General features: G+C 72.2%; 96 protein-coding genes and 1 pseudogene (1 of these 97 only partly in view). 43 read left to right on the top strand and 54 right to left on the bottom strand.

Translation table 11 applies throughout. The annotated features are described in order from the left end of the window. The first annotated feature begins 971 nt into the window (after positions 1-971). On the top strand, positions 972-3,041 hold the full coding sequence (locus ACZ6B8_RS10335; protein ID WP_471606920.1) for an ABC transporter ATP-binding protein: 2,070 nt from the start codon (positions 972-974) through the stop codon (positions 3,039-3,041). A gap of 135 nt (positions 3,042-3,176) precedes the next feature. Beyond that, complete coding sequence (locus tag ACZ6B8_RS10330; protein ID WP_471606919.1) at positions 3,177-4,016, top strand: SDR family oxidoreductase; 840 nt, start codon at positions 3,177-3,179, stop codon at positions 4,014-4,016. Here ACZ6B8_RS10330 and ACZ6B8_RS10325 read toward each other — a convergent pair. Next, entirely contained in the window at positions 3,956-4,345 is a 390-nt protein-coding gene (locus ACZ6B8_RS10325) for a VOC family protein (protein WP_471606918.1), read from the bottom strand. The two genes, ACZ6B8_RS10330 and ACZ6B8_RS10325, sit on opposite strands and share 61 nt — an antisense overlap. 157 nt (positions 4,346-4,502) lie before the next feature. Between ACZ6B8_RS10325 and ACZ6B8_RS10320 the strand changes: the two genes are divergently transcribed. Next, positions 4,503-5,381: a LysR family transcriptional regulator gene (locus ACZ6B8_RS10320; RefSeq protein ID WP_471606917.1), complete on the top strand. Its 879-nt coding sequence runs from the start codon at positions 4,503-4,505 to the stop codon at positions 5,379-5,381. Between the two features lie 142 nt (positions 5,382-5,523). On the opposite strand, the gene ACZ6B8_RS10315 is transcribed toward ACZ6B8_RS10320, so the two are convergent. Further along, the gene (locus ACZ6B8_RS10315) at positions 5,524-6,078 is read right to left on the bottom strand and encodes a TetR/AcrR family transcriptional regulator (protein WP_471606916.1); all 555 of its coding nucleotides are present in this window, start codon (positions 6,076-6,078) and stop codon (positions 5,524-5,526) included. Positions 6,079-6,326: 248 nt separating this feature from the next. Here ACZ6B8_RS10315 and ACZ6B8_RS10310 point away from each other — a divergent pair, with 248 nt between their 5' ends. Further along, on the top strand, positions 6,327-7,508 hold the full coding sequence (locus ACZ6B8_RS10310; protein ID WP_471606915.1) for a 4-hydroxybenzoate 3-monooxygenase: 1,182 nt from the start codon (positions 6,327-6,329) through the stop codon (positions 7,506-7,508). A gap of 92 nt (positions 7,509-7,600) precedes the next feature. Here ACZ6B8_RS10310 and ACZ6B8_RS10305 read toward each other — a convergent pair whose 3' ends face one another. The 6 genes from ACZ6B8_RS10305 to ACZ6B8_RS10280 all read right to left on the bottom strand — a co-directional run bounded on the left by ACZ6B8_RS10305 (position 7,601) and on the right by ACZ6B8_RS10280 (position 16,373). Then, positions 7,601-8,320: a class I SAM-dependent methyltransferase gene (locus tag ACZ6B8_RS10305; protein ID WP_471606914.1), complete on the bottom strand. Its 720-nt coding sequence runs from the start codon at positions 8,318-8,320 to the stop codon at positions 7,601-7,603. Between the two features lie 221 nt (positions 8,321-8,541). Then, positions 8,542-11,055, bottom strand: a complete 2,514-nt coding sequence (locus ACZ6B8_RS10300; protein WP_471606913.1) for a SpoIIE family protein phosphatase — start codon at positions 11,053-11,055, stop codon at positions 8,542-8,544. Positions 11,056-11,209: 154 nt separating this feature from the next. Further along, positions 11,210-13,675 (bottom strand): MFS transporter, encoded by a 2,466-nt coding sequence (locus tag ACZ6B8_RS10295; RefSeq protein ID WP_471606912.1) that lies wholly within the window; start codon positions 13,673-13,675, stop codon positions 11,210-11,212. Positions 13,676-13,914: 239 nt separating this feature from the next. Further along, positions 13,915-14,358: an SRPBCC family protein gene (locus tag ACZ6B8_RS10290; protein ID WP_471073373.1), complete on the bottom strand. Its 444-nt coding sequence runs from the start codon at positions 14,356-14,358 to the stop codon at positions 13,915-13,917. A 139-nt stretch (positions 14,359-14,497) separates the two neighbouring features. Then, a complete protein-coding gene (locus ACZ6B8_RS10285; protein WP_471606911.1) occupies positions 14,498-15,745 on the bottom strand; it encodes an SLC13 family permease in 1,248 nt (415 codons plus the stop codon). Between the two features lie 61 nt (positions 15,746-15,806). Next, positions 15,807-16,373: a GNAT family N-acetyltransferase gene (locus ACZ6B8_RS10280; protein ID WP_471606910.1), complete on the bottom strand. Its 567-nt coding sequence runs from the start codon at positions 16,371-16,373 to the stop codon at positions 15,807-15,809. Positions 16,374-16,620: 247 nt separating this feature from the next. Between ACZ6B8_RS10280 and ACZ6B8_RS10275 the strand changes: the two genes are divergently transcribed. The 4 genes from ACZ6B8_RS10275 to ACZ6B8_RS10260 all read left to right on the top strand — a co-directional run bounded on the left by ACZ6B8_RS10275 (position 16,621) and on the right by ACZ6B8_RS10260 (position 21,304). Then, on the top strand, positions 16,621-17,655 hold the full coding sequence (locus ACZ6B8_RS10275; RefSeq protein WP_471606909.1) for an Rv2578c family radical SAM protein: 1,035 nt from the start codon (positions 16,621-16,623) through the stop codon (positions 17,653-17,655). Between the two features lie 1,112 nt (positions 17,656-18,767). After that, positions 18,768-20,375: an alpha/beta hydrolase gene (locus tag ACZ6B8_RS10270; protein WP_471606908.1), complete on the top strand. Its 1,608-nt coding sequence runs from the start codon at positions 18,768-18,770 to the stop codon at positions 20,373-20,375. Next, on the top strand, positions 20,372-20,770 hold the full coding sequence (locus tag ACZ6B8_RS10265; protein WP_471606907.1) for a RidA family protein: 399 nt from the start codon (positions 20,372-20,374) through the stop codon (positions 20,768-20,770). The genes ACZ6B8_RS10270 and ACZ6B8_RS10265 overlap by 4 nt, the downstream gene beginning before the upstream one ends. Positions 20,771-20,782: 12 nt before the next feature. Continuing rightward, complete coding sequence (locus tag ACZ6B8_RS10260) at positions 20,783-21,304, top strand: GNAT family N-acetyltransferase (protein WP_471090523.1); 522 nt, start codon at positions 20,783-20,785, stop codon at positions 21,302-21,304. Between the two features lie 36 nt (positions 21,305-21,340). Here ACZ6B8_RS10260 and ACZ6B8_RS10255 read toward each other — a convergent pair whose 3' ends face one another. After that, positions 21,341-21,910, bottom strand: a complete 570-nt coding sequence (locus tag ACZ6B8_RS10255) for an adenylosuccinate lyase (RefSeq protein ID WP_471090521.1) — start codon at positions 21,908-21,910, stop codon at positions 21,341-21,343. 420 nt (positions 21,911-22,330) lie between these two features. Between ACZ6B8_RS10255 and ACZ6B8_RS10250 the strand changes: the two genes are divergently transcribed. From ACZ6B8_RS10250 to pssA, 9 genes are all read left to right on the top strand, one after another. Next, complete coding sequence (locus tag ACZ6B8_RS10250; protein WP_471606906.1) at positions 22,331-24,112, top strand: 3-hydroxyacyl-CoA dehydrogenase family protein; 1,782 nt, start codon at positions 22,331-22,333, stop codon at positions 24,110-24,112. Between the two features lie 94 nt (positions 24,113-24,206). Then, a complete protein-coding gene (locus ACZ6B8_RS10245) occupies positions 24,207-25,028 on the top strand; it encodes a TetR family transcriptional regulator (protein WP_471090543.1) in 822 nt (273 codons plus the stop codon). A gap of 395 nt (positions 25,029-25,423) precedes the next feature. Further along, positions 25,424-26,785, top strand: a complete 1,362-nt coding sequence (gene ccrA, locus ACZ6B8_RS10240) for a crotonyl-CoA carboxylase/reductase (RefSeq protein ID WP_471090517.1) — start codon at positions 25,424-25,426, stop codon at positions 26,783-26,785. Between the two features lie 22 nt (positions 26,786-26,807). Beyond that, on the top strand, positions 26,808-28,835 hold the full coding sequence (locus ACZ6B8_RS10235; RefSeq protein ID WP_471090515.1) for a protein meaA: 2,028 nt from the start codon (positions 26,808-26,810) through the stop codon (positions 28,833-28,835). Further along, the gene (locus tag ACZ6B8_RS10230) at positions 28,832-29,797 is read left to right on the top strand and encodes an HpcH/HpaI aldolase/citrate lyase family protein (RefSeq protein WP_471090514.1); all 966 of its coding nucleotides are present in this window, start codon (positions 28,832-28,834) and stop codon (positions 29,795-29,797) included. The genes ACZ6B8_RS10235 and ACZ6B8_RS10230 overlap by 4 nt, the downstream gene beginning before the upstream one ends. A gap of 5 nt (positions 29,798-29,802) precedes the next feature. Then, a complete protein-coding gene (locus tag ACZ6B8_RS10225; RefSeq protein ID WP_471090512.1) occupies positions 29,803-30,345 on the top strand; it encodes a MaoC family dehydratase in 543 nt (180 codons plus the stop codon). Beyond that, positions 30,342-31,547, top strand: coding sequence for an acyl-CoA dehydrogenase family protein (locus ACZ6B8_RS10220; protein WP_471606905.1), 1,206 nt, complete (start codon positions 30,342-30,344; stop codon positions 31,545-31,547). The genes ACZ6B8_RS10225 and ACZ6B8_RS10220 overlap by 4 nt, the downstream gene beginning before the upstream one ends. Before the next feature lie 170 nt (positions 31,548-31,717). Next, positions 31,718-32,374 carry a phosphatidylserine decarboxylase gene (locus ACZ6B8_RS10215; RefSeq protein ID WP_471090508.1) on the top strand — a complete coding sequence of 219 codons (657 nt, stop codon included), beginning with the start codon at positions 31,718-31,720 and terminating at the stop codon, positions 32,372-32,374. Beyond that, entirely contained in the window at positions 32,361-33,209 is an 849-nt protein-coding gene (gene pssA, locus ACZ6B8_RS10210; RefSeq protein ID WP_471090506.1) for a CDP-diacylglycerol--serine O-phosphatidyltransferase, read from the top strand. Before ACZ6B8_RS10215 ends, pssA begins: the two co-directional genes overlap by 14 nt. Positions 33,210-33,319: 110 nt before the next feature. Here the strand turns inward: pssA and ACZ6B8_RS10205 are convergent, their stop codons facing one another. From ACZ6B8_RS10205 to ACZ6B8_RS10180, 6 genes and pseudogenes are all read right to left on the bottom strand, one after another. Then, on the bottom strand, positions 33,320-34,582 hold the full coding sequence (locus tag ACZ6B8_RS10205) for an ABC transporter substrate-binding protein (protein ID WP_471606904.1): 1,263 nt from the start codon (positions 34,580-34,582) through the stop codon (positions 33,320-33,322). Next, positions 34,579-35,637: a branched-chain amino acid ABC transporter permease gene (locus ACZ6B8_RS10200; protein WP_471607187.1), complete on the bottom strand. Its 1,059-nt coding sequence runs from the start codon at positions 35,635-35,637 to the stop codon at positions 34,579-34,581. The genes ACZ6B8_RS10205 and ACZ6B8_RS10200 overlap by 4 nt, the downstream gene beginning before the upstream one ends. Before the next feature lie 64 nt (positions 35,638-35,701). After that, complete coding sequence (locus tag ACZ6B8_RS10195) at positions 35,702-36,592, bottom strand: branched-chain amino acid ABC transporter permease (RefSeq protein ID WP_471090502.1); 891 nt, start codon at positions 36,590-36,592, stop codon at positions 35,702-35,704. Next, a complete protein-coding gene (locus ACZ6B8_RS10190; RefSeq protein WP_471607186.1) occupies positions 36,589-36,861 on the bottom strand; it encodes an ABC transporter ATP-binding protein C-terminal domain-containing protein in 273 nt (90 codons plus the stop codon). Before ACZ6B8_RS10190 ends, ACZ6B8_RS10195 begins: the two co-directional genes overlap by 4 nt. A gap of 117 nt (positions 36,862-36,978) precedes the next feature. Next, a pseudogene (locus ACZ6B8_RS10185) lies at positions 36,979-37,491 on the bottom strand (ABC transporter ATP-binding protein); the annotation flags it as partial. Positions 37,492-37,595: 104 nt separating this feature from the next. Beyond that, positions 37,596-38,387, bottom strand: coding sequence for an ABC transporter ATP-binding protein (locus ACZ6B8_RS10180; RefSeq protein ID WP_471606903.1), 792 nt, complete (start codon positions 38,385-38,387; stop codon positions 37,596-37,598). Positions 38,388-38,739: 352 nt separating this feature from the next. Between ACZ6B8_RS10180 and ACZ6B8_RS10175 the strand changes: the two genes are divergently transcribed. Further along, positions 38,740-39,996: a PucR family transcriptional regulator gene (locus tag ACZ6B8_RS10175; protein WP_471606902.1), complete on the top strand. Its 1,257-nt coding sequence runs from the start codon at positions 38,740-38,742 to the stop codon at positions 39,994-39,996. Positions 39,997-40,056: 60 nt separating this feature from the next. Here the strand turns inward: ACZ6B8_RS10175 and ACZ6B8_RS10170 are convergent, their stop codons facing one another. The 3 genes from ACZ6B8_RS10170 to ACZ6B8_RS10160 form a co-directional block, all read right to left on the bottom strand. Continuing rightward, positions 40,057-40,812, bottom strand: a complete 756-nt coding sequence (locus ACZ6B8_RS10170; RefSeq protein ID WP_471090498.1) for a bestrophin-like domain — start codon at positions 40,810-40,812, stop codon at positions 40,057-40,059. Further along, positions 40,809-41,429, bottom strand: coding sequence for a hypothetical protein (locus ACZ6B8_RS10165; RefSeq protein ID WP_471606901.1), 621 nt, complete (start codon positions 41,427-41,429; stop codon positions 40,809-40,811). Before ACZ6B8_RS10165 ends, ACZ6B8_RS10170 begins: the two co-directional genes overlap by 4 nt. A 441-nt stretch (positions 41,430-41,870) precedes the next feature. After that, positions 41,871-42,992: a glycerate kinase family protein gene (locus ACZ6B8_RS10160; protein ID WP_471607185.1), complete on the bottom strand. Its 1,122-nt coding sequence runs from the start codon at positions 42,990-42,992 to the stop codon at positions 41,871-41,873. 258 nt (positions 42,993-43,250) lie between these two features. Here ACZ6B8_RS10160 and ACZ6B8_RS10155 point away from each other — a divergent pair, with 258 nt between their 5' ends. After that, positions 43,251-44,975, top strand: a complete 1,725-nt coding sequence (locus tag ACZ6B8_RS10155) for a BCCT family transporter (protein ID WP_471606900.1) — start codon at positions 43,251-43,253, stop codon at positions 44,973-44,975. A 101-nt stretch (positions 44,976-45,076) separates the two neighbouring features. Beyond that, positions 45,077-45,577 carry an NUDIX domain-containing protein gene (locus tag ACZ6B8_RS10150; protein WP_471090492.1) on the top strand — a complete coding sequence of 167 codons (501 nt, stop codon included), beginning with the start codon at positions 45,077-45,079 and terminating at the stop codon, positions 45,575-45,577. A gap of 45 nt (positions 45,578-45,622) precedes the next feature. Here the strand turns inward: ACZ6B8_RS10150 and ACZ6B8_RS10145 are convergent, their stop codons facing one another. The 6 genes from ACZ6B8_RS10145 to ACZ6B8_RS10120 all read right to left on the bottom strand — a co-directional run bounded on the left by ACZ6B8_RS10145 (position 45,623) and on the right by ACZ6B8_RS10120 (position 52,779). After that, positions 45,623-46,126: a methylated-DNA--[protein]-cysteine S-methyltransferase gene (locus ACZ6B8_RS10145; RefSeq protein ID WP_471090533.1), complete on the bottom strand. Its 504-nt coding sequence runs from the start codon at positions 46,124-46,126 to the stop codon at positions 45,623-45,625. Between the two features lie 21 nt (positions 46,127-46,147). Next, complete coding sequence (locus tag ACZ6B8_RS10140; protein ID WP_471606899.1) at positions 46,148-47,644, bottom strand: AlkA N-terminal domain-containing protein; 1,497 nt, start codon at positions 47,642-47,644, stop codon at positions 46,148-46,150. A gap of 88 nt (positions 47,645-47,732) precedes the next feature. After that, complete coding sequence (locus tag ACZ6B8_RS10135) at positions 47,733-48,260, bottom strand: O-acetyl-ADP-ribose deacetylase (RefSeq protein WP_471606898.1); 528 nt, start codon at positions 48,258-48,260, stop codon at positions 47,733-47,735. Beyond that, complete coding sequence (locus ACZ6B8_RS10130; RefSeq protein WP_471607184.1) at positions 48,257-49,669, bottom strand: phytoene desaturase family protein; 1,413 nt, start codon at positions 49,667-49,669, stop codon at positions 48,257-48,259. Before ACZ6B8_RS10130 ends, ACZ6B8_RS10135 begins: the two co-directional genes overlap by 4 nt. An 82-nt stretch (positions 49,670-49,751) precedes the next feature. After that, positions 49,752-50,579: an inositol monophosphatase family protein gene (locus tag ACZ6B8_RS10125; protein ID WP_471090486.1), complete on the bottom strand. Its 828-nt coding sequence runs from the start codon at positions 50,577-50,579 to the stop codon at positions 49,752-49,754. Between the two features lie 355 nt (positions 50,580-50,934). Beyond that, a complete protein-coding gene (locus ACZ6B8_RS10120) occupies positions 50,935-52,779 on the bottom strand; it encodes a gamma-glutamyltransferase family protein (protein ID WP_471606897.1) in 1,845 nt (614 codons plus the stop codon). A gap of 191 nt (positions 52,780-52,970) precedes the next feature. Here ACZ6B8_RS10120 and ACZ6B8_RS10115 point away from each other — a divergent pair, with 191 nt between their 5' ends. Further along, a complete protein-coding gene (locus ACZ6B8_RS10115; RefSeq protein ID WP_471606896.1) occupies positions 52,971-54,656 on the top strand; it encodes an MFS transporter in 1,686 nt (561 codons plus the stop codon). Between the two features lie 9 nt (positions 54,657-54,665). On the opposite strand, the gene ACZ6B8_RS10110 is transcribed toward ACZ6B8_RS10115, so the two are convergent. Next, positions 54,666-55,673 (bottom strand): MerR family transcriptional regulator, encoded by a 1,008-nt coding sequence (locus ACZ6B8_RS10110; RefSeq protein WP_471606895.1) that lies wholly within the window; start codon positions 55,671-55,673, stop codon positions 54,666-54,668. 127 nt (positions 55,674-55,800) lie between these two features. On the opposite strand from ACZ6B8_RS10110, the gene ACZ6B8_RS10105 reads away from it, so the two are divergent. After that, positions 55,801-56,448, top strand: a complete 648-nt coding sequence (locus ACZ6B8_RS10105) for an SDR family NAD(P)-dependent oxidoreductase (protein ID WP_471606894.1) — start codon at positions 55,801-55,803, stop codon at positions 56,446-56,448. A gap of 13 nt (positions 56,449-56,461) precedes the next feature. Here ACZ6B8_RS10105 and ACZ6B8_RS10100 read toward each other — a convergent pair whose 3' ends face one another. After that, a complete protein-coding gene (locus tag ACZ6B8_RS10100) occupies positions 56,462-57,844 on the bottom strand; it encodes a cryptochrome/photolyase family protein (protein ID WP_471606893.1) in 1,383 nt (460 codons plus the stop codon). A gap of 228 nt (positions 57,845-58,072) precedes the next feature. Between ACZ6B8_RS10100 and ACZ6B8_RS10095 the strand changes: the two genes are divergently transcribed. Further along, the gene (locus ACZ6B8_RS10095; RefSeq protein WP_471090474.1) at positions 58,073-59,137 is read left to right on the top strand and encodes a lipoate--protein ligase family protein; all 1,065 of its coding nucleotides are present in this window, start codon (positions 58,073-58,075) and stop codon (positions 59,135-59,137) included. A gap of 34 nt (positions 59,138-59,171) precedes the next feature. On the opposite strand, the gene ACZ6B8_RS10090 is transcribed toward ACZ6B8_RS10095, so the two are convergent. The 6 genes from ACZ6B8_RS10090 to ACZ6B8_RS10065 form a co-directional block, all read right to left on the bottom strand. Next, positions 59,172-59,840, bottom strand: coding sequence for a DUF4232 domain-containing protein (locus ACZ6B8_RS10090; protein ID WP_471606892.1), 669 nt, complete (start codon positions 59,838-59,840; stop codon positions 59,172-59,174). Between the two features lie 59 nt (positions 59,841-59,899). Further along, the gene (locus tag ACZ6B8_RS10085; RefSeq protein WP_471606891.1) at positions 59,900-60,898 is read right to left on the bottom strand and encodes a TIGR03842 family LLM class F420-dependent oxidoreductase; all 999 of its coding nucleotides are present in this window, start codon (positions 60,896-60,898) and stop codon (positions 59,900-59,902) included. 187 nt (positions 60,899-61,085) lie between these two features. Next, on the bottom strand, positions 61,086-62,855 hold the full coding sequence (gene cydC / locus ACZ6B8_RS10080; protein WP_471606890.1) for a thiol reductant ABC exporter subunit CydC: 1,770 nt from the start codon (positions 62,853-62,855) through the stop codon (positions 61,086-61,088). Continuing rightward, the gene (gene cydD, locus ACZ6B8_RS10075; RefSeq protein WP_471606889.1) at positions 62,852-64,552 is read right to left on the bottom strand and encodes a thiol reductant ABC exporter subunit CydD; all 1,701 of its coding nucleotides are present in this window, start codon (positions 64,550-64,552) and stop codon (positions 62,852-62,854) included. The genes cydC and cydD overlap by 4 nt, the downstream gene beginning before the upstream one ends. Positions 64,553-64,583: 31 nt before the next feature. After that, positions 64,584-65,606, bottom strand: a complete 1,023-nt coding sequence (gene cydB, locus ACZ6B8_RS10070) for a cytochrome d ubiquinol oxidase subunit II (RefSeq protein WP_471606888.1) — start codon at positions 65,604-65,606, stop codon at positions 64,584-64,586. A 117-nt stretch (positions 65,607-65,723) separates the two neighbouring features. After that, a complete protein-coding gene (locus ACZ6B8_RS10065) occupies positions 65,724-67,025 on the bottom strand; it encodes a cytochrome ubiquinol oxidase subunit I (protein WP_471606887.1) in 1,302 nt (433 codons plus the stop codon). 264 nt (positions 67,026-67,289) lie between these two features. Between ACZ6B8_RS10065 and ACZ6B8_RS10060 the strand changes: the two genes are divergently transcribed. From ACZ6B8_RS10060 to ACZ6B8_RS10015, 10 genes are all read left to right on the top strand, one after another. Then, a complete protein-coding gene (locus ACZ6B8_RS10060; protein WP_471090461.1) occupies positions 67,290-68,216 on the top strand; it encodes a LysR family transcriptional regulator in 927 nt (308 codons plus the stop codon). Positions 68,217-68,527: 311 nt separating this feature from the next. Next, a complete protein-coding gene (locus ACZ6B8_RS10055) occupies positions 68,528-68,851 on the top strand; it encodes a 2Fe-2S iron-sulfur cluster-binding protein (RefSeq protein ID WP_471606886.1) in 324 nt (107 codons plus the stop codon). Continuing rightward, positions 68,851-70,122, top strand: coding sequence for an NAD(P)/FAD-dependent oxidoreductase (locus ACZ6B8_RS10050; protein ID WP_471606885.1), 1,272 nt, complete (start codon positions 68,851-68,853; stop codon positions 70,120-70,122). The genes ACZ6B8_RS10055 and ACZ6B8_RS10050 overlap by 1 nt, the downstream gene beginning before the upstream one ends. A 476-nt stretch (positions 70,123-70,598) precedes the next feature. Continuing rightward, positions 70,599-71,774, top strand: coding sequence for a 3-deoxy-7-phosphoheptulonate synthase (locus ACZ6B8_RS10045; protein ID WP_471606884.1), 1,176 nt, complete (start codon positions 70,599-70,601; stop codon positions 71,772-71,774). A 365-nt stretch (positions 71,775-72,139) separates the two neighbouring features. Further along, positions 72,140-72,976, top strand: coding sequence for a PhzF family phenazine biosynthesis isomerase (locus tag ACZ6B8_RS10040; RefSeq protein ID WP_471606883.1), 837 nt, complete (start codon positions 72,140-72,142; stop codon positions 72,974-72,976). Beyond that, positions 72,969-73,634, top strand: coding sequence for a phenazine biosynthesis FMN-dependent oxidase PhzG (phzG, locus tag ACZ6B8_RS10035; protein ID WP_471606882.1), 666 nt, complete (start codon positions 72,969-72,971; stop codon positions 73,632-73,634). The genes ACZ6B8_RS10040 and phzG overlap by 8 nt, the downstream gene beginning before the upstream one ends. 35 nt (positions 73,635-73,669) lie before the next feature. Further along, complete coding sequence (locus ACZ6B8_RS10030) at positions 73,670-74,176, top strand: PhzA/PhzB family protein (RefSeq protein WP_471606881.1); 507 nt, start codon at positions 73,670-73,672, stop codon at positions 74,174-74,176. A 34-nt stretch (positions 74,177-74,210) separates the two neighbouring features. Beyond that, positions 74,211-75,236, top strand: a complete 1,026-nt coding sequence (locus tag ACZ6B8_RS10025) for a methyltransferase (RefSeq protein WP_471078389.1) — start codon at positions 74,211-74,213, stop codon at positions 75,234-75,236. Between the two features lie 95 nt (positions 75,237-75,331). Then, the gene (locus ACZ6B8_RS10020) at positions 75,332-76,597 is read left to right on the top strand and encodes a phage tail sheath family protein (RefSeq protein ID WP_471606880.1); all 1,266 of its coding nucleotides are present in this window, start codon (positions 75,332-75,334) and stop codon (positions 76,595-76,597) included. Positions 76,598-76,631: 34 nt separating this feature from the next. After that, positions 76,632-77,261 carry a hypothetical protein gene (locus ACZ6B8_RS10015; RefSeq protein ID WP_471078383.1) on the top strand — a complete coding sequence of 210 codons (630 nt, stop codon included), beginning with the start codon at positions 76,632-76,634 and terminating at the stop codon, positions 77,259-77,261. Positions 77,262-77,497: 236 nt separating this feature from the next. Here the strand turns inward: ACZ6B8_RS10015 and aroC are convergent, their stop codons facing one another. The 14 genes from aroC to ACZ6B8_RS09945 all read right to left on the bottom strand — a co-directional run bounded on the left by aroC (position 77,498) and on the right by ACZ6B8_RS09945 (position 94,717). Further along, the gene (aroC, locus tag ACZ6B8_RS10010) at positions 77,498-78,682 is read right to left on the bottom strand and encodes a chorismate synthase (protein ID WP_471081010.1); all 1,185 of its coding nucleotides are present in this window, start codon (positions 78,680-78,682) and stop codon (positions 77,498-77,500) included. A 43-nt stretch (positions 78,683-78,725) separates the two neighbouring features. Further along, a complete protein-coding gene (gene aroA / locus ACZ6B8_RS10005; RefSeq protein WP_471606879.1) occupies positions 78,726-80,015 on the bottom strand; it encodes a 3-phosphoshikimate 1-carboxyvinyltransferase in 1,290 nt (429 codons plus the stop codon). A gap of 170 nt (positions 80,016-80,185) precedes the next feature. Next, positions 80,186-81,172, bottom strand: a complete 987-nt coding sequence (locus tag ACZ6B8_RS10000; RefSeq protein WP_471606878.1) for a 3-oxoacyl-ACP synthase III family protein — start codon at positions 81,170-81,172, stop codon at positions 80,186-80,188. Positions 81,173-81,309: 137 nt separating this feature from the next. Continuing rightward, positions 81,310-82,485: a hydroxymethylglutaryl-CoA synthase gene (locus tag ACZ6B8_RS09995; protein ID WP_471606877.1), complete on the bottom strand. Its 1,176-nt coding sequence runs from the start codon at positions 82,483-82,485 to the stop codon at positions 81,310-81,312. A 3-nt stretch (positions 82,486-82,488) separates the two neighbouring features. Next, complete coding sequence (locus tag ACZ6B8_RS09990) at positions 82,489-83,550, bottom strand: hydroxymethylglutaryl-CoA reductase (RefSeq protein WP_471078370.1); 1,062 nt, start codon at positions 83,548-83,550, stop codon at positions 82,489-82,491. After that, on the bottom strand, positions 83,547-84,638 hold the full coding sequence (gene fni, locus ACZ6B8_RS09985) for a type 2 isopentenyl-diphosphate Delta-isomerase (protein ID WP_471606876.1): 1,092 nt from the start codon (positions 84,636-84,638) through the stop codon (positions 83,547-83,549). Before fni ends, ACZ6B8_RS09990 begins: the two co-directional genes overlap by 4 nt. Further along, the gene (locus tag ACZ6B8_RS09980) at positions 84,635-85,750 is read right to left on the bottom strand and encodes a phosphomevalonate kinase (protein ID WP_471606875.1); all 1,116 of its coding nucleotides are present in this window, start codon (positions 85,748-85,750) and stop codon (positions 84,635-84,637) included. Before ACZ6B8_RS09980 ends, fni begins: the two co-directional genes overlap by 4 nt. Continuing rightward, on the bottom strand, positions 85,747-86,799 hold the full coding sequence (gene mvaD, locus ACZ6B8_RS09975) for a diphosphomevalonate decarboxylase (protein WP_471606874.1): 1,053 nt from the start codon (positions 86,797-86,799) through the stop codon (positions 85,747-85,749). Before mvaD ends, ACZ6B8_RS09980 begins: the two co-directional genes overlap by 4 nt. Further along, positions 86,789-87,826, bottom strand: a complete 1,038-nt coding sequence (mvk, locus tag ACZ6B8_RS09970; protein ID WP_471606873.1) for a mevalonate kinase — start codon at positions 87,824-87,826, stop codon at positions 86,789-86,791. The genes mvaD and mvk overlap by 11 nt, the downstream gene beginning before the upstream one ends. A gap of 151 nt (positions 87,827-87,977) precedes the next feature. Then, positions 87,978-88,886 (bottom strand): aromatic prenyltransferase, encoded by a 909-nt coding sequence (locus ACZ6B8_RS09965; RefSeq protein WP_471606872.1) that lies wholly within the window; start codon positions 88,884-88,886, stop codon positions 87,978-87,980. Positions 88,887-89,366: 480 nt separating this feature from the next. Further along, on the bottom strand, positions 89,367-90,758 hold the full coding sequence (gene hydA / locus ACZ6B8_RS09960) for a dihydropyrimidinase (RefSeq protein ID WP_471078352.1): 1,392 nt from the start codon (positions 90,756-90,758) through the stop codon (positions 89,367-89,369). 57 nt (positions 90,759-90,815) lie between these two features. Continuing rightward, a complete protein-coding gene (locus tag ACZ6B8_RS09955; RefSeq protein WP_471606871.1) occupies positions 90,816-92,099 on the bottom strand; it encodes an aspartate aminotransferase family protein in 1,284 nt (427 codons plus the stop codon). Further along, positions 92,096-92,938, bottom strand: coding sequence for a nitrilase-related carbon-nitrogen hydrolase (locus ACZ6B8_RS09950; protein WP_471606870.1), 843 nt, complete (start codon positions 92,936-92,938; stop codon positions 92,096-92,098). Before ACZ6B8_RS09950 ends, ACZ6B8_RS09955 begins: the two co-directional genes overlap by 4 nt. A 195-nt stretch (positions 92,939-93,133) precedes the next feature. Continuing rightward, positions 93,134-94,717, bottom strand: coding sequence for a hypothetical protein (locus ACZ6B8_RS09945; RefSeq protein ID WP_471606869.1), 1,584 nt, complete (start codon positions 94,715-94,717; stop codon positions 93,134-93,136). 202 nt (positions 94,718-94,919) lie between these two features. On the opposite strand from ACZ6B8_RS09945, the gene ACZ6B8_RS09940 reads away from it, so the two are divergent. After that, positions 94,920-96,797 (top strand): WD40 repeat domain-containing protein, encoded by a 1,878-nt coding sequence (locus ACZ6B8_RS09940; RefSeq protein ID WP_471606868.1) that lies wholly within the window; start codon positions 94,920-94,922, stop codon positions 96,795-96,797. A 50-nt stretch (positions 96,798-96,847) separates the two neighbouring features. Here ACZ6B8_RS09940 and ggt read toward each other — a convergent pair whose 3' ends face one another. Then, positions 96,848-98,698, bottom strand: a complete 1,851-nt coding sequence (gene ggt / locus ACZ6B8_RS09935; protein ID WP_471606867.1) for a gamma-glutamyltransferase — start codon at positions 98,696-98,698, stop codon at positions 96,848-96,850. 104 nt (positions 98,699-98,802) lie between these two features. Between ggt and ACZ6B8_RS09930 the strand changes: the two genes are divergently transcribed. From ACZ6B8_RS09930 to ACZ6B8_RS09920, 3 genes are all read left to right on the top strand, one after another. After that, entirely contained in the window at positions 98,803-99,555 is a 753-nt protein-coding gene (locus tag ACZ6B8_RS09930; protein ID WP_471606866.1) for a hypothetical protein, read from the top strand. Positions 99,556-99,687: 132 nt separating this feature from the next. Next, positions 99,688-100,881, top strand: coding sequence for a L,D-transpeptidase (locus tag ACZ6B8_RS09925; protein WP_471606865.1), 1,194 nt, complete (start codon positions 99,688-99,690; stop codon positions 100,879-100,881). A 137-nt stretch (positions 100,882-101,018) separates the two neighbouring features. Continuing rightward, positions 101,019-102,620 (top strand): CocE/NonD family hydrolase, encoded by a 1,602-nt coding sequence (locus tag ACZ6B8_RS09920; protein WP_471606864.1) that lies wholly within the window; start codon positions 101,019-101,021, stop codon positions 102,618-102,620. Positions 102,621-102,661: 41 nt separating this feature from the next. Here the strand turns inward: ACZ6B8_RS09920 and ACZ6B8_RS09915 are convergent, their stop codons facing one another. From ACZ6B8_RS09915 to ACZ6B8_RS09895, 5 genes are all read right to left on the bottom strand, one after another. Next, entirely contained in the window at positions 102,662-103,531 is an 870-nt protein-coding gene (locus ACZ6B8_RS09915; protein WP_471078325.1) for an amino acid ABC transporter permease, read from the bottom strand. Further along, positions 103,528-104,172 (bottom strand): amino acid ABC transporter permease, encoded by a 645-nt coding sequence (locus tag ACZ6B8_RS09910; protein ID WP_471078322.1) that lies wholly within the window; start codon positions 104,170-104,172, stop codon positions 103,528-103,530. The genes ACZ6B8_RS09915 and ACZ6B8_RS09910 overlap by 4 nt, the downstream gene beginning before the upstream one ends. Before the next feature lie 9 nt (positions 104,173-104,181). Then, positions 104,182-105,111, bottom strand: coding sequence for a glutamate ABC transporter substrate-binding protein (locus ACZ6B8_RS09905; RefSeq protein ID WP_471078319.1), 930 nt, complete (start codon positions 105,109-105,111; stop codon positions 104,182-104,184). 30 nt (positions 105,112-105,141) lie between these two features. Then, entirely contained in the window at positions 105,142-105,885 is a 744-nt protein-coding gene (locus ACZ6B8_RS09900) for an amino acid ABC transporter ATP-binding protein (protein ID WP_471078316.1), read from the bottom strand. A 114-nt stretch (positions 105,886-105,999) separates the two neighbouring features. Then, positions 106,000-106,443 (bottom strand): DUF6278 family protein, encoded by a 444-nt coding sequence (locus ACZ6B8_RS09895; protein WP_471078313.1) that lies wholly within the window; start codon positions 106,441-106,443, stop codon positions 106,000-106,002. A 250-nt stretch (positions 106,444-106,693) separates the two neighbouring features. Between ACZ6B8_RS09895 and ACZ6B8_RS09890 the strand changes: the two genes are divergently transcribed. Genes ACZ6B8_RS09890 through ACZ6B8_RS09880 form a run of 3 tightly spaced genes read left to right on the top strand, consistent with a single transcriptional unit; the run spans position 106,694 to position 107,981 of the window. Next, a complete protein-coding gene (locus ACZ6B8_RS09890) occupies positions 106,694-106,840 on the top strand; it encodes a hypothetical protein (protein WP_471078310.1) in 147 nt (48 codons plus the stop codon). Beyond that, the gene (locus ACZ6B8_RS09885) at positions 106,837-107,520 is read left to right on the top strand and encodes a PRC-barrel domain-containing protein (protein ID WP_471606863.1); all 684 of its coding nucleotides are present in this window, start codon (positions 106,837-106,839) and stop codon (positions 107,518-107,520) included. The genes ACZ6B8_RS09890 and ACZ6B8_RS09885 overlap by 4 nt, the downstream gene beginning before the upstream one ends. Continuing rightward, positions 107,517-107,981, top strand: coding sequence for a PRC-barrel domain-containing protein (locus ACZ6B8_RS09880; RefSeq protein WP_471606862.1), 465 nt, complete (start codon positions 107,517-107,519; stop codon positions 107,979-107,981). The genes ACZ6B8_RS09885 and ACZ6B8_RS09880 overlap by 4 nt, the downstream gene beginning before the upstream one ends. A 16-nt stretch (positions 107,982-107,997) precedes the next feature. On the opposite strand, the gene ACZ6B8_RS09875 is transcribed toward ACZ6B8_RS09880, so the two are convergent. Together ACZ6B8_RS09875 and ACZ6B8_RS09870 are read right to left on the bottom strand one after the other, a co-directional pair. Next, positions 107,998-108,873 carry an ABC transporter permease gene (locus tag ACZ6B8_RS09875; RefSeq protein WP_471606861.1) on the bottom strand — a complete coding sequence of 292 codons (876 nt, stop codon included), beginning with the start codon at positions 108,871-108,873 and terminating at the stop codon, positions 107,998-108,000. Next, complete coding sequence (locus ACZ6B8_RS09870; protein ID WP_471606860.1) at positions 108,870-109,781, bottom strand: ATP-binding cassette domain-containing protein; 912 nt, start codon at positions 109,779-109,781, stop codon at positions 108,870-108,872. Before ACZ6B8_RS09870 ends, ACZ6B8_RS09875 begins: the two co-directional genes overlap by 4 nt. Positions 109,782-109,912: 131 nt before the next feature. Between ACZ6B8_RS09870 and ACZ6B8_RS09865 the strand changes: the two genes are divergently transcribed. From ACZ6B8_RS09865 to ACZ6B8_RS09855, 3 genes are all read left to right on the top strand, one after another. Then, positions 109,913-111,154 carry a sensor histidine kinase gene (locus tag ACZ6B8_RS09865; RefSeq protein WP_471606859.1) on the top strand — a complete coding sequence of 414 codons (1,242 nt, stop codon included), beginning with the start codon at positions 109,913-109,915 and terminating at the stop codon, positions 111,152-111,154. After that, entirely contained in the window at positions 111,151-111,810 is a 660-nt protein-coding gene (locus tag ACZ6B8_RS09860) for a response regulator (RefSeq protein ID WP_471606858.1), read from the top strand. The genes ACZ6B8_RS09865 and ACZ6B8_RS09860 overlap by 4 nt, the downstream gene beginning before the upstream one ends. Positions 111,811-111,977: 167 nt before the next feature. Continuing rightward, positions 111,978-113,125: the 5' portion of an SGNH/GDSL hydrolase family protein gene (locus ACZ6B8_RS09855; protein ID WP_471606857.1), read on the top strand. 634 nt of this gene lie beyond the right edge of the window; the window shows 1,148 of its 1,782 coding nt (coding positions 1-1,148); its start codon is at positions 111,978-111,980; its stop codon lies off the right edge, out of view.

Here is a 113,125-nt window from a genome sequence, read left to right as displayed (position 1 = left end):
CCGCCGCGAAGCGGCCGCCTTCGTCGGCGAGGTCGGCTACACCGAACTGTCGGCCCACCCCGAGGCCCCTTGACCAGCTCAGACTGGACCTGCGCCTCGGCGGCCGGCACGACGCCGACCAACTCGAACGATTCCTCCCCCACCTCGGCGAAGGCGCCACCGCGCTGCTCTTTCGCTGCACCGCCTGCGGCACCCACATCACCTACGCCGACGCCTCGTAACGACTGTTGAGCTCGGCCGAGCAGGGCTTCGCCGCCGAGCCGGTGCCTCGGCACCCCCGCCCCACAATGCCTACGGCTCCAGCCGTGTACATGTGCGGGGGACCGACAAGTCACCGCCCGCGCTGGGCAACCAGTTACAGGGCAACCGGCAACCGGGCAACCCATCGACGCCCCACCTCACTCGAACCCGCGTCGCCGCACGCGCCCCGCGGCGTCCCCGCAATCCCCCGGAGGAGGGACCGGAACCCACACGAGTGATCGAACACAGCATCACGGCATGTCGCACCGGACCAGACGCGGAGAGTCTCAGGTTTTCGAAATCGGGTTCTAGATTTCGCCCCCGTGCACCCGTGACGGGGACAGAGAGCGCCCTGTTACCCGATCACCTGTCCGCCCAGCCGTCCCGAGGAGTCCGCATGCATCCCGTACGCCGCCCTGTATTCGTTCATCCTGCGTTCGAAAATCTCGCCGCTTCCTCGGTTCTGTCCGCCCATGCGGCCGCCGACCACGCGGGCCTTGTCGCCGACGGGGCACGACCGGATACGAGGTGCCTGGCATGACGGACTCCGTACGTCTCCCGTCTCCCCTCATCGCCGGCGTCGCCCAGGTCCTGCTGCGCCACAACGGCGCCGCCCTCCGCGTGCGCCGCCAACCCCACCCGGGCTTCGACTCGGAGCAACTCACTCTCGTAGGCGGCCACTTGCGCCCATGCGAGTCTCTGGACTGGCCGGCACAGGAAGGCAGCGTCGCATGAAGCGATTCTTCGGCAAGGTCCGCATGGCCGAACCCCACGTCTCCGACGCGGAACGCGAACTCTTCGGCGGGCCCCTGCGCTACGACCAGGGCTGGTCCCAACACGAGCACGCGCGCCTGGACTTGACCATGCGAACGGCACTGCGGCAGATGCCCGGGCTCGTCGGCGTCACCCTGCGGATGGCCTGGAGCGCGGACCGCCGCGCGCTGGTGGCGGTGGCGGTCAGCGAGCTCGGCCAGGGCGTCGCCGCCGCGGTGGGGCTGCTGGCCATCAACGCCGTGATGCACGCCCTGTTGGGGACCGGAGAGGCAACCGACCGGCTGAACGCCGTCCTGCCGGGCCTGCTCGCCGCCGCGGGCGTCGCCGTCGTGAACTCGGCGCTGGCCGGCTGGTCGACCGCTCGCGCCGGACGCCTCGAACCGCTCGTCGAGCGGATCGCCACGACCCAGTACCTCGCCGCGGCGACCGGCGTCGAACTCGAGGCCATCGAGGACCCCGCCTTCCGCCGCCTCATCGACATCGCCCAGTACGGGCCCACCTCCGCGCGCCGGATGATCGGCGCCTGCGTCTCCGCGTTGAACAGCACCATCTCGCTGATCGCCACGGCCGGGGTGCTGACCGTCCTGCACCCCGCCCTGTTACCCATGCTGCTGGTCATCGCGGCGCCGCGGGGCTGGGGCGCCATGCGGGTGGCCCAGGAACGCTACGTGTCCGTCATGAGCTGGATCGAGCACTTGCGGGCCAGCCGCCTCATCGCCAACCTCCTCACCGATCGCACGGCCGCGCAAGAGGTACGCATTCACGCCGTCGGCCCGTTCCTCCTCGACCGGTACCGGCGCATGGCCGCGAGCGCGGAGGCGGAGCAGGAGCGTCTGGCCTCCAGCAAGGCCGTCACCGAGTGGGTCGCCTCCGCCCTCTCCGGTCTTGCGATGGCCGCCACCTACGGGACCATGATCTGGCTGATCATGGCGGGGCACATGAGCCTGGCCGTCGCCGGCACCGCCGTGATCGCGGTACGGACCGGGTCGGCGAGCCTGGGCGCCCTGGTGATGACGGTGAACCAGCTGCACGAGGAGTCCCTCTACGTACGGGATCACGGGCGCTTCCTCGTCGAGGCCGCGCAGCATGCCATCCCCCGGTCCGGCGATCCGGTCCCCGACCTGGTCGGACAGGTCTCCCTGGAGCACGTCACCTACCGGTATCCCGACCGCGGCGCACCGGCTCTGGACGATGTGTCGCTCGCCTTCCCCATGGGGTCGGTGACCGCCGTCGTGGGTGAGAACGGCTCGGGCAAGAGCACGCTCATGAAGGTCCTCTCCGGCCTCCTGCTCCCCCACGACGGGACCGTGCGATGGGGCGAGGCCGACGTCACGGGCCTCGACCGGTCCCAGGTCTTCGACCGCGTCTCCCTGCTCACCCAGGACTTCCAGCGGTGGCCGGTGACAGCCGCGATGAACATCCGTATCGGCCGGCCCGGCCACGACGCCTCGCGGCGCGACCTGGAGGAGTCCGTCGGCTACGCCGGGGCGGGGTCCGTGGCCGCCAAGCTTCCCAACGGCCTGGACAGCATGCTGGGCCGCATGTTCCGCGGAGCCATCGAGCTCTCCGGTGGCGAGTGGCAGAAGGTGGGGCTGGCCCGTACCCACTGGCGCAGCTCGACATCGCGGCACGACAACGTCCTCATCGTCGACGAACCCACCTCCGCACTCGACCCCGAGGCCGAGATCGCCGCCTTCGACCGCATCCGGCGCCTCGCCTCACCGCACCGGGCCGTCGTCCTCGTCACCCACCGCATGTCCGGCGTGCGGCACGCCGACCACATCCACGTCCTCCACCAGGGGCGTCTCGCCGAACACGGCACGCACGACGAACTCATCGCCGCACGCGGCCGCTACGCCGACATGTTCGAGACGCAGGCGGCCCAGTACGCGCCGACCGCCGGCGTCCCCCGTCCCGCGCCTCCTGCCGCGCCGCCGGGCGCGGACCCCCATGACCCACCGGCCGATCCGGGCCGCCAAGACCGCCGGGACCGCCCGCCCGGGACGCCGGTCGTGCCCGGTTCGTGACGGCCGTGGCGGATGGGCTTTGTCACAGCGTCGCGCCGTCACGGCGTCCGGGACGTCGACGTCTCGTGTGCGTCATGACGCCGCGCGGCCGAACGTGCCGTGGCGGGCGGCGACTTGGAGGGAAGGGTACGGATGATGAGCAAGCAGAAGGTGGCCGTCGCCGGAGCGACCGGGCGGCTCGGGCGCCACATCGTGGACGTCCTCGTCGAGCGCGGCCATGAGGTCGTACGGATGTCCCGGGCCACCGGCGTGGACATCGTCGCCGGAGGCGCGCCGCTCGCCGACGCCCTCGCCGGCGTGGACATCGTGATCGACGCCGCGTCGTGGCCCGCCTCCGAGGAGGAGGCGGCCACGAAGTTCTTCCGCGCGTCGGCGCGCAATCTGCACGAGGCGGGCCGCCGGGCCGGGGTCGCCCGGATCGCGGTGGCGTCCATCATCGGCGTCGACCGCACCACCGGCGGCTTCGGTGCCGCGAAGAACGTCCACGAGAAGGCGCACCTGGCCGGGTGCCTCCCCGTCCGCGTCCTGCGTGCCGCGCAGTTCCACGAGTTCGTGGGCCAGCTCCTGGACTGGCAGCCGGGCGACGTGGCCCGCATCCCGAACTGGCCGAGCCAGCTGGTCGCCGCGCGCACCGCGGCGCAGGCACTGGTCGACCTGGCGCTCGACTCCGACGGGCCCGCCGGGGCGGTTCCCGGTGCCCCGTTCCCCGAGATCGCCGGGCCGCGTCGGGAGATCCTCTCCGAGGCGGCCGCGCTGCTCGGCGCGCGGCGGGGCGTCAAGGTGGTGGGCGTCGCCGATCCCGGCCTGCCCGGTACGGACGACATCGCCGACGACGCCCTGCTGCCGAGCCCCCACGCCCGGCTCGCCGGCCCCACCTTTCAGGAGTGGCTCGACTCGCCGGGGCCGGCCGCGCCTCACGCGTCCTGCGGGTACCAGCGCAGCTCGATCGTGTTGCCGTCCGGGTCCCGCACGTAGAGGGAGAGTGCGGTGCCCCGCGCCCCGAAGCGCTCGCCGGGGCCGTCCACCACCGTGAAGTCACCGGAGTCGATGACCTCCTGCCAGTCGAGCGGCTCGACCACGAGGCAGATGTGGTCGACGTTGGTGCCCCCGGACTGCCCGTCGGGGGCCGTCGTCAGGTCGATGATCGTGGTGGGGCTGACCCGCACGGACGGGAAGGGGACCCGACCGGCCCGCCACTCCTCCACCCGCACCGGTTCGAGGCCCAGCGGGCCGGTGTAGAAGGCGAGCGAACGCTCGACGTCGGCGACGTTCAGGACGAGGTGGTCGAAGGCGATCACGCGCATGAGGGTCTCCATGGGTGCGGGGCGCCTGCGGCGCCCGGGGTGGTGTCGGGGCGGCCCTCGTGGTGGTGCCGGGCCGGCGTGTTCAGCATCGGCGAACAGTCATCGATCGGTCCAACACATGCTTGTCATGTGATCCATCGTGTTTCACGATGGATCAATGGACCTCCAGCAGATGCGGTACGTCGTCGCGGTGGCGGAGACCGCGAACTTCACCCGCGCCGCCGAGCGGTGTCACGTCGTCCAGTCCGCGCTGAGCCACCAAGTGGCGCGGCTGGAGAAGGACTTGGGCGCCCGGCTCTTCGAACGCACCAGCCGCCGCGTGCGGCTGACCCCCGCCGGGGAGGCGTTCCTGCCCGCCGCCCGCCAGGCCCTGGAGGCCGCCGAGCGGGCCCGGGCGGAGGTGGCCGCGGCCACCGGTGAGATACGGGGCAGGCTGACCGTCGGCACGATCCCCACGGTGGCCGCCGTCGACCTCCCGGCGGTGCTGCGCGACTACCGGCTGCGCTACCCCCAGGTGCGGATCAGCCTGCGCACTGCCGGCAGCGAGCGCCTCATCGAGCAGGTGCGGGAGGGCGCGTTGGACGCGGCGTTCCTCGGCGTACCGCCCGGTTTCCGGCCGCAGGGGGTCCACGACCTGCAGCTCGCGCACGGCGCGCACGTCGCCGTGGTCGCCCCGGACCACCCCCTGGCCGGGCAGCCGGAGGTGGGCCTGCCCCGGCTGGCCGAGGAGGAGTTCGTGGACTTCGCCGCGGGCACCGCCGCCCGCGCCCAGTCGGACGACGCGTTCGCCGCGGCCGGACTGCGGCGCGAGGTCGCCTTCGAGGCCGGCGTCGAGCTCATGGCACGGCTGGTCCGTCAGGGCCTCTGCATCGCGCTGCTGCCCGCGGCGTTCGCCGCCGAGCTGCACGGTCTGTGCGTCGTGCCGGTGCGCAACGGCCCGGTCCGGGTCGAGCGCCTCATCTGGAGCCGGTTCACCCCCTCCCCCGCGGCCGCAGCGTTCCTCGCCCTGCTGGACGTCCCCCGGTCGGACGGCTGACCGTCCGGCCGGCTTCCGGGCACGGCGACGCACGCGTCAGGCCGCACCCGGGGGCGCGGGGGCGCCATCCCGTACGGCGTTGCTGGAGCGGCCCTCCCTCAGGCCGGGCTCGTGGGCCGGGCCGGACGGAAGAGCTCAGGTGTCAGCGCGGTACGCCGAGGCCGTCGAGGACGATACCCACGGCCCGGTCGAGTGCCTCGCCCTCGCTCAAGTCCGTCGCATAGGCGAGGGCGCGCAGGAGGAGGGAGACATCGTCGCCGGTGACGTCGGGGCGCGCGGCGCCGGCGGCCTGGGCGCGGCGGAGGGCGCCGTCGAGGGCCGCGCGGAAGGCGTCGGCCGCCTCGGTGACCGGCCGGGACAGGCCCTGGCCGTCGTCGTCGTGCGGGGGCAACAGATCCAGCAGGGTCATCTTCACCCGCCCGGCCGCCGCGAGGGACCTCATCAGGGAGGCGAAGGCCTCCCCGGGGTCCTGGCTCTCGGCGAGCGCCGGCGCCTGGGCGGTCAGCTTCTCCAGGTAGCGGCACGCGGTGGCCTCGATGAGGTCCTGCTTGGTGGCGAAATTCCGGAAGACGGTGGCGATGCTGACCCCGGCCCGCTGCGCGACCTCGTCGGTGGAGGCGGCGGCCCCCTTCTCGGCGAACACCTGCTCGGCGGCCAGCAGGACCTTCTCCCTGTTGGCGGCTCCGTCGCGGCGCATACCCGACCTCCTTTTACAAACGTAGTGGACACTACGTATGATGCGTAGTGGAGACTTCGCTTAAGGCTAGGGGGTCTCGTCCCGTTGCGCCAAAGTGCGGGCCGCCCCATGTCCGGCGATCGCCAGGAACGGGATCGCCATGAACAGGTCGGGCCGATGAGCGCACAGCCCTGCCAGGCGAAAGACGCCCCTCCCTTCGGGCCGGCCCCCTTCCGTGGGGGCGGCGGAAAACACCAAGGAGCACCCCCATGTCCATAACGGACGAGAACACCACTGTCGTGATCGTGGGCTCGGGTGTCGCCGGGCTCGCCCTCGGCAACTTCCTCCTGCGCAGCGGGATCGACTGCGTGGTGCTGGAGCGGCACAGCCGCGAGTACGTCGAGCAGCGCCAGCGCGCGGGGGTCATCGACCCCAGGGCCGCGCGCATGTTCCGCGAGTGGGGCCTGGCGGACCGGGTCCTCGACGGCGCCCCCTTCGCGCCGGTGCTGAACTTCCGCGTCGACGGCGAGACGCGGCCCTTCCGGTACGTGACCGACGACCACGTCGACGGACGCTTCTGCCCCCAGCAGGTCCTCGTGCGCAACCTCATCGACGTCTTCGTCAGCGACGGCGGCGACCTCCGCTTCGCGGCCGAGGACGTCGAACTGGAGGACCTCACCGGCCCCCGGCCGCAGGTGCGCTACCGCGACAGCACGGGCGTGACGCGGACCCTCACCTGCGACGTCATCGCCGGCTGCGACGGAGACCACGGCGTCAGCCGCGCGAGCATCCCCGACGACGTACTCACCCGCCAGTCCCACGAGTACGGGTACGCCTGGCTGACCGTACTGGCCGACGCCCCCGCCGACCACCAGTCCATGATGGCGATCCACGACCGGGGATTCGCCGGCCAGTTCGCCCGCGGACCCCGGGCCAGCCGCTTCTACCTCCAGTGCCCGCTGGACACTGCCGTCGAGGAGTGGCCGGACGACCGGATCTGGGAAGAGATCGAGGCACGCCTCGGCGAACCGGTCACCGCGAAGGGGCCCATCACCGGCAAGACGGTGGTGCCGCTGCGCAGCGTGGTCCACGCCCCGATGAGCCACGGCCGCCTGTACCTGCTCGGTGACGCCGCGCACATCGTGCCGCCCATGAGCGCCAAGGGCATGAACCTGGCCCTGCACGACGCCGACGTGTTCGCCACGGCCGTCCTGAAACAGGTCAGGGAGCAGGACGCGGGCCCGCTGGAGGCGTACTCCGCCACCTGCCTGAAGCACGTGTGGAACTACCAGGCGTACGCCGCATGGTTCACCGACCTCATGCACGACGCGGGAGACGTCTCCTACCACGGCGAATTCCGGCGCAGCCTCGCACGCGCCGAGCTCGAACGCCTCTACGACTCCGAGACCGCCAACCGGCTCTTCGGCGAGTTCCTCACCGGCCTGAACTGAGCCCCCGCCTCCCGGCCGAGCAAGCAGAGTTCGCGGGCCTGAGCAACCGGGCCCGCAGCCTCCGACGAGCCGGTCCACGGCCACCGGCAACTTCAGCGACCCAACACCAGCCACCGCGCGGGCAGTTCGATGCGTGTGCCGTCCGGCGTGAACTCCGTACTGGCCAGCGGGAGGTCGTCCGAGTCGATGATCCGCAGCCCGGCCGCCTCGACGTGCCCCGCCACCACGTCGTCCACGATTTCGGCGGGTGCGAGGCCGTGCGCGAAGACCGGCGCCAGCTTCGGCGGCGGCCCCGCGGGGCCCTGCAACAGCTCCATCAGCACCGGACGCGCCGCCTCCGACAGTTCGACGAGGAACGCGCGGCCCCGCTCGCCGAGCAGTGTGGCGATGCCGTCCAGGAGCGGCTGCCGGTCATCGGGCTCGCACTGGTGCAGCACGCCTCGCATATAGATGTTCACGTCGCCGATCTCCGCGTGCAGTTGCTCGGCCTCGCTCTGCTCGACCACGTCGAGCTGCCGGAAGTCGACCTGGCCGGCCGGGTCCGCGCGCCGGGCGTGGTCGAGGGCGGCCGCCGAGAGGTCGACCCCGAGGACGCGCGGAAACCGGTCGGCGAGGAACCGCGTCTGGGTGCCGTTGCCGCAGCCCAGGTCGACGACGGGCAGGCCGACGGCTGTGATGTGCGGTTCGAAGAGGGCGAGATGGAGGCTCGCGGTGAGGGCGGGTTCGGCGTCCCAGAAGACGGCGCCCGGCTCGTCGGAGGCCTCCCGCCAGAACCCCTCCCAGGCCTCCCTGTACCGACTCGTGATGCTCATGTCCGTGCTCCCCGGGATGCGACGACGGCCGCCGAAGCCGGCGACAAGATCGGTCTACCGCGCCCCGGGCGCACGGACAAGACACCCGCGCACTACCTTCACCGGTCATTCGATTCGCTCCCGCCGGGCGCGCGCCCGCTCCCGGGAGCAAGCGATACGAGCGGTACGGCTGGTACGGGCGCTCACCCCTGCGGGCCCCGCAGGTCTCAAAGAGGCTTCAACTAGCGCCTCGGCAGCGCCAGTTCGAACCAGACCGTCTTGCCCCGCCGCGTCCGGCTCGTGCCCCACTCCTTCGCCAGCGCGCTCACGACGCGCAGTCCGCGCCCGAACTCGTCGGCCGGGCCCGCGCTGAGCAGCGTCGGCAGGGTCTGGTCGTCGTCCTCGACCTCGCAGACCAGCGCGCCCGCGCGGACCATGCGCAGATCGATCCTCGTACTGCGCGAGTGCCGCACCACGTTGGTGACCAGTTCGCTGACGAGCAGTTCGGCCGTGTCGGCGAGGGACTCCAGGGACCAGTCGCGCAGTTGGGCGCGGACCGTCTCGCGGGCCCTTCCCACCTCCGCGGCGTCGACGGCGAGGCGCTGGTGCGCGACGTCCCGGGCCGCGATGCCGTTGAGCCGGGCCATCAGGAGCGCGACGTCGTCCTTGCGGCCGCCGCGGGTGTTGAGGGCGCGGATGATCGTGTCGCAGGCGGCGTCCATCGAGGCGGCCGGGTGTGCGGCGGATTCGGTGAGCGTGGCGAGCCCCACGCCGATGTCCTCACCGCGTACCTCGACGAGACCGTCGGTGCACATCAGCAGCCGGTCGCCGGGCGCGACCCGCACCACGACGGACTCGAAGGGCACACCACCGACGCCGATGGGCGCACCCGTGGGCAGGTCGAGGAGTTCGCTGCGGCCGCTCTCGGCGCGGACCAGGACGGGCGGGATGTGGCCGGCGTTGGCGAGGTGCAGTTCGCTCGCGATCGGGTCGTAGACCGCGTACAGGCAGGTCGCCAGATAGTGCTCGCCGAGACGCTGCGCGAGGTCGTCGAGGTTGCGCAGGAGCTGTTCGGGCGGCAGGTCGAGGGCGGCCATGGTCTGCACGGCCGTACGCAACTGGCCCATCATCGCGGCCGAGTTGAGGCCGTGGCCCATCACGTCGCCGACGACGAGCGCGGTCCGCGAGCCGGGCAGTTTGACGGAGTCGAACCAGTCACCGCCGACGCGGCCGAGGAGGGTGCCGGGCAGATAGCGGGTCGCGATGTCACCGCCGGGCATCCGGGGCTGGATGTGCGGCAGCATGCTGTCCTGGAGGGTGTCGGCGACGCTCTCCTGGTACGTGTACATGCGGGCGTTGTCGAGCACGAGCCCGGCGCGGGCGGCCAGTTCGGCGCCGGTGACGCGGTCCATGTCGTTGAAGACCTGCCGCTCCTCGTGGCGGAGCAGGATCATGAATCCCAGCACCACGTTGCGCGCCTTCAGGGGCACGACGAGCATCGAGCGGCGGTTGATCAGCGGGCGGATGTCGCGCTTCTCGAACTGCGAGGCGATGGCATTGCCCATCTCGTCGGAGATGCGCGGCACGAGCACCGGTTCGCCGGAGGTCATGCACTGGAAGAACGGGGTGTGCGCGGGGAAGGGCATGGACTCGCCGACGGGCACCACGTCGTCCCAGCGCCCGGGTTCGTCGGTGTGCTCCAGGGCGACGCGGTGCCACATGGTGGTCTCGTCCGGCACGCCGTCGGGAAAGCCCTCGCCCGCGACGACCTGCTCGCGCAGATAGGTGCCGGCGACATCCGTGAAGCGCGGCACGACGGCCCTGCTGACCTCGACGATCGTCCGGGACAGGTCGAGCGAGGAGCCGATGCGTCCGCTGACCTCGTTGAGGAATTCGAGGCGCTCGCGCACCGCCACGTACTCCAGGTCCTCGACCTCGTCCGCCGCCTCCGGTGTCACCGGCAGTCCGTCTGCGGCGGCCTGCGCGGCGCGCTGTCTGCGCTCCTTGCGCTCGGCCCGCCGGGCGACGCCCCAGTCCGGGGTCACCGGGACCCGGTCGTGGTGGCTGAACTCAAGGACGGGGTAGCCCAGTTCGAGGACCTGGGCGACGATGCGGGCGCTCTCGCCCACGCTCATGCTGGGCAGGATCTCGGGCAGCCGGGCCGCCAGCTCGTCCGCGCCGGGGAAGTCGGTGTGCAGCGCGAAGCCGGGGGCTATCCGCTCGATCCGGTCGTCGCGCTCGTCGCGTTCGTCCCGCTCACCCCCGCCGGCGTCCGGCCGCACGGCCGGAGTCAGCTGCGCGGCGTCGGCGGCGAGCACGAGGAGCCGCTCGGGTCCGGGGCCGATCAGCGGGTACGCCCACCACAGCACGTCGACACGGCCACGGTCGTTCTCGCCGCCCCGGTCGCCTCCGCCGCCCCGGTCGTCCTCGCCGCCCCGACCGCTGTCCGCCTCCGCGAGCCGCGCGCGCCCGGCGGCGGGGTAGGAGATCTGACCGTCGAGGGAGGTCTCCAGGTCGGGGCCGAGGCCGTCATAGGTCCCGTAGGCCTCGCGGTCCTCCTGGATCGCACCGTGCACCGGGAGCAGATCGCCCACGGGACGGCCGACGGCCTCCTCCTTGCCGTACCCGAAGAGGCGGCGCGCACCGACGCTCCAGTGCGAGACGAGTCCCGCTCCGTCGACGACGACCACGGCCAGCGGGATGCGTCCGGACGCGGCACTTCGCGTGGCCGGCTCGCCCGGAGTGCCTCGCTCCATGGCTCATGCTCCTTCCCCTGGCAGCGCAAGATCTGGACCGCCACCAACCACCGTACGGCCGCCGCGGGTTGCCGTGCGGGGCAATACGAGAATTGCCCCGCGGCGGCCGGGCCACCGGCGCACGCCCCCCGGACGGCCGCCGGGCGGCCTCCGCTCAGTCCTCGTGCCCGAGCTGGAGGTCCCGCTCGGTGCGGCCGCCGCCGGCCACCTGCAGGACCGTCGCGACCGGCGGGTAACCCGCCGCGATCACGGTGTACTCGCCGGACGACAGATCGATGAAGCGGAAGGTGCCGTCCGTGCCGGTGGTGAGGGTGTCGACGACGTTGCCCGCGGCGTCCAGGAGCGTCACGCGCGCGTCCTCGACGGGCCGGCCGCCGCTGGCCCGCACGGTGCCGCGCAGCACGGCGCCGCCCGCGAGCTCCACGTCCTGCCGGGTCTCGCGGGAGGCCTGCACACTGACCGGCAGGGCGGCGGGGCGGAAGGCGGGGGCGCTGGCCGCCAGTGTGTACTCGCCGGCCACCAACTCGGTGATGACGTAGCCGCCTTCGCGCCCGCTGCGGGTCGTGGCGACGACCTCGCCGCGGACGTCGGTGAGGGTGACGGCGGCGTCCCTGACCGGCGTGCCGTCGGCGGTCACCACGGTGCCCGCGAGGCGGCCGGCGCCGCCGAGGACCACGTCGAGCTCGACGGGCCGCTCGCCGACGGTGACGGTGACGGCCTGCGGCTGGTGGCCGCCGGCAGCCGCGATCAGCACGAAGGAGCCGGTGCCGGGCGTGGACAGCGCGTACCGGCCGTCCTCGCCGCTCGCCCCGCGGCCGATCTGCTGCCCGCCCACGTCGATGAGGGTGAGGGCCGCGCGGGGCACCACGGTGCCGTCGGGGTGCTGCACGGTGCCGCAGACCGGGACCCCGGCCGCGTACGTCGCCGGGCGGGTCTGCGGCGGCACGGCCACGGCCTCGTCTGCGGGTGCGTTGTGGGAAGTGGCGCTGGACAACAGGGGAGTCTCCTTGAGGAAGAAGGCGAGCAGCATGCCGAGGACGAGCACCGGCACCAGGTAGAGGAAGATCCGCGGCATCGCGTCGGCGTAGGCCTGGATGTAGCCGTCGCGCAGCGGCGCGGGCAGGGTGTGGACGAGCTGCGGGGTGATGGACTCGGCGTCGGGCAGGGCCGCGCCCGCTCCGGCGGGGATGCGCTCCCGCAGCGCGTCGGCGAGCCGGTCGGCGAAGAGCGTGCCGAAGATGGCGGCGCCCACGCTGCCGCCGATCTGCCGGAAGTAGTTGTTGGCGCTGGTGGCGGTGCCCAGGTCGGCGGGGCGGACCGCGTTCTGCACGGCGAGGACGAGGACCGGCATGACCAGGCCGATGCCCGCGCCGAGCACGGCCATGTAGACGCTGTACTGCGCCCGGGAGGTGTCGACCTCCAGGCGCGAGAGCAGCCACATGCCGACGACGGACAGGGCGCCGCCGAGGATCGGGTAGATCTTGTAGCGCCCGGTGTGGCTGATGAGCTGCCCGGAGACGATGGACGCGCCGACGATGCCGCCCATCATCGGCAGCATCAGCAGGCCGGACTCGGTGGCGCTCGCGCCGTCGACCATCTGCAGGAAGGTCGGCAGGTAACTGGCCGCTCCGAAGAGGGCGATGCCGATGACCATGCCGACGAGAGAGGTGATGTTGAAGACCGGATCACGGAACAGCCGCAAGGGGATGATCGGTTCTGCGGCGAACTTCTCGGCGACCAGGAAGAGCACGCTCGCCGCCACGGCGCCGGCGCCGAGCCCGAGGATGACGCGGTCGCCCCACTCGTACTCGGTCCCGCCCCAACTGGTCAACAGCACCAGGCAGGTGGAGGCGGCGGCCAGCAGCAGCGCGCCGAGCACGTCGAGCCGTGCCTTGGCGGTGGGCTTGGGGAGCTTCAGGACGAGGGTGACGACGAGGAGCGTGACGAGGCCGAAGGGCACGTTGAAGTAGAAGCACCAGCGCCAGGAGACATGGTCGGTGAAGAAGCCGCCGAGCAGCGGGCCGGCGACCGACGCGAGGCCGAACGCGGCGCCGATCAGGCCCATGTAGCGGCCGCGCTGCCGGGGCGGCACGATGTCCGCGATGATCGCCTGGACGCCGATCATCAGGCCGCCCGCACCGGCGCCCTGGATCGCGCGGAAGGCGATGAGCTGGTCCATCGTCCGTGACCAGCCGGCGAGCGCCGAGCCGACGACGAAGACGACGATGGCGAACTGGAAGACTCCCTTGCGCCCGAAGAGGTCGCCGAGCTTGCCGTAGATGGGCAGGCCGATGGTGGAGGTGAGGAGGTAGGCGGTGATCGCCCAGGACATCTTGTCCAGGCCGTGCAGCTCGCCGACGATCTTCGGGAGCGCGGTGGCGACGATCATCTGCTCCAGGGCGGCGAGCAGCAGGGCGAGCATCAGCCCGACGAAGACCATCCGCACCCGGCTGGGGCTGAGCCCGTGCCCCACCGGATCGGGGGCGGGCGGCGGTGCCTGGCCGCGCCCCTGACCGCCCTGGGTGGAGGGGCCCTCCCCCTCGCGGTTCCGTACGGCCCGCTCGGCCCGGCCGTCCTTCTCGTCCTGCTCGGCGACCTTCACCAGCGTCGTCCCGCCCACGTCCTGCTCCCCTCGTCGCGCCTGCGCCGCCCATTTCTCGCATTACGCGACAACAGCGAGCAAGCGCGACGAGTCGCCCCCGCGCGGGGCCTGGGGAGAGTAAGTGCCGGTGGGAGCCCTACGGCGTACAACGAAGCCGCACGGAAAACCACTCGAACCGGTGAGCGTGAGAACAACCCTGATGGGTTACGCGGGAGTTGGGCGGGCGAGCGGCACGGGCCGCACGCCCGCCGCGGGGCCTACTTCTCGACCTGGGCGGCGAGGTTGGTGAGCACGGCGTCGTAGATGCGGGCGAGGCCCTTGGGCGCGAAGGTCTTCTCGAAGAAGCCGCCGATGCCGCCCGCGCCGTTCCACACGGTGGTGACGACCACGCGCGACTTGCCCTCGCCCGCCGGGGTCACCGTCCAGGTCGTGACCATGGAGGAGTTGCGGTCCTTCTCCACCAGCTCGCCGTCGGTGGGCTCGCTGACCTCCAGGAGGCAGTCGCGGATCCGCTTGCTCGTGGCCTGCAGCTTCCAGTGGACGAGGGTGCCCTCGCCGTCACCGCCCTCGCGCACCTCGTACTCGCTGAAGTGCTCCGAGAGGAGCTTCTCCCGCGTGCCGTTGTAGTCGGCCAGCGCGTCGAAGACGTCGTCCGGCTTTGCCGCGATGATCCGCTCCGCGGTCGCTTCGACCTGCGCCATGGGGTTTCCTCCAGCATGTGTGGTTCTCCGGGTCTGCACGGAAAGCCAACCACCCGCCGCACCGGCGCCCCAAATCGGGTCCCTGGTCGGCCGCTTGACCGGCCCCCGGGACGGCCCCCGTGTGCGGCCGGGACCCCGCTCAGCCGGGCAGCAGCTTCAGCGAGATCCACAGCGCGAGGGTCGAAAGGAGCAGGGCGGCGGGGGTGGTGAGGAGGCCGAGACGGGTGAAGCGCGCGAGGGAGACCTCGTGGTCGTGCTGGTGGGCGATGCGACGCCACAACAAGGTGGCGAGGGATCCGGCGTAGGTGAGGTTGGGCCCGATGTTCACGCCGATCAGTACGGCGAGGACAGCACCGGGGCCGGCCGGTGCGGCCAGCGGGACCAGGGCGAGGACCGCGGGCAGGTTGTTGATCAGGTTGGCGAGCAGCGCGGCCACGGCGGCGGTGCCGAGGAGCGCGGGCAGGGAGGTGCCGTCCGGCAGGACCCGGCCGAGGGCGTCGCCGAGGCCGTTGTCGACGACGGCCCGTACGACGATGCCGAGGGCCAGGACGAAGGCGAGGAACGGCAGCGAGGCGGAGCGCAGGATCGCGACCGGTGTCGTACGCCGGCGCAGCAGGGCACGGACCGCGAGGACGAGGGCGCCGGCCGCGGCCGCCCAGGCGGGGTCGACGCCGATGCCGGAGGCCACGGCGAACCCGGCGAGCGTGAGGGCGACGGTGACCAGGGCGAACCGCGGCATGTGCGGCACCTCCGTCGTCTCCGTGCCGGCCACCGGGGCGTCGAGGTCGGCGGCGAAGAACCGCCGGAAGACGGCGTACTCGACGGCGATGGCGACCAGCCAGGGCAGCGTCATGAGCAGCGCGAAGCGGGTGAAGCTCAGTCCGGCCGCGGCGAAGGCGAGGAGGTTGGTCAGGTTGGAGACGGGCAGCAGGAGGGACGCCGTGTTCGACAGGTGGGCGCTCGCGTAGACGTGCGGCGCGGGGCGGGCGCCCATCCGGGAGGCGGTGGCGAAGACGACCGGGGTGAGCAGGACGACGGTGGCGTCCAGGCTCAGGGCCGCGGTGATCAGGGAGGCGAGGCCGAAGACCGCGGCGAGCAGCTGTCGGGGCCGGCCGGCGGCGCGGCGCGCCATCCAGGTGCCGCAGGCGTGGAAGAGCCCCTCGTCGGCGCAGAGCTTGGCGAGCACCAGGACGGCGGCGAGGAACCCGATGACCGGCCCGAGCCGCTCGGCCTCCGCCCGCACGTCGTCGAGCGGGATCGCGCCGGCGAGGATCACGACCCCGGCGGCGGGCACAGCGAAGGCGGCCTCGGGCCAGCGGAACGGGCGGACCACGGCGCAGACGAGCACCACCACCAGGGCGGCGACCGACAGGGACTCGACGAGCATGCCTCTGATCATGCCTCGCGTACGGTCCCGCCCGGTCGCCGCCCTCGGCGGGGCGTGGCCGTTACGGGGCCGTCAGGGATCCTGCGGTGGCGCGGAAGCGGGCGACTGTCGCGGCCTCGCCCGCGCCGTCCGGGTCACCCGCATCGCTCAGGCGGTGCAGGCCGGCCTTCTCCAGGACGCGGAGGGAGGCCGGGTTGGACAGTTCCACGTCGGCGTGGACCGCGGTGACGCCGGGCAGGGCCAGGGCGGCCGCCACCAGGGCGCGGGCCGCCTCGGCGGCGTAACCCCGGCCGCGCCGCGAGGGGACGACGCCGTACCCGAACTCCACGGCCCCTTCGCTCGGCGGCCAGAGCAGGCTGATGGAACCGACCACCAGGCCGCTCCCCCGCTCGACGATCAGCCGGTGGCCGTGCGCGCCCGGCACGTCGGGCTGGCCGATCGCGAAGCCCGCGATGACGCGGTCGCCGTCGGCGGGAAAGTCCTGCGCCCAGTGGTCGAGCCGCTCGTCGCGGACGACGGCGGCGACCTCGTCGAGGGACCAGTCCCGCAGGACGAGCCGCTCGGTGATCAGGTCCGTACCGGCGAAGGGCAGAGGGGGCAGGGAAGGGGAAGAAGGCTGAGAAGACACGCGACACTCCAGGTCGTTCGAACGGGGACGACCGGACCGCTTCGCTACGGGAGGCGCCGTGGCCTCAGACCCGTGCGGCCCGGACAAGGGCATGCTGATGAAGCGTCTGGCGGGCCATATTCATCAACCTCCCTCGTCACCGTCCGGTCGCGTACGTCGCGCCTGACATGACCCTACCAAGGCGCTCCTCCGCACGATCAAGGGAACAGATGTTCTATTCTGTGGTCAGTGCTACCGAGGAGGCGTCATGCGCTGGGAGAACCTCTCCGACGAGCCGCGCCGGAGGACCGCCGACGCCGCGCTGTTCGGCGCGGACGCGGTGACGACACGTACCTTCGACACCCCGGAGTTCCGGGGGATCACCTTCCACGAGGTGCGGGCCCGCTCGATCGTGAACCGCGTGCCGGGCGCGTCCCGGATGCCGTTCGAATGGACCGTGAACCCCTACCGGGGGTGCACGCACGCGTGCGTCTACTGTTTCGCCCGCAAGACGCACAGCTATCTGGACCTGGACACCGGTCTCGGCTTCGACAGCCAGATAGTCGTCAAGGTCAACGCCGCCGAACTGCTGCGGCACCGGCTCGCCTCGCCGCGCTGGCAGGGCGACCACATCGCCATGGGCACGAATGTGGACTGCTACCAGCGCGCGGAGGGTCGCTACCGCCTGATGCCGGGGATCATCGAGGCGCTGCGCGACCACGGCAACCCTTTCTCGATCCTGACCAAGGGCACGCTGATCCTGCGCGATCTCGACCTGCTGCGGCAGGCGGCGACCGTGACGGACGTGGGAATCTCCGTCTCCGTGGGCTTCATCGACCAGGAGCTGTGGCGCACGGTCGAGCCGGGCACGCCGGCCCCGGAACGGCGGCTCGACGTCGTCCGCACCCTGACCGACCACGGCATCGGCTGCGGCGTCCTGATGGCGCCCGTCATCCCGTTCCTCGGCGACCACCCCGACCAGTTGCGCGCCACGGTCCGAGCGGTCGCCGCGTCCGGCGCGACCTCCGTGACCCCGCTGGTGCTGCACCTGAGGCCGGGGGCGCGCGAATGGTTCATGGCCTGGCTGGCGCACCACCATCCGCATCTGGTGCGCCGGTACGAGCGGCTGTACGCGGAGGGGGCCTACGCCCCGAAGTGGTACCAGCGCCGCGTCACCCGCCATGTGCACGAGCTGGCCGAGGAGTTCGGCATCGGCCCCTCACGCGCGGGGGCGTCCCGCCGGATCCGCGTCCCCGCGGATCCGGAGCCGACCACCGGGCCCACCCAGCTGACGCTGCTATGAATCTGACGCTGCTCTGAAGCCGGGGCTGCTCAAAAGCTGACGCTGCTTTCGATCAGCGACCCCTTTTCCATCGACCGTAGAAAATCATGGCGATGACGACCGCGACAGCGATGATGAAGATGACAAGACCAGAGGTTCCATCCGGATACCAACGGCCCGCAGCGATTGCTTCCACCGTTACCTGTCCCCCTAGGGCTGAGTGACCCCGACGCACCTTTTCGACCCGCCAGCCTCACTGGTTCCTTCGTACGATGACGACGGCCAGGTACCCGAACACCAATATTCCCGCAATGACGAGCACCCATCCCGGTAGATGCCCCAGGCCCTTATAGGAAAGTTCGAGCCGCTCACCCATTGCCATCCTTTCGTAGGCTGAACAACTTGACGGGGCGGGTCCGAGCTCACTTCTTCCGCAGTAGATACCGTCGCATCAGGAGCTCGACGCCGAGTGCCAGGAGACCACATCCCAGCCCCCAGGCGATGATCAGCCCCAGCCCCGACAGGCTGTCGAGAGTCACCGAGCTCGGGGCAAACGGAAGAGTCACCAAAAGAACCACAACCACGATCAGCACTGGGCGCATCGGCGAAGCCTCCTCGAATCGCCGACAGTTTCGCCGGCCAGGAATCCCTCCGCCACGGTGGCGGCACAACCTGCGATGCCACCGCCTATGGTGTCGCCTTCGGCGTCGAGATATGAATTCTCGTCCTGGCGCGGGGGGGCAGGTTGGGTGAAGCGGCCTAAGTTCGTGTTGAGCTTCTCGCCGGGCCCGTCCGTGACCGCGACGACGGAGCCGAGTGCGTCGGCGACGTATACGTAGGTCCTCCTGTCCCGGGGCATGGAGCTCAGAGTGCCCTCGGGTTCACGGTTGAAGCCCGTGTCCACACCGGCAGTTGAGGTGCTGGGCAGGGTGGGCGAGCGGACCGTAGTGGAACGGCGGCTCAGCGGTGCCGCATTCGTGTCGCGCGGTCGGCCTGCGCGCTGCTCCAACGCCCCGCCCCTTTAGGGTCAATTTCCGCCGGAGCGCACCCTTTCCGGTGCGGTTTCCGGGAGCATGCGCTGCGCCGAGGGTCACGGCCAGCAGGGCCCCGGACCCGCCGCCCCGGGAGGCCGGATGAAGAAGCACGCCGCCGTACTCTGCTCAGTCGCCGTAGCGGCTGCCGGACTCGTCACCACCGTGCCACCCGCCTCGGGTGCGCCCGCCGCAGGTGCTCCCCCCGCCGCCCCCGCCCCACTCGCGTGGAAGAAGTGCGCCACCAAGGCCCACCCGACGCTCCAGTGCGCCTCCCTGAACGTCCCGCTCGACCATCACGAGCCGGGCGGCAGACAGCTCACCCTCGCCCTGTCCCGCGTCCCGCACACCGCCAAGACCTCGCAGGGGCCGCTCCTGGTCAACCCGGGCGGGCCCGGCGGCAGCGGGCTGGCCATGGCCGGTTCCGTCGCCGACGCGCTGCCGGACAAGGTGGCGGCCCAGTACGACATCGTCGGCTTCGACCCGCGCGGCGTGGGCAAGAGCAGGCCCGCCCTGAACTGCCGCCCCGGTCACTTCTCCCCCGTGCGCCCCGCCACCGTCCCGGCCACGCCCGCCCTGGAACGGACCAACCTCGACCGCGCGCGGGCCTTCGCCCAGGCGTGCGGCACGAAATACGCGGACCTGCTGCCCTTCATCGACTCGGTGAGCGTCGTCCAGGACATGGACGCCATCCGCGCGGCCCTCGGCGCGCAGCGCATCAACTACTTCGGCTACTCCTACGGCACCTACCTGGGCGCCCTCTACGGAAAGCTCTATCCGCACCGGGTGCGCCGCATGGCGCTCGACTCCCTGGTCGACCCCTCGGGCGTCTGGTACGCGGACAACCTCCGGCAGGACGAGGCCTTCGACGCCCGGCACAAGGCGTTCATGGCCTGGATCGCCCGGCACGACGCGACGTACCGGCTCGGCAAGGACCCCGCGAAGGTCGAGGCCGAGTGGTACGCGATGCGGGCCGCGCTCGCCGAGAAGCCCGCGGGCGAGAAGGTGGGCGCCGCGGAGCTGGAGGACACCTTCGTCCCGGGCGGCTACTACAACGGCTACTGGCCCTCCCTGGCCGAGGCGTTCGCGGCCTACGTCAACGCCAAGAAGAGCGCGCCGCTCGTGAAGGCCTACGAGAGTTACGCCGCGGTGGACGCCGCCGGCGACAACAGCTACAGCGTCTACACCGCCGTGCAGTGCCGGGACGCCCAGTGGCCGCACGACTGGGCCACCTGGCGCGCCGACAACGACCGGGTGCACGCGAAGGCGCCGTTCTCCACCTGGAACAACGCCTGGTACAACGCTCCGTGCGCGTTCTGGCCGACGCACTCGCTCTTCCCGCCGGACGTCACCAACGCCGAACTCCCGCCGGTGCTGCTGTTCCAGGCGACCGAGGACCCCGCCACGCCGCACGACGGCGCCGTCGCCCTGCACCGCAAGCTGCAGGGCTCCCGTCTGGTGGTCGAGCAGGGCGGCGGCAACCACGGCGTCACCCTGAGCGGAAACGCCTGCCTGGACCGGCACTTGACCGCCTACCTGGCGAGCGGCGCGGTACCGCGGGGCACCGGCGAGGTCGACGCGGTGTGTGAGGCGCAGCCGGACCCGGAGCCGCGGTCCGCCACCAAGAGCGCGGCGGGCAGCGGCCGCGGCGCGGCATCCGCCACCGGGCGTCCCGCGTTGTCACACCCGTGGTCCACGATGGGGTCATGAGCCGACTGACCCACATCAGCGCCCCCGAGGGCGTCGCCCCCGCCAGCGCGTACACCCACGTCGTCATGGGAAGCGGCCGCTTCGTGGCGGTCTCCGGCCAGTTGGCCCTGGACGAGGAGGGGAAGCCGGTCGGCGAGGGCGACGCGGGGGCGCAGGCCCGGCAGGTCTTCGAGAACCTCCGGCGCTGTCTCGCGGCGGCGGGCGCGACCTTCGACGACGTCGTGAAGCTGACGTACTTCGTGACGGACATGGCCCACATGCCGGCCGTGCGGGCGGCCCGTGACGCGTTCCTGGACCCGGACCGGCTCCCCGCGGCCTCGGCGGTGCAGGTGGCGTCGCTGGTCGCGCCGGAGTTCCTGATGGAGATAGAGGCGTTCGCGGTGGTGGCGGAGTAGGCGGCCGAGCGCATGACGTCCCTGCGGATCCGTGCCCTGCGCGACGCCGACTGCGAGGCCGTCGCCACCCTGCGCGTCCTCGGCTGGCGTTCGGCGTACGCCGGGCTGATGCCCCAGCCGTTCCTGGACGCCCTCAGCGTCGAGGAGCACGCCGCGAGGCTGCGGGAGCGGCTCGCGCGCGGTGGCGCCCCGACGGTGGACCTGGTCGCCGAGCGGGCCGGTCGCGTCGTCGGATGGATCGCGTTCGGGCCCGCGCGCGACGACGATCTCCCGCCGGACGAGGCCGAGTTGTACGCGCTGTACGCACACCCGGAGCAGTACTCCACGGGCGTGGGCCGTGCGCTGCTCCTGGAGTGCGTGGCGCGCTGCGCCGCCGAGGGCCGCGCCGCGCTGCGGCTGTGGGTCGTCGAGGGCAACACCCGGGCCCGCCGGTTCTACGAGCGCTTCGGCTTCGCGGCGGACGGCGCCCTGGACCCGCAGACGGTCGGGGACATGGCCGTGCCCGAGCTGCGCTACCACCGCGCGCTCGCGTGACCCCGCCCGGCCGGGCCCACCCCGCCGGCCCCGAGGTCACCCCGGCAGCCGCGCCAGCGCCGCCGAGGCCGCCGCCGCGAGGCGGGGGTGGCCGCGGGCGGCCATCAGGACCGGTCTGGCCCGCTCGTCCCCCAGCGCCCCGAGCCCCTCCACGCAGGCCAGCGCGATCTTGCCGTACGGGTCGTGCGGCGCCAGCCTGCGCTGCAGCGTGGTGATCAGCGCGGGCGCCGACTCGGGGGCGCGCAGCTCGGTGAGCAGGCGCACCGGATGGAGCGCGTAGGCGATGCGCAGCTCGTTGGTCGCGAGGGCGGCCGCCGCCCGCGCCGTGCGCGGGTCGCCGAGCCGGGCCAGCGCGTGCGCCGCCGCCGCGCAGCGTGGTGGGTCCCGGTGGTTGAGGAGGAGGACGAGCGACTCGAAGGCTCTGCGGTCACCGGCGACGCCGAGCCGGAACGCCGCCAACTCCCGGGCCCACAAGGGCTGCCCGGGCGAGACGAGCACCTCGGCGAGTTCGTCGAGGTCCTCCGTCGCGATCAGCCGTTCGTACTCCTCGGACCCACCCGCCTCGGCCCGTAACCGTTCCGTCACCGTCCGCAACTCCTCATCCATGGCCGCGAGCCTAAGTGCTACCCCCGCCGCGACATAGATCACAGGCAGGGGAGAACATCGCGGGCTGGCGCGCTCGTTACTCGCCGGTTAGTCTCATGTGAGCGGGGCACACTCCCCGTGAGCATCCCTTTCTCGTGGCGGCCTGGTGACGCAGCCGCCGCGGGTGTTGGTCGGTTCGGTATTTCAGGTACTTCGGTACTCAGTTCTTCCTCACTGAGTACTTCCGTACGCAGTACCTCAGTACGACGTGGCTCCGGGACCGGGCCGGTCGGCTTCTCACCGGGCGTGCCCTGCGCGCCGCCCGGACACGACACGCAGCACTTCCCGCCCGCCGTACGGCAGTTGACGTCGCAGCTCCGCCCGACGCGGATGCCGTACCCGCGCGCCCCTCAGTCGTCACTCTCTTCCTGGAGTCCACGCATGGACACTCCCCTGAACACCGTCGCCGTCATCGGTCTGGGCACCATGGGCACCGGCATCACCGAGGTCCTGGCCCGCGCGGGCCGCGAGGTCGTCGGCATCGACGTCAGCCAGGCCGCGGCCACCCGCGCGGTCGCCGCCCTGGAGGCCTCCACCGCCCGCGCCGTGCGCCGGGAGCGCCTCACGGAGGAGGAGCGCCACGGCATCCTCGCCCGGTTCCGGACCTTCACCGACGTGCGGGCCGCCGCCGACGCCGATCTGGTCATCGAGGTCGTCCCGGAGTCGTACGAGATCAAGCAGCAGGTCGTCCGGGAGCTCGATGCCGTCGTGCGCCCCGACACGATCATCGCGACCGGCACCAACGCGCTCTCCGTGACCCGGCTCGCCGCCGAATCGGCGCGCCCCGAGCGGGTGTTGGGCCTGCACTTCTTCAACCCGGCGCCCGCGATGAAGCTCGTCGAGGTCGTGTCGTCCGTCCTGACGGCCCCCGCCGCCGTCACCTCCGTCACCGAGCTGGCGTACGCCCTCGGCAAGGAGCCGGTGGCGGTCGGCGACCGGCCCGGCTTCGTCGCCGACGGGCTGCTCTTCGGCTACCTCAACCAGGCCGCCGCGATGTACGAGGCGAAGTACGCCTCCCGCGAGGACATCGACGCCGCGATGCGCCTCGGCTGCGGTCTGCCGATGGGCCCGCTCGCGCTGCTCGACCTGATCGGCGTGGACACCGCCCGTACGGTCCTCGACGCCATGTACGCGGAGTCCCACGACCGTCTGCACGCCCCCGCTCCGATCCTCAAGCAGCTCAGCGAGGCGGGTCTGACCGGCCGCAAGGCGGGCCGCGGCTTCTACACGTACGCCGCTCCCGGCAGCGAGGAGGTGGTGGCCGACGCGCTCACCCCGACGGCGGGCGAGGCCCGGGCGCAGGGACGCACGGTCCGCTCGGTGGGCGTCGCGGGCTCCGGCACGATGGCGTCCGGCATCGCCGAGGTCTTCGCGAAGGCCGGCTACGACGTGGTGCTGGCCGCGCGGAGCGAGGAGAAGGCCGAGACGGCGAAGGCCCGGATCGGCAAGTCCCTCGCGCGCTCGGTGGACAAGGGCCGGATGACGGCCGAGACCGCCGCGCGGGCGCTGGACCGGATCACCCCCGCCGGGTCGTACGAGGCGTTCGCCGACGTCGACCTGGCCCTGGAGGCGGTCGCCGAGGACCTGGAGATCAAGCGGCAGCTCTTCACGACCCTCGACAAGGTCTGCAAGCCGGGCGCGATCCTCGCCACCACGACGTCCTCGCTGCCGGTGGTGGCCTGCGCCCGGGCCACCTCGCGGCCCGGCGACGTGATCGGCATGCACTTCTTCAACCCGGCCCCGGCGATGAAGCTGGTGGAGATCGTCCGCACCGTGGTCACCGCGGACGACGTGCACGCCACGGTCCGCGAGGTCTGCGCGACGATCCGCAAGCACCCGGTGGACTGCGGCGACCGCGCCGGCTTCATCGTGAACGCGCTGCTGTTCCCCTACCTCAACAACGCGATCAAGATGGTCGAGGAGCACTACGCGACGCTGGACGACATCGACGCCGCGATGAAGCTCGGCGGCGGCTACCCCATGGGCCCCTTCGAGCTCCTGGACGTGGTCGGCCTGGACGTCTCGCTGGCGATCGAGAAGGTGCTGCACCGCGAGTTCCGCGACCCGGGCCTGGCCCCGGCGCCGCTGCTGGAACACCTGGTGGCCGCGGGCTGCCTCGGCCGCAAGACGGGCCGGGGCTTCCGCGAATATGCCCGGCGCTGAGCAGGCCGAGGGGCGCCCGGGCGAACGGGCCGACTGGGGCGGGCTGCTCGAACCCCCGGGCAGCCCCGTCCCTCAGGAGCACCTCGCCGCGCACATGCAGTACGTTCGTGGCATGTCCAAGGCCGCCAAGTCCTCACGCAACGCAAGCTCAGACGCTCCGGAGAGTGCCGCGGGCAGCCGTGCCGCCGCCCAACGGCTCAAGATGCGCAGGGAGCTGGCGGCCGCGGCCATGGAGCTCTTCGCGTCCAAGGGGTACGAGGCCACGACGGTCGACGAGATCGCCGCGCAGGCCGGGGTGGCGCGCCGGACCTTCTTCCGGCACTTCCGCTCCAAGGAAGAGGCGATCTTCCCCGACCACGACGACACCCTGATCCGCGCGGAGGCGGTGCTGAACGCGGCGCCGCCGCACGAGCACCCGCTGGACACGGTGTGCCGGGGCATCAAGGAAGTCATGAAGATGTACGCGGCGTCCCCCGCGGTCTCCGTGGAGCGCTACCGCCTCACCCGTGAGGTGCCCACGCTCCGCGAGCGCGAGATCGCCTCGGTGGCCCGCTACGAGCGGCTCTTCACGCGCTATCTGCTGGGCCACTTCGACGAGCAGGCGCACCACGACGGCAACGACGACCCGCTGCTCGCCGAGGTCGCCGCCTCCGCCGTGGTGACCGCCCACAACCACGTGCTGCGGCGCTGGCTGCGGGCCGGCGGCCAGGGCGACGTGGAGACCCAGCTGGACCACGCCTTCGCGATCGTGCGCCGCACCTTCGGCAGCGGCATCGGCGCGGGCCGCGACACCCTGCCCGCCGCGGCCCCGGCGACGGCGTCGGTGCAGGGTGAGGTGCTGGTCACGGTGGCGCGCACGGACGCGCCGCTCGACGAGGTCATGCGGACCATCGAAAAGGCGCTGCGCGAGCGCTGATATTCACCCGTTCGAACCGATTCGTCCTTGGCTTTCGAGGGGGCGCTACCGACCGGTAGCGCCCCCTTCGTCGTGCTCGCACCCCCTCTGACCTGCAGTGATCGATCATCTATCAAAAATTAATGGCACCCAGTGTCTTGCCCGTTGGCACGCGGTGCCATACGTTGAGGGTGTCCGGGCGGCCGGCGTACAGCGAACTCCCGTACGCCGGCTGTCCCCTCAAGCCACGGCTTGTGCGCCCGGACGCCTGCGTCACAGGCACCTCCCACGCCCCACCAAGGCGTTGCCGAGCACCACCCTCCGCCGAACCGACGGCACACCTCCACCGCAACTTCAGCACCCGACGCAACCCTCAAGAGCGTTCCCTCAGACGCTTCTTCGCCGGAGGCAAAACCGTGAAGGAAATCCTGGACGCGATTCAGGCGCAGACCCGCACCGCGAACGGCACCGCCGCGGTCACGTCGGCCGACTTCGCCGCACTCCCCCTGCCCGACTCGTACCGCGCCATCACCGTGCACAAGGACGAGACGGAGATGTTCGCGGGGCTCGAAACCCGCGACAAGGACCCGCGCAAGTCGCTCCACCTGGACGACGTGCCGATCCCCGAACTCGGCCCGGGCGAGGCCCTGGTGGCCGTCATGGCCTCCTCGGTCAACTACAACTCCGTGTGGACCTCGATCTTCGAGCCCGTGTCCACGTTCAGCTTCCTGGAGCGCTACGGCAGGCTCAGCGAGCTCACCAAGCGCCACGACCTGCCGCACCACATCATCGGCTCCGACCTGGCGGGCGTCGTGCTGCGCACCGGCCCCGGCGTGAACGCCTGGAACCCCGGTGACGAGGTCGTCGCGCACTGCCTCAGCGTCGAGCTGGAGTCGTCCGACGGCCACAACGACACGATGCTCGACCCCGAGCAGCGCATCTGGGGCTTCGAGACCAACTTCGGCGGCCTCGCCGAGATCGCGCTCGTCAAGTCCAACCAGCTCATGCCCAAGCCGGGCCACCTGAGCTGGGAGGAGGCCGCGTCCCCCGGCCTGGTCAACTCCACCGCGTACCGCCAGCTGGTGTCCCGCAACGGCGCCGGCATGAAGCAGGGCGACAACGTGCTGATCTGGGGCGCGAGCGGCGGACTCGGCAGCTACGCCACGCAGTTCGCGCTGGCCGGCGGCGCCAACCCCATCTGTGTGGTGAGCAGCCCGCAGAAGGCGGAGATCTGCCGTGCGATGGGCGCCGACGCGATCATCGACCGGAACGCCGAGGGGTACAAGTTCTGGAAGGACGAGCGGACCCAGGATCCCAAGGAGTGGAAGCGCTTCGGCAAGCGCATCCGCGAGCTCACCGGCGGCGAGGACATCGACATCGTCTTCGAGCACCCCGGCCGCGAGACCTTCGGCGCCTCGGTCTACGTCACCCGCAAGGGCGGCACCATCACCACCTGCGCCTCGACCTCGGGCTACATGCACGAGTACGACAACCGCTACCTGTGGATGTCCCTCAAGCGCATCATCGGCTCGCACTTCGCCAACTACCGCGAGGCGTGGGAGGCCAACCGCCTGATCGCCAAGGGCAAGATCCACCCGACGCTCTCCAGGACGTACCGCCTGGAGGACACCGGCCAGGCCGCCTACGACGTCCACCGCAACCTCCACCAGGGCAAGGTCGGCGTCCTCGCGCTGGCCCCCGAGGAGGGCCTCGGCGTGCGCGACCCCGAGAAGCGGGCCCAGCACATCGACGCCATCAACCGCTTCCGCAACGTCTGATCGCAACGAGGAGCAGCGGAACATGACAGAGCGCCAGAAGGACCGGCCGTGGCTCATGCGGACGTACGCCGGTCATTCCACGGCGGAGGCGTCCAACGAGCTGTACCGGCGCAACCTCGCCAAGGGGCAGACCGGGCTCTCGGTCGCCTTCGACCTGCCCACGCAGACCGGCTACGACCCCGACCACATCCTCGCCCGCGGCGAGGTCGGCCGGGTCGGCGTGCCGGTCTCGCACCTCGGCGACATGCGACGGCTGTTCCAGGACATCCCCCTGGAGCAGATGAACACCTCGATGACGATCAACGCCACCGCCATGTGGCTCCTGGCGCTCTACCAGGTGGTCGCGGAGGAGCAGGGTGCGGACATCACCAAGCTCCAGGGGACGACGCAGAACGACATCGTCAAGGAGTACCTCTCGCGCGGGACGCACGTCTTCCCGCCGGGTCCCTCGCTGCGGCTGACCACCGACATGATCACGTACACGGTGGCCCACATCCCCAAGTGGAACCCCATCAACATCTGCAGCTACCACCTCCAGGAGGCGGGGGCCACACCGGTCCAGGAGATCGCGTACGCGATGTCCACCGCCATCGCGGTTCTCGATGCCGTACGCGACTCGGGGCAGGTTCCCGAGGAGAAGTTCGGGGACGTCGTGGCCCGTATCTCCTTCTTTGTGAACGCGGGTGTCCGCTTCATCGAGGAGATGTGCAAGATGCGGGCGTTCGGGCGGATCTGGGATCAGGTCACGCGCGAGCGGTACGGCATCGAGAACCCGAAACACCGCCGGTTCCGCTACGGCGTGCAGGTCAACTCCCTGGGCCTGACCGAGGCCCAGCCGGAGAACAACGTCCAGCGCATCGTTCTGGAGATGCTGGCCGTCACCCTCTCCAAGGACGCACGCGCGCGTGCCGTGCAGCTGCCGGCCTGGAACGAGGCGCTGGGCCTGCCCCGGCCCTGGGACCAGCAGTGGTCGCTGCGCATCCAGCAGGTCCTCGCGCACGAAAGCGACCTGCTGGAGTACGAGGACATCTTCGCGGGCTCGCACGTCGTCGAGGCCAAGGTCGAGGAGCTCGTCAAGGAGTCCCTGGCCGAGATGGAGCGGATCGAGGAGATGGGCGGCGCGATGGCCGCCGTCGAGTCCGGCTACCTCAAGTCGCAGCTCGTCTCCTCGCACGCCGAGCGCCGGGCGCGCATCGAGTCCGGCGAGGAGAAGATCGTCGGCGTGAACTCGTACGAGTCCACCGAGCCGAGCCCGCTCACCGCGGACCTGGACGCGGCGATCATGACGGTCGACCCGGCCGGCGAGGCCCGCACCGTGCAGGCCATCAAGGGCTGGCGCGACACCCGCTACCAGCCGCCGTTCAACCACCCGCGCCCCTGCAAGGCCCTGCAACGCCTCAAGGAGGTGGCCGCCGGGACGGGCAACCTCATGGAGGCCACCCTGGAGTGCGCACGCGCCGGTGTGACGACCGGGGAGTGGGCCGGGGCCCTGCGGGAGGTCTTCGGGGAGTTCCGGGCGCCCACGGGCGTCTCCAGCGCTCCGGTGGCCGTCGCGGCGGAGGAGGGCTCGCCGCTCGCCCTCGTCCGCGAGAAGGTCGCGCGCACCGCCGAGGACCTCGGCGGCGGCCGGCTCCGCTTCCTGGTCGGCAAGCCCGGCCTCGACGGGCACTCCAACGGCGCCGAGCAGATCGCCGTGCGCGCCAGGGACGCCGGCTTCGAAGTGGTCTACCAGGGCATCCGCCTCACGCCCGAGCAGATCGTCGACGCGGCGCTCGCGGAGGACGTGCACGCGGTGGGCCTGTCGATCCTCTCCGGCTCGCACGCACAGCTCGTGCCGGACGTACTGGAGCGGCTGCGCGAGGCCGGCGCCCCCGACATCCCCGTCATCGCCGGGGGCATCATCCCCAACAGCGACGCCGCGGACCTGAAGGCGGCGGGTGTGGCCGCCGTCTTCACCCCCAAGGACTTCGGCATCACCGAGATCATCGGCCGTATCGTCGACGAGATCCGGAAAGCGAACAAGCTCGACCCACTGGAGGTCCCCGCATGACCCAGCCCGTGAACCGTCTGCGTCCGCGCCGCTCCTGCCTCGCGGTACCGGGTTCGAACCCCCGCTTCCTGGAGAAGGCCCAGGGCCTCCCGGCCGACCAGGTCTTCCTCGACCTGGAGGACGCCTGCGCGCCGCTGGCCAAGCCGGAGGCCAGGCACACCATCGTCAAGTTCCTCAACGAGGGCGACTGGACGGGCAAGACGCGGGTCGTGCGCGTCAACGACTGGACCACCGAGTGGACCTACCGCGACGTCGTCACGGTCGTCGAGGGCGCGGGCCACAACCTCGACTGCATCATGCTGCCGAAGGTGCAGAGCGCCGAGCAGGTCGTCGCCCTCGACTACCTGCTGACGCAGATCGAGAAGACGATGGGCTTCGAGGTCGGCAAGATCGGCATCGAGGCGCAGATCGAGAACGCGCAGGGCCTGAACAACGTCAACGCGATCGCCGAGGCCTCCCCGCGCGTGGAGACCATCATCTTCGGCCCGGCCGACTTCATGGCCTCCATCAACATGAAGTCCCTGGTCGTCGGCGAGCAGCCGCCCGGCTACCCGGCCGACGCCTACCACTTCATCCTGATGAAGATCCTGATGGCCGCCCGCGCCAACAACCTCCAGGCGATCGACGGCCCCTACCTCCAGATCAAGAACGTCGACGGCTACCGCGAGGTCGCGAACCGCGCCGCCGCGCTCGGCTTCGACGGCAAGTGGGTCCTGCACCCGGGCCAGGTCGAGGCGGCCAACGAGGTCTTCTCGCCCTCCCAGGAGGACTTCGACCACGCCGAACTGATCCTGGACGCGTACGAGTACTACACGTCCGAGGCGGGCGGCAAGAAGGGCTCGGCGATGCTCGGCGACGAGATGATCGACGAGGCCAGCCGGAAGATGGCGCTGGTCATCTCCGGGAAGGGCCGTGCGGCAGGGATGACCCGCACGTCCAAGTTCGAGGCCCCGGAGGCGTAAGACACATGCAGTTCGGCCGCACCTACGAAGAGTTCGAAGTCGGCGCCGTGTACAAGCACTGGCCCGGGAAGACGGTCACCGAGTACGACGACCACCTCTTCTGTCTGCTCACCATGAACCACCACCCCCTCCACATGGACACCAACTATGCGGAGAAGACGACGGACTTCGGGAAGAACGTCGTCGTGGGCAACTACATCTACTCGCTGCTGCTCGGCATGTCCGTGCCGGACGTCTCCGGCAAGGCGATCGCCAACCTGGAGATCGAGTCGCTCAAGCACGTCGCGCCGACCTTCCACGGCGACACGATCTACGGCGAGACCACGGTCCTCGACAAGACCCCGTCGAAGTCCAAGTCGGACCGCGGGATCGTGTACGTGGAGACCAGGGGCTACAAGCAGGACGGCACGCTGGTCTGCGTGTTCCGCCGCAAGGTGATGGTGCCCACCGAGACGTACATCAAGGAGCGCGGCGGCGAGCAGCCCGGCCGGCCCGAGCCGCGGGACGTCCCGAAGAAGACCCAGCAGACGCAGGAGAAGCAGTCATGAGCCGACTCGCGCAGACCGCCGGTCTCACCGACGTCCAGCAGGAGATCCTGTCCACCGTCCGGGACTTCGTCGACAAGGAGATCATCCCGGTCGCGACCGGCCTGGAGCACCGCGACGAGTACCCCCAGCAGATCGTCGACGGCCTCAAGGAACTGGGCCTCTTCGGGCTCATGATCCCCGAGGAGTACGGGGGCCTGGGCGAGTCGCTGCTCACGTACGCGCTGTGCGTCGAGGAGATCGCGCGTGGCTGGATGTCGGTCTCCGGCATCATCAACACCCACTTCATCGTCGCCTACATGCTCAAGCAGCACGGCACGCAGGAGCAGAAGGAGACCTTCCTGCCGCGGATGGCGGCCGGCGAGGTGCGGGGCGCGTTCTCGATGTCGGAGCCGGGGCTCGGCTCCGACGTGTCGGCCATCACGTCCAAGGGCGTCAAGGACGGCGACGAGTACGTCCTCAACGGTCAGAAGATGTGGCTGACCAACGGCGGGACGTCGACTCTGGTGGCCGTTCTGTGCCGGAGTGACGAAGGACACCCCGACGGCACGGCGCCGCACAAGTCGATGACGACCTTCCTCGTGGAGAAGGAGCCCGGCTTCGGCGAGGTCCGCCCCGGACTCACCATCCCCGGCAAGATCGACAAGATGGGTTACAAGGGCGTCGACACGACCGAACTCATCATGGACGGACTGCGAATTCCGGCCAATCGCGTGCTCGGCGGGACCACCGGCCGAGGTTTTTACCAAATGATGGACGGAGTCGAAGTCGGTCGCGTCAATGTCGCGGCGCGTGGCTGCGGCGTCGCGCAGCGTGCATTTGAGCTCGGTGTCTCATATGCCCAGCAACGCCACACTTTCGGCAAGGCCATCGCCCAGCATCAGGCGATTCAGTTCAAGCTGGCCGAGATGGCTACCAAGGTCGAGGCCGCCCATGCGATGATGGTCAATGCAGCACGCAAAAAGGACTCCGGGGAACGAAACGACCTCGAAGCAGGGATGGCGAAGTACCTCGCCTCCGAGTACTGCAAGGAAGTAGTGGAGGATGCGTTCCGGATTCACGGCGGTTACGGCTTCTCGAAGGAGTACGAGATCGAGCGCCTCTACCGAGAGGCCCCGATGCTGCTGATCGGTGAAGGTACCGCCGAGATCCAGAAAATGATCATTGGCCGACGGCTACTCGAAGAGTATCGATTCCAGGGCTAGATGCCCGGTTTGGGGCACTTTCACCGAGAAGAAGATCACACCCTGTCAACACTCTTCGGCCGCCGACTCAGCTTCCTGGCTTGCCCAGTTGTGGCTCGCAACCGATAGCATCCGGAAAAAGCCGCCGTCCCCCGTTCACTGCGCGGCATCATCCGCTACGAAGGTCATCCATGCCCCACAGCCAAACCTCTGCACCACGCGACGGCATTCTTCAGGGACGCCTTGCTCGCGGAGCATCGCCGTGGCTCCTGCCGACCGTCGCAACCGCGGCACTCAGCCTCGCTCGCGCGCGCCGCTCCAAGGCCGCCGCCACCGTCGCCGTGCCTGCCACCGCTCTGGCGGCGGGCATGCTGTGGTTCTTCCGCGACCCCGAGCGCGAGATCGCTCAGGGCCGGGTCATCTCCCCCGCCGACGGCGTGGTGCAGAGCATCATGCCGTGGAAGGACGGGCGTACCCGCGTCGCCATCTTCATGAGCCCGTTGAACGTCCACGTCAACCGCGCGCCCCTGGCCGGCACCGTGACGTCCGTGGAGCACATCCCCGGCGGGTTCGTCCCGGCGTTCAACAAGGAGAGCGAGAACAACGAGCGCGTTGTCTGGCACTTCGACACCGAGCTCGGCGACATCGAGATGATCCAGATCGCGGGCGCGGTAGCGCGGCGCATCGTGCCGTACGTGCCGCAGGGCACGAAGGTGGAGCAGGGCGAGCGGATCGGCCTGATCCGTTTCGGCTCGCGCGTCGACATCTACCTCCCCGAGGGTGTCGAGGTGGACGTCGAGGTCGGTCAGAAGACCGTGGCTGGGGTGACTCGCATTGACCGTGGTTGATCCAGAGACACAGGCGGGCTGGGTGCCCGAGGCCGCGGAGGACGAGGCCGACGAGGAGATGCCTCTCTCACTGCGCCTCTCGATAGCGGACACCCTCACGCTCGGCAACGCCACGTGCGGCTTCATGGCGGTGTACTTCACCACCACGGGCATCCTCATCCCGCACCTCCAGGGCAGCAACGAGAGCGGCATGGCGCGGCACTCCGCCGCGACCGCCGTGATCCTGATGCTCTGCGCGGCCGTCTTCGACCTCTTCGACGGACTCGTGGCCCGCAAGCTGCGGTCCTCGCCGATGGGCGCGGAGCTGGACAACCTGTCGGACCTGATCAGCTTCGGTCTGGCGCCGGCGTACTTCGTCCTCGTCTACGGCATGGTCGCCGACGACGCCCACCAGCGGGTGGCGGCGGTCGGCGCGATCGTCGTGCTGCTGGCGGTGGTGCTGCGGCTTGCGCGGTTCAGTTGCGTGACCGTGAAGGACGGCACCTTCCAGGGCATGCCGTCGCCCTTCGGAGCGCTGACGGTCGTCTCGATCGTGCTTCTGGAGCTGCCCTTCGTGGCGACGCTCCTCGCGATCATCGGCACGGCCTGGCTCATGGTCAGCCGCGTCGAGTACCCGAAGCCGCGGGGCCCCCTCGCGGTGGCCATGCTCTCCTGGATCGTCGCGGCGATGGGGCTGCTCGCGGCCTGGGCGTTCGAGGCGCCGGGCGGCCAGCTGCTGCTCCAGACCGGCTGCGCGCTGCAGCTCGTCCTCGGTGCGGTGATCCCCCTCTTCGCCACGGCCCGGAGGGTGAACAACTTCCGCGACAACCGGCGCGAGGCGCGGGCCACGCAGTAGCCGTAGCGGCGCGATTGCCTGCGGCGCTCGAGCGCTGTGCAAGGGGGGCCTGAACCGGAAATGGTTCAGGCCCCCCTTCGCGTACCCTCTGTCGCCCTTCGGGCTCGTCCTCAAGCGCCGGACGGGCTGTAATTTCGCGCCGCGTCCGCCGCTGCCGGTCGGCGGACCACCTTCATGCCGCCCGTCGCCTTCTTGTCCGGCTGGAGGATGACGCTCTCCTTCGACGAGGGGGCCTTCGGGTCGGTGAAGTCCTGGGGTACGCCGAAGCCCGCGTCGAAGTCGTCGATCGTCAGGAGCGCCTTGTCCACGCCGTCGCGGGTGAGGTCCTTCGCGTCACACGCCTTCTTCAGGGCCTCGCCGAAGACGGACGCCGCCGTCCAGCCCGCCACGACGCCGTTGTCCAGGGTGTCGTCGGGGTGGGCCTTGCGGTAGTCGGCGACGAGCTTCTTCGCGGCGTCCGTGTCCGCGCCGATGGGCAGCGTGGGCGAGGCCACGTAGTAGTTCTTCGTCAGGGCCGGGCCCGACTGGGTGGCGAGGAGCTGCGGGGCGAACGCGGAGTTGTTGCCGATCACCGGGACGTCGAAGCGGCCGGCCGCCGCGACGCCGACCAGGGAGGCCGCCTGGCGCGGGCCCGCGCTGATCACGACGGCCTTGACGCCCGCCTTCTTCAGGGCGGAGACCTGCGCGGTCATGTCGTTGTCCGTCGGCTTGATCTTCTGTTCGACGACGGTGAGCCCCGCCTCTGCGGCCATGTGCTGCGAGCCCTTGAGGGCGCTCTCTCCGTAGTCGCCCTCGAAGTAGACGTGGCCGATCTTGTCGCCCTTCTCAAGGCCCTTCTCCTTCATGAGAAAGTCGATGGCATTGATCGTCTCCAGGTCGTACGTGGAGCCGATCACGCGCACGTACCGGCTGCCCAGCAGGTTCGACGACCAGGCCTGCGGCAGGACCAGGCCCTTGTTGCCGTCCACGCGCTGCTTCACCGCGGCGACGAACGGGGAGCCGATGAACTGGGCGAAGCCGAGCACCTTCGGCTCCAGCTCCGTGTAGGCGGCGACGGCCTTCTGCGGGTCGTAGCCGTGGTCGCGGACGGTGAGCTTCAGCTTGCGGCCGCAGATGCCGCCGTCGGCGTTGACCTGGTCGACGTAGAGCTGCTGGGCCTGGGTGACGCTCTTGCCGAGGGTGGCGTAGACGCCGGTCATGTCGGTGAGCACGCCGAGGTCGATGCTCTTGGCCGTCACACCGGTGCCGGTCCTCACCCCTCCCGCGCCCTCTCCCCCGCCGTCGTCGTCCTTCGCCTTCGAACTGCACGCGGTCAGCGCGAGCAGCGCGGCGAGGGCGGTGGTGGCCGCCGTGGCCCTGGTCAGTGTGTTCATGCTTCCTCCCCTGGAGTGCCTGGACGTGGCCTGCTGCGCCGGTCGGCGATCCTCGCCAGGCCGCCGGGCAGGAAGAGCACCACCGCCACGACGGCGGCGCCGTACAGATACCGGGACGCCTCGCCCGGTGAGACCCCGCCGGTGCCGGGCGCCGAGACGAGCGGCAGGGCCTCGCTGTACCGGCCGAGCAGCTGCGGCAGCAGGGAGACGAGGGCGGCGCCCGCCACCGCCCCGGCGACCGACCCGAGGCCCCCGATGACGATCATCGCGAGGTACTCCAAGGAGAGCGTCATGCCGAAGTAGTCGGGCACGGTGCGCTGGAAGACCAGGGCGAGCAGCACGCCGGCGAGGCCCGCGTACATCGACGACAGGACGAAGACCCCGGCGCGGTAGCGGGCCACCGGCACACCCATCACGCCGGCGGCCACCCGGTGGTCGCGGATGGCGTTCAGGGCGCGCCCCGGGCGGCCGCGCAGCACGCCGCGGGCGAAGAGAGCGCAGCCGAGGAGCAGCACGAGGCCCGCGTACCAGAGCTTCTCGGCGGAGCCGAACGGCACGGCGGCGATCACCGCCTCGCGCTCGTCGAAGGTGAGGCCGAAGAGGTCCAGGGGCGGCACGTCGCGCCCGTTGGAGCCGCCCGTGAGGTCGTGCGCGTTGAAGAGCACGTGCTGGCCGATGAAGATCAGGGCGAGCGTGGCGATGCCGAGGTAGGCGCCGTGCAGCCGGCCCGCGATGGGACTGAAGAGCCCGCCCGCGAGCCCGGCGAGGGCCACCGCCAGAGCCGCGGCGAGCCCGGTGGGCAGCGAGAGCCCGGTGAGGCCGTCGCCGCCGTCTCCGGCGAGCGCGCAGTAGCCGTACGCCCCGATGGCGAGGAAGAAGGCGTGCCCCATGGAGAGCTGGCCGGTCGCGCCGGTGAGCAGGTTGATGCCGATCGCGCCGATGGCGGCGGCCATCGCGAAGAGGCCGGCCTGGAGCCAGAAGCGGTCGAGGTAGAACGGCAGGGCGAGCAGCAGGACCGCACCGGCCGCCCAGAGGTACGGGCGGGGGCTGCGCAGGCGCCTGTCGCGAGTGCGGGTACGGGTACGGGTATGAGTGCCGGTAGCGGTGCTGGTACTGGTCTCAGACACGGGCGAGCTCCTTCGTGCCGAAGAGCCCGGCGGGCCGGATCAGCAGGATCGCGGTCATGACGAGATAGGGCGCGAGGTCGCCGAGGCCCCGGCCCAGGAAGGTCAGGTCGCTCTGGTAGCCGGTGGCGAGGGACTCCGTCACGCCCACCACGAGTCCGCCCACCAGGGCGCCGGTCGTCGAGTCGAGGCCGCCGAGTATCGCCGCCGGGAACGCCTTGAGCGCGGCCAGCGAGGTCGTCCGTTCCAGGCCCGGCGTGGGGAAGACCGTGAGGAAGAGCGCGGCGACGGCGGCGAGCGCACCCGCCACCGCCCACGCGCCGAGGGAGACCCTGCCGAGTCGCACGCCCATGAGCGCGGCCGTCTCGGGGCTCTCGGCGGCGGCCCGCATGGCCACGCCCCACGAGGTGTGGCGGAAGACGAGCAGGAAGACGGTGATGAGCAGGGCGGCGGCGACGAGCGCGGCGATGCGGGTGTGGGCCACGGAGACCGGTCCGAGGGTCAGCACGCCGTCGCCCCAGGGGTCGCCGAGCGGCAGCACGTCCGTGCCGAGGCGGCGGGTGAGCTCGGTGGTGAGCAGGATGTCGACGCCGATGGTGACGATGGCCAGCACGCTGTGGTCGCTCCCCCGGTACCGGCGCATGACGAGGAACTCGATGGCGGCGCCGACCACGGCCGCCCCCGCGATGCCGACGAGCAGCGCCGGCCAGAAGCCGAGGTCGTCGTGGAGCGAGGCGGTGATGTAGCCGCCGGCGAGGAGCAGGGAGGCGTGCGCGAAGTTCACCACCTCGGTCGCGCGGAAGATGACGACGAAGCCCAGGGCGATGAGGGCGTAGACGGATCCCAACGAGACTCCGTTGAGCAGGAGTTCGGCGAAGGTGGTCATGAGCGGGGCTCCCCGTCGCCGGTACGGTCGCCTTCGGCGGTGCGGTCACCGTCACCGGCGCGGTCACTCTCCCCCGTACCGTCACCGTGGCCCGCACGGTCGCCCTCCGCCGTGCCGTCGCCCTCCCCCGTACCGTCGCCCTCGCTCGCGCCGCCGCTCCCGCCGAGGTAGGCGCGGACGACCGCCGGGTCGTTCTGTACGTCGCCCGGGGCGCCGTCGGCGATCCGGCGTCCGAAGTCGAGTACGGTCACCGCGTCCGCGAGCCGCATCACCACCCCCATGTCGTGTTCCACCAGGACGATCGAGATGCCGAGGCTGTCGCGGACGCCCGCGATGACGGCCGCGGTGCGGCGCCGTTCGTCGGCGGTCATGCCGGCGACGGGCTCGTCGAGGAGCAGCAGCCGCGGCTCCATGCACAGGGCGCGGGCCAGCTCGGCGAGCTTCTGCTGCCCGTACGGCAAGGAGCCCGCGGGAAGGCCGAGTTGACGTTGCAGGCCGACGAACGCGGCGATCTCACGCACGCGTTCACGGTGGCGGCGCTCCTCGCGGGCGGCCGAGGGCAGTCGCAGTCCGGCGGCCACGAATCCGGTGCGGGTCAGCCGGTGGCGGCCGAGCAGCAGGCTGTCGGCGACGGTGGCGCGCGGCGGCAGGGCGAGGTTCTGGAAGATCCGGGCGACGCCCAGGCCCGCGATGCGGTGCGGTCGCATTCCGGTGAGCTCGTGGGCGCCGAAGCGGACGCTGCCGCTGGTGGCGCGGTAGACGCCGGACAGGACGTTGAAGCAGGTCGACTTGCCCGCGCCGTTCGGCCCGATGACCGCGTGCACGGTGCCGGGGCGGACGGTGAAGCTGACGGCGTCGAGGGCGGTGAGTCCGGCGAAGCGGACGGTCAGCTCGCGCACCTCCAGGGGCGGCACGTTCCGGGACGGCACACCCGAGGGCGGCACGTTCCGGGACGGCACCTCCGAGGGCGGCGCACCGGTCACTTCGGCAGGTTCCGGCCCCGTCACGGCGTGGCCTCCCATCGCGAGAGCACTGGCAGCGCGCCGGGGCCGCGGGAGGCGTCGGCCGCCGCGTCCTCGTCGACCACGCCCAGGTAGCGGCGGCGCACCTCGTCGGAGGCGGCGAGCTCGTCCGCGGGCCCCGCGAGGGCGACCTCGCCGACGTCGAGGACGTACGCGGTGGAGGCGAGCCGCAGCGCCAGGGCGGCGTTCTGCTCGACGAGGAGCACCGAGGTGCCCTGCGCGTTGATCTCACGGATGGTGTCGGCGATGCGCGCGGCCGTCAACGGCGCGAGTCCGAGGGAGGGTTCGTCGAGCAGGAGCAGGCGCGGGGAGGCCATCAGGGCCCGGCCCACCGCGAGCATCTGCTGCTCCCCGCCGGAGAGCAGCCCGGCGCGCTGCGTGCCGCGCTCGGCGAGGACGGGGAACAGGTCGTGGACGCGGCGCAGGGCCGCCGCCTTGACCGCGCGTGGGCCGGTGCCGCCGAGCGCGCCGGCCCGCAGGTTGTCGGTGACGGTCATCCGGGCGAACACCCGCCTGCCCTCGGGCACTTGTGAGATCCCGGCGGCCACCACGCGGTCCGGCGCGAGCCCGTCGGTGCGCCGCCCGCCGAAGTGGATGTCGCCGGACGTGAGGGCTCCGCCGTGGAAGCCGAGGGTGCGTGAGATGGCGCGCAGCAGCGTCGACTTGCCCGCGCCGTTGCCGCCGAGCACGGCCACGACGGCGCCGTCGGGCAGGTCGAGCGAGACCCGGCGCAGGGCCCGTACGGGTCCGTATCCGACCGACACGTCGCGCACGACGAGCCTTCCGCCGCGCCGGCCGGGTCCGGCCCGGTCCGCGCGCTTCCCTGTGGACCCGCCCACGTGCCGACCCCCTTGTCCCGCACGGCCCTTCGCCGTCGCGTGGCGCTCACCCCAGCACCGCGCGGGGCGGCCCGTCCACGGGCCGCGGGTGAAACGCTGCGGGAGACCAGCGGGGGCGGCCCGCGGTTGTGCACCCGCACAACACCGCGTGTCAGGGGCCTGCCGGAGCGGGCCGACCGATGGCATTCTCCGCACCAGCGCTGATCTGACGCCGTCGTCGACGGCAGGCCGGCAACACCCTCTCGACGTCCCCGAGACGTCCCGGAGCGCGGCGACGGAGGCAACGATGACCGGTCCCACCGGCGGACGCAGGCCGCGGAACGGACACGACTGGAAGCTCCTCAGGGAAGCGTGCACGGCACTGCTCCCCCGGCTGCCCGAGCTGGTCGACGAACATCTGCGCCAGCTCGGCGAGCACTCGTCGGTGTACGGGCGGGTGCTGCCGCACGACGTGCAGTGGGGGGAGGCCGAGGAGGCCATGCGAATCGGCATCGAGGCGATCTCGGCGCCGCGGGCGTCGCCGCGCCGCGACCTGGAGTACGCGGAGGAGGCGGGCCGCCGCCGCGCCCAACAGGGCCTGCCCCTCGACCTGTTGGTGCACTCGTACCGCAACGCCGGCTATCTCGTGTGGGATGCGCTACTGGAGGGCGCGGCGGGCCGGGAGCCCGAGAAACTGGCCGTCCTGATGCGGTCGGCGACGATGGTGTGGTCGGCGGTGGACGCCCAGGCCGCGGTGGCCTCCGACGCCTACCGCGCGACCGAGCTGGAACTGCGGCGGCGCACCGACGAACAGTTGCAGGCGCTGCTCGACGCGCTGCTCGAGGGCAGGTCGGCGCCGGGGCTCGCGGCGCGCGCGGCGGCCGGTCTCGACCTGCCCGAGCACGGGCCGTACGCGGTGGTGGTGCTCCGGGTCGAGCGGCGTGACGGGCGCGAGGCCTTCCACCGGCAGATCCAGCGGGCCGGGTACCGCTTCGTCTGGCGGATGCGGACGGACTGCGAGGTCGGCGTGGTCGCGCTCGCCCCGGCGGGACAGGGCGTCGAGGGGGACGCGGGGGCGGGCGGCGGTCTCGACGGGCTGGCGCGGCTCCTCGAGGGCCACTGTCCCGGCCCCGGCGGGATCAGCCCCGTGGTGGGCGGCCTCGCCGAGCTGGGGCACGCCCGGCGGCTCGCGGAGCTCGCGCTGCGCACCTGCCCGCCGGACGCGACCGGCATCGTACGCCTTGACCGGCGGATGCCGACGGCCCTGGTGGTGAGCCAGCCGGAGCTCGCGGAGCGGCTGGTGACGGACGTGCTCGGCGAGGTGCTCGCACTCGAACCGGCGGACCGTGCCGTGCTGTTGGAGACGCTGGACGCCTGGCTGGCCTGCGAGGGGTCGGCGGGGCGTGCGGCCGGGCGGCTGTACTGCCACCGCAACACGGTCTTCAACCGGCTGCGCCGGCTGGAGCAGTTGACCTCCCGCTCGCTCGCGCGGCCGCGGGATCTGGTGGAGGTGGCGCTCGCGGTGGAGGCGCACCGGCTCTCGCACCGGGCCCGCCCGGTGTGAAGGGGCTGGCCCGGTGCGAAGGGGCGGCCCGGTGTGCAGGGGCTGGCCCGGTGCGGCGGTTCAGGTGCTGATCAGGTCCTGGAAGGCGCTCGCCGACTCGGCCGTCGACCGGCCGAAGGGCGCGTCGAAGTTCCAGACGAGGAAGAGCAGGAAGGCGATCAGGGCACTGAAGGTGCCCGCCAGCAGCATCTCCCGCGCGGAGCGTCTGATCTGCAGCGTGAAGATCAGGCCGACCGTGACGAGCGCCCCGCTGACCAGACCGAACCAGACCACTCCGGGGAGGGTCTCCTCGGCGTTGTCCGCGCGGGCCCGGCGCGCCTCGTCGGCGGCGGCGACCTGGTCGAGGAGCGGCTGGTAGGTCTGCGCCTCCAGGTCGTTCGCGGGCGGGCGCTCGGCGATGTCCCGGCGCAGGGTGTCGAGGAGTTGGCCCCCACGGTGGGTGAGTTCGTGGTCCTCGATCATGCGCGGCCACTCGACACTGGTCACGTGCTCCCCGTACCGGCGCACGTCCTGCTGGACGCGTTCGCGCACGTCCGCCGGGTAGACCTGGACGCGCCGGGTGATCTCGTGCAGGGCCTGGGCCTCGTCGCGGGTGCCGTCCTGGGCGGCGCCGCGGGCCTCCCACACGCCGGCGATGGCGAGACCGAGGACGATCGCGTAGACGACGCCGACCATCATCACCATGTATTCGAGGACGTCGGGCGTCTGGCTGGTGTCGTCGTCGTCCGGGACCCGGCGGTGTCTGAGCACGGTCACGGTCAGCACGACCGCGCAGGCCAGCACCATGGCCAGACCGAGTACGAACCATTCCGTCACGAGGGGCCTCCGGAGGGCGGGTTGGGGCGGGATCGGGCGCCGGACGCGGCGGAGCGCGAGCGTGGGCGCAGCAGTGCGGCGGCGAGGACCGCGGGGGTGGTGACGACCATCGTCGTGGTGACCATCGAGCGCCCGCCCACCCGCTCGCGCTCCCCGGCCGGGTGGTAGCCGGGCGGCCCGAAGGACGGCGGGGGCGGCGGGGCGGGCCGCGACCGCGCGCGGCGCGGTGCGGTCTCCAGGCGTACGGGAACGACGAGCTCCCGCACGCGTGGCGCGGCCCGCGCCGGTGGCTCGGCGGGAGGCGTGGTGGGGGTGGGGGCCCGAGCGGGTGGGGGTGCGGGAGGAGCGGCCGGGCGGGGCGCTCCGGAGGCCGGTGTGGGGGTGGGCGTGGGGGTGGGCGTGGGGGCCGGCTGCGCGCCGGGGGTACGGGTCGGTGCGGGCGCCGGCCGCGGCGCGCCGTCGTCCTCGGCGGGCGGCAGATCCGGACGGCAGATCTCCAGCCGCTCCGCCAGGACCACGCCGAGCGCCTCGACCCGCGCGTCGACGGACAGCGCGCCCACCGGGCAGAGGGTCGCGACGATGCCGATACCGCCCCCGAGCTGCACCCACCCGGTCAAGATCGAGTCCTCTTCACGTACTGAAGAAACGATCACGTCCCCGGTACGACACGGGGGCGCGTGCGCCGGCCGACGGCCCCGGACGGAAGGGCCCGCGGACGTGGCCCGCACGCCGGGGGGGCGGGAAGCGAGAGCCGTCCCCCGGCCCCGGGATGCGAGGGCAAGAAACCCCGAAGTGCCGGGGCGAGGCGGACCCCGGCGAGAGCAGGCCGCAACCGGGGCGAGCCCGGCCGTGACGAACCCTGACCCGGGACGAACCCCGGCCAAGCCGAACCGTCGGCCGAAGCGAGCCCCGGCCGAGAGCGGCCGACAGCCGGGACGAACCCCGGCGAAGGTGAAGAGGAGCCTCGGCCAGCCGAGCCCCGGCCGGTACGACCCCGGCCACGGCGCATCCCGGCCAAGACGGGCCCCGGCCGAGACGCATCCCGGCCGGGGAAACCCTCAGACCAGGAAGTCCCGGGCGATGCCCTCCGCCACCGTCTCCAGGATCGGGCCCGCCTCGGCGATGCACCGCGCCACGTCCGGCTCGACGTCGGTCAGGGCGTACGCGCGGCGGATGCCCGCCCTGCCGAGGACCTCCGGGGCGAGCGCGAGACGGCCGCAGACCGCGACGACCTCGATCCCGGCGGCCCGCGCGGCGGCGGCCACCCCGGCGGGGGCCTTGCCGTGCAGGGTCTGCTCGTCGAGCGAGCCCTCGCCGGTGATGACGAGGGTGGCCCGCTCCAGGGCGGGCGCGAAGCCGAGCACGTCGAGCATGACGTCGATGCCGGGCCGGAAGCCCGCGCCGAGGCCGACGAGCGCGCCGTACCCGATGCCGCCCGCCGCGCCGGCGCCCGGCGACTGCGCGTACTCGGCGGCCTTGGGGCCGATGGCCTTCTCCAGGACCGTGGCGAAGTGGGCGAGCGCGGCGTCCAGCGCGGCGACGTCCTCCGGTGCGGCGCCCTTCTGCGGCCCGTACACGGCCGGCGCGCCCTTCGGCCCGGTCAGCGGGTTGTCGACGTCGCTGGCGAGGACGATCTCGACGTCCTTCAGGCGCGGGTCGAGCCCCGACAGGTCGGCCGTGGCCAGCCCCTTGAGCGGGCCGCCGCCGGGCGCCACGGGGTCGCCGTCCGCGTCCAGGAAGCGCGCGCCGAGCGCGGCGAGCATGCCCGCGCCGCCGTCGGTCGTGGCGCTGCCGCCGACGCCGAAGACGATGGTGCGGGCGCCCGCGTCGAGCGCGGCGCGCAGCAGCTCCCCGGAGCCGTACGTGGTGGAGGTGAGCGGCGCGAAGACGCCCTCCGGGAGCAGCTGGAGGCCCGACGCCTCGGCCATCTCCACGACGGCGGTGCCGTCCTTCAGCGCGTACGCCGCCGTCACCTGGTCGCCGAGCGGCCCGGTGACCCGCACCTCGCGGCGCTCGAAGCCGCCCGCGACGGCCGCCGCGACCGTGCCGTCGCCGCCGTCGGCGACCGGCAGCGCCTCGACCGCCACGTCGGGGGCGACACGGCGCAGGCCCGCCGTCACCCGCTCGGCGACCTGCACGGCCGTGAGCGAGCCCTTGAACTTGTCCGCGGCGATGAGCACGCGCTGCGCCGGTCCGCGCCCCGCCCGCTCGTCCTGAGCGGGCGCCGGCGCGTGCGCCTGCGTCCGTCGCTCGTGTCCCGCCGTCCCTGCAGCGTCCGCCACCTTGGATTCCCCTTGCTTTCGGGCCTTGCTCGCGTCAAGGCAGTCGCGCCGCTGCGACCATAACCGCAGACGGGGCCCGCTGCCCATGGCCGGCCACGCCGCGAGACGGCGCGCCCCGGCGAGAAATCCCCTCATATCGCTCCATAGTGGTGCGCCATGAGCACGGAAATGATCGATCAGCCCCTCCCCGACGACGGTCCGCCGGACCCGCCGCCGCCCGGCCGGGGTCCGGCGGAAGGATCACCTCCGGACGGCACCCCCGACTACGTCGTCGTCGGCATCGGCGTGGCCGCCGTCCTCGCGGTGGTCGCCTGGGCCGCGCTCGGCAAGAAGTCCTTCGACCACGCGTCGGACTCCGCGCTCGGCTGGGTGCTGTCCAACTTCGCCTGGCTCTTCGTGATCGCCGCGGACGTCTTCCTGGTCCTGTGCGTGGTCCTCGCGCTGAGCCGGTTCGGCGCGATCCGGCTCGGCACGGACGACGCGCGGCCGGAGTTCACCAACCTCGCGTGGATCGCGATGATGTTCAGCGCGGGCATGGGCATCGGCCTGATGTTCTACGGCGTCGGGGAGCCGCTCACCCACTATCTGAACCCGCCGCCCTCCTCGAGCGCCGCGCCCCGCACGGGCGGAGCGGCCCGCACCGCTCTGGAGTACTCGTTCTTCCACTGGACGCTGACCCCGTGGGCGATCTACGGCATCGCGGGTCTCGCGCTCGCCTACGCGGGTTTCCGCAAGGGCCGCGGCAACCGCCTCAGCTCGGTCTTCGTGCCGCTCATCGGCGCCCGGCGGGCGGCGGGGTGGCCCGGCCGGCTGATCGACCTGCTCGCGGTCTTCGCGACCGTCTTCGGCACCGCCACCAGCCTCGGCGTGGGCGCCCTCCAGGTCGCCACGGGGCTCAACCTCACCACCGGCGTCGAGGACTCGACCACCCTCCAGCTGATCATCATCGTCTCGCTCGGCGCCGCGTTCGTGGTCTCGGCCTTCTCCGGGGTGCACAAGGGCGTGAAGTGGCTCAGCACCCTCAACATCATGCTGGCCGCCTGCCTGATGCTCTTCGTCTTCGTCCTCGGCCCGACCGTGTACGTCCTCGACGCGATCCCCGCGAGCGTCGGGGGCTATCTGCACCAGCTGCTGCCGATGGCCTCGCGGACGGGCGCGTTCACCGACAGCGGGTGGCTCGGCGCCTGGACGATCTTCTACTGGGCGTGGTGGCTGTCCTGGGCGCCGTTCGTCGGCACGTTCATCGCCCGCATCTCGCACGGCCGGACGATCCGCCAGTTCCTGATCGGGGTGCTGCTGGTGCCGAGCGGCGCCACCGTCGTGTGGTTCTGCGTGATGGGCGGCACCGGCATCCGGCTCGACGCGACCGGTCGGGTCGACATGGCGGCGAAGGTGGAGGAGGGCGCGGAGGCCTCGCTCTTCGCGATGCTGGACGCGCTGCCGCTCGGCACCCTCACGTCCTGGGTCGCGATGATCCTCGTCATGACGTACTTCGTCACCAGCGCCGACTCCGCTTCGCTGGTGATGGGTTCGCTCAGCAGCCGCGGCTCGCTGCACCCGCCGACCTGGCTGGTCGTCACCTGGGGCGTCCTGATGGCGGCGGTGGCCGCGGTGCTCCTGGTCGCGGGCGGCCTGAACTCCCTGCAGAGCGCGACGATCCTGGTGGCGCTGCCGTTCGTGGTGGTCATGCTGGCGCTGTGCTGGGCGCTCCTGAAGGAGTTGCGCGAGGACCCCGGCGCGGGCCCCGCGCGCGGCCACGCCCTGCACGGGCTCCGGGACGCGGTCCGCACGATGGTCGGCGACGCGATCACGGAACAGACCCCGGGCCGGCACCACCGACTCCGCCGCATCGTCAAGTCGCGCAGCAAGGACGGGGATTGAGCTATTGAGCGGTACGGACACCGGTGGAAGGGACGGTCTCGGGCGGTACGGGGATCGGGCGGGGCGGTGAGGTGTCGGGGCGCCCGGATATCCTTCCCCGCGTGACCCTCCAGGACTACGCCACGTACATCGCGGGGCTCCCCCGCGTCCTCGTCGGGGCCGCCGCGCTCTTCCGTGATGCGGAGGGGCGGGTGCTGCTCGTCGAGCCCAACTACCGTGAGGGCTGGGCGCTGCCCGGTGGGACCGTCGAGTCGGACACCGGGGAGACGCCGCGGCAGGGTGCGCGGCGGGAGACGCTGGAGGAGATCGGGCTCGACGTCGGGCTCGGGCCGCTGCTCGCGGTGGACTGGGTGCCGCCGGGGCCCGTGCGGCCGCGGCCGCCGCTGGTGGCGTATCTGTACGACGGCGGGGTGCTCGACGACGACCAGTTGAAGTCGATCAGGCTGCAGGAGGAGGAGCTGCTCTCCTGGCGCCTGGTCGCCCCCGCGGACGTCGCGGAGTACCTGCCCGACGAGTTGGGGCGCCGGGTCGCCGCCGGGCTCGACGTACTGGCGCGGGGCGGCGGACCGGTGGAGCTGGAGGACGGGCACCGGGTGGGCTGACCCGGCGCCCGGCCGTCAGAACCCGTCAGTACCCCTCAGTACCCGTCAGAAGAGGACGTCCGCGCCGGTCCCGGCCGTCGCGCCCTCGAAGGCCAGCAGCCGCTGCTTGCGGTCGAGGCCGCCGCCGTACCCCGTCAGGCTGCCGCCCGCGCCGATGACGCGGTGGCAGGGCACGATGACGCCGATCGGGTTCTTGCCGTTGGCGAGGCCGACCGCGCGGGAGGCGGTGGGGCGGCCGAGCATCTCCGCGAGCTCACCGTACGTACGGGTCTCGCCGTAGGGGATGTCCTGGAGCGCGCTCCAGACCGTGCGCTGGAACGGGGTGCCGTCGAGCCGCAGCGGCACGTCGAACTCCGTGAGCTCCCCCGCGAAGTAGGCCGCCAGCTGGCGGGTCACCTCGTGGAACGGGGCCGGGTCGGGGGCGCCGAAGGTCTCCTCGGGCGGGCGGTGGCGCTGCTCGGTCATGTAGAGACCGCTGAGCACGCCGTCGGTCGCGACGAGCGTGAGCGTCCCGTAGGGGCTGTCGATGCGGGTGTGCAGGCGTTCCATGGGCATGGGTCTCGCTGTCCCTTACGCGGGGAGGTGGTTGATCGGGTGGTCGTCGGTGGCCCACAGGTACTGGACCGCGTATGCCCGCCAGGGCCGCCAGGCGGCGGCGCGCGCGGTGAGGGCGGCCGGGGTGTGCGGCAGGCCGAGCTCCTGTGCGGCGCGGCGGATGCCGAGGTCGGTGGGGAGGAAGGCGTCGGGGTCGCCGAGCGCCCGCATCGCGATGACCTCGACCGTCCAGGGCCCGAAGCCGGGGAGTGCGCTGAGCCGGGCGCGGGCCTCGTCCCAGTCGCTCTCCACGCCGAGCCCGAGCCCGCCACCGGCGAGTTCGCGCACGAGTGTGGTCAGGGTGGCGCGGCGGCTGCGGGGCAGGGCGAGGGACTCGGGGTCGAGCGCGGCGAGCGCGTCGGGGCCGGGGAAGAGGTGGGTGAGGCCGCCCTCGGGGTCGGCGACCGGGGTGCCGTGCGCGGTGACCAGGCGGGCGGCGTGGGTGCGGGCGGCGGCGGTGGAGACCTGCTGGCCGAGGACGGCCCGTACGGCGAACTCCGCCTCGTCGACGGTGCGCGGGACGCGCCGCCCCGGGGCCTTGTCGACGAGCGGCGCGAGCAGCGGGTCGGCCCTCAACTGAGCGTCGACGGCGGCCGGATCGGCGTCCAGGTCGAGCATGCGGCGGCAGCGGCTGATGGCGATGGTGAGGTCGCGCAGATCGGTCACGGCGAGCCGGCAGCCGATGTGGCCGGGGTACGGGGTGAGGGCGACGACCCCGTGCCCGTAGGGGAGGCTCAGGGTCCTGCGGTACGCACCGTCGCGCCACTCCTCGACGCCGGGCACCGCGGTGGCGACGAGATGGCCGAAGAGGTTGTCGGGGTTGAGCGGGGCGCGGAACGGCAGCCGGAGCGAGAGGGCGCCGCCCGCGGCGCCGGATGATGTGGCAACCGTCGGCACGGCCCCGGGCCGCTTCGGCGCACGGGCCCGCAGCTCCCCCGGGGCCAGCGCGAACACCTCGCGCACGGTGTCGTTGAAGGTGCGGACCGAGGAGAACCCGGCGGCGAAGGCGATCTCGGCCATCGGCAGCCCGCTCGTCTCGATGAGCAGCCGCGCGGTCTGGGCGCGCTGGGCGCGGGCGAGGGCGAGCGGTCCCGCGCCGAGCTCGGCGAGCAGCTGGCGTTCGACCTGCCGGGTGCTGTAGCCGAGGCGGTGCGCGAGACCGGGGACGCCCTCGCGGTCGACGACGCCGTCCGCGATGAGACGCATGGCGCGGGCCACGAGGTCGGCGCGCTGGTTCCACTCGGGCGAGCCCGGGCTGCTGTCCGGGCGGCACCGCTTGCAGGCCCGGAAGCCGGCCTGCTGACAGGCGGCGGCGCTCGGATAGAACGTCATGTTCTCGGCCTTGGGCGGCACGACCGGGCAGCTCGGCCGGCAGTAGATCCCGGTGGTGACGACCGCCGTGAAGAACCAGCCGTCGAAGCGGGCGTCCTTCGACTGAACGGCGCGTACACAGCGCTCTGTGTCGGTGTGCATGCCTTCAAGGATCGCTGCTCGCGCGCCCGATGGCTGGCGAGAATCCGACATCGACCTCGCGCCGCCCGGGACGGTCAGACGTCCCGGCTCACTCCTGCTCGGCCAGGGCCGCGGCGAAGGCGTCGTACGCCTCCTGGCCGAAGAGCACGAACCGCACCTCGTCGAAGTGCTCGGGGTCGGCCGCGTCCCGGACCGTGCGGACGGCGATGCGCGCCGCGTCGTCGAGCGGCCAGCGGTAGACGCCCGTGGAGATGGCGGGGAACGCGACCGTACGGGCGCCCAGCTCGGCGGCGACGCGCAGCGACTCGCGGTGGCAGGAGGCGAGCAGCTCCGAACGGTCCTCGGCGGCGGACCAGACGGGGCCGACGGTGTGGATGACGTGTCCGGCGTCGAGCCGGCCGGCGGTGGTGGCGACGGCGCGGCCGGTGGGCAACCCCTTGCCGTACTGGGAGGCGCGCAGGCGGCGGCAGTCGTCGAGGATCTCGGGGCCGCCGCGCCGGTGGATGGCGCCGTCGACGCCGCCGCCGCCCAGCAGCGAGGAGTTGGCGGCGTTCACGATGGCGTCGGCGTGCTGCCCCGTGATGTCGCCCTGGACCAGGGTGATGGGTACGCTCACGTCGTCCTCCTCAGGGTCTTCCACACGGCCTTCGCGGCATTGTGCCCGGACATGCCGTGCACACCGGGTCCCGGGGGTGTCGCGGACGAGCAGAGGAAGACCGCCGGGTGCCGGGTGGCGTACGGGAAGGGGGAGAGGTTCGGCCGCAGCAGCAGTTGCAGGCCGCTCGCCGCGCCGCAGGCGATGTCGCCGCCCACGTAGTTGGCGTTGTACGCGGCCAGTTGGGGCGGGCCCGCCGTGGCGCGGGCGAGGACGCGGTCGCGGAAGCCGGGGGCGAAGCGCTCCAGCTGCCGCTCGACGGCGTCGGTGAGGTCGCCCTCCCAGCCGTTCGGGACATGGCCGTACGCCCAGAAGACGTGCCGGCCGGCCGGGGCGCGGGAGGGGTCGACGACGCTGGGCTGCACCGTGATCAGGAACGGCTTCTCCGGGGCGCGTCCGTGGAACGAGGCGGCGCGCAGCGCGGTGTCGATCTCCCGGCTGTCCGCGGCGACCTGCACGGTCCCCGCCCGGCGCGCCTCCTCGGCGGTCCACGGGACGGGCCCGTCCAGGGCATAGTCGATCTTGAAGGCGCTCGCCCCGTACCGGTATCCGTCGTAGGCGCGGCCGAGCCCGGCGATCTTGGCGAGGGCGGTGGGCGAGGTGTCGAAGACGTAGGCGCGGGCGGGCGGCAGGTCGTCGAGCCGCTTGACCTCGTAGTCCGTGTGGACGCTGCCGCCGAGGTCCTTCAGGTAGGCGGCGAGCGCGTCGGAGATGGACTGCGAGCCGCCGCGCGGGACGGGCCAGCCGCGGGCGTGCGCGGCCAGCGCGAAGACCATGCCGACGCCGCTGGTGATGATGCCGTCGAGGGGCGCGATGACGTGCGCGACGAGCCCCGCGAAGAGGGTGCGGGCCCGGTCGTCGCGGAAGCGGCGCATCAGCCAGGTCGACGGCGGCAGGCCCACGAGCCCGAACCGGGCGAGGGTCACCGGGTCGCGCGGCAGGGAGGTCAGCGGCAGGGACATGAAGTCCCGCAGCAGGGTGTCCCACTTGGGCAGGAAGGGCTGGATCAGTCTGCGGTACGCGCCCGCGTCGCGCGGTCCGAAGGAGGCGGCGGTCTCGGCGACGGAGCGGGACAGCACGGCGGCGCTGCCGTCGAGGAAGGGGTGGGCCATGGGCAGCGCGGGCTGCAGCCACTCCAGTCCGTACCGGTCCAGGGGCATGTCGCGGAAGGCCGGGGAGTTGATGCCCAGCGGGTGGGCGGCCGAGCAGGGGTCGTGCCGGAATCCGGGCAGCGTCAGCTCCTGGGTGCGCGCCCCGCCGCCCACGGTGCCCTTCGCCTCGAAGAGGGCCACGGAGAAGCCGCGGCGGGCAAGCTCGACGGCGGCGGTCAGGCCGTTCGGCCCCGCCCCCACGACGACGACATCAAGCATCGGCACCCTCGGACTCCTCTGTCAGCCGGTGGCCTCTGCGGCCAGGATAGGCCGGGCCGTCCGCGCCCTCCTCGAGCCCCTCTCAGACGCCGGTGGCGAGGAGGCCGACGACGCGCCGGGCCGTGGCGGCGTCGCGGGCCGCGGTGAACGGCAGGGCGTTGTTCCCGCCGATGCGGAACGGCTCTCCTGTCAGCGTCAGGTCGGCGCCGCCGGCCTCGGCGACGAGCAGCAGGCCCGCGGCGTGGTCCCAGGCCAGCTCCCAGGAGAAGGCGACGGCGTCCAGCTCCCCCCTGGCTATCGCCAGGTACTCGAGGCCGGCCGACCCGCACGGGCGGGGCCGCACGCCGTCCACCGCGAGTCCGAGCAGGGCCCTCTTCTGCTCCTCGGTGGTGAAGTCCGGGTGCGAGGTGGCCACGGCGAGGTCCCGGTCCGGCGCGGGCGATCCGGCGGTCAGCCGCTCCCCGTTCAGCCAGGCGCCCCGGCCCCGGACGGCCACGGCCAGCTCGTCGAGCGCCGGGGCGTACGTCCAGGAGGCCTGGACCTCGCCGCGGACGGCCAGGGCGACGAGCATGCAGAAGCCGGGGTCGCCGTTGACGAACTGGCGCGTGCCGTCGACCGGGTCGACGATCCAGACCGGGGCGTCGCCGTGTATCGCCTCGTACGTGGCCGGGTCGGCGTGCACGGCTTCCTCACCGACGACGACCGAGCCCGGCAGGAGGGCGGCGAGGTCGGCGGTGAGCTGCTCCTCCGCGCGGCGGTCGGCGACGGTCACCATGTCGTGCGGCCCGCTCTTCTGGACGACGTCGCCCTCGGCGAGCTGGCGGAAGCGGGGCGTGACCTCCGCTGCGGCGGCCTTGCGGAGTGCCTCTTCCACGTCGTGTACGCCGTGCGTCAGAAAGTCTTCGATCATGTACCCCATGAGAGCACGCTCCACTGACATCCCGTACGGCCCCGCCCAACAGATCCTGAACCCCAGGTGAACCCCTGGTACACCCTCCCCTACCCCGCATCGCGCCGCGCGGCACGACCCAGCCCCTGAAGCCTAGGGGAGCGACGAGACCTCGTTCCGGCCGCCTCGCAGCCGCGTACGAGACGGGAGGGGACGTGGGGGTATGTGCGCACGGAGCACCGAGCACGCTGTAGCAATGTTGTCCGCGAGGCAGCGGCGCAGGGATGGCGAGTACGCACATACCCCCGCGGCCCCGCACCCACAGACGAACCCCAGGCGCAGAGACGCGCACCCAACGGAACCCGTACCGCTACCGCTACCGCCCCACCGCATACCCCTGCGCCCCGCGCGGATTCGCCCCCGCCGAAAGCATCCCGGTCCGGGGATCCCGGGACACCGCACACAGCCGCCCCTCCGACCACGCACCCCCCACCGTCACCGCGTGCCCCCGCCGCCGCAACTCCTCCACCACCTCCGCATCCATCCGAGCCTCCACCACGAGGCTCCCCGCACTCATCCGCCGCGGATGGAACGACCCGGGGAACGCGTCCGTGTGCCAGCTCGGCGCGTCGATCGCCCCCTGCAGGTCGAACCCGCCCCGCACGCCAGCCCGCAGCACCACCCCCAGGAAGAAGTGCACCTGCCACTGATCCTGCTGGTCGCCCCCGGGCGTGCCGAAGGCCATGACCGGCACCCCGTCCCGCAGCGCCAGCGACGGCGTCAGCGTGGTCCGGGGCCGCCGCCCGGGCGTCAGCGAGTTCGGCAGGCCCTCCTCCAGCCACGCCATCTGCAACCGCGTCCCCAGCGGGAATCCGAGTTCGGGCACGACGGGGTTGGACTGCAGCCATCCCCCGCTGGGCGTCGCGGACAGCATGTTCCCCCACCGGTCGACCACGTCGAGGTGGCATGTGTCGCCGCGCGTTCCCCCGTCCGCGGCCACGGTCGGCTCCCCGGCCCCGGCCGCCGCCCCGGCCCCCTCGTCCAGCCCGCGCGTCTCCCCCGCGGCCACCGCCACCGCATGCGCGGACAGCCGGGGCCGGCGTCCCCCGGGCGCCCCGGGCCGCAAGCCGTACGACGCCTTCTCCTCGATGAGCCGCCGCCGGCCGGCGTTGTACTCCGCGGAGAGGAGTTCCCGCACCGGCACCCCGTCGGCTCCCCGCTCCCCCGCGTCCCCGTACCAGGCCTCCCGGTCCGCCATGGCCAACTTGCAGCCCTCGACGAGGAGATGGACGTACTCGGCGGACCCGTACGCGGGCAGTTCCGCGATGTCCCGGGGCAGCAGGGCGAATTGCTGGAGGAAGGCGGGGCCCTGGCTCCAGGCGCCGGCCTTGCAGAGCGTCCAGCCGTTCCAGTCGTACGTGACCGGGTCCTCGTACGAGGCGGACCATCCGCGCAGATCCTCCGCGCTGAGCGTCCCCGCGTGCCGCTCGCCACTGGTGTCCATGGTGGGCCGTCCGGCCTGCCGCACGAGCGCCTCGGCGATGAACCCGCTCCGCCACACCTCGCGCGCCGCCTCGATCTGCGCCACCCGCGACCCGTCGCCCTCGTCGGCGGCCCTCGCCTCGGCCTCCGCGGTCAGCCGCCGCCAGGTCGCGGCGAGCGCGGGGTTGCGGAAGAGCTCGCCGGGGCGCGGGGAACGGCCCCCGGGCAGGTAGACGTCGGCGGACGTGGGCCACTCGCGCTCGAAGAGCTCCCGTACCGTCTCCACCGTCTCGCCGACCCGCTCGACCGGGGCGTGGCCGTCCTCCGCGTACCCGATGGCGTACCTGAGGACGTCGGCGAGCGACTTGGTGCCGTGGTCGCGCAGGAGCAGCATCCACGCGTCGAACGCGCCCGGCACGGCGGCCGCGAGCGGGCCGGTGCCGGGCACCAGCTCCAGACCGAGGGAGCGGTAGTGGGCGACGGTGGCGCCGGCCGGCGCGCACCCCTGTCCGCAGAGCACGCGCACCGAGCCGCCGGCGGGCGCGAGGATGATCGGGACCTCGCCCGCCGGTCCGTTGAGATGCGGTTCGACCACGTGCAGGACGAAGCCCGCGGCGACGGCGGCGTCGAAGGCGTTGCCGCCGTCCTCCAGGACGGCCATCGCGGACTGCGAGGCCAGCCAGTGGGTGGACGACACCATGCCGAAGGTGCCCTGAAGGGTCGGTCGGGTCGTGAACACAGGCCTCACACCTCGCTGTTTGAGTGCGTCGGCCCGGATCATAGGCGCAAACGATCAACGGATCACAGGATCGTGCGGTCACGGGATCGGGCGGTCACGAGAACATCCCCGCCGGCCCGCCGCCTGCCCGGGCACACGCCCCGCGCGGCCTGCCCGTGCGGATGCGCGCGTTCGGGTACAGACTTGATCACATGGGTACCAACAGGTCCCGGACGAGCGTCCCCGGCTCCGCGCCCGCGGGCGCGCCGCGCCAGACCCTCGCCCTCGCCGCCATGCTGTTCGCGGTGTCGATGACCTTCATCGACCAGACGATCGTGTCCATCGCGGCGCCGGACATCATCGAGGAACTCGGCCTGACGTCCTCCGGCATGCAATGGGTCGTCAACGCCTATCTGCTCGCCCTCGCGGCGTTCTTCGCCCTCGGCGGCCGGCTCGCCGACCTCGTCGGCAACCGCCGGATCATGCTGACCGGCACACTCCTGTTCGTCATCTCCTCGGTGCTCTGCGGATGTGTCCCCAAGGGGGACTTCGCGCAGAGCTGGCTCATCATCTTCCGGGCCACCCAGGGGCTGGGCGCGGCGCTGATGTTCCCCGCGGCGCTCGCCGTCGTCGTCAACGTCTTCCCGGTGGGCCGACGTGGGCGGGCGCTCGCCCTGTTCTTCGGTCTGTCGGGCGCCCTCACCGCCGTCGGCCCCCTGCTGGGCGGGTGGCTCACCGGGTGGACATGGCGGGCGATCTTCTGGGTCAACGTCCCGGTCGCCCTGATCGCGCTCGTCCTCACCTTCCTGGCGCACGTGCCCAACGTGCGCCGTTTGGAGAAGCTCGACGTACCGGGAGCGGTACTGGTCGCGGCGGGCATGGGGCTGAGCGTGCTGGGCCTCCAGCAGGCGCAGGCGTGGGGCTGGGGCAGCGTGCTCACCTGGGTCTGCATCGTCGGCGGTCTCGCCGTGCTGGTCCTGTTCGTCCGCTACGAGCTGTCGGTGGCCCAACCCTTGATCCAGATGCGGGTGTTCAGGGACAAGGCCTTCACGGCCGACAACCTCGTCCTGTTCTTCGCGATGCTCGCGTTCGTCCCGCTGTTCTTCTTCGCCTCGGTGTACGCCCAGGTCTCGCTCAGCGCCTCGCCGAACCAGGCGGCCCTGTATCTGCTGTACTTCTTCGTGGGTTTCGCGGTGACCTCCCAGTGGGGCGGCCGGATCCTCGACCGGAAGGGCGCGCGGCCCGCATTGAAGATCGGCACGGCGCTCGGGGCGGTCGGTTTCGCGCTCTGGGCGGGCAAGTTGACCGATCTGTCGATGCACGACCAGTGGCCGTACGTGGCCCTCGCCGGTGCGGGGATCGGGTTCCTGCTGGCCCCGGCCTCCACGGACGCGGTCAACCGGGCCATCGACGCCTCGTACGGCGAAGTCACCGGCATCACCCAGACCGTGCGCAACTTCGCGGCCAGCGTGGGCCTCGCCGTCTTCGGCACGGTCCTGACCCATATGACCACCAACCGCGTGACGGACACCCTGACGAGCCGCGGCCTGTCGCAGGACGACGCCCGGGCCACCGCGCGCTCGGTCGCCGAGGCGGTCACCGGGAACGCCGACGGCCGGGCTCCGACCGGGGACGGGGCCGCCGCGACGCGGATGCGCGAGGCGATGGGCGACATCCGGATGGACTTCGCCCAGGCCAACCAGTGGGTCTTCTACGGGATGGCGATCGCGCTCGCCGTCGCGTTCCTGTGCGCGCTGCGCCATCCCGGATCACGCGTCACATCGGAGTCTCCCGGCACCGCGGCCCCCGCGCCCGCCGCCGCGTCGTCGGACGTACCGTCCGGAACCCCGGCCGACCCACCGGCCGGGGTCCGCGGAGACCGGCCCGCGGGCCGGTGACGGGACCGCTCACGGTGACGTTCGGGGCACGGGGCAGAGCGCCTCGATCCGGTCCGCGGCCGTCCGCAGCCCGGTCAGCCGCCCGACCCCCGGCGCGAACGCCCCCGCACCCGACGCCCAGCCCGGCCCCGCCACCAGCACGGTGGGATGGGCCCTGGCTCCCCGTACCCCCCACTCGGTCTCCGTGACGAGGTGCACCAGCGCCCGGTCGGCGGTGTTGCGCGAGTGTGCCCAGAGGACCACGACCGACGGTCCGATGCGCCGCACCGCGGCGTACAGCGCCTCCGCGGGGAGCGCGGCGCCGAACATCCTGGTGGGCAGGCCGCGTTCGCCGAGCACCGCGGTGAGGGCCTCCAGCGGAAGGGTGTGCTGCTCCCCCGGTACGCAGGCGAGCAGCACCGGCGCGGTGGGCACCGGCGCAGACCGGCGCGGGGACACCCGTCCCGTCGCCACGTCCGGCACCCGGCGCAGAGCGGACGAGACATGCCAGGAGAGCAGGTGCTCGACCTCCACGTACCGCTCGCCGCACGAGGCCCACTTCCGTCCGATGGCGTGCAGGGCCGGAGCCATGACCTCCTCCCAGCCCGCGGTGAGCCCGTACGCGTTCAGCGCGGTCCGCAGCTGCGACTCGACGGCGGGGGCGTCGAGCCGCACCGCCGCCCGCGCCAGACCACGGCACTCCTGGCGGACGTTGCCGAGGGAGAGCGCGCCCGGGTCGCTCGCCGGGCGGGACCGGGGCACCGTCGTCCCGGTCTCCGTCAGGGCCAGCCGCGCGGCCTCGGCCGGCGGCACGCCGAGGCCGGTCAGCCGGCACATCTCCTCGACCCGGCCCACGTCCTCGCGGGTCCAGCGGCGGTGCCGGCCCTGCTCACGGCGGGCCGGCCCGATGCCGTACCGCCGCTCCCACGAGCGCAGCGTGGTCGGCGCGACGCCGAGTCTGCGGGCGACGGCGCCCGTCGCCAGCCCCGCGTCGGCCTCGTCGGGCCGGGTGGATTCCGCCTGCCGTGTCGCACCCATCCCGCGACGATACGACGCACAACCGCTGCGGGTTGTCGCCTCTCACGGAATGCCACCAGGCTGGGCCCCACTACGGCCCGCGTACGAGGAGCAGGCAGCACGGCGTCCCGCTCCCTGGAGGCAGAGCATGGAAATCTCCGGCGCCCGCGTCCTGGTGGTCGGCGCCACCGGCGTCCTCGGCGGTCTCGCCGCCTGCGCCCTGGCCGAGCACGGCGCGAAGCCGGCCCTGGCGGGCCGCAATCCGGTGCGGCTGGCCGCGCTCTCCCAGGACCTCGGCGACTGCCCCGCCCGCACCTTCGAGGCGTGCGACCTGGACCAGTGCACCGCGCTCGGCCCCTGGGCGGAGCGGGCCCTGTCGGGCCTCGACGGGGTGCTCGTGGCGGTCGGGGCCGCGGGCTTCGGCGCCGTCGAGGACGTGTCGAACGCGGCAGCGGGCCACCTCCTGACCGTCAACGCCCTCTGTCCGATGGCCGTGTTGCGGGGCGCTGCCCCGCTGGTCGCGGACAAGGGATTCCTGCTGGCGGTCACCGGCGAGTCGGCGGAGCGGCCCGGCACCGCCGACTACGCCGCTTCCAAAGCGGCGTTGAGCGGCTGGCTCGGCGTGCTGGCCGACGAGCTCGCGCCGCGGTCCGTCGCGGTCGTCGACTTCCGTCCGCCGCACGTGGACTCGGGCTGCACCGAGCGGCCGCTGATCGGCCTGCCCTCCACCCCGCGACCGGGGGCCGACCCTTTGGCGACGGCTAGGGCCTTGGTGGGGAGGATCACCGCGGCCTGAGGTCCCCGCGCGGTCACTCGATCCCCCGCGCCTGCTTGAACCGGCTGAGCCCGTCGGCCAGTTCGACGATCGGGTCGGGATAGTCGTAGCGCTTGCGCTCCTCCGCGGGCAGCTTCCACGGTTCGTGGACCGCCGCGCCCTTCAGGTCGGCGAGCTCGGGCACCCAGCGGCGTACGTACGTTCCGTCCGGGTCGTACCGCTTGGCCTGGGTCACGGGGTTGAGCACCCGGTTGGGCCGGCTGTCCGTGCCGGTTCCCGCCATCCACTGCCAGTTGAGCTGGTTGTTGGCGACATCGCCGTCGACCAGGAGCCGCCGGAAGTGCCGGGCGCCGACCCGCCAGTCGACGTAGAGCGTCTTGGCGAGGAAGCTCGCGGTCAGCAGCCTGCCGCGGTTGTGCATCCACCCCTCGTGAAGGAGCTGGCGCATCGCGGCGTCGACGACCGGATAGCCCGTGCGTCCCTCCTGCCACGCGCGGGCGTCCTCCCGCGCGGCCTTCCCCGAGCGCCAACGGTCGTCGCGCGTACGGTAGTCGGCGGTGGCCGCCCGCGGCCTGGCCGCGAGCACCTGGTGGTGGAAGTCGCGCCAGCACAGTTGCCGCACGAAGGCCTCGGCGCCCTTGCCCGACCGGGCGCGCGCGTCGCGGACGAGTTCGGTGCTGGACAGCGTGCCGAAGTGCAGGTGCGGCGAGAGCTTCGAGGTGACGTCGCCCGCCAGGTCGTCGTGGTGGTCCTCGTAGCCGTCGATGCCGTCGTCGCCGCCGCGCAGCCACTTCTTCCAGCGCGCGCGGCCGGCGCTCTCGCCGCCCCGGGCGAGCCCCGGCGAGAGGCCGGACAGGTCGTCGCGGTCGGGCAGCGGCTCGGAGCGGACCCGGTCCGGGACGCGCACGGCGCGCGGGGCGGCGAGGACGGCCCGGGGTTCCTGCGCGGACCAGCGGCGGAAGTACGGGGTGAAGACGGCGAAGTGGTCGGAGTTCGCGGGCGTCACCTCGCCGGGTGCGAGCGCGGTGACCACGGCGTCGTGGACGTGCAGGCTCCTGCCGTCCTGCTCCAGCGCCTCGCGCAGCCGCCGTTCGCGGGCGTGCGCGTACCGGCTGACCCCGCCCGCCATGTGTACGTCCTCGGCGCCGGTCTCCTCGGCGACGGCGCGGGCCTCCTCGATGGGGTCGCCGGAGCGCACCACGAGCCTGCCGCCGCGGTCCCGCAGCCGCTCGTCGAGGTCGGCCAGGCAGTCGGCGAGGAACGCCGCGCGGTTCGGCCCCATGTCGTCGTGGCCGTCGATCGCCGGGTCGCGGACGAAGAGCGGCACGACGGCGTCCGCGCCCTTGACGGCGGCGCGCAGCGGCGGATGGTCGTGCACCCGCAGGTCGGAGGTGAACAGGACGACCGAGATGGGCATGGTGCGTACTCCAGAGGGGGCGGGGCCGGGATGGGCTGCTGGGTGTCCTTCCCTTCTTCCGCGCTCCGGTCCTGCGGGGATGCGCCGTCCGGTGCGGATTCCCCCGTACGGCGCGCACAAGAGGTGCGGTCGGGGACATTTCCGTACTCGGCTAGCGTTGGGGACGATTCGGTGGTCCGGAACAACGAGCCGGGGGCGGTCGTGGCCCGCGGGCATGGAGGAAGCACGGTGCACGGTGAGTACAAGGTCCCCGGCGGCAAGCTCGTCGTGGTGGATGTGGACGTCGAGGGCGGCGCGCTGCGCGACACCCGTGTGGCAGGCGACTTCTTCCTGGAGCCCGACGAGGCGCTGGAGGCGATCAACGGCGCGCTGGACGGCGCCCCCTCCGACACGGACGCCGCGGGCCTGGCCGCCCGCATCGACGCCGCGCTCCCGGAGGGCACCGTCATGTACGGCCTGACGTCGGAGGGCGTGGGCGTCGCCGTACGACGGGCGCTCGCGCACGCCACGGACTGGACCGACTACGACTGGCAGTTGGTGCACGACGGTCCGCAGCCGCCCGCCCTGCACATGGCCCTCGACGAGGTGCTGACCCAGGAGGTCGCGGCGGGGCGGCGCCCGCCGACGCTGCGCGTGTGGGAGTGGGCGTCGCCCTCGGTGATCATCGGCAGCTTCCAGTCGCTGGCCAACGAGGTCGACGCGGAGGGCGCGGCCCGGCACGGCATCGACGTGGTGCGCAGGATCTCCGGCGGCGGGGCGATGTTCGTGGAGCCCGGCAACACCATCACGTACTCGCTCTCCGTCCCGGACGCCCTGGTCCAGGGGCTCTCCTTCCAGGACAGCTACGCCTATCTGGACGACTGGGTGCTCGGCGCCCTCGCCGACATGGGCATCAAGGCCTGGTACCAGCCGCTCAACGACATCGCGACGGAGGCGGGGAAGATCGCGGGGGCGGCCCAGAAGCGCATGGTGGCGCCCGGCGGCGGCGCGGGCGCGGTGCTGCACCACGTGACGATGTCGTACGACATCGACGCGGACAAGATGCTGGAGGTCCTGCGCATCGGCAAGGAGAAGCTGTCGGACAAGGGCACGCGGAGCGCCAAGAAGCGCGTCGACCCGCTGCGCCGGCAGACCGGGCTGCCCCGCGAGGCGGTCATCGACCGCATGATCGACTCCTTCCGCTCGCGGTACGGCCTGACGGAGGGCAAGGTCACCGAGGAGGAGTCGGCGCGCGCCCGTGAGCTGGTGCGCACCAAGTTCGGGACGGCCGAGTGGACGGCCCGCGTGCCCTGAGCCCGGGCGTGGCCCGAACCGTGCGGGTCCGGGGTCAGGACGACCGGGGCCTTCGCTGCCAGGCCGTCGTGCCGAGCATGCCGGTCTCCCCGATGTCGAGGCCGCCGTCCGGTTCGACGGTCTGGCGCGGCTCTCCCTCGGCGGGGCCTATCTCCACGTAGACGCCGCTCCCCCGCCGGGTGCTCGCGTCGACGGCCGAGTACCGCCAGACCAGCGTGGTGTACGCGCGCTCCCCCGGCTTCAGCGCGACGCGGTGCGGGCCGGGGTCGTCCATGGTGGTGACCGGCTCCGTGCCCTTGAGTACCGAGACGTCGAACAGGGCGTGGTCGACCCCGCGGACACGGATGTCCGGATAGCCGTCGACCACGCGCACGCGCTCGCCGCAGTTGGTCAGCGTCACCGACATCGCCCGCAGCCCCATGGCCGCCGTGACCATGCCGGGAGACGTCGTGAGGCCCGACTTCGGGCAGGGCGGAGCGCTGGGCGGCGGGGCGTCGCGGCCGGAGGGGGCCGTGAGATCCGTGGGGTCCGCGGGGCGGGTGGGGCGCTGCGTGTTCCCGTCAGGGCGGGTCGCCTCGGCGGTCGGACGGCGCTCCGGGTTCGCCTCGCGGTCCAGTTCCTCGGAGAGCCCGCAGCCGGCCAGGAGCAGCGCGGTCACCGCGAGGGCCAGGACACGTCCGGCGGATCTCGGCAGGTCGGTCACGCCGGGATCATGTCATGGCCAGGGGTGGCGCCGCAGGCCCGCGCGCAGGGGCCCGCCGCTCAGGACAGCGCGGGCACGACCGACGCCCCGTAAGCGTCGATGACGTCCTCGCGTGCGTCGTGCATCGCGTAGAGCGCGAACTGGTCCACGCCCAACTCCTGGAGCTCACGCAGCCGTTCGAGGTGCGACTCGACCGGTCCGAGCAGGCAGAACCGGTCGACGATCTCGTCGGGGACGAAGGCGGTGTCGGGGTTGCCGGCCCGGCCGTGGTGGCTGTAGTCGTAACCCTCGCGGGCCTTGATGTACGCGGTGAGCGCCTCCGGCACCATCGAGGAGTGCTCGCCGTACCGGGTGACCAGGTCGGCGACGTGGTTGCCGACCATCCCGCCGAACCACCGGCACTGCTCGCGGGCGTGCGCGAGGTCGTCGCCGACGTAGGCGGGCGCGGCCACGCAGATCTTCACGTCGGCCGGGTCGCGCCCGGCATCGGCCGCCGCGTCCCGTACCGCCTTGACCATCCACTGCGTCAGATACGGGTCGGCGAGCTGCAGGATGAAGCCGTCCGCCCGCTGTCCGGCGAGCGCGAGGGCCTTCGGGCCGTACGCCGCCATCCACACCGGCAGCTTGCCGTCCCGTACCCACGGCAGCCGCAGGGTCTGTCCGCCGACGTCCGCCTCGCGGCCCTCGGCGAGATCGCGGATGACGTCGATCGCCTCGCCGAGGCGGGCGAGGGTGTTGGGCTTGCGCCCGGCCACGCGCATCGCGGAGTCGCCGCGCCCGATGCCGCACACCGTGCGGTTGCCGTACATGTCGTTGAGCGTGGCGAAGGTGGAGGCCGTGACCTCCCAGGTGCGGGTGCCCGGGTTGGTGACCATGGGGCCGACCGTCAGCCGGGTGGTGTGTTCCAGGATGCGGCTGTAGATGACGAACGGCTCCTGCCACAGCACGGCGGAGTCGAAGGTCCAGCCGTAGCGGAAGCCGTTGCGCTCCGCGCGCCGCATGAGGCCGACGACCTCCGAAGCGGGCGGGTCGGTCTGCAGTACGAGTCCGAAATCCATGGCCCGGCTCCTCACGCAGGTCACGCAGGTCTGATGGCGCCTCAGACGCCCCGAAAGCCGCCCGAGAAGGGACAATCCTCGACTTGTTGCCGGGGCTTGGCAAGAGGGACTCGGCGGCCGTACGGCTACGTTTGCGCGACCCGCGGGCGGCTCGGGGCGACACCCCGGCCGCCGGCGTGACCGGGCGTCAGAGCGCGGGCGCGGCCAGGTCGTCCACGCATCCCGTGAGGCCCGTGACGTCGTCGAGGTCCTGGTGGCCGACGGGACGGATCCGCCCGTCCTCCAGGGTGAGGATCCGGTCGGCGGCCGCGATCCCCGCCCGCTCGTGGGTGACCAATAGCGTGGTGCGGCCCCGGGTGGCGTCGAGGATGTCGGCGAGCACCGCGGCGGCGGTGTCCGGATCGAGGCCCTCGGTCGGCTCGTCCAGGACGAGCACGGGCGGGTCGGCGAGCAACGCGCGGGCCAGGAGCAGGCGTTGGCGCTGGCCTCCCGACATGGTGGCGCCGTCCCCGCCGAGGACGGTGTCCCAGCCGTCCGGCAGCGCTTCGATCCAGTCCAGGATCCGGGCCCGGCGGGCCGCGTCGCACAGATCGGCGTCGGTGGCGTCGGGGCGGGCCAGGACCAGGTTGGCGCGGATCGAGGCGTGGAAGACGTGCGCGTCCTGGGTCATGCCGGTGATCGCGCGGCGGGCGTCGGCGCCCGAGCAGTCGGCGAGTTCGAGGCCGCCGACGCGGATGCTGCCCGCCTCGTACGGGACGAAGCGCATGAGCGCCGCGATCAGGGTGGACTTGCCGGAACCGCTGGGGCCGAGGAGTACGACGCGTTCACCGCGCGGCACCCGCAGGCTCACGTCTTCCAGGGCCGGGGGCGCGTCCGGCACATGACGAACCGTCAGGTCCGTGACGGTCACGTCGAGGGGCCCTTCGGCGGGCAGCGGCCGCGGGGCGGGCGGGTCGGCGACCGGCGCCGGGGTGTCGAAGAGGTCGGCGAGGCGCCGTGCGCAGGCGCGCACCTCCGCGAAGCGGCGCGCCGCCGCGGGCAACGGCGCGAGGGCCTCGAAGGAGACCAGGGCGAGGACCGCGAGGACGGTGAGCCGCACGGCGGGCAGGTCACCGGCGGCGTGGGCGCGCAGCGCGAGCCAGGTGACGCCGACCGTCGCGGCGCCCTGCAGCGCCAGGACCACGGCCTGGGCGAGGAAGGTGGTCAGGGCCTTCTGCCGCTCCAGGGCGGCGATCCGTGCGGTGACCCGGCGCACCCGGTCGTGGGCGCGGCCGCGTGCGCCGTACGCGGCGAGTTCGGCGGCGCCCCGGGTCACGTCGACGGTGAGGGCGGCGAGTTCGGCGCGTGCCGCCTTCTCGGCGCGGCCCGCGCGCCGGGACAGCGCGAGCACCAGAGCGGGCACGAGGAGTCCGGCCACCACAAGGAGCGCGCCGAGCAGCAGTCCGGCCTGGGGCAGCAGCACCATGACCGTGCCGGTGGCGGTCGCGGCGACGACGAGGGCCGCGGTGGCGGGGATCATGACCCGCAGCAGCAGGTCCTGGGCGGCGTCGACGTCGTCGACGAGCCGGGTCAGCAGATCGCCGCCGCGGAAGGCGGGGGTGCCGGCCGGGGCGAGCGGCACCAGCGCCTCGTACACCCGGGCGCGGAAGCCCGCGACGGCGCGCAGCACCCCGTCGTGGCCGAGGAGCCGGTCGACGTAGCGCAGGGCGCCGCGGCTCAGGGCCAGGGCGCGCACGGCGACGATGGCGACGCTCACGGCGGCCAGCGGCGGCTGTTCGGCGGCGCGGGTGATCAGCCACGCCGCGGTGGCCATCAGGGCGGCGGCGGCGAGTTCGCTCCCGGCGGCGGCGAGCGCGGCGGGCAGCAGCCTGCGCCAGTACGGCAGGAGGTGGCGGAGCAGCCGGACGGTGGGGCGCGGTGCGCGGGGGGTGGCGTGGGCCTCGGGGTGCGTGGTCATGAGGCCACCAGCCTTTCGGTGGGCGCCGGTTCGGGGTGAGCGGGCGGGGCCGCGAGGGCGCCCGCGCGGACCGTGACGATCCGGTCGGCGTGCGGCAGCAGACTCGTGCGGTGCGCCACCACGACCGCGGTGCGGCCGCGCATCAGGGCCACGGTGGCGCGGGTGACGGCCGCCTCGCTCTCGGGGTCGAGGTGGGCGGTGGGTTCGTCCAGGAGCAGGACGGGCGCGTCCTTGAGGAAGGCGCGGGCCAGCGCGATCCGCTGGCGCTGGCCCGCGGAGAGACCGGCGCCGTGCTCGCCGAGGAGCGTGTCGTACCCCTCGGCCAGTTCCTCGACGAAGACGTCGGCCGACGCGGCCCGCGCCGCCTCGCGCACTTCCGCCTCGCTCGCGTCGGGGCGGCCGAGCCGGATGTTGTCGGCGACCGATCCCGCGATCAGGTGGGGGCGCTGCGGCACCCAGGCGACCTGGGCGCACCAGGCGTCGGGGTCGACGCGGGAGAGGTCGGCGCCGTCGGCCGTGACCCGGCCGGAGGTGGGCGTCACGAAGCCGAGGAGCAGCGAGAGCAGTGTGGTCTTGCCGGCGCCGCTGGGGCCGATCAGGGCGATGTGCTCACCGGGGGCGATGGTGAGGGAGACGTTCCGCAGGGCGGGCGTGGCCCGGTCGGGGTACTGGACGGTGACGTCGTCGAGGCGCAGCGGCGCCGTGCGGGCGTCGGGGGCGGGGAGGCGGTCGGCGGGCGCGGGCGCGTCGTCGTCCTCGTCGAGGGTGGTGAAGACCCGTTCGGCGACCGCGATGCCCTCGGCGCTGTCGTGGAAGGCGCCGCCCATCGCGCGCAGCGGCAGATACGCCTCGGGGGCGAGGAAGAGGACGATGAGGGCGGTGTGCAGGCCCACGTCGCCGTGGAGCAGCCGGAGTCCGACGGGGACGGCGACCAGGGCGACGGAGAGGGTGGCGACGGTCTCCAGGACGAGGGAGGAGAGGAACGCCACGCGCAGGGTCCGCATGGTGGCCCGCCGGTGGGCGTCGGCCATCTCGCGCACGACCCTGGTCTGGTGCCCTTCGCGGCCGAACGCGCGCAGGGTCGGCAGTCCGGCCACCACGTCGAGGAAGTGGCCGCCGAGGCGGGACAGCAACCGCCATTGGCGGGCGGTGCGCTGGGCGGTGTGCAGGCCGACCAGCGCGCCGAAGACGGGGATCAGCGGCAGGGTGACGACGATGATGAGCGCCGAGGTCCAGTCGGTCCACCACACGGCGGCGACCACCGTGAGGGGCACCACCGCGGTGGCCGCCATGGTGGGCAGGTAGCCGACGACGTAGGGGTCGAGGGCGTCGAGACCGCGGGTGAGCAGGGTGGCGGTCTCGCCGTGGCGGCGGGCCGCGAGGCGCAACGGGTTGGCGCGCTCGATCCGTCCGGTGATCCGGTCCCGCAGGGCGGCCTTGGCGCCGGCCGCGGCGCGCTGGGCGAGCACGCCGCGCAGCCAGGTCAGCAGGGCGCGCAGCGCCATGACGGCGCCGAGCGCGGCCAGCGGTCCGGTGCGCGGCGTGTGGCCGGCGAAGCCGTCCGCGAGGACGGTCGCGAGCAGGACCGCCTGGGTGACGATGAGCCCGGCGCCCACCAGGGCAAGCACCGAGGAGTGCGTCATGTGGCGGCGCAGCGCGGGTACTTCGCGCATCAGCCGGCGTTCGACGGGCTTCATCGTGGGGGTGCCTCTCGTCGCTTTCCGGGGGTCAGAAGTAGCTGGGGTGACGTTGGCCCGTCCGCCCCCGGAAGGCCCACCAGCTCCAGAACTGGTAGGCGAGGATCGTCGGGATCACCAGGACGCCGAAGCCGCTGAGGATCTTCAGGGTGGCGTCGTCGGTGATGGCGTGGTCGATGTCCAGACCCGCGCCGGCCCCGGTGGTCAGCAGGTACGGGTAGTGCCCGGCCCCCAGGAGCAGCACCGGCAGCGCGGTGGCGCAGCAGGTGGCGACGAACGCCAGGACGTCGTGGCCGCGGGTGAGGTACCACCAGCCGGCGCCGAGCGCCGCGACGAACGCGGCGGTGATGACCGCGGAGGTGGCCCGGTTGGTCATCGAGGCGCCCTCGCCGAAGAGCGTGAGGAGCAGCGCGAGCGCGCCGACGGCCGCGGCGCCGCTGATCAGTTTGGCGCCCAACTCCCGTGCCCGGGCGGCGATGCCGTCCGCGGAGCGCAGGGCGACGAAGGCCGCGCCGTGCGCCGCGAACAGCAGCACGGTGGCGGCCCCGCAGGCCAGCACGAACGGCGTGAAGATCTCGCCGAACCCGATGTGGAAGCTGCCGTCGGCGCGGCGCGGCACGCCGTGCAGCATCAGGCCCACGACGAGGCCCCAGCAGATCGCGGGCACGACGCCGCCGGTCACGATCAGGGCGTCCCAGGCCCGGCGTCCCCGCGCCCCGCGGGAGCGGCGGCGCAGCTGGACCGCGGCGTTGCCGAGGACCAGGCCCGCGAGGATCGCCACGATCAGCGGGTACATGCCGGACAGCAGGGTGCCTTCCAGGTGCGGGAAGGCACCGAACAGGACGCCGGCGAAGGCGACCAGCCAGACCTCGTTGCCCAGGAAGAACGGCGCGATGGCGTCGAGGGCGGCGTTCCCGCTGGTGCGCTTCTCCTCCGGTTCGTCTCGGCCGAGGAAGGGGTGCAGCATCTGCGCGCCGTAGTCGTAGCCGCCGAGCACAAAGTACCCGGCGAGCAGCAGGCCCAGGAGGGCCAGCCAGACGGTCTCCAGACTCATCTCGCTCAACTTTCCGTTACAGCTGGGGAGTTCATGGCGGGGGGGTGCCGGGCGGGCCCGGTTCGAGAAGCGGGCCCGGTTCAGAGGGCGGCCCGGTTCAGAGGGGGCAGGCCCGGTTCAGAAGGCGGGCACCGGCTGCTTCTCGTCGGCGCTGCCCTCGGGCCCGTCGGGCACCTCGTCCGGGAGCGGTTCGGTGACGCCGAGCTGGGTGGCGTCGGGGCCGCGGCGGGCGAACTTGGTGATCAGGGTCCAGTTGGTGACCGCGAGTGCCACGAAGATGGTGATGAACAACGCGCAGGACAGCAGCAGCGACGTCTTCCCCACGTGGGAGAGCGCGTCCTCGACCGTCAACTGCCCGTACACGATCCAGGGTTGGCGGCCGACCTCGCGGACGATCCAGCCGCCGACGGAGGCGATGAAGGGGAACGGGACCGTCGCCACCAGGATCCAGGAGGCCCACCGCCAGCGCAGCAGCCGGTCCTTCCACAGCAGGATCAGGGCGATGAGGGTGATCGTGGAGACGGTGTTGCCGATGAGCGTCATGACGTCCATCGAGACCCGCATCGTGTCCTGCCAGGGCACGTAGTTGCCGGGGCCGTGCTCCTTGACGAGCTGGGCCTGCAGTGCGGCGACGCCGCTGTTCTCCAGGACCGCGTCCTTCATGGGCTGGGTGCGCTCGATGATGGGCCGCTGCATGTCGCCGACGATGACGACGAAGAAGGAGGCGACGGTCGCGACCCACAGTCCCAGCTTCATGGAGCTGCGGAACAGCGCGGTCTCCTTCGTGCCCTTCAGGAAGTGCCAGGCGCTGATGCCGGCGATGAAGACACCGCCGGTGGTCAGGGCGCCCAGCGAGAGGTGCAGGAGGGCGACCAGGGCACTGGAGTTGGTGAGCAGCGCCGCGAAGTCGGTGAGATAGGCGGCTCCGTCGCGCACCTCGTAGCCGACCGGGTGCTGCATGAAGCCGTTGGCGATCAGGATCCAGTAGCCGGAGGCGTAGGCGGTGAGGGCGACCAGCCAGATCAGCGTGACGTGCACGCCTCGGCGCAGCCGGCCCCAGCCGAAGATCCACATGCCGAGGAAGGTGGACTCGGCGAAGAAGGCGATCAGGGTTTCGAGGGCCAGCGGGGCGCCGAAGACGTTGCCCGCGAACTTGCTCAGGCCGCTCCAGCTGAGCCCGAACTGGAACTCCATGACGAGGCCGGTGACGATGCCGACCGCGTAGTTGATGACGTAGAGCTGACCCCAGAAGCGGGTCATACGCTCCCGGACGGCTCTCTGGGCGGGATCACGGGTGAACGCGGCCCGGGTGTGCATGATCGCCACGATGGGGACGAGCCCCATGGTGAGGATCACGAACAGCCAGTGGATGCCGGTCGTGGCCGCGAACTGGAGTCGGGCCAGATCCGCAGCGCTCATGATGCGACCTTCCTGGGGGGACGGTGGCCGGTTGGGACGGCTTGAGGGTTCGGTGTGGGCGGCGGACGGTGTCATCGGGTCTCGGTCGCGTCCGAGACGGTGGCCTGATGGGGAGGCCGCCGCGTCGCGTGTGCGGATGCCGGGCACCGTTGCCCGCCATCCGCGCGATGGCCTCGATCAAAACCGTAGAGAGGATTCCTTATGCAATCCAAGACCGGTTTTGCCATGTGAGGATGTCCCGGAAGGCATAAGTGAAGGTGGATCATGGATCTTCTGCAGTTGCGCTACTTCCAGGCCGTCGCCCGTTTTGAGCACATCAGCCGTGCCGCGGAGGAGCTGCGGGTCGCCCAGCCCTCGCTCAGCCGCACCGTGGCGCGCCTGGAGGCCGAGCTGGGCGTCCCGCTCTTCGACCGGCAGGGCCGCCGCATCCGGCTCAATCAGTACGGGGTGGTGTTCCTGCGCCACGTGGACCGCGCCCTGAGCGAGCTCGACGACGCGCGCCGGGCCCTGAGCGACGCCCGGGACACCGCACTCGGCCGGGTCAGCGTCGCCTCCGAGACGCTCCTGACGATCACTCACCTCCTGGGCAGTTTCCGCGCGGCCTTCCCGCGCGCCGACGTACGGCTCTACCAGTCGAACGCGGAGGAGATGGACCGTCAGTTGCGGGCCAGGGAGGTCGACTTCTGCGTCGCCTCACAGCCGCTGACCGGCGCCAACCTCGACGGCATCGAACTCGCCCGCGAGGAGGTGCTGCTCGCCGTCCCGCGCGGGCACTGGCTGGACGGTCAGGAGAGCGTGACCATCCGCGAGATCGCCACCGAGCCGTTCGTCACGACCCGCCCCGGCCAGTGGCAACGCACCCTCCTTGACCGGCTGTTCGCCTCCGAAGGACTGACGCCGCTGCTGTCCTGCGAGGGCGACGAGCCGGGCGCGAGCCAGGACATGATCAGCGCGGGGCTCGGCATCGGGCTCATCCCCGCCATCTCCCGCCAGGCCGGAACCGACTCCCAGGTGCCGGTCGCCTGGGTGCACGTGAACGCGCCCGACTGCCACCGGGTGCTCACCCTGGTGTGGAACCGCGACACCTATCTCTCCGACGCCGCCGTGAAGTTCCGGGAGTTCACGACCAGCAGGCCCTTCATGACCCACCGCCTGCCCGACCCCCGCCGCGGCCGCGCCCGCCGCCCCTAGGAGCCACGCCCGCCGGGCCCCGGGGCCGCCGCCCGTCATCCCCGGGGCCTGTCAAGCGCATCAGGACCGGACGTCCGGTTCTGGCCCGCCCGGAACTCCTTTGGTACGCTCCGAGGCGCTGCCGCAACCCTGGCCCAGGACGTCGCGTGTCCGAACGGCCGGCTGGTGACGGTGAGTCGACCGGGGTGTCGCGTCCCCCGTCGACCACAGGCCGCGCCATCTCCACCTCCTGTTTCCCCTTTGCCAGTTGCCAGGCATCCGTGTCACGGCGCGCCCCGGCGCGCGTCCGGATGCCATCGAGGAGTTCCGCCATGCCCAAAATCACGTATGTCGCCGTCGACGGGGCCGAGACCGCCATCGACGTCCCCGAGGGCACGAGCGTCATGCGCGGCGCCGTGTTCAACGACATCGACGGAATCGTCGCCCAGTGCGGCGGCAACATGCAGTGCGCCACGTGCCACGTCTACGTGGACGAGACCACCCTCGACAAGCTGGAGCCGCCGAAGGAGCGCGAGGACGAGATGCTCGACTTCACGGCCTGCCCGCGCAAGCCCAACAGCCGGCTGAGCTGCCAGCTGAAGTCGAGCGACACGCTGGACGGCCTGATCGTCCACCTTCCGGAACGGCAGAACTGATGACGCACGCCACTTCCCCCGACTCGGTCGTCGTCGTCGGGGCCGGCCAGGGCGGCTACCAGACGGCGGCTTCCCTGCGGGAGCACGGCTACGCGGGCCGCATCACGCTCATCAGCGGCGAGGACGCCCTCCCCTACGAGCGGCCGCCGCTGTCCAAGGCCTACCTCAAGGGCGAGGCCCACGAGGCGCAGCTGTGGCTGCGGCCCGCGACGTACTACGTGCGCCAGTCCATCGACCTGGTCTCCGGCACCGTCACGGAGATCGACCCGGCCGCGCGCACGGTGCGCCTCGCCGACGGCTCCTCGTACGACTACGGGCACCTGGTCCTCGCCACCGGCGCCCGGCCGCGCACCCTCGGGGTGCCCGGCACCGGACTGCGCGGCGTGCACACCCTGCGGACCTCCGAGGACGCCGCCGCGCTGCGGTCCTCGCTGGCGGGGGCGCGGCGCGCGGTGGTGGTGGGGGCCGGTTTCATCGGCCTCGAATTCGCCGCCGCGGCACGGCAGTCGGGCGTCGAGGTGACGGTCGTCGAGGCGCTCGACCGGCCGCTCGCCCGGGTGGCGTCGGCGCGCACCGCGGAGCACTTCACCCGGCTGCACCGCGACGCCGGCACCCGGCTGCTGTTCGGCCAGGGCGTCACCGCGCTGCACGGCGACGGCCGTTCCCACGTGACGGCGGTGGAGCTGGCCGACGGCAGCCGGCTGCCCGCGGACCTCGTCCTGGCCGGGGTCGGTGTGATCCCGCGCACGGAACTGGCGGCCGCGGCCGGGCTTCCGGTGAACGGCGGGATCATCGTGGACTCCCGGCTGCTCACCGACGACCCGCACATCTCGGCCATCGGTGACTGCGCGGCGTTCCCGCAGGTGCGCTCCGGCAGCCGGCGACGGCTCGAATCGGTGCAGAACGCCGTCGGTCACGCCCAGTCGGTCGCCCGCAGGCTGACCGGGGCGCCCGGTGGTTACGACGAACTGCCGTGGTTCTGGAGCGATCAGTTCGCCACGACCGTGCAGATCGCCGGGTTCGACGAGGGGCACGACACCGAGGTGGTCCTCGGCGACGACCCCGACGCCTTCTCGGTCCTCCTCTTCCGCGGGGAGGAACTGCAGGCGGTCGAGTCGGTGAACCGGCCCACGGACCACCTCGCGGCCCGGCGGCTCCTCACCCAGGGCTCCCCCCTGACGCCCGGGGACGCCGCGGCGCCCGGGTTCAGCCTCCGGGAGCACCTGCGGAGCCTCGCCAGGGCCGGGACGGAGGCACCGGTGCCGCTCTGACGGCGGCGGGTGCGGGCGACCGGGACCGGCTGGTCCTGTTCCGGTCGCGCGCCGACCCACCCTCAGGGAATTATGGCGGGAATTCATTGCGGCCCGACCTTGCATTTCTCGCATTTCTGCGCCGAGTTGATTTCGGCATGCCGTGTGTGATGCGAATGTCGCATCGTGTTCATGAGTGAAACGTAAAAACACTGTTGATTTGATTCGTTGAACAAGGCAGGATCAAATCGAGGCCAACGGGGGGCCCAAGGTGTCTGCTGCCTGTCCCCTCACGCTTGCCCGCTTTTCGTCGAGGGGACACCAATGTTTGATTCCGTCGCAGGTCAGAGGAGCTCTGACGCGGTCGGATCACGTACTCGCAGCGTGCCGAACCCGTTCCAGCGACTGTGCGCTCCGGGCAATTCCGCACCGGATACAAAGCGCATCGAAATTCTCACCTGAGAACCACTAGATTACCGCTGGATCGGAGTTGCGTCATGGAAGACGTCATACGGGAGATTCGTATCCGCGGGGCACTTCAGCAACCCGACTGGAGTGATGTTTCCCAGCTGAACCGGGTCAGGGATGCGCTGGCCGCCCGGCCCCCGCTGGTCCAGGGCGATGACCTGGCCACCCTGCGCACCCTGCTGGGCAAGGTTGCCGCCGGCGAGGCGATGGTGCTGCAGTCCGGCGACTGCGCCGAGGACCCCCAGGAGTGCACGCCCCGCCAGGTGGCCCGCAAGGCCGCCCTGCTGGAGGTGCTGGCCGGTTCACTCGGCCTGATCACCGGCAAGCCCGTCCTGCGGGTGGGACGCATCGCCGGCCAGTTCGCCAAGCCCCGCTCCAAGCCCACAGAGATCATCGACGGCGTCGAACTGCCCGTCTTCCGCGGCCACATGGTCAACGGGCCGCATCCGGACGCCGAGAGCCGCCGCCCCGACCCCTTGCGGATCATCACCGGTTACATGGCGGCCGGGGACATCGTCGAGCATCTGGGGTGGCGGGAGAGGGCCGCGGGCAGGGACGTCGTGATGTCGCCGGTCTGGACGAGTCATGAGGCGTTGTTGCTGGACTACGAGACGCCGATGCTGCGCATGGACGACAAAGGCCGCATGTTCCTGGGCTCCACCCACTGGCCCTGGATCGGCGAACGCACCCGGCAGGTCGAGGGCGCCCACGTCGCACTGCTCGCCGAGGTCAGCAACCCCGTGGCCTGCAAGGTCGGCCCCACCATGGAACCGGCCGATCTCCTCGCCCTGTGCGAGCGGCTGGACCCCTGGCGCGACCCGGGCCGCCTGACCCTCATCGCCCGGATGGGCGCCGACCACGTCGCCACACGCCTGCCCCGCCTGGTGGAAGCCGTACGCGAGGCCGGCCACCCGGCGATCTGGCTGAGCGACCCCGTCCACGGCAACACCGTCACCGCCCCCGGCGGCTACAAGACCCGCATGGTCGACACCGTCGCCAGGGAGATCACCGGCTTCGTCGAGGCCGTCCGCGCCGGCGGCGGCACCGCCGGCGGCCTGCACCTGGAAACCACCCCCGACGACGTCACCGAATGCGCCACCACCGAAGCCGACCTCGACACCGTCGGCGAGCGCTACACCTCCTGCTGCGACCCCCGCCTCAACCCCGCCCAGGCCCTCACCGCCGTCAACGCCTGGCCCGCCTGACCCCACCCGGCTCACACCCCCGCCTCGTACAACCGAGCCGCACACCTGACTGAACAATGTTCAAACAGCTGAACACGGCACGGCCTGGCGGGACTTGAGTCACGACGGCACACGCGGATGTGGCGGCATTCCAGCGGGAATCCGCCCTCGCCACAGAAGGACGGCGCATCGTGGGCAGTGACCGGCCGGACGGTGCGGTCCGGCCCCGCCCCGCACCCGCGCGATCCGCCCCGACGGACCGCCGGGCCGACGCACTCCCCCGAGCGCCGGCCCGGCCCCCCGTCCTCCGTACGGCAGATCACCGCACTTCACAGCGGTACGGGAACCACCGGCACGACCAAAGACGAGTGGGAGAACGAAACCAGATGCACACCTATGTAGTCGTCGACGCGTTCGCCACGGAGCCCCTCACCGGCAACCCGGTGGCGGTCTTCTTCGACAGCGACGACCTGAGCGCGGAACAGATGCAGCGCATCGCCGGGGAGATGAACCTCTCCGAGACCACGTTCGTGCTGAACCCCAAGCAGGGCGGCGACGTTCATGTACGCATCTTCACGCCGGTCAACGAACTGCCCTTCGCCGGGCACCCGTTGCTGGGCACGGCCATCGCGCTGGGGCAGCGGACCGACGCGGACCGGCTGCGGATCGAGACCGCCATGGGCGTGATCCCGTTCGAGCTGGGACGCGTCGACGGCAAGGTCGTCTCGACCAGCATGCGTCAGCCGGTGCCCGTCTGGGAGCCCTTCGACCGGGCGGACGAACTCCTCGACGCACTGGGTGTCCAGGAGTCCACGCTGCCGGTGGAGATCTACCGCAACGGCCCGCGCCACGTCCTGGTGGGCTTCGAGAGCTTCGAGGCCCTGTCGAAGGTGAACCCCGACCACCGCGCGCTCGCGACCTTCCCCGACATGGCGACCAACTGCATCGCCGGCTCCGGCACGACGTGGCGCAACCGCATGTTCTCACCCGCGTACGGAGTCGTGGAGGATGCCGCCACCGGCTCCGCCGCGGGCCCCATCGCCATCCACATCGCCCGGCACAGGCTCGCCTCGTACGGGCAGCACATCGAGATCACCCAGGGCGTCGACATGGGCCGCCCCTCTCCCATGGGCGCGCTGGTGCACGGGGAGGGCGACCGCGTCGACTCCGTCGACGTCTCGGGCCACGGCGTCGTCATCATCGAAGGGCGGATGCATGTCTGAGCGTTCCACTTCCGCGCAGCGGCGTTCGGAGACGCTGACCGGGACGGTCGAGGTGTCCTTCCCCGAGTTCCGCACCCCGCCGGCCGAGCCGCTGGGACTGCTGTCGTCCTGGCTGAAGACGGCCACCGAACTGGGCGTGCGCGAACCCCGCGCCCTGGCCCTGGCCACCGCCGACGCCCAGGGCCGGCCCTCCTCCCGGATCGTGGCCGTCAACCAGATCACCGACACCGGCCTGGTCTTCATCACCCACGACGGCAGCCAAAAGGGCCGCGAACTGGCCGCCAACCCCCACGCCTCCGGCGTCCTGTACTGGCGCGAGACCAGCCAGCAGATCACCCTGGCCGGCCCCGTCGCCCAGCTCCCGCGCACCGAAGCGGAAGCCCTGTGGGCGGCACGGGCAGTCTTCACCCACCCCATGTCCACCGTCTCCCTGCAGAGCGAACCCCTGCGCGACCTCGACCACCTCGAAGAGATCCGCACCCGCGCCCTCGAACTGGCCTCTTTCCAGAGGCCGTTGCCGTGCCCGGAGCCATTCGTCGCCTACCGCCTGGAACCGTCCTGCGTGGAGTTCTGGGCGAACGGCACCGACCGCCTCCACGAACGCCTGCGCTACGACCGCACCGACAGCGGCTGGACCACCACCCGCCTCCAGCCCTGACCCGCCCCCACCCCGCCCCTTCGGAGACCCACGCGATGACCTCCCCACTGCCCGCCGAACCCGCCACCGCCGCACCGGTGTTCACCACCCACCTGGAGCTGCGCGCCCGCAACCGCCGTGCCGTGGAGCAGTACATGGAGACCGGCCCCGAGGCCCGGCTGCGCCGCTACACCCTCTACACCGACGACGGCACCGCCGCCCTGTTCAACACCGACATCGGCCGCCCCATCGTCGTCAAGGGCCGGGAGAAGCTGAAACGCCACGGCGAGCTGTCCCTGAAGGTCCTGCCCGACTGGCAATGGTTTGACGTACACCTCTACGAGACCCAGGACCCCGACACCATCTGGGTCGAGTGCGACGGCGAAGGCACCATCCGCTTCCCCGGCTATCCCGAGGGCCACTACCGCAACCACTTCATCCACGGCTTCACCCTGGCCGACGGACAGATCGCCGCCAGCCGCGAATACACCAACCCCATCGAGCACATGCGCGCCCTGAGCATCGACACCCCCCACATCAACCGCGACTGGATCCCCTCCTGACCCCCCATCCGACACTCAAGGAAGAGACAGGCACATGAGCCCGGACACCACCCCCCGGCCGGCGGCCCGCGCCACCATCGACCTCATCACCGCCGCCTGGCACACCCAGGCCGTCTACGCGGCGGCCAAGCTGGGCGTGCCCGACCTGATCGCGGCGGGGCACTCCGCCCCGGCGGACATCGCGCGGGCCGCCGGCGCGGACGAGGACGCCGTCCGGCGCCTGCTGCGGCTGCTGCTCCGCCTGGACGTGGTCGACGGCGACGAGGCCGAGGGCTACCGCAACACCTCCGTGGGCGAGCTGCTGCGCGACCGTCCCGGCTCCCTGCGCGACGTGTGTCTGCTGTACGGCGAGGAGTTCTACCAGGCCTGGGGCGACTCCATCGAGACGTTCCGTACCGGGAGGACCGGCTTCGAGAAGGCGTACGGACAGTCCCTGGTCGGCTATCTCCGCGAGGACTCCGGCGCCGCCGAGCGCTTCCAGCGCGCCATGCGGGCGCAGGCCGACAACTTCGCCTTCGACGCGGTCCCCCAGCACGTCGACTTCAGCGCCGACCGGCACGTCGTCGACATCGCGGGCGGCAGCGGCCAGTTGCTGTCCACCGTGCTGGGCTCCGCGCCCGGGGCGCGCGGCACGCTGATCGACCTGGAGCACACCCTGCCCATCGCCCGCGCGCACCTGGAGCAGAGCGTGGGAACCGACCGCGCCGAGCTCGTCGCCGGGGACATGTTCACCGTGCCGATCCCGCAGGAAGCCGACACGTATCTGCTCTCCCGGGTGCTCGGCGACTGGTCGGACGAGGAGTGCGTACGCCTCCTGAGCTCCATACGCGAGGCCATGGCCCCGCACTCCCGCCTCGTGGTCATCGAGATGGTGGTCCAGGACGGCAGGGCCGGTCTGCTCGCGCCGCTGTGGGACCTCCATCTGATGGTCGTCAACGGCGGCCATCAGCGTTCCGCGCAGGAGTACCGCGAACTGGCCGCCCGTTCCGGCCTGTCCATCGACCGCTCCGTCCAACTCCCCATGGAGACCTGCGCGATGGTGCTCACCCACGGCGGCTGACCGCCGCCGCGCACTGCCCGTCCGGCTCCACGCCCGGCCGTCCGCCTGGCCACCTGCCCGACCGTCCGTCCTCCCGTCGTGACCGAGGAGTCTGCATGTCACCACAGCAGCCGAATCCACCGCGCACCATCAGCACCACCACCACCGGTCCGTTCGGTCCGGGCATCCATCTCCGGGAAACGGACGGTGTCCGGGGGGCCGGCCTCGGCGCCCCCGTCATCCGCGGGCTGCACACCTCGGTGGCCGCGTTCGTCGGCGACGCCCCGGGCCTGCCGGAGAAGCCGGCCTTCGTACGCCATCCGCAGGAGTTCGTCGAGGCGTTCGCGCCGCGCCGCGCCGGCGACGGCACGGCGCGCTCGTACGTCCACGACGCGGTGCTCGGCCACTTCCGCAACGGTGGCGGCGGGGCGTGGATCCTGGGGACGACCGCCGAGGGGGATCGGGTCGGCGCCTACCGGGCCGCTCTCGCCAGGCTGGAGCGCCTGCCGGAGGTCACCCTCGTGGTGGCCCCGGATCTCTGGCGGGTGGAGGAGGCGGCGCCGCGCGTCGCACAGCTGCTCGCCGGGCACTGCGGACGGGTCGGCAATCGGGTCGCGCTGCTCCACACACGGGCGGGGCTCGCCCCAGCGGACGTACGAAGGCCCTTCGAACTCCCGGAGCCGGACGCGCAGTTCGCGGCCGTGCACTATCCGTGGATCACGGTGACGGAGCCCGGCGGGAGCGAGCATGTGGCGCCGCCCTCGGGACACGTGTCGGGGCTGTGCTGCCGTGCGGACGTGGAGCGCGGCGCGTACACGGCTCCTGTGGGCCCGCTGGTGGGCGTGGTGCAGCAGGAGCGGGACCTGTCCGACGAGGAGCAGGAGTCGCTGGAGGGTGTGGGGGTGAACTGCCTGCGGTTCGTGCCGGGGCAGGGCATCCGGGTGACCGGGGCGCGCACGCTGTCCGCCGAGGCCGACTGGGCGGACCTCGCGGTGCGCCGCCTGGTGAACCACGCACGCGCGTCGCTCGCGCAGGGCACCTGGTGGGCGGCGTTCGAGACCAACAACGCGCATCTGCGGTCCCTGGTGCGGCAGTCCGCCGTCATGTTCCTGAAGGGGCTCTGGCGCCAGGGCGCACTCTGCGGCGAGACCGCGGACGAGGCGTTCCACGTCGTCTGCGACGAGACCAACAACGGCTACGAGTACGACGCGTCCGGCAAGAACGCCGCGAGCGCCACGAACGGTGCGACCGGTACGAGCGGCGCGGACATCGGCGATCCGACGCGGGGCCGCGTGGTCCTCGACGTCGGTCTCGCCACCCTGCGGCCGGGTGAGTTCGTCACCTTCCGCATCCTGCACGAAGCCGGCCACAGGAACCCCTGACCGGCCCGTTCATCCATGGAGGAGATTCACCGCAATGGAGATCCACTCATGCTCGCGGGACCACCGCCAGGAACCGCGCGAGGCGACCGGAGCCATCCTGTGTGACCCGTGCGTCGCAAAGCTCCAGCGTCATCTGCGCGCCCTTCCCGGCCTGCACCAGGAGGGACTGCACCACGTTCTGGCGACGTCGCGGAGGCGCAACCCGACGAAGGTCTCGGGCAGCCGCAAGCGCGATCACCTGAACGTCGCGGCGCTCGACGTCCGCAGCAACATCCTCGCCATCCTGGAGTCGTGGGCGAGTTACGTGGCCGACGAGCTCGGCGTCGCTCCCCCGGCCAGGTCCGTCCCCCACCTCGCCTGCTTCCTGCTGCTGCACCTGGAATGGCTCACGGCGCAGCCGCCGGCGGCGGACTTCGCGGAGGAGATCCAGGAGTTGCACGTCGAACTGCTCGGGGTCATCGAGCCCGACCAGGCCGACCGGAACCCGCTCACCAGGCGCTGTGTGGTGGAGAGTTGCACGGGGACGATCAACACCTCGCCGCAGCACGCCGGGGCCGCGGGGGCGGCCGGCAGCATCAGCTGCTCGTCGGGACACTCGTGGGAAATACGGGAGTGGCTCGTTCTGCGTCACCTCATGGACCGCCAGAGCCGGGAAGCGGCCTGACGCACCCGGTCACCCCGGTTGTCCCGGTCATCCGGTGACGACGACGGCGACGCCGACAGCTCGGCCTGTTCAGCGGGAGAGAGCAGGATGGAGCCGGACGTGAGCGCCGACGAGGGCGATGTGTGACGGAGTACGGGGAGTGCGGGGCCCGGACGCATGCGGGGCCCGGACGGGCGGTCACGGGGCGCGGGGCAACTCACCGCGCACCGTGGCCGTCCGCGTCATGGTCTCTTCGTTCAGCGGATCTGCAGGTTGTCGAGGTAGGACCGCACATTGCGGCGCGTCTCGGGCACGCTGTCGCCCCCGAACTTCTCCGCCACCGCGTCCGCGAGCACCAGCGCCACCATCGCCTCCGCGACGATCCCGGCCGCCGGCACCGCACACACGTCGGAACGCTGATGGTGCGCCTTGGCAGCCTCACCCGTGGCCACATCAATGGTGGCCAGAGCACGCGGCACCGTCGCGATCGGCTTCATCGCGGCGCGTACGCGCAGCAGCTCGCCGGTGGTCAGGCCGCCCTCGGTACCACCGGAGCGGCCCGAGGTCCGCCTGATGCCGTCATCGGTGGTCACGATCTCGTCGTGCGCCTTCGACCCCGGCACCCGGGCGAGGTCGAAGCCGTCACCGACTTCGACGCCCTTGATGGCCTGGATGCCCATGAGCGCGGCAGCCAGCCGCGCGTCCAGACGCCGGTCCCAGTGCACGTGCGAGCCGAGGCCCACCGGCACCCCGTAGGCGAGGACCTCGACCACACCACCGAGGGTGTCGCCGTCCTTGTGGGCCTGGTCGATCTCCGCGACCATCGCCTTCGACGCGTCCGCGTCCAGGCACCGCACCGGATCCGCGTCCAGCTTCTCGACATCCGCCGGCGTCGGGTACACCCCGTACGGCGCCTTCGCCCCCGCCAGCTCCGTGACATGCGAGACGACCTCGATCCCCGCCGTCTCCTTCAGGTACGACCGGGCGACGGCGCCCAGCGCCACCCGCGCCGCCGTCTCACGCGCCGAAGCACGCTCCAGGACCGGCCGGGCCTCCTCGAAGCCGTACTTCTGCATCCCCGCAAGATCCGCGTGACCGGGGCGCGGACGCGTCAGTGGGGCATTACGGGCCAGGTCAGCCAGCACATCCGGATCCACCGGATCGGCCGACATCACCTGCTCCCACTTCGGCCACTCCGTGTTCCCCACCATGACCGCGATCGGCGAGCCCATGCTCAGACCGTGCCGCACACCACCCAGGAACGTGACCTCATCACGCTCGAACTTCATCCGCGCACCACGGCCATACCCCAACCGCCGCCGCGCCAGATGGTCGGCCACCATCTCCGTCGTGACCGGCACGCCGGCGGGAAGACCCTCCAACGTCGCGACAAGCGCGGGTCCGTGCGACTCCCCCGCGGTCAGCCAACGCAACCTGCTCAACGGATGCTCCTCATGTTTCGACCGCGCGTGTCCAGCGGCCCGTTCAGCCGCTCGTGCTCGACGCGAGCGCGTAACCGGTGAACAGGCGTCGCATCTCGTCGTGGAAGTCGGGGAAGGTCTTCGCCACACAGGACGGGTCGTCCAGCGTGATCGTGCCGGGCACCGCGAGCCCGAGGACCGAGAAGGACATCGCGATGCGGTGGTCGCGCCGGCACTCGATGCGGGTGGGGCGCGGCACCCCGGGATGGACGGTGATCCGGTCGGGGCCGTCCGAGGTGCGGATGCCGCAGGCCCGCAGGTTCGCCGCCACGGCGGCGACGCGGTCGGACTCCTTGAGCCGCGCGTGCGCGATACCGCGGATGGTGATGGGCGCGTCGGCCAGCGGCGCGACGGCGGCCAGGGTCATGAAGGTGTCGGAGATCTCGCCCATGTCGACGGTGAAGCCGCCGCGCAGCGGTCCCGTGCCGGTCACGGTGGTGGCCGTCGGGCCCACGTGCACCTCGGCGCCCGCCTGCCGCAGGACGTCGACGAAGCGGAGGTCGCCCTGGAGACTGTCGGCGCCGAGGCCCGGCACGGTGACGGTGGTTCCGGTGACGGCCGCGGCGGCGAAGACGTAGGAGGCGGAGGACGCGTCGGGTTCGACGTCGACGTCGGTCGCGTCGTACGGGCGGGGCGCGACGTGCAGCGTGCCGTCGTCGCTCTCCTCCACGCGCGCCCCGAAGCGCCGCATCAGGGCCAGCGTCATGTCGACGTACGGGCGGCTGACCAGGCTCCCGGTGCGGATGCGCAGACCGTCGCGCATGAGCGGCGCGGCCATCAGGAGTCCGCTCAGATACTGGCTGGACAGGGACGAGTCCACGGTGAGCTCGCCGCCCGTCAGGCCCCGGGCGCGGATCAGCAGGGGAAGGCCGTTGCCCGGCCCGGGGTCGAGGTCGGCGCCCAGCGCGCGGAGCGCGTCGATGAGGGGCCGTTGCGGGCGGGCCCGCAGCTGGGCGGAGCCGTCGAAGAGGAAGGTGCCGTGGCCGGTGGCGGCGAACGGCGGCAGGAAGCGGGCGGCCGTCCCGGCGTCCGCGCACCAGGGCCGGGCGGAGCCGGCCGGCCCGCGGCCCGTGCCCGTCACCGCCCAGAACTCGTCCCGCGGACCGCGGCGCACGGTGAGACCGCAGGCGCCGAGCGCCTCGCGGAACGCGACGGTGTCCTCGCTCACCAGCGGGGCGCGCACCGTGCTGGTGCCGTCGGCCGCGGCGGCCAGCAGGAGCAGTCGGTTGGTCAGACTCTTGGAGCCCGGTATCCGGGCGGCCAGGCCGGTGTCCGGCTCCTTCTCCGTGATCACGCGGGTGCCTTCCTGCGACGGGAGGTGAGGGGGTACGGATACGAGATGGGGGGAGCGTGGGGGGAAGCCATGAGGTGCGGGCCGGGGGCTCTTCTGGGGGGAAGTGAGCGCCCCGGCCCGGTCGGTGGGGCGGGTGGCCGGCCGGGGCCGTCAGGAACCCGGCCGGCCGGTCACCATTCGAGCAGGGCGAGCCCCGCGGCCATGCCGCCGCCGAAGCCGGCCAGGAGGATCAGGTCGCCCGGCCGGAAGGCGCCCTTGCGGGCGGCCGCGTCCAGGGTGATCGGGATGGAGGCGGCCCCGGTGTTGCCGTACTCCTCCAGCGTGAGATGCGTGGTCGCGCGGGACAGCGACAGGTCCTCGATCACGGTGTCGAGCATGACGCCGTTGGCCTGGTGCGGCACGAAGTGCGCGATGTCGTCGTGCACCACGCCCGCCTCGTGCAGGAACTGCTTGGTGAGCTGCGGCAGTTGCTCCACGACGAAGCGGCGCACCTCGCGGCCGTCCATCGCGAAGTACTGGAGCCCCGCGTCCAGCGCGGCCTGGTCCGGCGGGATCCTGCTGCCGCCCGCGGGCACCTGGATGAGGTCGGACAGCTCGCCGAACGTGTGCAGCGCGACATGGCGGATGCGCGGCCCCTTGCCGGGGCCGAGGACCATCGCGCCGGCCCCGTCGCCGAACAGCACGACCGTCTTGCGGTCGGCCGGGTTCAGGATCCGCGAGTAGACGTCCGCGCCGATGACCAGCGCGTGGCCGCCGCGGCCGGCCAGCATGCCCTCGACCACCGACAGCGCGAAGACACTGCCGGAGCAGACGGCGTTGACGTCGAACGCCGCGGCACCCAGGGCGCCGAGCTGCTGCTGCACGAAGACGGCGGTCGGCGGCTGCGGACGGTCCGGCGTCGACGTGGCCACCACGATCAGCGACAGCTGTCCGGCCGTGATGCCCGCCGACTCCAGTGCTGCGCGGCCCGCCGCCACCGCCAGATCCGAGGTCGCCTCTCCGGGAGCGGCCCAACGCCGTTCCCTGATCGCGGTCTTGCGGACGATCCACTCGCCGTCGACCCCGGCCGGCGCGCCGACCTCGTCATTGCCGACGATACGGTCCGGCACATGGGCGCCCGTACCGAGAACTGCGATATCGGCTGCGATACCGGTCATTCGCCTGCCCTACCCTCAACGCGACGTGAATGGATGGTGCTGGTGGCCGGAGCCCGGTCGGCGCGGCCGTACCCGTGTGCGGCGTGGGGGGGCGGCCCCGAGGAGCCGCCCCCGCACCTGCGGTACCGCACGGGGCCCTACCGCCGCTCGTAGATCCGCTTGTGACCGCGCAGCGCCGCCAGGCGGAACCGTCCGCCGTTCTGCACCGGCGTGGGGTAGTCCCCGCCGTCCGTGGGGAACGAGCGCTCGTGCAGGCTGCGGTAGCCCGCGTAGTCCAGCGGCGTGCGCCGCTCGATGGCCGCGCGGTTCTCCGCGGTGCGCAGCCGCTCGCGGTAGCCGGGGACCAGCTCGCCCGCGAAGAACTCGGCGACGCTGCCCGAGCCGTAGCTCAGGAACCCGATCGAGCGGCCGGTCAGGTCGTCGGCCTGGTCGAGGAGCGCGGCGAGGCCCAGGTACACCGACGCGGTGTAGCTGTTGCCGATCACCCGGTTGTACGCGGTGGTCCGGCCCAGCGCCTGCTCGATGGCGTCCTTGTCGGTGTCGTACCCGCAGTAGTTGAGCAGGTGGCGGTGGGCCTTGTAGGCCATCTTGGTGAAGGGCTGGTGGTAGCAGAACGCGGCGAAGTCCTCCAGCGCCCGGCCGCCCTGCTCGGTGTAGTCCTTCCAGCAGCCCTCGACCGCCTGCAGATAGGCGGAGATCGACTCCTGCCCGTCCACCAGCGCCGCGTCCCGGTAGTTCGGCCGCCAGAAGTCCATCACGTCGGCGGTGAACAGGCCGGAGGGGCCGTCGATGCGCACCAGGGCCGGGTCCGCGCTCACCAGCATGGCCACCGCGGCGGCGCCCTGGGTGGCCTCGCCGGGGCTGTCCAGCTCGTACTTGGAGACGTCGCTGGCGATCACGAGGACCTGCTGTTCGGGGTCGCGCGCCACCAGGCCGAGGGCGAACTGCAGCCCGGCCGTCGCGCCGTAGCAGGCCTGCTTCAGCTCCACCACGCGGGCCGCCGAGGGCAGTCCGAGCAGCGAATGGACGTACACGCCGCCCGACTTGGCCTGGTCGATGGAGGACTCCGTCGCGAAGACGACGGTGCGGATGCGCTCGCTGCCGTGCCGCTCGACGATCGGCGCGGCCGCCGAGGCGCCCAGCGTCACGATGTCCTCGTCGGCCGCCGGCACGCTCATCGACTCCTGGCCGATGCCGATGTGATACTTGCCGATCTCCGTGCCGTTGTACGCGGCGAGCGCCGAGTGCGGCAGCACGAACTCGGTCGTCGCGAACGACAGATCATGGATACCTATGCCTGAACCACTTGCCATGCCTCACACACCGACCTTTTCCGTCGTGTTGTCGCGCTCCAACTGGACGTGCGCACGCATCAGTTCACCGGGGTTGGTCTGGGCGGCGAGGAGCGAGAGCTCCCCGCACAGCACGGTGGCCGCCGCGATGACGGCGAGGCGCCGCGCGTTCTCCCCGGGCTCGCGCTCGGCCCGGCAGCCGAGCCGGGCGAGGTTGGTCTCCACGAACTCGATCCCCTTGCCGTTGCCGACCGTGCCGACGATCAGGTTCGGCAGCGTGCAGGCGAAGTAGAGGTCGCCGTCGCGGTCCTCGGCCATGGTGACGCCCTGGGAGCCCTCGACGATGTTGGCCGCGTCCTGGCCGGTCGCCAGATAGAACCCGAGCAGCATGTTCGCGTAGTGGGCGTTGGCCGAGCGGATGCCGCCGGCGAGCAGGGTGCCGAGCATGTTCTTGCGGATGTTCAGCTGGACCACCTTGGCGGCGGTCGTGTGCAGCACGTCGGTGACGACGTCCCGCGGGATGAGCAGCTCCGTGACCACGTTCTTGCCGCGGCCGAGGATGCCGTTGATCGCGGTGGCCTTCTTGTCCGTGCAGTAGTTGCCCGAGATCGATCCGTAGGCGATCCCCGGAATCGTGGTCAGGAGGTGCTTCAGGAGCGCGTCGGAGGCCAGCGTCGCCATGTTGTGCCCGGAGGCGTCGCCGGTGGTGAACTCGAACCGGATGAACAGCAGGTTGGCGTTGATCTCGTGCCGGATGTTCACCAGCTCGGCGAACCGGCTGCAGCCGCGCACCACTTCGCGCAGCTCGTCGATGCGCGCGTCGATGGCGCGGGCGGCCACGTACGCGGTCTGCGCGTCCGTCGCCTCCACGAGCACCGAGCGGGTCATCCGCTCGTCGACGAGGGTGGCGACGATGCCCTTCTCGGCCAGCATGGAAACCTTGGCGCCGCGGCCCACGGAGGGCCACAGCGGCGTCTCGTAGGTGGCGAGCGGGACCTGCGTCTCGGTGGTGGCGACGTTCCCGGAGATGCGCAGCGGGCCGACCCAGCGCATCGGGACGCCTGCGATGGCGTGTGTCTCGGTCATCGGGTGCTTCCCGTCAGCTCGGTGGCGGCCGCGACGGAGCGCGAGCGCTGGGCGAAGGGCCCGGTCTCGATGCCCCGGTCGGCGCAGAAGGTGCGGAGTTCGCCGTGGATCAGCAGGTCGCAGCGCTGCAGTTCGGCGGGGGTGCGGGCGCCGAGCATGGTCTGCAGGGCGGCCAGCTGGTCGAGCCAGGTGGAGATCTGGGCGATGAGGGCGGAGACGCCCTCGTCCTTGAGGGTGCGCAGGAATCCGCCGGAGACGCCGACGCCGGACGCGCCGAGCGCCAGGGCGCGGGCCACGTCGAGGGCGTTGCGGACGCCGCCGGAGGCGAGGACCGGGATGCCGACGTCCTGGGTGTCCAGGAGGCAGGCGGCGGTGGACTGGCCCCAGCCGTGCAGGAAGGCGTACTCGCGCAGTTCGCGGCGGCCGTTCTCGATGCGGGCGAAGTCGGTGCCGCCGCGCCCCCCGAGGTCGGCGACCTTGACGCCGAGGCTCTCCAGGAGGAGGACGGTCTCGCGGCTGAGGCCGTTGCCGACCTCCTTGACGATCACGGGGACGTCGACGGCCGCGGCGATCTTCTCGATCTGCGGGACCCAGGAGGCGAACGACCGGTCACCCTCGGGCATCGGCGTTTCCTGGGCCGTGTTGATGTGGATCTGCAGGGCGTCGGCCCGCACCAGGTCGATGGCGCGCTGCGCCTTGTCGACGGAGGCGGTCGCGTTCACGTTGGCGAGGACGAACCCGTCGGGGTTCTCCTTGCGCAGCACGCTGAACGTCTCGGCGCACGACGGGTCCTTGAAGTACGCGCTCATCGAGCCGGAGGCGACGGCGACACCGGTCTCGCGGGCGGCGATGGCCAGGTCCCGGTTGATGACGCCGGTGCTGACGCTGCCGCCGGTCATCGCGTTGATGTAGAGCGGCACCGGCCAGGAGATGCCGGCGAAGCTCGTGGCCAGGGAGACGTCCGGCCGGTCGATGCCGGCCAGCGCGTGGTGGACGAACGACACCTCGTCGAACTGGTTCTGTCCGCTGTGCTGGCGCTGGTGCTCGACGGCGAGCCGGACGTGGTCGTCCTTGCGTTGAGAGATCATTCCTCGTTCCCTTCCATGGCGGGACGGATCGGCAAGGGCCGCACGCCCGCCGTGGTCCACCGTTTCTGTACGTGAGCGATGTCCTGGGCCGCCGCGGCGTCCAGCAGCGCGATGCCGCAGTCGCCGCCACCCGCCCCGGAGGGCTTGGCCGCGCCGCCGACGGCTTCGGCGGCGCCGCACAGCGCGGTGAGGCGGGGCGTGAAGATGCCGAGCCCGGCCGCCTCGTCGACGCGCGCCAGCTCCTGGCGGGCTCTGCGGATCTGGTGCAGCAGGGTGCCGTCGTCGCCGCGTTCCAGTGCGTCGGCGGCGGCGTGCACGAAGTCGTTGCTGGTCTCCACGAACGCGCGGTGCGCGGCGGTGCCCCGCCAGGCCCCGCGGTCGAGTCCGGAGACGAGCGCCGATGTCGAGGCGGGGTCTCCGGTCCAGCCGACCTGGAGCGCGAGGTCCTCGGGCGGCGGCAGCCGGCGTACCGCGAAGCCCGGCCAGGGCTCTCGCAGCGCCTTCTCGACGCCGGCCGCGCGGGCCAGGTCGAGTACGGCGGCGCGGTCGGGTGCCTGGTAGGTGATCCAGCCGCCCCAGGTGCTTGCGGCGAGGTCGCCTCCGGAGGCCTTGGGTTCCAGGCCCGCCGTGGCGAGCATGGCGAGCCGGTACCGGTCCTCGCGCGTCAGGTCGAGGCCGCAGAACGCGGCCACGGCGGCGACGGTCGCGACGGTCACCGCCCCGCTCGACCCGAGCCCGAACTTGGTGCCGTTCTCGTGCAGACCGCTGCTCACCGACACGTGCAACTCCGGTGCTTCCAGGCCGCGTTCGGCGAGGAGCCGGGCCACGATCTCGACGGAGGCCACCACGTGGGCCAGCCCCGCGCGCAGCCGCCGGTCGTCGTCCGGCGTCGATCCGGTCAGCTCACCGTCCCGCCACGCGCAGTGCGCGGGCGAGGCGAGGAGGTCGGAGGAGAGGACGACGCCCGGCGCGTCGGGCCCGGACACGGTGACGGTGATGTAGCGGTCGACCGCCACCAGGATCGCGGGGTTGGCCGGGTCCACCACGGCGTACTCGCCCGCGACGAACAGCTTGCCCGGCGCGCGCCGCACGACCGCCCGAGGCGGCATCATCCGTCCTCGTTCAGGAGCCGGGCGGCGGGTCCGGGCCGGGCGATGTGGATCGCGCCGCCCTGAGCGGCGGCGCGCACCGCGTGGGCGACCCGGTCCGCGTCCGCGTTGCGGCAGAGCACCTTCACGTTCGGCCCGGCGTCCATGGTGGCGTAGGCCGCCACCCCGTCCCGCCGCAGCCGCAGCACGGCGTCGAGCACGGTGATCGTGGCCGGGGAGAGGTAGCGGACCGCGGGGCGGGCCGCCAGCATCGTGGCGTGCATGCCGAGCGCGTTGCGCTCCGCGATCTCCCCGACGGCCTCCAGGTCGCCCCGGCCTAGCGCCCGGCGCATGTCGGCCAGGTCGTCCCTGCTGGACACCGCCCACGGCTCGTACAGCGGGGAGGTGTCGACGGTGCGCCGCATGGCCGCGCGGCTGGACACGTCCTTGGGCCCGGCGTTGACGACGGCGACGACCAGCGCGGGGTCGAGGGGGCCTGCGGGCACCGGCTCGGCGTACGAGCTGAGGTCCGCCTCCTCCTCGGTGCCGTCCTCGCGGCCGGCGTGCCAGACCACGAAGTCGCCGAAGAGGGAGCGGGAGGCCGAGCCCGATCCGCGCCGGGCGAGCCGGGACAGGGCGGTGGCGTCCAGGTCGAGGCCGTAGGCGGCGGCCGCGGCCACGGCCAGGGCGGCGAAGCCACTGGCGGAGGAGGCGAGTCCGGCGCCGGTGGGCACGGTGTTCTCGGTGTCCACGACGGCGCGGTGGTCTGCCCCGGCCCGCTCGCGCACCAGGTCGAGGAAGGTGACGATGCGCTGTCGCGCGTCGCCCTCGGCGGGCTTGCCGCCGAGCGTCACCTCGTCGTGGTCCGCGTCGGGGGCCGGCCGAACCCGGGTGGTCGTGGGGAAGATGTCCAGGGTCATCGACAGGCTGTCGGTGCGCGGCAGGATGAGCTTCTCGTCGCGCTTTCCCCAGTACTTGATGAGGGCGATGTTCGGGTGGGCCACGGCGGTCGCGGTACCCGTCGCGTCCGTGCGTGCCGAGCGCACCGCGGTGGCCTGCTGTTCAGCGCCCATGGCCGGTGAACCCCCTCAGCGGTACGACCCATGTCTGGACGGCGCCGGCCTCGTGCAGCCGCCGGGTCACCGCGCTCGCCCGCCCGGACCGGGTCAGCGCGATCACGCAGCCGCCCATGCCACCCCCCGTGATCTTGGCGCCGAGGCTGCCCGCCCCGAGCGCCCCGTCGACCAGTGCGTCGATCCGGTCGGTGCTCAACCCGGCGTCGCGCAGCAGCTCGTGATACTCCGTCATATGACTGCCGAGCTCCTCGGGCCTGTCGTCCGCGAGGGCGTGCCGGGACGCGTCGGTGAGCTCCGTGGCACGGCCCACGAACCGCTCCTGCGCCCCGGGGATCCGCTGGAAGCCTTCGCGCAGCAGCCCGACGGCGTCCTTGGTGCGACCCACCTCGCCGCTGTCGGCGACGATGAACAACCCCTCGCAGCCGATGGGGAGTTCCTCGGCGTGGCCCTGCTGGAAGAGGAGCGGCCCCGAGGCGCCCACGGCGGTGGCGTCGACACCGCTCGCCCGGCCGTGCGCCACGTTCTCCGCGGTCTGTACGAGGTCGAAGGCGGCCCGCGGGGTGACCCCGCGGTCGAAGAGGTCGGCCAGCGCGAAGACGACGGCGCGCGCGCACGCCGCGCTGGAGCCGAGGCCGCGGCCCGGTGGGATCGCGCAGTCCAGGATCACGTCGAGGTGGACGTCGTCGGTCACGTCCATGGTCGACCGGAACTCGGCGGTCAGCCGCCGCAGCCATTCGGATGCCTGCGTCGCCACCGGCCGCGAGGCGGATCCGGTCATCGTCAGGGACACGTCGCCGGAGTCGCCCGGGGTGCGGGCGGACCAGCCGGCGCTCGCCGTGACCGCCAGCTGCGGCACCGGGAGCGCGAGCGCGGGGGCGCCGTAGACGACCGCGTGCTCCCCCAGCAAAATGGTCTTCGCGTGGGCGCGCCCGATTCCGACCGACCGAGCACGTCGAATGTCCGACAACCCCTCCGCCGAGGCCGATGACGTCAACGCGCTCAGCTCCCTTTGTCTTTTCTGCATGGAGATCGCATCATCCAGAGTTCTAGGAAGAAATGAAGCCGGCCGGGTTCCGTGAGAAACCCGGCCGTTCCAGAGAAAAGGGCCCGCGCAGAAGCAGGTCATCGCTTCTCCACAAGCCCTTGATCTTCAGGCCCTGGCGGGCGAATCGCCGTCAGGAATCCGAACGCAGCAGATTCTCCACGCGCTTCTGCCACTGGTAGTAGGAGGCGATCTTGTGGTATTCGCCCTTGGGCGTCGACGCGATGCCGTAGACGTAGTTGCGGCCCGTCGTGTCGTACGGGGCGTTCCTGATGAGCCGGTCGAACGTCGGCGCCAGATCGATGGGCAGGCCCAGCGGCTCCGGCGTCATGACCGAGTACGTGAAGCGGTTGATCTCCGGCGAGTCCCAGCCGAGGGTCACGTAGATGACGAAGGAGCGCTCGCAGAACTTGAGCAGCTCCGCGCTCGGCTCGGCGAGGCCGAGTTCGCCGAGGATCGCCCTGACGCCCTTCTCCTCGAAGACCTCGGCCGGCACACGGTCGCCGACGCCGCCGCCGAAGTACAGGTTCATGGTGCGCTTGGAGTAGTCGATGCCGACCGTGCTCACCATGTCGGCGAGGCCCCACTTCTTGAAGAAGTCGAGGTTGGCGGCGACACCCTCGGGGATCGAGGGGAGCTTGGCCAGGTCAGCGACCTTGACCAGGTTCTCGGCGCTGGGGAAGGACCAGGTCTTCGTGAACCCGCCGGCGACCCCGAAGTCGACGCCGCAGCTGGTGATGGGCAGGTTCTCGTGGACCTCCTTCAGCAGGCTGCCGACCGGGTGCTCCGTCTTCGGCGTGAGGCCGTGCTCCAGGGCGCGGGCGTACGGGTCGAAGCCCTTCGGCAGCATGGTGAAGCGGCAGTCGAGGTCGTCGGCGCTGCTGCCGGTCGACGCTCGGAAGGAGATCACGGAGTTGCCGAGGAACTCCTCGTAGGCGTTCAGGATCGGCCAGACCTTCTCGCGTGAACTCGTGACGTCCACGAGCTGAGCCGTCTTCTCGATGACCGAGTACAGCTCGTTCAAGTCGGTGGTCTCAGACATGGTTCCTCCATGGGGCGATCGGCGGACGCCTGCGGAACGGCAGGGTGAATCTCACGCTTAGGGGCATCAATTCCCTCTTCGACCTGCGGAGTTCCCCCCTCGGGACAACTCCGGGTCAGGGCAGGCCCATCGGCACGCCTGCAAAGGGAGGGGTGCCATCGCACGCGCGGATCTCGCACCACCCGCAAAGAGGGTGGGACGGCACGCATGGGATGGATTGCGTGGGGAATCGGAAGTGCGTCGGGCTCGGGCCCGGCCTCGCCGGCGTCGGCCGGCGGCTACGGCGCTCAACCCCCGGCCTCGCGGCGGGTTTTGGGCAGAGTCGGCGTGCAGAAATAGTGACACGGGGCGGACCGCCGGGCCAAGGCCCTCCCCGAGTGACGCGGGTCACACGAACGGCGGGGCGGGGCCGCTGAGTTCGGCCCCGCCCCGCCGTTCGTCCGTCAGCCGCCGCAGGGCCTCACGCGTACGGCGGATCGCTCACGCGTACTGGCAGATGCCCCGCGGCACGTACGACCCGTGCCCCGCGCGTCCCGCGTACACCCGGTCCTCGATCACCGGAACGCCCCGGGACAGCACCGTCTCCACGCGTCCGGTGACCCGCTTGCCCTCGTACGCCGAGTAGTCGACGTTCATGTGGTGTGTCTGCGCGGAGATGGTCTGCTCCGCGTGCGGGTCGTAGATGACGATGTCCGCGTCGGCGCCCGGCGCGATGGTGCCCTTCTTCGGGTAGAGGCCGAACATCCGGGCCGGCGTGGCGCAGGCGACCTCGATCCAGCGGCGCCGGCTGATGTGCCCGTCGACGACGGCCTGGTGCAGCAGGTCCATGCGGTTCTCCACTCCCGGCAGGCCGTTCGGGATCTTGGAGAAGTCGTCCCGGCCCATCTCCTTCTGCCCCTTGAAGCAGAACGGGCAGTGGTCGGTGGAGACGACCTGGAGGTCGTTCGTGCGCAGCCCGCGCCACAGCGCCGCCTGGTGCTCGCGGGGGCGCAGCGGCGTGGAGCAGACGTACTTGGCGCCCTCGAAGCCGGGCTCGGCGAGGTTGTCGGTGGACAGGAAGAGGTACTGCGGACAGGTCTCCCCGAAGACCGGCAGACCGTCGTCCCGCGCGCGGGCCAGCTCGGCGACGGCCTCCTGCGCGGAGACGTGCACCACGTACAGCGGGGCGCCGGCCACCTGGCTCAGCTTGATGACGCGGTGCGTCGCCTCGGCCTCCAGGAGCGCCTTGCGGACCTCGCCGTGGTAGCGGGGGTCCCGTTCGCCGCGGGCGAGGGCCTGCTCCACCAGGACGTCGATGGCGAGTCCGTTCTCCGCGTGCGTCATCACCAGGCCGCCGTTGGTGCTCGCGCGCTGCATCGCCCGGAGGATCTGCCCGTCGTCGGAGAGGAAGACGCCCGGGTAGGCGGTGAAGAGCTTGAACGAGCTGACGCCGGCCGAGACGAGCGCGTCCATCTCCTTGAGCGAGGACGCGTTCACGTCGGACATGATCATGTGGAAGCCGTAGTCGACGGCGCACCGTCCGGCCGCCTTCGCGTGCCAGGTCTCCAGCCCCTCCGCGAGCGTCCCGCCCTTGGGCTGGATCGCGAAGTCGACGATGGTGGTCGTACCGCCCCAGGCCGCGGCGCGGGTGCCGGTCTCGAAGGTGTCCGCCGCGGTGGTGCCGCCGAACGGCATCTCCATGTGGGTGTGGGCGTCGACGCCACCCGGGATCACGTACTTGCCGGTGGCGTCGATCACGCGGTCGGCGGTGAAGCCGTGGCTGTCGCGGGTGGCCAGCGCCACCACCCGGCCGTCCTCGGCCAGGACGTCGACGGGCAGTTCGTCGGAGGCCGTGATGACCAGGCCGCCGGTGATCAGCGTGCGGTTGCTCATGTGGTGCGCTCCCTATTCCTGCGGGCCCGCGCGGTGCCGCGCGGGCCTCCGGACGAACTAGGCGCTCCGCAGGGCCCGTTCGAGGATCGAGGCGCCCTCTTCCGCCTCCGCGACGGTCAGCGAGAGCGGCGGTGCGATGCGCAGCACGCTGGTGTCGTGCCCGCCGCCCTTGCCGATCAGGAGACCGCCCTCGCGGGCCGCCTCGAGCACGGCGGCGGCCGCGCGCGGGTTGGGCCGGTCGGTGCCCGGCTCGACCAGTTCGACGCCGATCATGAGCCCGCGTCCGCGCACCTCGCGTACGACGGGCAGCTGCGCGCAGATCGCCCGGAGCCGCTCGATGAGGAGGCCGCCCACCCGCCGGGCGTTGCCCTGGAGGTCGTGCTCCAGGAGGTACGCGAGGTTGGCGAGGCCGGCCGCCATGGTGACCGGGGAGCCGCCGAACGTGGAGATGGAGTTGGCGTCGAGACCGTTCATGACCTCGGCCCCGGCCACCACGCCGCCGATCGACATGCCGTTGCCGATGCCCTTGGCGAAGGTGAGGATGTCCGGCGGGCCGCTCTGCGCGTGCGCCTGCCAGCCCCAGAAGTGGTCGCCGGTGCGGCCCCAGCCGGTCTGGACCTCGTCGGAGATCCACAGGATGCCGTGCTCGTCGAGGACCTCGCGGAAGGCCGCGTAGAGGCCGTCGGGCGGCGAGGTGAAGCCGCCGACGCCCTGGACGGGTTCGGCGATGAGGGCCGCCACTCCCCCGCGGGTCTGCCCGAGCATGTCGCGCAGGTCGGCCACGCAGGCGGCGGTGAACCCGGCGTCGCTCAGGTCGGCGTACGGACCTCGGCTGCGGACGCCGCCGTGCACGTAGAGCGTCTGCAGCGGCGAGAGGCTGGTGGGCGACCACGACTGGTTGCCGGTGATGCCGACGGTGGAGAAGGAGCGGCCGTGGTAGCTGTTGCGCATCGCCAGGATCTGGTTCGAGCGGCGGTGGGTGGTGGCGAGCAGCAGCGCCGCGTCGTTGGCCTCGGTGCCCGAGGTGGTGAAGAAGACGCGCGCGTCGGGGATGCCCGACAACGCCGCGACGCGCTCGGCGAGTTCGACCATCGGGCGGTTCAGATAGAGGGTCGAGGAGTGGATGATCCGGCCCGCCTGCTCGCTCACCGCCTTGGTGACCTCGGGCAGCGCGTGCGCCGTCATGGTGGTGAGGATGCCGCCGAAGAAGTCGAGGTACTTGGTGCCCGCGGCGTCCCACACGTGGCGGCCCTCGCCATGGGTGAGCTCCAGGGGCCGCTGGTAGTAGAGCGCGAGCCAGTCGGGCAGCACGGCCCGGTGGCGGTCGTACAGGTCGGTCACGGCTGCACCAGTCCTTCGTAGGCGTCGGGTCGGCGGTCGCGGTAGAACGCCCACTGCTGGCGTACTTCCTCGATGAGGGCGAAGTCGAGGTCCCGCACGACGAGTTCCTCGGCCTTGTCGCTCGCGGGCTCGCCGACGAACTGGCCGCGGGGGTCGACGAAGTAGCTGGTGCCGTAGAAGTCGTTGTCGCCGTACTCCTCCTGGCCGACGCGGTTGATCGCGGCGACGAAGTACTCGTTGGCGACGGCCGCGGCGGGCTGTTCGAGCTGCCAGAGGTAGCCGGAGAGGCCGCGCGAGGTGGCTGAGGGGTTGTAGACGATCTGGGCGCCGTTGAGCCCCAACTGCCGCCAGCCCTCCGGGAAGTGGCGGTCGTAGCAGATGTAGACGCCGACCTTGCCGACCGCGGTGTCGAAGACCGGCCAGCCGAGGTTGCCGGGCTTGAAGTAGTACTTCTCCCAGAACCCCTTCACCTGGGGGATGTGGTGCTTGCGGTACTTGCCGAGATAGCTTCCGTCGGCGTCGATCACGGCCGCGGTGTTGAAGTAGAAGCCGGACTGCTCGACCTCGAAGACGGGGACGACGATCACCATGCCGGTCTCGCGGGCGAGCGCCTTCATCCGGGTCACCGTGGGGCCGTCGGGCACCGGCTCCGCCCAGCGGTAGTGCTCGGCCTCCTGGACCTGGCAGAAGTAGGGGGCGTTGAAGACCTCCTGGAAGCCGATGACCTTCGCCCCTTGGCGGGCCGCCTCGCGGGCGTGCTCCTCATGCTTGGCGATCATGGATTCGGTGTCGCCCGTCCAGGTTGCCTGGACCAGTGCGGCGCGTACGACGTTGACCATGAGCTGCTCCTTCGCAAGTCCGTGAGAGGACGTCAGAGAGCTTCTACGCACGTAGACTTGCTGCGTGGATTAGGAGAACGTAAGCCTCCGCCGACGGGCTGAGCAAGACCATCGCCGTCAACCGGCGGAGTCGATCATGTTTCACACCCGAGCGGCCGAGAAACGGGCCGAAAGGGACAGGGCCGGGCGGCGGGGTCAGGCGCTGAAGCCCGCCACCCGCAGGGCGTGCACGAGATCCCAGTGGTGTTCGTCGGAGACTCCCTTGGCCGTCTCCAGGAGGACGGGTATGAGGCGGTGCGGATCCGTGTGGGCGCAGCGGGCGACGTCCTCGGAGGTGCGGACGCGGACGTAGGAGTCCAGGAGCGCGCGGGCCTCCCGCTCCCGGCCCGCGTCCATGAGGGCGAGGATCGCCTCGGCGATCTCGGGCGCGGGGCGCGCGACGCCCTGTCGCAGCAGCTTTCTGCAGTCGTCGCCGCGGCCCGCCCCGGCCAGCGCGTCGGCCAGCGCGACGAGCCGGTCGGGCGGCAGGGAGGCGGCCTCCCACAACAGGGTGGCCCAGTCGGCGCCGAGGCCGGCGCGGTGCAGTTCGCCGGCGAAGAGCGGAAGACGGGCCGCGGGCCAGGCCGCGGCCTCGACGAGCACGCCGTGCGCCTCACCGCTGCGGCCCTCGCCCCGGAGCCGGATGAGGTCGCGGACGGCTTCGGAGGTGGCGCGGGCGTCGGCGTCGGGTGCGGCTTCGGCATGGGCCCGGGGCCGCGCCTGGGCTCCCGCGAGGTGCGGGGCGGCTTCCCGCGCCGCCGGAGCGGACGCGGCCGAAGGGGCCGCCGCCTGCGGGAAGCGCGCGCCTCGGGGCGGCTCACCGGAGGGCGCGGGGTCAGGCCCGGTCACCGGTCCGCGCGTGCCCTGCCCACCGCCGTCCCCGAACCCGGCGAACCGTGCGCCGCGCGGCCGGCGCCGGGAACGCCCGGGACCCTGCCGGGGTACGCGGGGCCCGGCGTCCGGCGCCGAGTGGCGCGGCGCGGGGGTGGGGCCTAGGCCGTCGGCCGGGTCCGGGCCCACGGCGTGGCCGTCGACGACCACCCCGCCGTCCTCCACGCCGAAGCCGGCCCCGCCGGCGTCCGCACCGGAGCCGGCGAAGCTCCCGTCGAACTCGCCCGCGAAGCCACCGTCATACCCCCCCGCGAAACCCTCGGCCGCGCCCTCGCCGAACGAGTCCGCCGACGCGTCCGCCCCCGGCGCCCCCGCGCCGAGGTCCACCCACGTCGGGCGCTCCGCGTCGGTCAGTCGGTCCATGCGCTCCCGGAGCTCCGCGCACCGTGCCGTCGCCCGCTCGTGGTCGTCCCGCACCCACGCCAGGTCGAGGTTGACGCGGTCGGCCTCGTCCGCGCCGACCGCCGCGGCCAGCTGCCGTTCCAGGTCCGCCTGCCGCTCCAGGGCGACCCGCTGCTCCCTGAGCATCATGTCGAGTCGATCGGCGAGGAGTTCCCGGCCGCCGGGGCGGGCGTCGTACGCGTCGAGCGAGGACCGGTGCAGGGCCTGGGCCCGGCCCCGTTCCCGCTCGGCCTCGGGGACGCCCCGGTCCGCCGCGAGGTCGTGGAGCAGCGCCTGCACCACGTCCCACGGCGGCACCTCGGCACCGTCCAGACAGGCCCGCATGCCGTCGGGGTCGCGCTGCCAGAACACGCCGCACCAGCCCGTGTCCTGGTCGAGACGCCCGAGCAGTTCCCTCAGGTACTTCGCGAACTCCCCCGCCTGGTCCGGGAGTTGTCCCACTGCCATCTGTTCAGCACCGCCCCGTGGAGACTTGGAGTCTTCCGGTCCGGAAGATAACACCAGATGAGTTACGGGACGACTACATGCAGTTTTCCGGCCCCGCTCTCCGCAGGTCACCCACGAGTCCATCGACTTCGTGACACCACGGGGACAGCACGAGGACACCGCGCGGACACTCCCCGACGTAGATCATCCGTACGATTCTCCGGTGACACGAGAGACCATCGACTACGGACAGTTCGCCGACCGCCTGCGGGCCTGGCAACAGGGCGGCCCCCGGTGGGAGTTGCTCGACGCGGTGCAGCGCGAGTGGGGGCACGAGGATCCCGGCGGCGAGCCCGGCCACTCCCGGTGGGGCGGGGAGAACCGGACGGACGGCATCGACTGGGCGCTGCCCGTCCCCGTGGCGCTGAACGAGTGGTGGGACTCGCCGCTCAACTCCTTCGCCTTCGATCCGCGGCTGTACTGGGTGCACACCCAGTGGCCGCCGGCTGTCTCGGAGCTGGAGGTCGCCGCCGACAGCGATCTCGTCGCCGGCCCCGGTGGCGACCGCCGGGTCTGCGTCTTCATGTCCGAGTACCACTACGCCCACGCGTGGGGCTATCTCGCCGCCGAGGCCGAACTCCCCGACCCGCGCGTGCTGGTGAGCGTCGGTGGGGAGTGGGCGGTGCAGAGCAGGTCGCTCTCCGAGTTCCTGACGCAGCTGGCCTTCGAGCGTTTGCCCGCGCACTACGGCTGGACGCTGCGGGTGCCCGCGGAGACCGTCGACGCGGACCCGGAGATCGTGCGGCGGTTGACCTCCTCGTACCGCGAACTGGGGCTGCTGCCCTGGCAGGAGATGGGCACCGACGCGCTGTCGTACGGCGCTCCCGACGCGGTCGTACGGCACGGCCGCGGCCCCGGCGCCGACTTCAGGATCGTCATCAACGCCCGCACCCGCGAGGCGCTCGTCGCGGTCGCCGGGACGCTCGGCGTCGACTGGTCGGGCGACAAGGCGATCCGGCCGCCGGCCCAGGTGCCCGAGCCCCTGGAGGAGCTCGGGCCGGTCTCCCTCGCGGCGGGCGACGCGGACGGCCGGGGGCGCTGGAGCGTGGTCTCGCGCGGACACAGCGCGCCGCCCTCGGTGCCGGGCGCCGCCGCCGCGCTCGTCACCGCGCCGGGCGCACTGCGCTCGGTGGCCGCCGACCGGGACGCGACGACGCTGGTGGCGGGCGAGGCGGACGGCTCGGTGCACGTCCTGGAGACCGACGACGAGTCCCCCGAGACGATCACCCTGTCCCTGCACCGCGCCCCGGTCACCGCGCTCGCCTGCCTCGAACTGGACGGTGGCGCGCGCCTGGTGTTCAGCGGCGACGAGAACGGCGTGATCCGGTACTGGAGCACCCGCCGCAAGCCGATGCGCTCCCCGTTCGCCCGCCGCCGCACGCCCGTCCGCGCACTCGCCGCCGCTCGGCTGGAGACCGGGCCCGCGCTCGCCGCGGCCTGGGACGACGGTCTCGTACGGCTGTGGGACCTCGGGTCGGACGCGGTGGCCGGCCTGCGCCTGGGCACCGGCATGCGGTTCCTCGGCCTCGATGCGGACGGCACCCTGCGCGTCACCGACGGGAGCGGCACCGCCGTGCTCCGCCTGGACACCGCGCAGCTGTGGCCGCACCGCGATCTGCGGCTGCGCCTCGACGGCGTCGACTGGGGCTCGCTGTGGACGGCCCGCGGGCCCGGCCACATGATCCCCGACCTGATCGGCAAGGTCGCCTCGGACGACAAGCAGACGGCGGTGGACGCGGTCCACGACCTGTACCGGCTGCTGGTCTCCAAGGAGGCCGCGTCAACGGCGGCCGTCCCCGCCATCCCGTTCCTGGTCGACCTGATGACCGACCCGGACAACCTCTCGCGCAGCACGCTGCTGCTGTTGATAGCCGACCTCGCCGACGTCGGCCAGGCGCGCGGCGGCCGGGGCGACGCCCAGCTCGCCGCCGTCCGCGAGGCCCTGCCCCGGCTGCGGTATCTGCACGACGACCCGGAGTCGTCCATCCGCTGGGCGGCCGGCGAGCTGGAGAAGAACTGCGCGGCCGCCCCGGCCTCGTAGCGCGCGGGCGGCCGGGGACCGTGCCGGTCACGGCCCCCGGACGCCCCGGCTCACTTCTCCGGCCGCACCACCATCGCCGAACCGCCGCCCCTGCGGGTCTTCTCCGCGGCGGCGAGCCACTTGCCGTCGGGCAGCCGCTGCACGCCCGTGGCCGCGCCGATCTCGGGGTTCTGCTTGAAGGAGTGCCCGAGGGACTCCAGGGACGCGCGCAACGGGCTGTTGTAGAGCTCCGGTTCGAGCTCGGTCTGTGCGGCGTTGCGCTGGCTCGCGCGGGGCGCGGCGATGGCGTCGACCAGCGGCAGGCCCCGGTCCACGAAGCCCGTCAGGGTCTGCAGCACGGTCGTGACGATGGTCGCGCCGCCCGGCGAGCCGAGCGCCACCACCGGCTTGCCGTGCTTCAGCACGACGGTCGGGGCGATCGAGGAGCGCGGCCGCTTGCCGGGCCCCGGCAGGTTCGGGTCGTGCACCGCCGGGTCGGCGGGCGCGAAGGAGAAGTCGGTGAGTTCGTTGTTGAGCAGGAAGCCGCGGCCCGGGACGGTGATGCCGCTGCCACCCGTCGACTCGATGGTGAGGGTGTACGCCACGACGTTGCCCCACTTGTCGGCCGCCGTGAGGTGCGTGGTGTTCTCGCCCTCGTAGGTCGTCGGGGCCGCCTTGTCACCGGCAGCGCAGGCCCCGGGGTGGCGCGGGTCGCCGGGCGCGAGCGGGCTCTTGAGGACGGCGTCGTCCTTGATCAGGCACTCCCGCGAGTCGGCGAACCGCTGGGAGAGGAGCTGCTTCGTCGGTACGTCCTCGAAGGCGGGGTCGCCCACCCAGCGCCCGCGGTCGGCGAACGCGATGCGGCTGGCCTCGATGTAGCGGTGCAGGTAGGCCGCCTTCGACGCCTTGGAGAGGTCGGTGCGCTCCAGGATGTTCAGCGCCTCGCCGACGGTGGTGCCGCCGGAGGAGGACGGGGCGATGGAGTAGACGTCGAGGCCGCGGTAGGAGGTCTTCGTGGGCTTCTGCCGCTTCACGCCGTACGCCGCGAGGTCCTTGGCGGAGAGGTCGCCGGGCCGGGCCACCCGGCCGGAGCCGGGGTCGACGGGCGGCTTGTTCACCGTGCGCACGATGTCCTTCGCGAGCTTGCCGCGGTAGAGCGCGTCCACGCCCTTGCGGCCGAGCTCCGCGTAGGTGCGGGCCAGGTCGGGGTTCTTGAACGTCGAGCCGACCACCGGCAGCTTGCCGCCGGGCAGGAAGAGCTTCGCCGTGGCGGGGAAGTCCGCGAACCGCTCCTGGTTGGACTCGGTCTGGGTGCGGAACGTCGGGTCGACGGTGAATCCGTCGCGCGCGAGCCGCTCGGCGGGCTTCAGGAGCGTGCCGAGGCTCTTGCTGCCCCAGGTGTCGAGCGCCGACTGCCAGGTGGCGGGCGTGCCGGGGGTGCCGACGCTGAGACCGCTGGTGACCGCGTCGGCGAAGGGCAGCGGTTTGCCGTTCTCCAGGAAGAGCCCGGAGTCGGCGGTGCGCGGGGCGGTCTCGCGGCCGTCGATGGTGCCGACCTTGCCGGTCCTGGCGTCGTAGTGGACGAAGTACCCGCCGCCGCCCACGCCCGCCGAGTACGGCTCGGTGACACCGAGCGCCGCGGCGGTGGCGACGGCCGCGTCCACGGCGTTGCCGCCCTTCCTCAGGACCTCGATGCCGGCCGCCGAGGCGTCCGGGTCGACGCTGGACACCGCACCGCCGGATCCGACGGCGACGGGCACCTTCTTCGGGGCGCCCGCACCCGCCCCGGGGTGCACGGACGCCGGGTGTGCGGACGCCGGTTCCGCTGAGCGCGTAGGCGAAGGGGGCGCGGCCGCACCGACCGACACCAATACCCCTCCGACCGCCCATAGCGTCAGATTACGTGCGACAGCGCGACGCATTCGTACCTCCAGTCAACAGCCGTCTGCGCAGCGTAACTTCGAGTCCGCCGTCGCGTCAGGACCTCCTCGAACACGGGTCCGGCGGACCGCTAGCATGCGCCCCCATGACTGAAGACGTGCGGAACATCGTCCTCGGCCTGATCGCGGTCGGCATCAGCGCCGCCCTTGGCTGGCTCGTCCGCGGCGCCCTGTGGAAGCGCAGGCTCCGCCGCAAGCAGGCCTTCTTCGGGCTGCCCGAGAACTCCGAGTCGCTGCTCGTGGTGAACCGCGACGCGGGCGGTCCCGAGCTGATGGTGGTTCGGCAGGACGTGTTCGCGCTCATCGAGCTGGCCGCGGTGATCAAGGAGTGCGGGGCACACGCCCAGGTCGTCGCGCACGACGCGGCCCAGCAGGGCTTCGGCGAGCGCACCGAGTTCTGCGTCGGCAACCCGGTGGCGAACCGCCGGATGGCCGCGCACATGCACTCCCTGCTGCCGGGCGTACGGGTGAACACCGAGCCCGAGCCGGTGCCCGACCGCGGCGCCTTCCAGATCGGCCCCGAGCGCTACCGCCTGGAGTCGGGACTCACCGAGTACGTGATCCTCGCCCGGCTCACCGCGGATCAGGGCCAGGACGCCCGGCCGGTCTTCCTCTTCTGCGGGCAGCGCGCGGTGACCAGCCAGGCGGCCACCCGCTATCTGGCCCGGCACCACGAGAAGCTCGCCCGCAAGCACGGCAACAAGCCCTTCGTGCTGCTCCTGAAGATCGTCAACTCGCAGGCGTACGGTCCCGACGTCGTCGAGGTCGTCGCGGACGTGACGCAGGACGCCAGGACCCCGCTGCCCACACCGGCCCGCGCCTCCCATCGCGCCAAGTGACCCGGCCCTCACGGAGCGCCGACACCATTCCCGCTCTTCTGTGACCCAGCAGGCATTTTCCGGACAACGGACAACCCGTCGGGGCGATCCGCCCTCTTTCCGTGCAGACCGATTCGCACGGAGGTACGTTCCTTGACCCCCCAGAGCTCTTCGAGCCGCCGACGCCCCCTTCACGCCCGCCACACGGCGGTCGCGGGCCTCGCGGTGCTCACCGCCGCCCTGTCCGCCTGTTCGGGCGGCAGCGGCTCGTCCGGCGACGACCGGGCCGCCGAGAAGCCGAAGATCTCGGTGAACCTCTCGGGACAGCAGGCGAAGGCGGGCGGCCCGGTCACGGTGAAGCTGGCCGACGGCAAGCTGAAGGAGGTGACCGTCACCGACGACAAGGGCACGACGCTGCCCGGCAAGGTCTCGGCGAACGGCACCACCTGGACCTCGCAGCGCACGGTGGCCCCCGGCACCGCGTACCGGGTCCAGGCCGGCACCGACCAGGGCGGCACCGCCAAGTCGTCCTTCAAGACGGCCGCGCCCGAGCAGGTGAACAAGGTGACGCTGGCCCCGGGCAAGGGCACCACCGTCGGCGTCGCCCAGCCGCTGTCGATCACCTTCGACCACCCGGTCCGCAACAAGGCCGAGGTCGAGAAGAAGCTGAAGGTGACGACCTCGAACGGCACCACGGGAGCATGGGGCTGGATCAAGAACTACGACGGCAAGGACCGCGTCGACTGGCGGCCCAAGGAGTACTGGAAGTCCGGCACCGAGGTGAAGCTGGACGCGCAGCTGAGCGGCGTCGACTCCGGCGGCGACGACTGGTTCGTGCGCGACTACGCCACGAACTTCACCGTCGGCAGGAACCAGGTCGTCAAGGTGAACCTGGACAGCAAGACGGCGACGCTCCAGCGCGACGGCAAGACCGTGAAGTCGCTGCCGATGTCGGCCGGTACCCCCGGCGGCGAGAAGGCCTCCTGGGGCGGCACCTCCGTGCTGATGTCGAAGGAGGGCACGATCAACATGCGCTCCGAGACGGTCGGACTCTCCGGCAGCAACAGCTACAACAAGATGGTCGACGACTCCATGCGGCTGACCTGGTCGGGCATGTACGCCCACGCGGCCCCGTGGAACGCCTCGTACTTCGGCAACACCAACCACAGCTCGGGCTGCATCGGCATGAGCGACTCCAACGCCGACTGGCTGTATGGCCAGGCACAGATCGGCGACCCCTTCGAGGTCACCGGCAGCGGCTCCAAGGGCGTCCCCGACCCGGGCAACGGCTACGGCGAGTGGAACCTCTCCTGGTCGGACTGGCAGGCCAAGAGCGCGCTGAAGTAGCCGCCCCGCCTCCCCCAGGGGTCACTGAGGCTTCAACTATCGTTACCGGGGCGTAACTTACCGACGGGTTACCCCCGGTAAACAATCGCGGTTACCGTCGGGTCACTTTGCACTTTCAACGAGTGAGGAAGTGACCCGTGAGAGCTCCGCACCCCCACCGTGCCCTGCGCACGACCACCGTCGGCGCCGTCTCCGCGACCCTCGTCGCGGGCGCCGCCCTCGGTCTCGCCCCGACGGCGCAGGCGGCACCGGCCGCGGCGCCGCCGGCCGCGGGCTCCGCGGACGTGCGCTTCGTCGACATCCCCGGCGACGGCGGCACGATCCTCAAGGCCAACGTCTTCACCCCCGAGGGGGCGAAGGCCGGGACGACGTACCCCTCGATCGTGCTGCCCACCAGCTGGGCCATGCCGCAGATCGAGTACGTCGCCCAGGCCCAGAAGCTCGCCAACGCCGGGTACGTCGTGGTCAGTTACAACTCGCGCGGCTTCTGGCAGTCCGGCGGCGAGATAGAGACCGCGGGCCCCGAGGACATCGCCGACGCCTCCAAGGTCATCGACTGGACGCTCGCCCACACCCCGGCCGACCCCTCGAAGGTCGGCATGGCGGGCGTGTCGTACGGTGCGGGCATCAGCCTGCTCGTCGCCGGGCACGACAAGCGCGTCAAGGCCGTCGCCGCCCTGAGCGGCTGGGGCGACCTCATCGACTCGATCTACAGCGGCCGCACCCAGCACGCCCAGGCGGCGGCCCTGCTGGGCGGCGCGGGCGCGCTCACCGGCCGGCCGAGCGCCGAACTCCAGCAGACGTTGAAGGACTTCCTCGGGTCCAACCTGGACAAGGAGGACGAGATGATCGCCTGGGGTGCCAAGCGCTCCCCCGCGACCTACCTCGACGACATCAACGACAACGGCGCCGCCGTCATGCTCGGCAACGCCTGGGGCGACACGCTCTTCCCGCCCAACCAGTACGCCGAGTTCTACGAGCGCCTCACCGGCCCCAAGCGCCTGGAGTTCCGCCCCGGCGACCACGCGACGGCGGAGGCCACCGGCCTGCTCGGACTGCCCAACGACACCTGGACCTCCACCCAGCGGTGGTTCGACCACTACCTCAAGGGCGCCGACAACGGCATCGACAAGGAGCAGCCGGTCCAGCTCAAGTCCCGCTCGGAGGGCGGCTACGAGGGCTACCCGGACTGGAAGTCGGTCGGCGCCACCCGCAAGAAGATCGCGATGGCGGACTCCACGACGATCCACACGAACGTCGACTCGGGCGCCAACGGCGGCATCGCCATCCTCTCCAACGCCCTCGACCAGTTCCTGAAGATCCCCCCGATGGCGTCGGTGCCACTGCTCCCGCGCCGCTACACGGGCGTCTGGCAGTCGGAGCGCTACACCTCGGTCCAACGGGTGCGCGGCACTGCCGAGCTGCACACAACGCTCACCCCGACCAAGGAGAGCGGCACCCTCGTCGCGTACCTCTACGACGTGGGCCCGCTCGGCCTCGGCAAGCTGGTCAGCAACGCGCCGTACACCTTCCACGGCAAGACGCCCGGGAAGCCGTTCGGCGTGGACCTGGAGTTGTTCTCCACGGCCTACGACGTACCGGCGGGCCACAAGCTCGCCCTGGTCGTCGACACGGTCGACCCGCTCTACATCGAGCACAACCCGGCCGGCGCGCAGCTGACCTTCTCCTCGCCGGCGACGGACCCGTCGTACCTGTCCGTTCCCCTGCGCGAGCAGTGATCTCCGGCTGCTGCCGGGTCGGTGTCCCCTCGTGCCACTGCCTACTGGGTGCCCGGCAGCAGCGTCCCCGGTTCGGCCGGGGCCACGTCGGCGGCCTCGGTCTTGGGGTTGCGCCGCTGCCGCTTGGACACCCACTGGGCGAACCACGACAGCAACATGCACATCCCGATGTAGACAGGTGAGATCACCATGACCACGGGGATGAAAGGCAAATCGTAGTCGAGGTTGGAAGCGATCAGCTTCCCGGCGTGGAGGAACTCCTCGTAGGTGATCAGATATCCGAGCGACGTGTCCTTCAGGGCCACCACCAACTGGCTGATGATGGCGGGCAACATGGCACGAACGGCCTGCGGTACGAGGACGTGTGTCATGACCTGTGTCTTGCGCATTCCGAGTGCGTAAGCCGCCTCCCGCTGCCCCCTCTCCACGGAGTTGACGCCGGATCGGAAGACCTCGGCGAGTACGGAACCGTTGTAGAGCGTGAGCCCGGTGACCAGCGCGGGCAGTGGCTGGACCTTCAGCGCCACGAAGACGAAGAAGATCATCACCAGGACCGGCATCGCCCGGAAGAACTCCACGACGAGCGTGGCGAGCCAGCGCACCGGCCGGTGGTCGGAGAGCCTGCCCACCGCGAGCAGCCCGCCGAGCGCGAGCGCGAGGACCGCGGAGACGGCGAAGGCCTTGAGCGTGTTGCCGAGGCCGCGCAGGAGCAGCTCCTGGATGCCCTTGTACTCGAAGGGCGTCCACTTGGTCGAGGTGAACTGGTCGGTGTCGAAGAGCAGATAGAGGAGCCAGCCGACCAGCGCGAGCACGATCAGGGTGGAGATCAGCCCGTACAGCTTGTGCCGGCGGATCGTCCGGGGGCCCGGGATGTCGTAGAGGGCGGTGGAATCGTGGGAGAGGGCTTTCATCGGGCGACTCCCCAGCGCTTTTCGAGGACATTGAAGATCGCGCTGATGGCGAGGGTGATGATGAGGTAGCCGACGGCGATCCAGACGAACGTCCAGATGATGTTGTAGCCGAGTTCGTTGAGCGTCTTGTACGTGCCGAGCAGCTCCGTGACGCTGAAGGCGCCCGCGATCGCCGAGTTCTTGGCCAGCGCGATGAGGTTGGAGCCGACCGGCGCGATGACGGACCGGAAGGCCTGCGGCAGCACCACCATCGACAGGGTCTGGGCGAAGGACATGCCGAGGCTGCGGGCCGCCTCGCCCTGGCCCTTGGGCACGGTGTTGATGCCCGACCTGAGCGCCTCGCAGATGAAGGCGGAGGTGTAGCAGCCGAGGGCGAGCACCGCGAACACCTTGAAGGGCAGCACCAGGCCGAACCGCGGAAGGCCGAGCAGCACCGCGAAGAAGAGCAGCGTGAGCGGGGTGTTGCGCAGCACCGTCACCCAGGCCGTGCCGAAGGCCCGGAAGGACCCGACGGGCGCCACCCGGAAGGAGGCCATGACGAAGCCGAGCACGAGCGCCAGGACCGAGGCGTAGACGGTGAGTTCGACGGTGCCGACGAAGCCCTTGCCGAAGGTGGAGAAGTTGTCTGTCAGTACGTCCACGACGCCTCCTCAGCTCGCCGGGTAGCGGTCGATGGCGGGCGGCTTCGGCGCCGGCACGCCGGAGAGGCCGAGGGTGGCGTCGTACGCCTTCTTCCAGTCGCCGTCCTTCTCGCGGGCCGCGAGGGCGTCGTCCACGGCGAACCGCAGGGCGTTGTCGCCGCGGGGCACGCCGATGCCGTAGGGCTCCTTCGAGAACGGCTTGCCGACCACCTTGAGTTCGTCGGGCACCTTCGCCGCGTAGCCGATGAGGATGGCGTCGTCGGTGGTGACGGCGTCGACCTGGTACGTCAGCAGGTTGTCGACGCAGACCGAATAGGTGTCGTAGGCGACGAGGGTGGCCTTCGGGTAGTCCTTCTGGATGCGCTGGTAGGGGGTCGACCCGGCGGCCGAGCAGACGCTCTTGCCGTCGAGGTCCTGCGGGCCCTTGATGTCGTCCTCGTCGCTGCGCACCAGCAGGCCCTGGCCCGCCATGTAGTAGGGGCCGCCGAAACCGACCAGCTTCTTGCGGTTGTCGTTGATGGTGTAGGTGCCGACGTAGTAGTCGATCTGCCCGTTCTGCAGGGCGGTCTCGCGGTTCGCCGACGCGATGGTCTTGAACTCGATCTTCTTGGGGTCGAGGCCCAGCGAGGCCGAGATCATCTTGGCGATCTCGATGTCGAAGCCGGAGTAGGTGCCGTTCGCCGGGTCCTTCTCGCCCAGGTAGGGCTGGTCCTCCTTGGCACCGACGATGAACCTGCCGCGGCTCTCGGCCTTCCGCCAGGTCCGCGACTGCGGCAGCTGGAAGCCGGTGGCCACCCGGTACCTGGGCAGTTCGTCGGCTGCCGGTCCCTTGGTCGGCGGGCTGCCCTCCTTGCCGCAGGCCGCGGCGGCGCAGGCGGTGAGGACGAGCGCCACGAGCAGGCGGGCCGCCCGCGGGGTGTGCCGCCCGGCGTGAGACATGGTGTGTCGCTTCACGAGCACGTCCCCCCGTCAGTGCTTGAGGATCTTGGAGAGGAAGTCCTTGGCGCGCTCGCTCTCCGGGTGGGTGAAGAAGTCCTCGGGGGTCCGGTCCTCGACGACGCGGCCGTCGGACATGAAGACGACCCGGTTGGCGGCGGAGCGGGCGAAGCCCATCTCGTGGGTGACGACGACCATGGTCATGCCGTCCCGGGCGAGCTGCTGCATGACCTCGAGGACCTCGTTGATCATCTCGGGGTCGAGGGCCGAGGTCGGCTCGTCGAAGAGGAGCGCCTTGGGGTCCATGGCCAGGGCGCGGGCGATGGCCACGCGTTGCTGCTGGCCGCCGGAGAGCTGCGCCGGGTACTTGTCGGCGTGCGCGGAGAGGCCCACGCGCTCCAGGAGCTCCCGGGAGCGCTGGTCCGCCTCGTCCTTCTTGCGGCCGCGGACCTTGAGCTGGGCCAGCGCGACGTTCTGGAGGACGGTCTTGTGCGCGAAGAGGTTGAAGGACTGGAAGACCATGCCCACTTCCGCGCGGAGCCTCGCGAGCGCCTTGCCCTCGTCGGGCAGCGGCTGTCCGTCGAGTCTGATCTCTCCCGACTGGATGGTCTCGAGCCGGTTGATCGTCCTGCACAGTGTGGATTTGCCCGACCCCGACGGGCCGATGACCACGACCACCTCCCCCTTGCCGACGGTGAGGTTGATGTCCTGGAGGACATGCAGCTTCCCGTAGTACTTGTTCACATCACGCAGCTCGATCAACGGATCGACGGCCATGGCAAGACCTGCCCACTCTCAGCTGTGTACGTCCGCGCAAACTATCCACGTGAAAACGGGACTTACTAGACGACACGCACTTATGGGCATTAACCGTATTTGAGGCAATGCGGATTAGGTCTCGGACGCCTCGGCGTAGACCTGCGACAGCTCGGGCGCGCCGTGCACCGCCCAGTCGAGGCCCGCCTCGACGACCTGGATGTCCCGCCCGCTCTTCAGCCGGACGACGGGGCTGCCGCCGGGCCAGACGTGCCAGGTCGCGCCCGGCACCGTCCGCACCACGACGCTGCCCAGGTAGAGACCCGCGTCGTTGCCGAGCCACGGCAGCAGCTCGGGGTCGTCGCGCCAGCGCGGCAGGAGCTGGTCGAGGGCGCCCAACGAGGCCGGGGAGTCGTCGAGTTCGAGTCCCGCGGCGGCCGCCTGGGAGCGCAGCAGCTCGCACTCGGCGAAGAGCGCGGCGACGCCGTCCGGATCGTCCTGGAAGGCGGCCGCGAGCCCGTCGGCCGGGTCCGTCGCGGGGTGCCGCCTGCGCCACTTGTCGAGGAACGGGATGTTCATGATCGGCCTCTTCCGTCGGGTGGCGCCGCCGGACGCGCGGCCGGGCGCTGATTCCGCATCTCCAAATGTATCTTGCATCAGTTGATCACGGAATCGGGCGAATCGCGGCGCAGGCGCACCTCCTGCCCCGCCCGGGCACCGGGGCGGAGCGGGCGCCGCGGGCCAACTCCCGTGTATGCCGCGCCGATCGGTGACTGTTCCCCCGTGACGGGGTACCCGAACGGTCCGAGGGTCATCCGGGAGGTGGGCGATGGTGTGGTGGGCGTGGTTGATCGCCGTGGTCGTGGTGGTGGGGCTGCTGGTCGGCGCGGTGGCCGGCGTGCAGGCCCGGCGGCGCAGCGGCGGAGTGATCGTGGTGCGGCGCGGCCGGCGCCCCGGGCGAGGGAGGGTGCGATGACGACGCCCCCGCCGGCCGTGATGGCCGCCGGTGACCTCACCAAACGGCCGGTGGTGACGCTGGACGGCGAGGCGGTGGCCCAGGTCAAGGATGTGGTGCTGGACGGCGCGGGCGGCCGGATCGCGGGGTTCACGCTGGCCGGCCGGGGCCTGCTCTCCGGTCCGCTGCGCAAGAGCCTGCCGTGGTCGGCGGTGCACGCCCTGGGCGCGGACGCCGTGATGATCACGTCCGCCGATGCGCTGGAGGACAAGGCGGCCGTGGCGTCCTGGCAGGAGGCCTCCGGCGGTCTGGTGCGCGGCGCGCGGGTGCTGACGGACCAGGGAGTGCAGGTGGGCACGGTGCGCGACGTGCTGGTCGAGGCCGGCCGGGAGGGGTGGGTGGTCGGCGTGGAGATGTCCTCCACGGAGGCGCTGGGGCGGCAGGAGCGCACGGTCTTCCTGCCGCTCGGCGGCCGGCCCGCCCTGACGGGCGACACGTTGATGATCCCGGCGCGGGACACGGAGTACGTCGTCGAGGACGTAGGTGAGCTGGCGGCGGCGGTAGGGCGCAGGCGGCTGGCGGGGGCGGGCGCGGAGGCCGCGGACACGGGCGCGGAGGCCGGTCCTGGCGGGGCTCATCTGACGAAGGGGCCCGCCGGGGCGGGCGGGCCCGACGGCGTGGGCGAAGGGCGGACCCCATGATGCTGCTCAGTCAGACCGTGGGCCGTCCGGTCGTCAGCGCTTCGGACGCCGCGCACGTCGGCACCGTCGCCGGGATCGTCGTCGAACCGGGCGGTCCGCGCGGTCCGGGCGCCGCCGTGGTCACCGCCGTCCGCCTGGACGGCGTCAAGGACGGCGGCGACGTCATCGCCTGGGCGGACGTCCACGCGGTCGGGCCGGACGCGGTCGTCGTCGAGGCGGCGAGCGCGGCCCGGTTCACCTCCAAGGACTCCTCCGAGCACCAGAACCTGCTCGGCAAGCGGCTGTTGACGGAGCTGGGCGACGCCGCGGGCACGCTCGCCGACGTCGCCTTCGACCCGGCGTCCGGCCGGATCGACCTGCTGTACGGCTCGCGCGGCGACCGCATCCCGGGCGACCGGCTGCTCGGCGTCGGCTCGTACGCGGTGGTGATCCGCGTCGCCGGTGAGGTGAGTGGAGTCTGACGCCCGCCCGGCGTCCTCACGGGTCGCGGCGGTCCACACCGAGCACGGTGACGGCCGCCGCGGCCACCGGCCAGATCGCCAGGACCAGCCACGCGCCCGTGGACGTCCACGGGTAGAGGACGTCGGGGCCGCCCGGCTCCGCGAAGAACAGCCAGGCCTTGTACGGCATCGCGTGACCGACGACCGCCGTCACGTGGCGGTCGTCACTGAGCGCGACGGGCAGCAGGAGCATCAGTACGAACAGGGCGACCAGCGTGGTGCCGCTCTGCCGCAGGAGCGCGCCGAGCGCCATGCCGACCAACGCCGACACCGGGGCCAGCAGCGCGGAGGCGACGACCAGCGACCACGCTCCGGGGTGGCCGATCGGCACGCCGACGCCCCGGCCCGCCAGGATCGCCTGGGTCAGCCAGAAGGAGCCGCCCGCGACGACCGCCCCGAAGACGGTCATGACGGCGGCGGTCACCAGGAGCTTGGCCGCCATCAGCGGGCGCCGGGCCGGAACCGCGGCGAACGTCGTACGGATCAGCCCGGTCCGGAATTCCGCGACCAGGAACAGCGCGCCCACGGCGCCGGATGCGAGCACGAGGACCAGGGAGGAGTTGGCGGTGAAGGCCTCCTGCAGCGGGATGCCGTCGCGGATGTACCGGGCCCGCCCGGCCGGCCCCTCGTCCGTCCAGTAGTGGTACGTGTCGTACGCCGTGCCGACGTTGATGCCGACGACGGCGAGCCCGGCGATCAGCAGGGACCAGGCGGTGGAGCGCAACGAACGCATCTTCAGCCATTCGGCGGCGACGAGATCGCCGAAGCGGGCACGGGGCTCGGCGGTCGTCGCGGTCGTCTCAGCCATCGCGGTCGTCCCGGTCGCCCCGTTCATCGGGGTGGTCTCGGTCATCGGGCCTCTCCTGCCAGAAACTCGACGCTGTCGGAGGTGAGTTCCATGAACGCCTCCTCCAACGAGGCCGTTCGGGCGGCCAGTTCGTGGAGCACGATCCGGTGGTGCGCGGCGAGTCCGCCGATGCGGGGCGCGTCGACGCCGGTCACCACGAGCCGTCCTGCGTCGTCGGTGGCGACGGTCGCCCCCGCCGCCGTGAGCAGCGGGGTCAGGGTGCGGGCGTCGGGCGTCCGTACGGTGACGGTGGCACGACCCGAGCGGCCCGCGAACGCGGCGAGGCTCTCGGCGGCGATGAGTTCGCCGCGCCCGATGACGACCAGCTCGTCCGCGGTGTGCTCCATCTCGGACATGAGGTGACTGGAGACGAACACGGTGCGGCCCTCCGCGGCCAGGCGCCGGAAGAGCCGGCGGATCCACTGCACGCCCTCGGGATCGAGGCCGTTGAGCGGCTCGTCGAAGAGCAGCACCGGCGGATCGCCGAGCAGCGCGGCGGCGATGCCGAGACGTTGCCGCATGCCGAGCGAGAAGCCCGCCACGCGGCGCCGCGCCGCCTTCTCCAGGCCGACCTCGGCGAGGACCTCGTCGACGCGGCGCCGCGGAATGCGGTTGCCGCGGGCGAGGACGGCGAGGTGGGCGCGCGCGGTGTGGCCGCCGTGCACGTCCCCCGCGTCGAGCAGCGCGCCGACGTGGCGCAGGCCCCGCTGCCGCTCCCGGAACGGGCGCCCCGCGACGGTGACGGAGCCGCCGGTCGGGCCGTCCAGGCCGAGGATCATGCGCAGGGTGGTGGACTTCCCGGCGCCGTTCGGCCCGAGGAACCCGGTCACCAGGCCGGGGCGGACCCGGAAACTGAGGGCGTTCACCGCGGTCTTGGTGCCGTATCTCTTCGTCAGTTCGTTGGCTTCGATCACGTGTTCCACGGTGCCGGGCGCCGGGCCGCACGGCGTCGGCCCGGCGACGACACTTGCCGCCTCCGCTGTCGACCGGGGTTGTACACCCCAGGTGCGATGCCGGTCGGGGCCGGTCTGGCTACGATCGGCGCATGTCCGCCACATCGCCGCTCCACCTGCTCAAGCACGCTCCCGTGGGCGTGTGGGCCGCCGCGTCCTGGTGGCTCGGCACGGCGTTCGCCGCGCGGGCCTACTCCGGGCTGCCGCTGATGCCGACGAGCGCGTTCGCGGGCCCGGCCCCATGGGAGTGGCTGGTCGTCGTCGCCGCGGCCGGGACGGCGCTGGTGGCCGGCCGGCTCCTGACGCGCCGCCCCCTCACGGCTCTCGGGCTGCTGATCGGCTGCTCGTACGCCGCCACCCTGGCGCTCGGCGAGACGCGCCTCACCTTCCCGCAGTACGCGGCCGTCGACATCGCCGTCGGCTTCGCCGTGGCGACCGGGACGCCCCGCGCCCGCCGGACGGCCGTGGCCCTCGCGCTCTGCGTGCTGCCCGCCTTCGCGATCCTGCGGCAGCTCCTCGGACTCCCGTTCCGGCTGCCGCACAGCGTGGACAGCAGCTGGTCCGAGTGGCAGATCCCCGTGCTGCTCGTCGCCGTCGCCTGGCTGGCGGGCGACTCGGTGCGCCGGGCCCGCGCGTACGCGCGACGGCTGAGCGCGCAGGCCACCGCGCAGGCCGTCACCGCCGAACGGCTGCGCATCGCCCGGGAGATGCACGACACGGTGGCGCACAGCATCGGCATCATCGCCCTCCAGGCGGGCGCGGCGGCCCGCGTCGTCGAGAGCAGGCCCGCCGCCGCGCGGACGGCGATGACCGCGGTGGAACTGGCGGGCCGGGAGACCCTGGCAGGACTGCGCAGGATGCTCGTCGCGCTGCGCGAGAGCGATGCGGACCAACGCCCGAGCGAGGCCGCCGAATGGGCGCCGCGCGGTCCTGCCGAGGGCCTCGCGGACGTGGACCGGCTCGCCGCCTCGACGACCGCCGCCGGGGTGCGGGTGGACGTGGTGTGGCGCGGTGAGCGGCGGCAACTGCCTCCGGACGTCGACCTGTCGGCGTTCCGCATCGTCCAGGAATCGGTGACCAATGTGGTGCGGCACGCGGGCGCCACGGCCTGTACGGTCCTGGTGGACTACCGCGACGAGGAGATCGTCATCGAGGTAATTGACTCCGGGCGGGACCGCGGCGCGGCGACCGGCACGGACACCGGGTTCGGTCTGGTCGGCATGGGTGAGCGAGTCGCTCTGCTGCACGGCGAGTTCAGCGCCGGGCCGCGTCCCGACGGGGGCTTCCGGGTGAGCGCCCGGCTGCCGCTGCCCGCCCCGGCGGGTGCCCGATGACGGTCCGCGTCCTGCTCGTCGACGACCAGCCCCTGGTCCGTACCGCCCTGAGCATGGTCATCGCCGAAGCCCCCGATCTTGAGGTCGCGGGCGAGGCCGCGTCGGGCGAAGGGGCGGTCGAGGCCTGCGCCCAACTGCGCCCGGACGTCGTGGTGATGGACATCCGGATGCCCGGCATGGACGGCATCGAGGCGACCCGGCAGATCACGTCGGGCCCGACGGGCGCACAGGTGGTGGTCCTGACCACGTTCGACGACGATGCGTACGTGTACGGGGCGCTGCGCGCCGGCGCGGCGGGCTTCCTCGTCAAGGACATGGCGCTGGACGACATCCTGACGGCGGTGCGGACCGTCGCGGCGGGCGACGGCCTGCTCGCGCCGGGCGTCACCCGGCGGCTGATCCGGGAGTTCGCGGAGCGGCCCGTCACAGCGCCGCCGCGCGAGGTGGCCGTCGACGGCATCACGGACCGCGAGCGCGAGGTCCTGACCCTGGTGGGCCGCGGCCTCTCCAACACCGAGATAGCCGAGGAGCTCTGCCTCAGCGTCGCCACGGCGAAGACGTATCTCACCCGGCTGCTCGCCAAGCTCGACGCGCGGGACCGGGTGCAGCTGGTGATCATCGCGTACGAGAACGGGCTGGTGTCGACGGGGAGTTGAGAGCCCGTCGTTGATCCGGCCGATGTGCCCGGCGAGTTCGCGTCGTGTTCACGCGCCCCTCATTGACGCGCCTTCGGCACCTCCTTAGCTTCATGGCGCAGCTGTCCTCACTCGTCGCCCGGTGTCCGCCGCCCGGTCGACGGGCCATCATCCGCGGGAGGTCCGTCGTGCGCCGACACCGCCGGCACATCTGGGGAGCGGCCGCCGTGCTCGCCCTGCTCACGGGGCTCGTACCGGTGGCGTCGGCGCAGGCCGCGGCCCCGCACAGACCCGGACCGCTGCCGCTGGAGCGGCTCTTCGACAGCCGGGCGGTCAGCGACGACGACCGTCCGGCGGACGCGGACTTCGACGGTTCGGGCCGCTCGCTCTCGGCGCGGGACCTGGGCGCCGCTGGCTGGACTCCCGGGCGGACGCTGGGCGTCGACGGCGCCCGTCTCACCTGGCCGCGCACGGCGCCGGGCGCGCCGGACAACGTGCGCTCCGACGGGCAGACGGTACGGGTGCGCGGCCGCGGCAACGCCCTCGCTTTCCTGGTCGCCGGCACCGGCGGCGACGCCGGCGGCACGGGCACGGTCCGCTACCGGGACGGCTCGCACGGCGGCTACCGGCTCACCGCCCCCGACTGGCGCTCGGGTCCGCTCGCCACCAAGGCCGTGGCCCTGCCGCACCTCAACACACCCGGCGGCCAACTCGCCGAGCAGGCACGGCTGTACGTGGTGACGGTGCCGCTGGCCCCGGGCCGCGCGGTCGACTCGGTGCGGCTGCCGCGCGACCCCGGCGGGGCCGACCTGCATGTGTTCGCCCTGTCGGTGCGGGCCGAGCAGCGGGGCTGGACGGGCACCTGGTCGGCGTCGACCGCCGGCTACACGGCGGTGGGCCCCTGGGCCGACCGCACCGTGCGGCTCGTCGTCCACACCAGCACCGGGGGGCCGCGGGTCCGGGTCCGGCTCGACAACACCTTCGCCGCCGTACCGGTACGGATCGGCGCGGCGACGGTGGCGGTGCAGGAGTCCGGCGCGGGGGCGCGCGGCACTCCGCGCCGGCTGTCGTTCCAGGGGCGCGCCGGTACGGAGATCCCGGCGGGCACCCAGGCCTTCAGCGATCCGCTCGGCTTCGCCGTGCCGGCCGACGCCAACCTCCTGGTGAGCTTCCACCTGCCCGGGCCGGTGACGACGGCGCCCGTGCACAGCCAGGCCCTCCAGCGCAGCTACGTCAGCACGCCCGGCGACCACGCGACGGACGGCTCCCCCGCCGCGTACACCTCGACCCTGACGACATGGCCGCTGCTCAGCGGCGTCGACGTGAGCGGCGGGCC

The organism is Streptomyces sp. NPDC041122 (assembly GCF_055592445.1).
The sequence above is the reverse complement of the archived record's forward strand: the minus strand, read 5'-3'. Positions and strand labels throughout refer to the sequence as shown.

Coding starts and splice junctions, on each gene's coding strand:
- ACZ6B8_RS10335 (WP_471606920.1), top strand. CDS start 972: ATGAAGCGATTCTTCGGCAAGGTCCGCATGGCCGAACCCCACGTCTCC.
- ACZ6B8_RS10330 (WP_471606919.1), top strand. CDS start 3,177: ATGAGCAAGCAGAAGGTGGCCGTCGCCGGAGCGACCGGGCGGCTCGGG.
- ACZ6B8_RS10325 (WP_471606918.1), bottom strand. CDS start 4,345: ATGCGCGTGATCGCCTTCGACCACCTCGTCCTGAACGTCGCCGACGTC.
- ACZ6B8_RS10320 (WP_471606917.1), top strand. CDS start 4,503: ATGGACCTCCAGCAGATGCGGTACGTCGTCGCGGTGGCGGAGACCGCG.
- ACZ6B8_RS10315 (WP_471606916.1), bottom strand. CDS start 6,078: ATGCGCCGCGACGGAGCCGCCAACAGGGAGAAGGTCCTGCTGGCCGCC.
- ACZ6B8_RS10310 (WP_471606915.1), top strand. CDS start 6,327: ATGTCCATAACGGACGAGAACACCACTGTCGTGATCGTGGGCTCGGGT.
- ACZ6B8_RS10305 (WP_471606914.1), bottom strand. CDS start 8,320: ATGAGCATCACGAGTCGGTACAGGGAGGCCTGGGAGGGGTTCTGGCGG.
- ACZ6B8_RS10300 (WP_471606913.1), bottom strand. CDS start 11,055: ATGGAGCGAGGCACTCCGGGCGAGCCGGCCACGCGAAGTGCCGCGTCC.
- ACZ6B8_RS10290 (WP_471073373.1), bottom strand. CDS start 14,358: ATGGCGCAGGTCGAAGCGACCGCGGAGCGGATCATCGCGGCAAAGCCG.
- ACZ6B8_RS10285 (WP_471606911.1), bottom strand. CDS start 15,745: ATGCTCGTCGAGTCCCTGTCGGTCGCCGCCCTGGTGGTGGTGCTCGTC.
- ACZ6B8_RS10275 (WP_471606909.1), top strand. CDS start 16,621: ATGCGCTGGGAGAACCTCTCCGACGAGCCGCGCCGGAGGACCGCCGAC.
- ACZ6B8_RS10270 (WP_471606908.1), top strand. CDS start 18,768: ATGAAGAAGCACGCCGCCGTACTCTGCTCAGTCGCCGTAGCGGCTGCC.
- ACZ6B8_RS10265 (WP_471606907.1), top strand. CDS start 20,372: ATGAGCCGACTGACCCACATCAGCGCCCCCGAGGGCGTCGCCCCCGCC.
- ACZ6B8_RS10260 (WP_471090523.1), top strand. CDS start 20,783: ATGACGTCCCTGCGGATCCGTGCCCTGCGCGACGCCGACTGCGAGGCC.
- ACZ6B8_RS10255 (WP_471090521.1), bottom strand. CDS start 21,910: ATGGATGAGGAGTTGCGGACGGTGACGGAACGGTTACGGGCCGAGGCG.
- ACZ6B8_RS10250 (WP_471606906.1), top strand. CDS start 22,331: ATGGACACTCCCCTGAACACCGTCGCCGTCATCGGTCTGGGCACCATG.
- ACZ6B8_RS10245 (WP_471090543.1), top strand. CDS start 24,207: ATGCAGTACGTTCGTGGCATGTCCAAGGCCGCCAAGTCCTCACGCAAC.
- ACZ6B8_RS10235 (WP_471090515.1), top strand. CDS start 26,808: ATGACAGAGCGCCAGAAGGACCGGCCGTGGCTCATGCGGACGTACGCC.
- ACZ6B8_RS10230 (WP_471090514.1), top strand. CDS start 28,832: ATGACCCAGCCCGTGAACCGTCTGCGTCCGCGCCGCTCCTGCCTCGCG.
- ACZ6B8_RS10225 (WP_471090512.1), top strand. CDS start 29,803: ATGCAGTTCGGCCGCACCTACGAAGAGTTCGAAGTCGGCGCCGTGTAC.
- ACZ6B8_RS10220 (WP_471606905.1), top strand. CDS start 30,342: ATGAGCCGACTCGCGCAGACCGCCGGTCTCACCGACGTCCAGCAGGAG.
- ACZ6B8_RS10215 (WP_471090508.1), top strand. CDS start 31,718: ATGCCCCACAGCCAAACCTCTGCACCACGCGACGGCATTCTTCAGGGA.
- ACZ6B8_RS10205 (WP_471606904.1), bottom strand. CDS start 34,582: ATGAACACACTGACCAGGGCCACGGCGGCCACCACCGCCCTCGCCGCG.
- ACZ6B8_RS10195 (WP_471090502.1), bottom strand. CDS start 36,592: ATGACCACCTTCGCCGAACTCCTGCTCAACGGAGTCTCGTTGGGATCC.
- ACZ6B8_RS10190 (WP_471607186.1), bottom strand. CDS start 36,861: ATGCGGCTCGCGGACGCGGTGACCGTACTCGACTTCGGACGCCGGATC.
- ACZ6B8_RS10175 (WP_471606902.1), top strand. CDS start 38,740: ATGACCGGTCCCACCGGCGGACGCAGGCCGCGGAACGGACACGACTGG.
- ACZ6B8_RS10155 (WP_471606900.1), top strand. CDS start 43,251: ATGAGCACGGAAATGATCGATCAGCCCCTCCCCGACGACGGTCCGCCG.
- ACZ6B8_RS10145 (WP_471090533.1), bottom strand. CDS start 46,126: ATGGAACGCCTGCACACCCGCATCGACAGCCCCTACGGGACGCTCACG.
- ACZ6B8_RS10140 (WP_471606899.1), bottom strand. CDS start 47,644: ATGCACACCGACACAGAGCGCTGTGTACGCGCCGTTCAGTCGAAGGAC.
- ACZ6B8_RS10130 (WP_471607184.1), bottom strand. CDS start 49,669: ATGCTTGATGTCGTCGTCGTGGGGGCGGGGCCGAACGGCCTGACCGCC.
- ACZ6B8_RS10125 (WP_471090486.1), bottom strand. CDS start 50,579: ATGATCGAAGACTTTCTGACGCACGGCGTACACGACGTGGAAGAGGCA.
- ACZ6B8_RS10115 (WP_471606896.1), top strand. CDS start 52,971: ATGGGTACCAACAGGTCCCGGACGAGCGTCCCCGGCTCCGCGCCCGCG.
- ACZ6B8_RS10110 (WP_471606895.1), bottom strand. CDS start 55,673: ATGGGTGCGACACGGCAGGCGGAATCCACCCGGCCCGACGAGGCCGAC.
- ACZ6B8_RS10105 (WP_471606894.1), top strand. CDS start 55,801: ATGGAAATCTCCGGCGCCCGCGTCCTGGTGGTCGGCGCCACCGGCGTC.
- ACZ6B8_RS10100 (WP_471606893.1), bottom strand. CDS start 57,844: ATGCCCATCTCGGTCGTCCTGTTCACCTCCGACCTGCGGGTGCACGAC.
- ACZ6B8_RS10085 (WP_471606891.1), bottom strand. CDS start 60,898: ATGGATTTCGGACTCGTACTGCAGACCGACCCGCCCGCTTCGGAGGTC.
- cydC (WP_471606890.1), bottom strand. CDS start 62,855: ATGACCACGCACCCCGAGGCCCACGCCACCCCCCGCGCACCGCGCCCC.
- cydD (WP_471606889.1), bottom strand. CDS start 64,552: ATGAAGCCCGTCGAACGCCGGCTGATGCGCGAAGTACCCGCGCTGCGC.
- cydB (WP_471606888.1), bottom strand. CDS start 65,606: ATGAGTCTGGAGACCGTCTGGCTGGCCCTCCTGGGCCTGCTGCTCGCC.
- ACZ6B8_RS10065 (WP_471606887.1), bottom strand. CDS start 67,025: ATGAGCGCTGCGGATCTGGCCCGACTCCAGTTCGCGGCCACGACCGGC.
- ACZ6B8_RS10060 (WP_471090461.1), top strand. CDS start 67,290: ATGGATCTTCTGCAGTTGCGCTACTTCCAGGCCGTCGCCCGTTTTGAG.
- ACZ6B8_RS10055 (WP_471606886.1), top strand. CDS start 68,528: ATGCCCAAAATCACGTATGTCGCCGTCGACGGGGCCGAGACCGCCATC.
- ACZ6B8_RS10050 (WP_471606885.1), top strand. CDS start 68,851: ATGACGCACGCCACTTCCCCCGACTCGGTCGTCGTCGTCGGGGCCGGC.
- ACZ6B8_RS10045 (WP_471606884.1), top strand. CDS start 70,599: ATGGAAGACGTCATACGGGAGATTCGTATCCGCGGGGCACTTCAGCAA.
- ACZ6B8_RS10040 (WP_471606883.1), top strand. CDS start 72,140: ATGCACACCTATGTAGTCGTCGACGCGTTCGCCACGGAGCCCCTCACC.
- phzG (WP_471606882.1), top strand. CDS start 72,969: ATGTCTGAGCGTTCCACTTCCGCGCAGCGGCGTTCGGAGACGCTGACC.
- ACZ6B8_RS10030 (WP_471606881.1), top strand. CDS start 73,670: ATGACCTCCCCACTGCCCGCCGAACCCGCCACCGCCGCACCGGTGTTC.
- ACZ6B8_RS10025 (WP_471078389.1), top strand. CDS start 74,211: ATGAGCCCGGACACCACCCCCCGGCCGGCGGCCCGCGCCACCATCGAC.
- ACZ6B8_RS10020 (WP_471606880.1), top strand. CDS start 75,332: ATGTCACCACAGCAGCCGAATCCACCGCGCACCATCAGCACCACCACC.
- ACZ6B8_RS10015 (WP_471078383.1), top strand. CDS start 76,632: ATGGAGATCCACTCATGCTCGCGGGACCACCGCCAGGAACCGCGCGAG.
- ACZ6B8_RS10000 (WP_471606878.1), bottom strand. CDS start 81,172: ATGACCGGTATCGCAGCCGATATCGCAGTTCTCGGTACGGGCGCCCAT.
- ACZ6B8_RS09995 (WP_471606877.1), bottom strand. CDS start 82,485: ATGGCAAGTGGTTCAGGCATAGGTATCCATGATCTGTCGTTCGCGACG.
- ACZ6B8_RS09990 (WP_471078370.1), bottom strand. CDS start 83,550: ATGACCGAGACACACGCCATCGCAGGCGTCCCGATGCGCTGGGTCGGC.
- fni (WP_471606876.1), bottom strand. CDS start 84,638: ATGATCTCTCAACGCAAGGACGACCACGTCCGGCTCGCCGTCGAGCAC.
- ACZ6B8_RS09980 (WP_471606875.1), bottom strand. CDS start 85,750: ATGATGCCGCCTCGGGCGGTCGTGCGGCGCGCGCCGGGCAAGCTGTTC.
- mvaD (WP_471606874.1), bottom strand. CDS start 86,799: ATGGGCGCTGAACAGCAGGCCACCGCGGTGCGCTCGGCACGCACGGAC.
- mvk (WP_471606873.1), bottom strand. CDS start 87,826: ATGCAGAAAAGACAAAGGGAGCTGAGCGCGTTGACGTCATCGGCCTCG.
- ACZ6B8_RS09965 (WP_471606872.1), bottom strand. CDS start 88,886: ATGTCTGAGACCACCGACTTGAACGAGCTGTACTCGGTCATCGAGAAG.
- hydA (WP_471078352.1), bottom strand. CDS start 90,758: ATGAGCAACCGCACGCTGATCACCGGCGGCCTGGTCATCACGGCCTCC.
- ACZ6B8_RS09950 (WP_471606870.1), bottom strand. CDS start 92,938: ATGGTCAACGTCGTACGCGCCGCACTGGTCCAGGCAACCTGGACGGGC.
- ACZ6B8_RS09945 (WP_471606869.1), bottom strand. CDS start 94,717: ATGGCAGTGGGACAACTCCCGGACCAGGCGGGGGAGTTCGCGAAGTAC.
- ggt (WP_471606867.1), bottom strand. CDS start 98,698: ATGCGTCGCGCTGTCGCACGTAATCTGACGCTATGGGCGGTCGGAGGG.
- ACZ6B8_RS09930 (WP_471606866.1), top strand. CDS start 98,803: ATGACTGAAGACGTGCGGAACATCGTCCTCGGCCTGATCGCGGTCGGC.
- ACZ6B8_RS09915 (WP_471078325.1), bottom strand. CDS start 103,531: ATGAAAGCCCTCTCCCACGATTCCACCGCCCTCTACGACATCCCGGGC.
- ACZ6B8_RS09905 (WP_471078319.1), bottom strand. CDS start 105,111: ATGTCTCACGCCGGGCGGCACACCCCGCGGGCGGCCCGCCTGCTCGTG.
- ACZ6B8_RS09900 (WP_471078316.1), bottom strand. CDS start 105,885: ATGGCCGTCGATCCGTTGATCGAGCTGCGTGATGTGAACAAGTACTAC.
- ACZ6B8_RS09895 (WP_471078313.1), bottom strand. CDS start 106,443: ATGAACATCCCGTTCCTCGACAAGTGGCGCAGGCGGCACCCCGCGACG.
- ACZ6B8_RS09890 (WP_471078310.1), top strand. CDS start 106,694: ATGGTGTGGTGGGCGTGGTTGATCGCCGTGGTCGTGGTGGTGGGGCTG.
- ACZ6B8_RS09885 (WP_471606863.1), top strand. CDS start 106,837: ATGACGACGCCCCCGCCGGCCGTGATGGCCGCCGGTGACCTCACCAAA.
- ACZ6B8_RS09880 (WP_471606862.1), top strand. CDS start 107,517: ATGATGCTGCTCAGTCAGACCGTGGGCCGTCCGGTCGTCAGCGCTTCG.
- ACZ6B8_RS09875 (WP_471606861.1), bottom strand. CDS start 108,873: ATGACCGAGACCACCCCGATGAACGGGGCGACCGGGACGACCGCGATG.
- ACZ6B8_RS09865 (WP_471606859.1), top strand. CDS start 109,913: ATGTCCGCCACATCGCCGCTCCACCTGCTCAAGCACGCTCCCGTGGGC.
- ACZ6B8_RS09860 (WP_471606858.1), top strand. CDS start 111,151: ATGACGGTCCGCGTCCTGCTCGTCGACGACCAGCCCCTGGTCCGTACC.